99 protein-coding genes and 2 pseudogenes (2 of these 101 only partly in view) are annotated in these 115,343 nt (G+C 33.3%); 51 read left to right on the top strand and 50 right to left on the bottom strand.

What is annotated here, in order from left to right:
• Positions 1–973: pseudogene (locus ABDW27_RS21165) on the bottom strand (M1 family metallopeptidase); it reaches 1,299 nt to the left of the window's first position.
• Positions 974–1,159: 186 nt separating this feature from the next.
• Here ABDW27_RS21165 and ABDW27_RS21160 point away from each other — a divergent pair.
• The 3 genes from ABDW27_RS21160 (at position 1,160) to ABDW27_RS21150 (ending at position 3,228) form a co-directional block, all read left to right on the top strand.
• Positions 1,160–2,011, top strand: a complete 852-nt coding sequence (locus ABDW27_RS21160) for an aldose 1-epimerase family protein (RefSeq protein ID WP_343697714.1) — start codon at positions 1,160–1,162, stop codon at positions 2,009–2,011.
• Positions 2,012–2,019: 8 nt separating this feature from the next.
• The gene (locus tag ABDW27_RS21155) at positions 2,020–2,577 is read left to right on the top strand and encodes a GNAT family N-acetyltransferase (protein ID WP_343697713.1); all 558 of its coding nucleotides are present in this window, start codon (positions 2,020–2,022) and stop codon (positions 2,575–2,577) included.
• Between the two features lie 93 nt (positions 2,578–2,670).
• A complete protein-coding gene (locus ABDW27_RS21150) occupies positions 2,671–3,228 on the top strand; it encodes a DUF3575 domain-containing protein (RefSeq protein ID WP_343697712.1) in 558 nt (185 codons plus the stop codon).
• A 2-nt stretch (positions 3,229–3,230) separates the two neighbouring features.
• Here the strand turns inward: ABDW27_RS21150 and ABDW27_RS21145 are convergent, their stop codons facing one another.
• Both ABDW27_RS21145 and ABDW27_RS21140 read right to left on the bottom strand, forming a co-directional pair.
• Positions 3,231–3,455, bottom strand: coding sequence for a VF530 family protein (locus tag ABDW27_RS21145; protein ID WP_343697711.1), 225 nt, complete (start codon positions 3,453–3,455; stop codon positions 3,231–3,233).
• A gap of 87 nt (positions 3,456–3,542) precedes the next feature.
• Complete coding sequence (locus ABDW27_RS21140) at positions 3,543–4,175, bottom strand: outer membrane beta-barrel protein (RefSeq protein ID WP_343697710.1); 633 nt, start codon at positions 4,173–4,175, stop codon at positions 3,543–3,545.
• A gap of 137 nt (positions 4,176–4,312) precedes the next feature.
• Between ABDW27_RS21140 and smpB the strand changes: the two genes are divergently transcribed.
• The 3 genes from smpB to ABDW27_RS21125 all read left to right on the top strand — a co-directional run bounded on the left by smpB (position 4,313) and on the right by ABDW27_RS21125 (position 6,622).
• Positions 4,313–4,768, top strand: a complete 456-nt coding sequence (gene smpB / locus ABDW27_RS21135) for an SsrA-binding protein SmpB (protein ID WP_073414224.1) — start codon at positions 4,313–4,315, stop codon at positions 4,766–4,768.
• Between the two features lie 76 nt (positions 4,769–4,844).
• Complete coding sequence (locus tag ABDW27_RS21130; RefSeq protein WP_343697709.1) at positions 4,845–5,486, top strand: hypothetical protein; 642 nt, start codon at positions 4,845–4,847, stop codon at positions 5,484–5,486.
• Positions 5,487–5,572: 86 nt separating this feature from the next.
• Positions 5,573–6,622, top strand: coding sequence for a Fic family protein (locus ABDW27_RS21125; protein ID WP_343697708.1), 1,050 nt, complete (start codon positions 5,573–5,575; stop codon positions 6,620–6,622).
• 30 nt (positions 6,623–6,652) lie between these two features.
• Here the strand turns inward: ABDW27_RS21125 and ABDW27_RS21120 are convergent, their stop codons facing one another.
• A complete protein-coding gene (locus ABDW27_RS21120) occupies positions 6,653–7,294 on the bottom strand; it encodes a protein-L-isoaspartate(D-aspartate) O-methyltransferase (RefSeq protein WP_343697707.1) in 642 nt (213 codons plus the stop codon).
• Between the two features lie 119 nt (positions 7,295–7,413).
• Here ABDW27_RS21120 and ABDW27_RS21115 point away from each other — a divergent pair, with 119 nt between their 5' ends.
• The 9 genes from ABDW27_RS21115 (at position 7,414) to ABDW27_RS21075 (ending at position 15,839) form a co-directional block, all read left to right on the top strand.
• Entirely contained in the window at positions 7,414–8,412 is a 999-nt protein-coding gene (locus ABDW27_RS21115) for an RDD family protein (RefSeq protein WP_343697706.1), read from the top strand.
• Positions 8,413–8,517: 105 nt separating this feature from the next.
• Complete coding sequence (locus ABDW27_RS21110) at positions 8,518–9,483, top strand: Gfo/Idh/MocA family oxidoreductase (protein ID WP_343697705.1); 966 nt, start codon at positions 8,518–8,520, stop codon at positions 9,481–9,483.
• Positions 9,484–9,573: 90 nt separating this feature from the next.
• Entirely contained in the window at positions 9,574–10,461 is an 888-nt protein-coding gene (locus tag ABDW27_RS21105; RefSeq protein ID WP_343697704.1) for a 3-hydroxybutyryl-CoA dehydrogenase, read from the top strand.
• A gap of 235 nt (positions 10,462–10,696) precedes the next feature.
• Positions 10,697–10,993: a hypothetical protein gene (locus ABDW27_RS21100; protein ID WP_343697703.1), complete on the top strand. Its 297-nt coding sequence runs from the start codon at positions 10,697–10,699 to the stop codon at positions 10,991–10,993.
• Positions 10,984–11,643 carry a YggS family pyridoxal phosphate-dependent enzyme gene (locus ABDW27_RS21095; RefSeq protein ID WP_343697702.1) on the top strand — a complete coding sequence of 220 codons (660 nt, stop codon included), beginning with the start codon at positions 10,984–10,986 and terminating at the stop codon, positions 11,641–11,643. Before ABDW27_RS21100 ends, ABDW27_RS21095 begins: the two co-directional genes overlap by 10 nt.
• Before the next feature lie 65 nt (positions 11,644–11,708).
• A complete protein-coding gene (locus ABDW27_RS21090; RefSeq protein WP_343697701.1) occupies positions 11,709–13,070 on the top strand; it encodes an exonuclease domain-containing protein in 1,362 nt (453 codons plus the stop codon).
• Between the two features lie 29 nt (positions 13,071–13,099).
• A complete protein-coding gene (locus ABDW27_RS21085; RefSeq protein ID WP_343697700.1) occupies positions 13,100–13,939 on the top strand; it encodes an ion transporter in 840 nt (279 codons plus the stop codon).
• Positions 13,940–14,091: 152 nt separating this feature from the next.
• Positions 14,092–15,012: a tRNA (adenosine(37)-N6)-dimethylallyltransferase MiaA gene (miaA, locus tag ABDW27_RS21080; protein WP_343697699.1), complete on the top strand. Its 921-nt coding sequence runs from the start codon at positions 14,092–14,094 to the stop codon at positions 15,010–15,012.
• A gap of 80 nt (positions 15,013–15,092) precedes the next feature.
• Positions 15,093–15,839 carry an acyl-ACP thioesterase domain-containing protein gene (locus ABDW27_RS21075; RefSeq protein WP_343697698.1) on the top strand — a complete coding sequence of 249 codons (747 nt, stop codon included), beginning with the start codon at positions 15,093–15,095 and terminating at the stop codon, positions 15,837–15,839.
• A gap of 273 nt (positions 15,840–16,112) precedes the next feature.
• Here the strand turns inward: ABDW27_RS21075 and ABDW27_RS21070 are convergent, their stop codons facing one another.
• The 15 genes and pseudogenes from ABDW27_RS21070 to ABDW27_RS21000 form a co-directional block, all read right to left on the bottom strand.
• Positions 16,113–16,646 carry a hypothetical protein gene (locus tag ABDW27_RS21070; protein WP_343697697.1) on the bottom strand — a complete coding sequence of 178 codons (534 nt, stop codon included), beginning with the start codon at positions 16,644–16,646 and terminating at the stop codon, positions 16,113–16,115.
• The gene (prfH, locus tag ABDW27_RS21065) at positions 16,633–17,322 is read right to left on the bottom strand and encodes a peptide chain release factor H (RefSeq protein ID WP_343697696.1); all 690 of its coding nucleotides are present in this window, start codon (positions 17,320–17,322) and stop codon (positions 16,633–16,635) included. The genes ABDW27_RS21070 and prfH overlap by 14 nt, the downstream gene beginning before the upstream one ends.
• Positions 17,323–17,335: 13 nt before the next feature.
• Positions 17,336–18,726: pseudogene (locus ABDW27_RS21060) on the bottom strand (RtcB family protein).
• Between the two features lie 534 nt (positions 18,727–19,260).
• Entirely contained in the window at positions 19,261–19,977 is a 717-nt protein-coding gene (locus tag ABDW27_RS21055) for a response regulator transcription factor (protein ID WP_056205935.1), read from the bottom strand.
• Between the two features lie 3 nt (positions 19,978–19,980).
• Positions 19,981–21,567, bottom strand: a complete 1,587-nt coding sequence (locus ABDW27_RS21050) for a HAMP domain-containing sensor histidine kinase (RefSeq protein WP_343697695.1) — start codon at positions 21,565–21,567, stop codon at positions 19,981–19,983.
• A gap of 59 nt (positions 21,568–21,626) precedes the next feature.
• Positions 21,627–22,223, bottom strand: coding sequence for a dephospho-CoA kinase (gene coaE, locus ABDW27_RS21045; protein WP_343697694.1), 597 nt, complete (start codon positions 22,221–22,223; stop codon positions 21,627–21,629).
• A gap of 1 nt (position 22,224) precedes the next feature.
• A complete protein-coding gene (locus ABDW27_RS21040) occupies positions 22,225–23,223 on the bottom strand; it encodes a glycosyltransferase (RefSeq protein WP_343697693.1) in 999 nt (332 codons plus the stop codon).
• 120 nt (positions 23,224–23,343) lie between these two features.
• Positions 23,344–24,534, bottom strand: coding sequence for an enoyl-ACP reductase FabV (gene fabV, locus ABDW27_RS21035; protein ID WP_343697692.1), 1,191 nt, complete (start codon positions 24,532–24,534; stop codon positions 23,344–23,346).
• A 100-nt stretch (positions 24,535–24,634) separates the two neighbouring features.
• Positions 24,635–26,287 (bottom strand): DNA repair protein RecN, encoded by a 1,653-nt coding sequence (gene recN / locus ABDW27_RS21030; protein WP_343697691.1) that lies wholly within the window; start codon positions 26,285–26,287, stop codon positions 24,635–24,637.
• 56 nt (positions 26,288–26,343) lie between these two features.
• Positions 26,344–27,228 (bottom strand): DUF4835 family protein, encoded by an 885-nt coding sequence (locus tag ABDW27_RS21025; RefSeq protein ID WP_343697690.1) that lies wholly within the window; start codon positions 27,226–27,228, stop codon positions 26,344–26,346.
• A gap of 68 nt (positions 27,229–27,296) precedes the next feature.
• Positions 27,297–28,511, bottom strand: a complete 1,215-nt coding sequence (coaBC, locus tag ABDW27_RS21020; RefSeq protein WP_343697689.1) for a bifunctional phosphopantothenoylcysteine decarboxylase/phosphopantothenate--cysteine ligase CoaBC — start codon at positions 28,509–28,511, stop codon at positions 27,297–27,299.
• A 9-nt stretch (positions 28,512–28,520) separates the two neighbouring features.
• Positions 28,521–28,838, bottom strand: a complete 318-nt coding sequence (locus tag ABDW27_RS21015; RefSeq protein ID WP_008463064.1) for a DNA-directed RNA polymerase subunit omega — start codon at positions 28,836–28,838, stop codon at positions 28,521–28,523.
• Positions 28,839–28,848: 10 nt separating this feature from the next.
• Complete coding sequence (gene bamD / locus ABDW27_RS21010; RefSeq protein ID WP_343697688.1) at positions 28,849–29,643, bottom strand: outer membrane protein assembly factor BamD; 795 nt, start codon at positions 29,641–29,643, stop codon at positions 28,849–28,851.
• Between the two features lie 138 nt (positions 29,644–29,781).
• Positions 29,782–30,663, bottom strand: coding sequence for a 4-hydroxy-tetrahydrodipicolinate synthase (dapA, locus tag ABDW27_RS21005; RefSeq protein ID WP_343697687.1), 882 nt, complete (start codon positions 30,661–30,663; stop codon positions 29,782–29,784).
• 16 nt (positions 30,664–30,679) lie between these two features.
• A complete protein-coding gene (locus tag ABDW27_RS21000) occupies positions 30,680–31,138 on the bottom strand; it encodes a hypothetical protein (RefSeq protein WP_343697686.1) in 459 nt (152 codons plus the stop codon).
• A 100-nt stretch (positions 31,139–31,238) separates the two neighbouring features.
• On the opposite strand from ABDW27_RS21000, the gene ABDW27_RS20995 reads away from it, so the two are divergent.
• Positions 31,239–32,018: a 5'-nucleotidase gene (locus ABDW27_RS20995; RefSeq protein ID WP_343697685.1), complete on the top strand. Its 780-nt coding sequence runs from the start codon at positions 31,239–31,241 to the stop codon at positions 32,016–32,018.
• A gap of 56 nt (positions 32,019–32,074) precedes the next feature.
• Complete coding sequence (locus ABDW27_RS20990; protein ID WP_343697684.1) at positions 32,075–32,986, top strand: metallophosphatase; 912 nt, start codon at positions 32,075–32,077, stop codon at positions 32,984–32,986.
• On the opposite strand, the gene ABDW27_RS20985 is transcribed toward ABDW27_RS20990, so the two are convergent.
• From ABDW27_RS20985 to rpsF, 10 genes are all read right to left on the bottom strand, one after another.
• A complete protein-coding gene (locus ABDW27_RS20985; RefSeq protein ID WP_343697683.1) occupies positions 32,972–33,667 on the bottom strand; it encodes a hypothetical protein in 696 nt (231 codons plus the stop codon). The genes ABDW27_RS20990 and ABDW27_RS20985 overlap by 15 nt on opposite strands.
• Complete coding sequence (ligA, locus tag ABDW27_RS20980; RefSeq protein ID WP_343698147.1) at positions 33,657–35,675, bottom strand: NAD-dependent DNA ligase LigA; 2,019 nt, start codon at positions 35,673–35,675, stop codon at positions 33,657–33,659. Before ligA ends, ABDW27_RS20985 begins: the two co-directional genes overlap by 11 nt.
• Positions 35,676–35,924: 249 nt before the next feature.
• A complete protein-coding gene (locus ABDW27_RS20975) occupies positions 35,925–37,862 on the bottom strand; it encodes an OmpA family protein (RefSeq protein ID WP_343697682.1) in 1,938 nt (645 codons plus the stop codon).
• Between the two features lie 11 nt (positions 37,863–37,873).
• Positions 37,874–38,806, bottom strand: coding sequence for a type IX secretion system membrane protein PorP/SprF (locus ABDW27_RS20970; protein WP_343697681.1), 933 nt, complete (start codon positions 38,804–38,806; stop codon positions 37,874–37,876).
• A gap of 44 nt (positions 38,807–38,850) precedes the next feature.
• The gene (locus tag ABDW27_RS20965; RefSeq protein WP_343697680.1) at positions 38,851–50,712 is read right to left on the bottom strand and encodes a gliding motility-associated C-terminal domain-containing protein; all 11,862 of its coding nucleotides are present in this window, start codon (positions 50,710–50,712) and stop codon (positions 38,851–38,853) included.
• Between the two features lie 1,240 nt (positions 50,713–51,952).
• Positions 51,953–52,426: a DUF6495 family protein gene (locus ABDW27_RS20960; protein WP_343697679.1), complete on the bottom strand. Its 474-nt coding sequence runs from the start codon at positions 52,424–52,426 to the stop codon at positions 51,953–51,955.
• Positions 52,427–52,543: 117 nt separating this feature from the next.
• The gene (locus tag ABDW27_RS20955; protein ID WP_343697678.1) at positions 52,544–55,714 is read right to left on the bottom strand and encodes a carboxypeptidase regulatory-like domain-containing protein; all 3,171 of its coding nucleotides are present in this window, start codon (positions 55,712–55,714) and stop codon (positions 52,544–52,546) included.
• Between the two features lie 100 nt (positions 55,715–55,814).
• Positions 55,815–56,255, bottom strand: a complete 441-nt coding sequence (gene rplI, locus ABDW27_RS20950; protein WP_343697677.1) for a 50S ribosomal protein L9 — start codon at positions 56,253–56,255, stop codon at positions 55,815–55,817.
• A gap of 66 nt (positions 56,256–56,321) precedes the next feature.
• Entirely contained in the window at positions 56,322–56,618 is a 297-nt protein-coding gene (gene rpsR, locus ABDW27_RS20945; protein WP_002987043.1) for a 30S ribosomal protein S18, read from the bottom strand.
• Between the two features lie 5 nt (positions 56,619–56,623).
• The gene (rpsF, locus tag ABDW27_RS20940; protein ID WP_068842999.1) at positions 56,624–56,965 is read right to left on the bottom strand and encodes a 30S ribosomal protein S6; all 342 of its coding nucleotides are present in this window, start codon (positions 56,963–56,965) and stop codon (positions 56,624–56,626) included.
• A 177-nt stretch (positions 56,966–57,142) separates the two neighbouring features.
• On the opposite strand from rpsF, the gene ABDW27_RS20935 reads away from it, so the two are divergent.
• Entirely contained in the window at positions 57,143–57,841 is a 699-nt protein-coding gene (locus tag ABDW27_RS20935) for a LytTR family DNA-binding domain-containing protein (RefSeq protein ID WP_343697676.1), read from the top strand.
• On the opposite strand, the gene priA is transcribed toward ABDW27_RS20935, so the two are convergent.
• The 5 genes from priA to nadC form a co-directional block, all read right to left on the bottom strand.
• Positions 57,838–60,288, bottom strand: a complete 2,451-nt coding sequence (gene priA, locus ABDW27_RS20930) for a primosomal protein N' (RefSeq protein ID WP_343697675.1) — start codon at positions 60,286–60,288, stop codon at positions 57,838–57,840. The genes ABDW27_RS20935 and priA overlap by 4 nt on opposite strands.
• 24 nt (positions 60,289–60,312) lie before the next feature.
• Positions 60,313–61,059 carry a subclass B1 metallo-beta-lactamase gene (bla-B1-FLAV, locus tag ABDW27_RS20925; RefSeq protein ID WP_343697674.1) on the bottom strand — a complete coding sequence of 249 codons (747 nt, stop codon included), beginning with the start codon at positions 61,057–61,059 and terminating at the stop codon, positions 60,313–60,315.
• 17 nt (positions 61,060–61,076) lie between these two features.
• Complete coding sequence (locus tag ABDW27_RS20920; protein WP_343697673.1) at positions 61,077–61,502, bottom strand: DUF2147 domain-containing protein; 426 nt, start codon at positions 61,500–61,502, stop codon at positions 61,077–61,079.
• 1 nt (position 61,503) lies between these two features.
• Positions 61,504–62,427 carry a YihY/virulence factor BrkB family protein gene (locus ABDW27_RS20915; RefSeq protein ID WP_343697672.1) on the bottom strand — a complete coding sequence of 308 codons (924 nt, stop codon included), beginning with the start codon at positions 62,425–62,427 and terminating at the stop codon, positions 61,504–61,506.
• Positions 62,428–62,511: 84 nt separating this feature from the next.
• Positions 62,512–63,369, bottom strand: a complete 858-nt coding sequence (gene nadC / locus ABDW27_RS20910; RefSeq protein ID WP_343697671.1) for a carboxylating nicotinate-nucleotide diphosphorylase — start codon at positions 63,367–63,369, stop codon at positions 62,512–62,514.
• Between the two features lie 202 nt (positions 63,370–63,571).
• On the opposite strand from nadC, the gene ABDW27_RS20905 reads away from it, so the two are divergent.
• The 7 genes from ABDW27_RS20905 (at position 63,572) to rlmH (ending at position 69,164) form a co-directional block, all read left to right on the top strand.
• Positions 63,572–64,672 carry a DNA alkylation repair protein gene (locus tag ABDW27_RS20905; protein ID WP_343697670.1) on the top strand — a complete coding sequence of 367 codons (1,101 nt, stop codon included), beginning with the start codon at positions 63,572–63,574 and terminating at the stop codon, positions 64,670–64,672.
• Positions 64,673–65,015: 343 nt separating this feature from the next.
• Positions 65,016–65,897: a pirin family protein gene (locus tag ABDW27_RS20900; protein ID WP_343697669.1), complete on the top strand. Its 882-nt coding sequence runs from the start codon at positions 65,016–65,018 to the stop codon at positions 65,895–65,897.
• Between the two features lie 2 nt (positions 65,898–65,899).
• The gene (locus ABDW27_RS20895) at positions 65,900–66,295 is read left to right on the top strand and encodes an OsmC family protein (protein ID WP_343697668.1); all 396 of its coding nucleotides are present in this window, start codon (positions 65,900–65,902) and stop codon (positions 66,293–66,295) included.
• Between the two features lie 7 nt (positions 66,296–66,302).
• Entirely contained in the window at positions 66,303–66,587 is a 285-nt protein-coding gene (locus tag ABDW27_RS20890; protein ID WP_343697667.1) for a GNAT family N-acetyltransferase, read from the top strand.
• Between the two features lie 201 nt (positions 66,588–66,788).
• The gene (locus ABDW27_RS20885; protein ID WP_343697666.1) at positions 66,789–68,204 is read left to right on the top strand and encodes an adenosine deaminase; all 1,416 of its coding nucleotides are present in this window, start codon (positions 66,789–66,791) and stop codon (positions 68,202–68,204) included.
• Positions 68,205–68,293: 89 nt separating this feature from the next.
• On the top strand, positions 68,294–68,596 hold the full coding sequence (locus ABDW27_RS20880; protein ID WP_343697665.1) for an antibiotic biosynthesis monooxygenase: 303 nt from the start codon (positions 68,294–68,296) through the stop codon (positions 68,594–68,596).
• A 94-nt stretch (positions 68,597–68,690) separates the two neighbouring features.
• Positions 68,691–69,164 carry a 23S rRNA (pseudouridine(1915)-N(3))-methyltransferase RlmH gene (gene rlmH, locus ABDW27_RS20875; protein ID WP_343697664.1) on the top strand — a complete coding sequence of 158 codons (474 nt, stop codon included), beginning with the start codon at positions 68,691–68,693 and terminating at the stop codon, positions 69,162–69,164.
• A 64-nt stretch (positions 69,165–69,228) separates the two neighbouring features.
• Here the strand turns inward: rlmH and ABDW27_RS20870 are convergent, their stop codons facing one another.
• Together ABDW27_RS20870 and folP are read right to left on the bottom strand one after the other, a co-directional pair.
• On the bottom strand, positions 69,229–69,861 hold the full coding sequence (locus ABDW27_RS20870) for a hypothetical protein (RefSeq protein ID WP_343697663.1): 633 nt from the start codon (positions 69,859–69,861) through the stop codon (positions 69,229–69,231).
• 130 nt (positions 69,862–69,991) lie between these two features.
• Positions 69,992–70,834 (bottom strand): dihydropteroate synthase, encoded by an 843-nt coding sequence (gene folP, locus ABDW27_RS20865; protein ID WP_343697662.1) that lies wholly within the window; start codon positions 70,832–70,834, stop codon positions 69,992–69,994.
• Between the two features lie 215 nt (positions 70,835–71,049).
• Here folP and ABDW27_RS20860 point away from each other — a divergent pair, with 215 nt between their 5' ends.
• From ABDW27_RS20860 to ABDW27_RS20775, 18 genes are all read left to right on the top strand, one after another.
• Complete coding sequence (locus tag ABDW27_RS20860) at positions 71,050–71,592, top strand: DUF1599 domain-containing protein (protein WP_343697661.1); 543 nt, start codon at positions 71,050–71,052, stop codon at positions 71,590–71,592.
• An 85-nt stretch (positions 71,593–71,677) separates the two neighbouring features.
• Complete coding sequence (locus tag ABDW27_RS20855) at positions 71,678–72,799, top strand: BT_3928 family protein (protein ID WP_343697660.1); 1,122 nt, start codon at positions 71,678–71,680, stop codon at positions 72,797–72,799.
• 148 nt (positions 72,800–72,947) lie between these two features.
• Positions 72,948–74,402 carry a hypothetical protein gene (locus ABDW27_RS20850; protein ID WP_343697659.1) on the top strand — a complete coding sequence of 485 codons (1,455 nt, stop codon included), beginning with the start codon at positions 72,948–72,950 and terminating at the stop codon, positions 74,400–74,402.
• Between the two features lie 11 nt (positions 74,403–74,413).
• The gene (locus ABDW27_RS20845) at positions 74,414–75,082 is read left to right on the top strand and encodes an alpha/beta hydrolase (RefSeq protein ID WP_343697658.1); all 669 of its coding nucleotides are present in this window, start codon (positions 74,414–74,416) and stop codon (positions 75,080–75,082) included.
• An 83-nt stretch (positions 75,083–75,165) separates the two neighbouring features.
• Positions 75,166–75,624 (top strand): hypothetical protein, encoded by a 459-nt coding sequence (locus ABDW27_RS20840; protein WP_343697657.1) that lies wholly within the window; start codon positions 75,166–75,168, stop codon positions 75,622–75,624.
• Between the two features lie 307 nt (positions 75,625–75,931).
• A complete protein-coding gene (locus ABDW27_RS20835) occupies positions 75,932–76,432 on the top strand; it encodes a TlpA disulfide reductase family protein (protein WP_343697656.1) in 501 nt (166 codons plus the stop codon).
• Positions 76,433–76,489: 57 nt separating this feature from the next.
• Entirely contained in the window at positions 76,490–77,242 is a 753-nt protein-coding gene (gene tpiA / locus ABDW27_RS20830; protein WP_343697655.1) for a triose-phosphate isomerase, read from the top strand.
• Positions 77,243–77,458: 216 nt separating this feature from the next.
• Complete coding sequence (prmA, locus tag ABDW27_RS20825) at positions 77,459–78,292, top strand: 50S ribosomal protein L11 methyltransferase (RefSeq protein WP_343697654.1); 834 nt, start codon at positions 77,459–77,461, stop codon at positions 78,290–78,292.
• Between the two features lie 37 nt (positions 78,293–78,329).
• On the top strand, positions 78,330–78,605 hold the full coding sequence (locus ABDW27_RS20820) for an ATP-dependent Clp protease adaptor ClpS (RefSeq protein WP_343697653.1): 276 nt from the start codon (positions 78,330–78,332) through the stop codon (positions 78,603–78,605).
• 65 nt (positions 78,606–78,670) lie between these two features.
• Complete coding sequence (locus ABDW27_RS20815; protein ID WP_343697652.1) at positions 78,671–79,951, top strand: sterol desaturase family protein; 1,281 nt, start codon at positions 78,671–78,673, stop codon at positions 79,949–79,951.
• A complete protein-coding gene (locus ABDW27_RS20810) occupies positions 79,951–80,628 on the top strand; it encodes a lysoplasmalogenase (protein ID WP_343697651.1) in 678 nt (225 codons plus the stop codon). Before ABDW27_RS20815 ends, ABDW27_RS20810 begins: the two co-directional genes overlap by 1 nt.
• Before the next feature lie 49 nt (positions 80,629–80,677).
• A complete protein-coding gene (locus ABDW27_RS20805) occupies positions 80,678–81,130 on the top strand; it encodes a 2-dehydro-3-deoxyphosphooctonate aldolase (protein ID WP_343697650.1) in 453 nt (150 codons plus the stop codon).
• A gap of 37 nt (positions 81,131–81,167) precedes the next feature.
• Positions 81,168–81,482, top strand: coding sequence for a hypothetical protein (locus ABDW27_RS20800; RefSeq protein WP_343697649.1), 315 nt, complete (start codon positions 81,168–81,170; stop codon positions 81,480–81,482).
• A gap of 282 nt (positions 81,483–81,764) precedes the next feature.
• Positions 81,765–82,583: a 3-deoxy-8-phosphooctulonate synthase gene (kdsA, locus tag ABDW27_RS20795; RefSeq protein ID WP_111376987.1), complete on the top strand. Its 819-nt coding sequence runs from the start codon at positions 81,765–81,767 to the stop codon at positions 82,581–82,583.
• 22 nt (positions 82,584–82,605) lie between these two features.
• Positions 82,606–83,511, top strand: a complete 906-nt coding sequence (locus ABDW27_RS20790; RefSeq protein ID WP_343697648.1) for a hypothetical protein — start codon at positions 82,606–82,608, stop codon at positions 83,509–83,511.
• Positions 83,512–83,620: 109 nt separating this feature from the next.
• On the top strand, positions 83,621–84,304 hold the full coding sequence (locus tag ABDW27_RS20785) for a YiiX family permuted papain-like enzyme (RefSeq protein ID WP_343697647.1): 684 nt from the start codon (positions 83,621–83,623) through the stop codon (positions 84,302–84,304).
• A 91-nt stretch (positions 84,305–84,395) separates the two neighbouring features.
• Positions 84,396–84,848 (top strand): hypothetical protein, encoded by a 453-nt coding sequence (locus tag ABDW27_RS20780; RefSeq protein ID WP_343697646.1) that lies wholly within the window; start codon positions 84,396–84,398, stop codon positions 84,846–84,848.
• 3 nt (positions 84,849–84,851) lie between these two features.
• Entirely contained in the window at positions 84,852–85,157 is a 306-nt protein-coding gene (locus ABDW27_RS20775; protein ID WP_343697645.1) for a hypothetical protein, read from the top strand.
• A gap of 310 nt (positions 85,158–85,467) precedes the next feature.
• Here ABDW27_RS20775 and ABDW27_RS20770 read toward each other — a convergent pair whose 3' ends face one another.
• The 13 genes from ABDW27_RS20770 to corA all read right to left on the bottom strand — a co-directional run bounded on the left by ABDW27_RS20770 (position 85,468) and on the right by corA (position 107,372).
• Entirely contained in the window at positions 85,468–86,862 is a 1,395-nt protein-coding gene (locus tag ABDW27_RS20770) for a M20/M25/M40 family metallo-hydrolase (RefSeq protein WP_343697644.1), read from the bottom strand.
• 165 nt (positions 86,863–87,027) lie between these two features.
• Positions 87,028–88,932, bottom strand: a complete 1,905-nt coding sequence (locus tag ABDW27_RS20765; protein ID WP_343697643.1) for a discoidin domain-containing protein — start codon at positions 88,930–88,932, stop codon at positions 87,028–87,030.
• A 58-nt stretch (positions 88,933–88,990) separates the two neighbouring features.
• Positions 88,991–89,764 carry a glycerophosphodiester phosphodiesterase family protein gene (locus tag ABDW27_RS20760; RefSeq protein ID WP_343697642.1) on the bottom strand — a complete coding sequence of 258 codons (774 nt, stop codon included), beginning with the start codon at positions 89,762–89,764 and terminating at the stop codon, positions 88,991–88,993.
• Between the two features lie 90 nt (positions 89,765–89,854).
• Entirely contained in the window at positions 89,855–92,155 is a 2,301-nt protein-coding gene (gene bglX / locus ABDW27_RS20755) for a beta-glucosidase BglX (protein WP_343697641.1), read from the bottom strand.
• 10 nt (positions 92,156–92,165) lie between these two features.
• Positions 92,166–92,867 carry a prolyl oligopeptidase family serine peptidase gene (locus ABDW27_RS20750; protein ID WP_343697640.1) on the bottom strand — a complete coding sequence of 234 codons (702 nt, stop codon included), beginning with the start codon at positions 92,865–92,867 and terminating at the stop codon, positions 92,166–92,168.
• Positions 92,868–92,889: 22 nt separating this feature from the next.
• Complete coding sequence (locus ABDW27_RS20745; RefSeq protein ID WP_343697639.1) at positions 92,890–94,278, bottom strand: glucoamylase family protein; 1,389 nt, start codon at positions 94,276–94,278, stop codon at positions 92,890–92,892.
• 74 nt (positions 94,279–94,352) lie between these two features.
• The gene (locus tag ABDW27_RS20740; protein ID WP_343697638.1) at positions 94,353–95,252 is read right to left on the bottom strand and encodes a LamG domain-containing protein; all 900 of its coding nucleotides are present in this window, start codon (positions 95,250–95,252) and stop codon (positions 94,353–94,355) included.
• Positions 95,253–95,270: 18 nt separating this feature from the next.
• Complete coding sequence (locus tag ABDW27_RS20735) at positions 95,271–96,725, bottom strand: RagB/SusD family nutrient uptake outer membrane protein (RefSeq protein ID WP_343697637.1); 1,455 nt, start codon at positions 96,723–96,725, stop codon at positions 95,271–95,273.
• A 4-nt stretch (positions 96,726–96,729) separates the two neighbouring features.
• Complete coding sequence (locus ABDW27_RS20730; RefSeq protein WP_343697636.1) at positions 96,730–99,750, bottom strand: SusC/RagA family TonB-linked outer membrane protein; 3,021 nt, start codon at positions 99,748–99,750, stop codon at positions 96,730–96,732.
• A 244-nt stretch (positions 99,751–99,994) separates the two neighbouring features.
• Positions 99,995–102,739, bottom strand: coding sequence for a histidine kinase (locus tag ABDW27_RS20725; RefSeq protein WP_343697635.1), 2,745 nt, complete (start codon positions 102,737–102,739; stop codon positions 99,995–99,997).
• A gap of 103 nt (positions 102,740–102,842) precedes the next feature.
• On the bottom strand, positions 102,843–104,027 hold the full coding sequence (locus ABDW27_RS20720; RefSeq protein ID WP_343697634.1) for an acetate kinase: 1,185 nt from the start codon (positions 104,025–104,027) through the stop codon (positions 102,843–102,845).
• A 110-nt stretch (positions 104,028–104,137) separates the two neighbouring features.
• On the bottom strand, positions 104,138–106,231 hold the full coding sequence (gene pta / locus ABDW27_RS20715) for a phosphate acetyltransferase (protein WP_343697633.1): 2,094 nt from the start codon (positions 106,229–106,231) through the stop codon (positions 104,138–104,140).
• Positions 106,232–106,298: 67 nt separating this feature from the next.
• Positions 106,299–107,372 carry a magnesium/cobalt transporter CorA gene (gene corA, locus ABDW27_RS20710; protein ID WP_343697632.1) on the bottom strand — a complete coding sequence of 358 codons (1,074 nt, stop codon included), beginning with the start codon at positions 107,370–107,372 and terminating at the stop codon, positions 106,299–106,301.
• Between the two features lie 187 nt (positions 107,373–107,559).
• Between corA and ABDW27_RS20705 the strand changes: the two genes are divergently transcribed.
• Positions 107,560–108,165 (top strand): hypothetical protein, encoded by a 606-nt coding sequence (locus ABDW27_RS20705; RefSeq protein WP_343697631.1) that lies wholly within the window; start codon positions 107,560–107,562, stop codon positions 108,163–108,165.
• A 145-nt stretch (positions 108,166–108,310) separates the two neighbouring features.
• Here the strand turns inward: ABDW27_RS20705 and dnaK are convergent, their stop codons facing one another.
• Positions 108,311–110,194 carry a molecular chaperone DnaK gene (gene dnaK, locus ABDW27_RS20700; RefSeq protein ID WP_343697630.1) on the bottom strand — a complete coding sequence of 628 codons (1,884 nt, stop codon included), beginning with the start codon at positions 110,192–110,194 and terminating at the stop codon, positions 108,311–108,313.
• 289 nt (positions 110,195–110,483) lie between these two features.
• Between dnaK and ABDW27_RS20695 the strand changes: the two genes are divergently transcribed.
• The 7 genes from ABDW27_RS20695 to ABDW27_RS20665 form a co-directional block, all read left to right on the top strand.
• Positions 110,484–111,965: a TlpA disulfide reductase family protein gene (locus ABDW27_RS20695; protein ID WP_343697629.1), complete on the top strand. Its 1,482-nt coding sequence runs from the start codon at positions 110,484–110,486 to the stop codon at positions 111,963–111,965.
• A 201-nt stretch (positions 111,966–112,166) separates the two neighbouring features.
• Positions 112,167–112,424 carry a hypothetical protein gene (locus tag ABDW27_RS20690; protein ID WP_343697628.1) on the top strand — a complete coding sequence of 86 codons (258 nt, stop codon included), beginning with the start codon at positions 112,167–112,169 and terminating at the stop codon, positions 112,422–112,424.
• A 62-nt stretch (positions 112,425–112,486) separates the two neighbouring features.
• Entirely contained in the window at positions 112,487–113,755 is a 1,269-nt protein-coding gene (locus ABDW27_RS20685) for a Na+/H+ antiporter (RefSeq protein WP_343697627.1), read from the top strand.
• 20 nt (positions 113,756–113,775) lie between these two features.
• Positions 113,776–114,183 carry an RDD family protein gene (locus ABDW27_RS20680; RefSeq protein ID WP_343697626.1) on the top strand — a complete coding sequence of 136 codons (408 nt, stop codon included), beginning with the start codon at positions 113,776–113,778 and terminating at the stop codon, positions 114,181–114,183.
• Between the two features lie 10 nt (positions 114,184–114,193).
• Positions 114,194–114,667 carry a hypothetical protein gene (locus ABDW27_RS20675; protein ID WP_343697625.1) on the top strand — a complete coding sequence of 158 codons (474 nt, stop codon included), beginning with the start codon at positions 114,194–114,196 and terminating at the stop codon, positions 114,665–114,667.
• 15 nt (positions 114,668–114,682) lie between these two features.
• A complete protein-coding gene (locus ABDW27_RS20670; RefSeq protein ID WP_343697624.1) occupies positions 114,683–115,144 on the top strand; it encodes an SRPBCC family protein in 462 nt (153 codons plus the stop codon).
• Between the two features lie 54 nt (positions 115,145–115,198).
• Positions 115,199–115,343, top strand: the start of a protein-coding gene (locus ABDW27_RS20665; protein ID WP_343697623.1) for an acyl-CoA thioesterase. The gene runs 293 nt beyond the window's last position; only the first 145 of its 438 coding nucleotides appear in the window; its start codon is at positions 115,199–115,201; its stop codon lies off the right edge, out of view.

Here is a 115,343-nt window from a genome sequence, read left to right as displayed (position 1 = left end):
ACGTGCATTTTTAATTTTATAATGCCATGTTTTTTCTGCAGAAGCATTTGTATTTGCTGTTGCTGCAACTTCTTCTGCCGTACGAATCATAACCGTTTTGTCACTTTGAGAAGCCTCATTGTAACGTTTTAACTGTTCTGCAGAAAGAACTTCTGAACCGTTTACTAATTCTCCAGAAGCGACAACGTAGTGATCTGCCGGAACTGTCAATTTAACATCAAAATCTCCATATTCTAAATAAAACTCAGACGCTCCTAAATAGGGTGCTGTGTTCCATCCTTTTACATCATCAAATACACACATACGCGGGTACCATTGTGCAATTGTAAAGATTTTTCCGTTTTTGGTTTCTAAAACTCCCATTCTGTCTGATCCTTCAAACGGAGCAATGAATGAGAATTCGATTTTAACTTTTACAGAAGCTCCTTTTGCAGCCTAATTCTTCCGGAAGAAAAATCTGCATTCTTGTATCTGTAATAATATATTTTGCGTCAACTTCTGTTTTCTTTTTTCCAACAGAAATTACTTTTACTGATTTTATTTTATTTCCTCCATCAAAAACCTGACCCTGAGCTCCGTTACGGCTTCCTGTCAATGGCACAACAGCGTTTCCTCTAGAATCGTCTTTAAATAAGTTTTGATCCAGATACACCCATAAAAATGACATTTTCTCAGGACTATTATTAGTATAGGTAATTTCATCTGTACCAATAATTTCATTTGTAGTTCCGTTTAGCTTTGCCGTTATTTGATAGTCGGCTCTGTTCTGCCAATATTCAACTCCCGGCTGACCACTTGCTGTACGTGTAGAAGTACCATTTTTAGTGTAAAAATTTGGTGCAAATGCATCATGATAATTGTAATTATTTGCTGGGGTAGCTGCTGTAGCAGAAGGCGTTTGCTGCGCCCATACAGAAGAAACTCCAACAAACAAAGCCATGGTTAGTAAGGCTCTTGAAGATTGTTTTTTCATATTTTTTAGCTGTTTATGTAGCAAATTAATGAAAAAAAAGCTATTTACAGAGAAAACCAAAAGCATAAATTTAATTTTAGCAAAAATTTATTAAAAAAATAAATTGAAGCATTTTCCTAAAAAAATAAAATTTATAAAATATATTTACATCTGGATTTAAAACTAATTTCTTTCAATTATACTATTTTGAACACAACTATATCAAATTCAATACTTAAAGCTTCAATTAAAAATGCCGGAGCTGAATTATTTTCATTAAAAGACAATCAAAACAAAGAATATATCTGGGAAGGAAATCCTGATTTCTGGGGTAAACACTCACCTGTTCTTTTTCCGATTGTGGGTACTTTAAAAAATAATATTTATACGATTGATGGAAAAGAATATCAATTGCCAAGACATGGTTTTGCCAGAGATATGGAATTTCAGCTGGTTGAAAAAACAGGAAACAGTGCTGTTTTTTCTTTAGAATCAAATGCTGAAACTCTAAAAAAATATCCTTTTGAGTTTGAACTGCAGCTTATTTATACAATCGAAAATACTTCACTAAATATTGAATACATTGTTATCAATAAAAGTGAATCAAAAATGCCGTTTTCTATAGGTGCGCATCCTGCAATTGCACTTCCTGAAAACTTTGAAAATTATGCTTTTAAGTTTGAAAAAGAAGAATCTTTGAAATATAATCTTCTTGAAAATGATTTAATTTCGAATAAAACCGAAACTTTAAAAACGACAGGAAATATTGTTCCTTTAAATTATAAACTTTTTGAGAATGATGCTTTGGTTTTTAAAACCTTAGAATCAAATTCACTTACGATTCTGGAAAATTCTAAACCTTATATTCAGGTTGATTTTGAAGATTTTCCGAGTTTAGGAATCTGGACAAAAAATAAGGCTCCTTTTGTTTGTATCGAACCTTGGTTTGGTTATTCTGACACAGCAGATAATACAGGAGATTTGTTTAAAAAAGAAGGGATTTTAGTTTTAGATGTAGATCAGACTTTTCATTCTCAATTCAGTATCAAAATTTTATAAATTAAAAAATGATAGAATTTAACTTTCACCCATTTCCTGTAATCGAAACAGAGCGTTTGCTTTTAAGAAGAATTACAAATGATGATGTTAATGAAGTTTTCGAATTACGTTCGAATCCTGAAACTATGAAATATATCCCGCGTCCATTGGTAAAAAACAATCAGGATGCTCTCGATCATATTACAATGATTGATGAAAAAATCGATTCGAATGTTGGCGTAAATTGGGGCATAACTTTAAAAGGAAACCCTAAACTTTTGGGCATAATTGGGTATTACAGAATGCAGCCCGAAAATCACCGTGCCGAAATTGGTTATATGCTTTCGCCTGATTTTCACGGAAAAGGAATTATTCCCGAAGCCGTAAACCGATTAATACAATATGGTTTTGAAGATTTAAAATTACATTCGATAGAAGCGGTTATAGATCCTGAAAACGCAGCTTCTGAAAAGGTATTAGAAAAATGCGGTTTTGTAAGAGAGGCACATTTACGTGAAGCAGAATTTTGGGAAGGCAAATTTCTGGACAAAGTAATTTATTCTTTATTAGTTTCTGATAAAAAATAATACTTAAAAACATCAAATACTGCAATAGTAAACCTAGTATTGCGTTATATTTGTGGCCGAAAACAAATTGCGGCCGCAATCACAAAAAATACCATGAAGAAATTATTCGCCTTTATTATTCTCTTTTTATCTATTCAATTACAAAGTCAGACTTTTATAAAATTTAACGGAGCAACTGCCGCAGTAGGTATTCCAAACATTGGTATAGAAACCAGCATTGGAGAAAAAACAACTTTTAGTTTTGATGTTATGGCTTCTTTTTGGAAATCTTTTAACGGAAATAATCCGATGGAATTTTACACTTTTACCCCGGAAGTTCGTTATCATTTTAAGGAAAAATACAACGGATTTTATCTTGGAGGTCATATTGGTCCCGATTTTTATCAGCTTCAAAAATGGAACTACTGGGACACAAACAAATACGAACATGGTTTTGGTTACCGTATAGGTGTTACTGTTGGTTATAACATTAAATTAAACGATAAGTTTTTACTGGATATTTTTGCGGGCGGCGGATGGCACCAGGGCTTTTACCACGGTTATTATAACGATGGAACTCCGGGAAGATATGAAACTGCAGAACACTGGAACAAAAGCGGCGAATGGCTTCCGTACCGTGGCGGCGTAATGATTTCGTATAAACTAAATTAAAATCAGCTAAGTTTAGGAAGCGTTTTTATATACAACTCTTCTACTTTTTTTCGTGCCCAATCGGTTTTTCTTAAAAAAGTCAAGCTTGATTTTACACTGGGATTTGAGTTGAAACATTTTATAGGAATTAATTCGCCTAAAGTGTCAAAACCATAATAATCAACCAAAGTTTCGACAATTTTTTGAAGTGTAATACCGTGAAGCGGGTCTTTAGATTTACTTTCCATTTTATAAATTTTAAATAACACAAAAGACCGTTCAAAACAGAACGGTCTTTTTGCAAAATTAATGAATTGGCCTGAACAATTCAATAATTAAAAAATGAACTTAAATCCAAAAGAAAGCGGCGAAGTTAGATTTGGGTTACTTCCTGCAAGAGCTGTATTATAAAATGGGTCAACATTTGCAACATGCGCCAATCCAAAATTTGTAACAGTCGTTTTTTCTCCATTTTTAGGCTCCAGAGTTGTTGAAGTAAAATTCGCCAAATCGTAAGAGAACTCAACTGAGAAGTTTTTCGTTACGAAATAATCAAAACCTCCCGATACTGATAATCCAAACTGATTAACTTTCAACTCGCTTTCTTTTTCTTTTCCGGTGATGATAGGCAAAGCTGCTTGTCCAAAAAAGTACAATGAGCCAGCTACATTCCAATATTTTCTTGCCAAAGGCTGAATAACAAATAAGTCTGTTTTTGCAACTGTTCCGGCATTAGAATCTGCTTTTATATTAATAAATCCAATTCCTGCCCCAACAGCAACTGAAGGTGTTACGAATGTACCCACAACAGGAAGTACAGATAAATTTGTATTTTTTTGATCCGCAGTTTTTGTCTGCTGATAACCAAATTGCGAAGTTGCAAACCAGGCACCTTTTAATCCCTGATTCTGAGCTTTTGCAGATAAACCAATTAATGCAATACCAATTAATGTAAAGATCTTTTTCATTTTAGTTTGTTTTATAATTACAGAACAAACTTATGCGTAAGGTTTTGCGTTGAAGCTGATTAAAATCATAGATTAAAAGAAATCTTTAATTATATTTGAGCATAGGTAGTTTTACAATTTTACTTACTTTTGTACCCATGTTAAAATCAGTCAATATACTTAATAAGAGAGCGCGATTCGATTATGAAATAATCGATACTTATACTGCCGGAATTGTTTTGGCAGGAACCGAAATCAAATCTATCCGATTAGGAAAAGCGAATATTACCGAAAGCTTTTGCGAATTTAGCGGTATGGAACTTTTTGCAATTAATACCTATATTGAAGAATATTCGTTTGGAAATCAGTTCAATCATAAATCCAGAAGTGAACGTAAATTGCTTTTAAATAAAAAAGAATTAAAAACGCTTCATAAAAGTGTTCAGGCAAAAGGTCTTACTATTGTTCCGCTAAAATTATTTACAAACGAAAAAGGGCTTGCAAAACTGCAGATTGGTCTTTGTAAAGGAAAGAAAAACTACGACAAGCGTGAATCTTTAAAAGAAGCAGACACAAAACGTGATCTCGACAGAATTAAAAAAGCTTATAATTAAGCTTTTTTAATTTTATGTAAACACCTATTAATTAATATTTTATAGTTATTTTTACTACAAACATTAACTGTAAAATATGAAAAAGTACTTAATTCTATTGTTTGTAATTCTGTCACTTTCAGGTTGTGGCAGTAATACTACTATTGTAAATAGCTGGAGAGATCCGAAAATAACCGTCGCTCAGGAACACTTTAAAAAGGTTTTAGTGGTTGCATTAGTTAAAGACGAAGCTTCCAGACGTATAGCAGAAAACAGAATTGCTGCTAGCAACCCTATTTTTAAAACTTCTTATCAATACTTAAACGAAGACACCAAAAAGCTAACACAGGATCAAAAACTAAAGATCCTGCAAGACGAAAACTTCGACGGCGTTGTTACCATGCGTTTGGTTAGTACAGAAAAAGAAACTACTTACGTACCCGGAAGTTATACAGGAATGTATTACGGTGGTTTTGACGGTTTATATTCCGGAATGTATGGTTATGGTTTTGGAAACTGGTACGGAATGTATTCGCCAGCTTTCTATGATCCCGGCTATTATTCTGAATCAACATATTATATGGTCGAAACCAATATTTTTTCTTTAAAAGAAAATAAACTAATCTGGACAGGAACTACAAGATCTGATTACGTTACTGATGTAGGACAAACTGTTGATGCTATAATGCAGGCTGTAGTTAAAGAAATGAGAAAAGACGGTTCTCTGCCTCCAAAATAAAATCAAAAAAAGCAATATTTAAAATGTTGCTTTTTTTTATGTTTTAAAAAATGACTAATTTTGTCAAGACTTTAAATTTCATCATTATGAAATCGCTTTTAAAAAATGCCAGAGAACAAAAAGGATTAAAAACGCGTGAATTAGCACAGCTTGCTGGTATTGATCAGGCTTTGATCAGTAAATTTGAATCTGGCAGTCGAAAACCAACAAAAGATCAGATAATCAAACTTTCTCAACTACTAGAAATTGATTACGAAACTTTAATGATTGCCTGGCTTAAAGAAAAAATTCTTTATGAAATTGGTGATGATGATTTGGCATTAAAAGCACTAAAAGTTGCAGAGGATGAAATCAAATATAACAAAACAGTATCAAATCTTAAATTATCTACATCTTTAGAAAAAATCTTAAAAGAGATTGATCTTCTAAAAGAAAAATTAGATTCTTACAGACAATTCGATAGTTTCAAAATTAAACAAGCTTTAGAACTTGAATATACCTTTGAAAGTAATAAAATTGAAGGAAATACGATGACCCTTCGCGAAACTGATATGGTTATTAATGAAGGATTAACTATTTCAGGAAAAAGCATGCGCGAACATCTTGAAGCCATAAATCATCAGGAAGCTATTGGTTTTATAAAAGAATTAATAAGTAAAAGCAATTCGTTAAATGAACGTGATCTTTTGTCTATTCATAATTTAATACTTCGAGGAATAATTCCTGAAGATGCCGGCAGGTATCGAAAAGTTCAGGTTATGATACAAGGAAGCAGCCACATGCCGCCTCAACCTTTATTAGTTCCACAAGAAATGGAAGAATACTTTAATTGGTATGAAATTAATAAAAACAAACTTCATCCTGTTATTTTAGCTGCAGAAATGCATGAAAGATTAGTAACAATCCATCCTTTTATTGACGGAAACGGAAGAACGTCGAGATTAATCATGAATTTAATTTTGATGCAAAAAGGCTATTTAATTGCTAATATCAAAGGAGATTACGAAAACAGAATGCGCTATTATCAATCTCTTGAAGCAGCTCAGACTAAAAAAGATAAAGAAGATTTTTTACTCTTTATAGCTCAAACACAAAAAGAAAGTTTAGAAAGATACATTTCGATACTTACTCAATAAAAAAAGCCCAGCTAAAACTGGGCTTTTTCATTAATTTTTATCTTCTAATAAAGGAACAAATCTAAATTCTCCAAACTCATGTTTTTCAAATTGAGTTTCGTTTTTTCTGATTAACAAAGTCATAATCTGAACGTCTTCACCAAGCGGAATTACCAGCCTTCCTCCTATTTTTAACTGCGCCATTAAAGGCTGCGGAATAAATGGCGCTCCAGCCGTTACAATAATACTGTCAAACGGAGCATAATTTGGAAGTCCTTTATAACCGTCTCCAAAAGAAACATGTTTAGGACGAATATTCAGTTTCGGAAATAAAATAGAAGTTTGTTTAAATAATTCTTTTTGTCTTTCAACTGTATACACTTTTGCTCCTAAAGTAAATAAAACTGCTGTTTGATATCCGGAACCGGTACCAATTTCCAGAATTTTATGATCTTTTTGTACTTCCAGCAGCTGAGATTGAAAAGCAACTGTATAAGGCTGCGAAATCGTCTGCCCTGCACCAATAGGAAAAGCCTTATCCTGATAAGCAAAATCTTCAAAACTTGAGTTTAAAAAAAGGTGTCTTGGGATTTTTTTAATCGCATCCAGAACCGCTTTATCAGTAATTCCTTTTTGTTCTAAAGTTGTTACTAATTGATTACGAAGTCCTTGATGTTTGGCAGTGTCTTTCAAAATAAGTAGGTTTTATTTTCGCAAAAATAAGAAAACAAATTATCAAATGTCAAGTACTTTTTGAATCAATTAATTTCTATTTTTGGTCAAAACTTAATTTTTAGTAAATCAAATATTTTATGAAAAAAGCAATACTCCTTTTATCTTTATTTTTTTCGTTATCAGGAATCATAGAATCAATTGTTTTCTTATTCATAAGATCTGAAAAATTTTCAGAATTTATAGTTTTTACTAATATTACTCCTTATTATTTTTCAGGTTTAACAGTCATGATTGAAGTTGAAAGAATTAATCAGTACACATCAACTTCTGCATCATTAGGGTTATTAAATTTATTCTTTTACTTGTCTTTTTTATTTGGAACTATAATTTATTTTTTCTCAAAGTATAAAGAAACTAAATTGTTGCTATTCAATTTTAGTTTAATAATAATTAGCGGAATAAAAACATTAGTATTTTTTCTTTTTTCTTTTGAAGATTGGACAAACTCGTATATAACATATAGAATATCAGGAATAACAATTAGAATAGTATATATACTTTTGTCTTATTTTATTATAAATAGATATTTGAATACTAGCAAAGAAATGGTATCAGATCAGGGCTATTTACAGAATTCATCAAAAAACAAACGTTTTTTAAACCTTTTTATAGATTCTTTGTTAATTATGACTACTACTTTTGGTTTTATTGAATACACACAACGATATAGAATGTTAAGTAGTTCTGTAGGTTATATAAGTACAACTTTTGAAGATCGTATTAACATTTTAATCTTATTTTCTTTAATAAAGTTTATGTATTATTTGATGTTTGAATCAATTTTTAAAAGCACACCAGCAAAATTTATAACATCTTGTTATGTAACAGATGAAGAAGGAAATTCACCAACCTTCTCGATGATTTTAAAACGAACATTATTGAGATTGGTTCCCTTTGAAAGTATCACATTTTTAATGGGTAAAAATTTACATGACGACTATTCAGACACATATGTTGTAGATAAAAAAAGTGATCGATTGATTGAAGATCGCTATTTTAAATTTTTAGCAATTGGCTTCGGGACTTTATTAGTTTTTTATTTTTATATGATAACCAAACATATATTGTTTCGATAAAAATATTATGTAAATTCAACGATTGTTTTTTAATTTATTGAATCTTTATCACATACATTTTCACGTTCGACAAATAAATTATATTTTTGTTTAAAATACATTCTCATGTTAAAAGTAGGAGTTTTAGGTGCTGGTCATCTTGGTAAAATACATTTACGCTTATTACAACAATCTGACAAATACGAATTAGTTGGATTTTACGACGAAAATCAGGAAAATGCCGAAAGAATCTCAAAAGAGTTTGGCTATAAAAATTTCAGCACAATTGCAAAACTCATTCACGCTGTCGACGTGATCGATATTGTTACTCCAACGCTTTCACACTATAAATGTGCAAAAGTTGCCATAAAATCAGGAAAACATATTTTTATTGAAAAACCAATTGCCAATACGGTTGAAGAAGCTGAAGAAATTATTGCTTTAGCAAAAGAACACAACGTAAAAGGACAAGTTGGTCATGTTGAGCGTTTTAACCCTGCTTTTATTGCGACCAAAAACATGATCGAAAACCCAATGTTTATTGAAACACATCGTTTGGCCGAATTTAATCCGCGTGGTACAGACGTTCCTGTAGTTCTGGATTTAATGATTCATGATATTGATGCCATTTTAAGTGTCGTAAAATCAAAAGTAAAAAATATTAATGCGAGCGGTGTTTCGGTTATTAGTGAAACTCCGGATATTGCCAATGCCCGAATCGAATTTGAAAATGGCTGTGTTGCGAATTTAACAGCAAGCAGAATTTCAATGAAAAATATGCGTAAATCACGTTTCTTTCAAAAAGATGCTTACATTTCGGTTGACTTTTTAGAAAAGAAATGCGAAGTAGTTCGTATGAAAGATGCTCCGGAAGTTCCGGGAGATTTTGATATGATTCTTCAAAATGCCGAAGGTGTAAAAAAACAAATCTATTTTACAAATCCTGATGTTGAACAAAACAACGCCATTTTAGACGAATTAGAGTCTTTTGCAAACGCTATTAACACTAATACTACGCCAGTCGTAACTTTAGAACAAGCTACAGATGCCTTGCGCGTAGCCTACCAAATTATTGATTGTTTCGATAAATAGTAAAAAATATAACTCATTATTTTTAAGGTTTAAAGCTGGCAGAAAAGCCTCTTTAAACCTTAACTTTTAAAAATTAAATACCAAAACAAAATGAAAACAGTAGCTGTAATTGGAGCAGGAACAATGGGTAACGGAATTGCTCACACCTTTGCACAAAGCGGATTTACCGTAAAATTAATCGACGTTTCTGAAAAATCATTAGATAAAGGAATGGCAACTATCGCTGCCAATCTTGATCGTATGCTGGCAAAAGGAACAATTACACAGGATGAAGTTGCCAAAACTATTACCAATATTATTACTTATACAGATATTAAAGACGGTGTTGTTGGCGTTGATTTGGTAGTCGAAGCTGCAACCGAAAACGTAGAATTAAAACTGAACATTTTCAAACAGCTAAACGAAGCTTGTTCTCACAATACGATCTTAGCAACTAATACATCTTCAATTTCAATTACACAAATAGGTTCTGTGGTGGCACATCCGGAGCGCGTTATCGGAATGCATTTTATGAATCCGGTGCCAATTATGAAATTAGTTGAAATCATCCGCGGATATAACACCAGCGATGAAGTAACTAAAATCATCATGGATTTATCTGAAAAACTAGGTAAAGTTCCGGTTGAAGTAAACGATTATCCTGGTTTCGTAGCCAACAGAATTTTAATGCCAATGCTAAACGAAGCAATCGAAACGTTATATAATGGTGTTGCCGGAGTTTATGAAATTGACACGGTTATGAAGTTAGGAATGGGACACCCAATGGGACCTCTTCAATTGGCTGATTTTATTGGTCTTGATGTTTGTTTGGCGATTCTGAATGTTATGTACGAAGGTTTCAAAAACCCGAAATACGCTCCTTGCCCATTATTAGTAAATATGGTAAGAGCAGGAAAATTGGGAGTAAAATCTGGTGAAGGTTTTTATGATTATAGCGAAAGCAAAAAAGCTGAGAAAATATCGAAGCAGTTTATGTAACTAATATATGATAACATTTGAAGGTGAATAGAAAAAATTCAGTAAACGTGTTTTATGTTCAGAAAATATAGTCGCCTTTTTAATATTTCTATTCTATTCATCCATAATATTTAAACTTCATTTTCCCAGTTATTTTACTGTGATTATTGAAGTAATATTTTTTGCGATTTTTATTTCAGTTACAATTTATAGAAGTAAAAAGTTTTTCATACAGAAAATCTCTTTAGATGAAAATATGATATTATTAGAAGGTGAAATATTTAATAATAAATTGACAAAAGAAATTAACTTAAAAGAAACCCAAATAGAACTAAAAGGTATACCTTCTCGTTCAGGTTTAAAAAGTGTGATTTTTTATATAAGACTAAAAAACAAAAAAGATTATTACACAATTAATCCATTAAATACTTTTTCCGATCAACAAATAATTGAAATTTTTACTGAATTTAAAAATCTTAAAGGAGAAAAGATCATAATGGATGAAAAAATAGATTTATTGAGAATACAAGAGAAAATAGAAAAATGTCAATAGCATCAAACTTAAATAAAATCAAAGAAAGTTTACCTGAACACGTAACTCTCGTTGCCGTTTCAAAAACAAAACCTGTTTCAGATTTGATGCAGGCTTACGAAGCTGGACAACGCATTTTTGGAGAGAACAAAATTCAGGAAATGACTGAAAAATGGGAACAAATGCCAAAAGACATTCAATGGCATATGATTGGTCATGTTCAGTCGAATAAAGTAAAATTTATGGCACCGTACGTCACTTTGATTCACGGCGTTGACAGTTTGAAATTATTACAGGAAATCAACAAACAAGCTTTAAAAAATAATAGAATTATAGATTGTCTTCTTCAAATTTATATTGCCGAGGAAGAATCTAAATTTGGTTTAGACGAAAAAGAATTAAATGAACTTTTAACTTCTGTGGAGTTTAAGGAATTGAAAAATATTCGTATCTTAGGTTTAATGGGAATGGCCACTTTCACCGAACACCAAAACCAGATCAAAAAAGAATTTACGCATTTAAAATCGATTTTTGATTCCATTCAAAAACTGAAAACTGAAAACTGCGAACTGCACACTATATCAATGGGAATGTCCGGAGATTATCAACTTGCAATTGAATGCGGCAGCACAATGGTTCGCATTGGAAGCAGCATTTTTGGAGGAAGATAAATTATAAATCACCTATAGTAAAGACGCAATGAAATGCGGCTCTACAGGCAAACTGAACACTTAATTTGTACGCAATACTAGACATAGAAACCACTGGAGGACAATTTAATGAAGAGGGAATTACCGAAATCGCCATCTACAAATTTGATGGACATGAAGTAATTGACCAGTTTATAAGTCTTGTCAATCCAGAAATTCCGATTCAGCCATTCGTAGTAAAGCTAACCGGAATCAATAATGCTATGCTGCGTTCTGCTCCAAAGTTTTACGAAGTAGCTAAACGCATTATCGAAATCACTACAGACTGCGTTATAGTTGCTCATAATGCTTCTTTTGACTATAGAATCCTTCGAACTGAGTTTAGACGTTTAGGCTATGATTTTGAAGCTAAAACACTATGTACAGTAGAATTAGCAAAAAAACTAATTCCAGAACAGCCTTCTTATAGTTTAGGGAAATTGGTTCGTGCATTAGGAATTCCAATGGCAGACAGACATCGCGCCAGCGGAGACGCCATGGCAACCACAAAGCTTTTTAAAATGCTTTTAGAAAAAGATGTTGAGAAAACGATCGTAAAAGATTTTATAAAACTGGAAGTAGAAAAAGGAATTTCGCCAAAATTCTTAGATATTTTAAGTCAAATGCCTGCAAAAACCGGCGTTTATTATATCTATAACGAAAGTGGTACTTTAATCTATATTGGCAAAAGCCATAATATTAAAAAAAGAGTAAATCAGCATTTTACGGGAATTACAACCAAAAGCAAAAGAATTCAAGCTGAAGTTTTTACCATAACATATGACGAAACCGGAAGTGAGTTAATTGCACTTCTAAAAGAAAGTCAGGAAGTAAAAATCAATCGTCCGAGATACAATCGTTCCCAAAAGAAAACCGTTTTTCCTTTTGCCTTATATGCTGAGAAAGATTCAAATGGATATATCAACTTAAAACTAGAAAAAGCTGACGGACGTAAAAAAGAAATTACGTCATTTTCATCTTTACAAGATGGAAAAAATGCACTTTTTAGATTTACTGCAAAATATCATTTGTGCCAGAAACTAACTGGATTATACGAAACAAAAAAAGAATGTTTTCAGTATAAAATCAAAGAATGCGACGGTGCCTGTATTGGTGAAGTAACTCCCGAAATTTACAATTTAAGAGTACAGCAGTTTATCTCAGAAAACAGTTTTGAAAACAAAAGCATGATCCTTATCGACAGAGGCCGAAATGTAAACGAAAGAAGCGCCGTATTAATCGAAAACGGAATTTACAAGGGTTATGCCTATTATGATCTTAATTACCAAATAAATAACATTGATATACTAAAAAACATTCTCATTCCGATGCAGCACAACCGAGATGTAAAAAACATCATTCAAAGTTACATCCGAAAAAGCAAATCATTAAAAATACTTCATTTTTAACAAAGCAAAACTTTCATTATCTTTAAGATATGAAAAAGAGAAAATCACAATACGAAATCTTTAGAGAAAAAGTCAAAATCATTCTTTATGGTACCAACACCATTTTAGGACGAATGTTCGATTTGGTTCTTTTAGGTTTAATTTTATTGAGTGTTTTGCTAATAATGCTCGACACAGTACAGGGAATCAGTTCAAAATACCATTATCAGTTATGGATTTGTGAATGGATAATTACCATATTTTTTACAATAGAATATATTTTAAGAATAATATCCATTCAAAAACCAGTTAAATACATTTTTAGTTTTTACGGAATCATCGATTTACTAGCTGTATTGCCCATGTATTTGTCGATATTTTTTCCGGGTGCAAGTATTTTATCAATCGTTAGGGCGCTGCGTTTCCTTAGATTATTTAAAATTTTGCACATTCCGCAAATCAACCATCAATCCCTGCAATTAAAAGAAGCTATTGAAGCCAGTAAAGAAAAAATTCTCGTTTTCATTTATTTTGTTTTAATCAGCACCGTAATCATCGGAACAATCATGTATCTGGTTGAAGGCCGCGAATCAGGTTTTACAAGTATTCCAATGGCAATTTATTGGACTATTGTAACCTTAACGACAGTTGGTTACGGGGATATTTCGCCACAAACACCGCTTGGACAATTTATTGCTGCATTTGTTATGATTTTAGGTTACGGAATCATCGCCGTTCCAACCGGAATTGTAACTGCTGAGTTTGCTAAAAGCAGTTTAAGAAACAATTCTGTAAGCGGTAAAAAAACATGTAAAAAATGTCAGTCGCAAGTCCATTTCGATAATGCAAAATATTGTTACGAATGCGGAACCGAACTGCCAAATAATTAATTTTAGAAGCTAATCCAGCTGTACATTCCAACTCCTCCTTATATTTGTAATTTTTTAAGGCATAAAAGGAGCTTCCGCTGGTCGCTCTTTTACACCAAAAAAATGCAACAAATATAAGTCCGGGGTTTCCATTTCCATCTGGGCTAAAAACTATGAAATACCTAATTACCATTCTCGGACCAACAGCTATAGGCAAAACAGCCTTGAGTATTGCTTTGGCACAACATTTTAAATGCGAAATCGTTTCTTGCGACAGTCGTCAGTTTTTTAAAGAAATGACAATCGGAACCGCAGTTCCAAGTAAGGAAGAATTAAATTCAGCTAAACACCATTTCATTCAAAATAAATCTATTTTTGAAAATTATACCGTTGGCGATTACGAAAAAGAAGCCTTAGCCAAAATCGAAGAATTATTTCAAACCAATGATCTTGTGATTCTTATTGGCGGTTCAGGATTATACGTTGACGCAATTTTAAAAGGATTTGACGAATTTCCTGAAATAGATCCAAAAGTCCGCGCTGAAGTAAATTCAAACTATGAAAAATTAGGAATCGAATATCTTCAGGAACAGTTAAAAAATTTAGATCCGGATTATTATCAAAAAATAACAGCCGAAAATCCACAGACCTTGCAAAACCCGCAGCGAATGATGCGTTTTGTAGAAGTTTGTATCGGATCTCAACAACCCTATTCTTCATTTCTAAATCAAAAGAAAAACAATAGAAACTTCACTCCTATTTTAATCGGTTTAGATGCCGACAGAGAAATCATTTACAGTAGAATAAACCAGCGCGTTGACATCATGATGAACGAAGGATTATTAAAAGAAGCCGAAACACTTTATCCTAACAAAGCGTTAAATGCGCTCCAAACCGTCGGTTATAGAGAATTATTTAGTTATTTTGACGGAGAATTCACGCTGCCTTTTGCCATAGAAGAAATCAAAAAAAATACACGTAGATTCTCCAAAAGACAATTAACGTGGTTCAAACGAAATGAAAATACAAAATGGTTTGATTACGCATCAGATAGAAAAGAAATTATAAATTACATAGAAAATCTTCTAAAGTAAAAAGTCTTTTCTCTTTCATCTTTGCTCTATTTTCCAAAGGAAAAAATCTAAAATCAACACTCTAAAATCTAAAATTAAAAATGCCTATATCTCCCAATTTTACATCAGTTTTAAGCAAAGACTGGGAAATCAATTTCACACAGTGTACGCCAAACGGCTACTTAAAATATACTGATTTGTGCAACCTTTTACAATTAACTGCCGCAGCCCATTCTGAAGTTGGCGGAATCAGCTTTACTGATATGCAGGAATTTGATCAGGCCTGGGTTTTAAGCCGAATGCGCGTTGAAATCACAGCATTACCAAAATGGCAGGATGTTATAACTGTAAAAACGTGGATAAACAGTTTAGAAAATTCGCGTTCTGTTCGTGCATTAGAAATGTATGTAAACGGAAAAAAAATCGTTGGAAGCGAAACGTACTGGGCAGTTTTTAACACCAAAGCACGCCGTCCCGAAGCTTTAGCGCTGCCATACGAACATTTTGAATTATTTCCAGATAATAGAGCCACTGTTGAAGGATTTTCGAAAATCAATATCAATCTTGAAAAAGAATCAGTGTTCGAAAAAACCGTTTATTTATCAGACTTAGATATTGTAAATCATGCCAATAATGTAAAATATCTCGAATGGTGCCTAGATCATGTTGATGCTAAAAGAATTTTAAAACAAGAAGTAAAAAGCTTCGAAATGAACTTTTTAAAAGAACTTTCTTTAAAAGATCAGGTTGTTATTCACGAAAGTGAAAACGAGGATAACTCTGCTACAACTTTCAGCATTACAAAAGGTGATAAAACCTGTTTTGCGCTCGAATTACATTGGAAATAATTAATCATATAGTCCCTATGGGACATTTTCTATATTCCTAAATATATTTCTACCGATATTTAATCTCTACGAGATATTAATTTGCCTTTTATGGATTAGATATTAAAACTCCGTTAAATTCACGCTTAATATCTAACTCTTAAAAAACTCCGCTAGGAGTTAAATATTGGTAGAAAAAAGATCTCACACGAAAAAAAATGTCCCGTAGGGACATCAATTTAAATAAAATAAAAAACGATGCCGAAAAATTCCGCATCGTTTTTTTTATCAAAATCATTTCGATTTCTTTTTAGAATCTTTTTTAGATTTCTTCTCTTTCTTCTTTTTCAGCAAACCTATTTTATTCTCAATTCTTTTTTCAATATCTGCAATATCAGATTCATAATTAAATTGAAGAGAATGAAGTTTCGCATTTTTAATTTCTTTTAATGCTTTTTTAAATTCATTCTGTGCTTCTAAAAGAACTGCTTTCTTCAAATAAATCTCTGATTTGTTGATTCCTTTTACTGTTAAAGCAAAATCACTTAATTTTTGTGCTTCTTCGTAATCTTCATTTAAAATCAACGTTTTCAGATAATACGGATATACTTCAAGAGCATGAATGTTAATCGCTAAAGCTTGCTGAAAATAAGATTTTGCTTCTTCATAATTCATCAATTGTTCTGCCTGAATTCTTCCGTACAAACACAAAACCATTGTATTTTTATCGTCATAAGAAAAAGCATAATCTAAAGATTCAATTGTTCCCTCCAACCAAAACGGATAATTATCCAAGGCTTGAAAAAGATATTTATCAGTTGTTTTCATTGCGTAAATCGTTTTTTAATTTCTGACGAGTTCCTTTGTAGCTTTTCTCTACTTTATTCTTTTTAAAATCACTTCCTGTAAAAACTCTCACGGGATTTCCACGCTCTACATTGAGTTGATTTTCCCATTGTTTTCCAACATGATTTTTAAGCTGAATTAATTTCTCGTCTTCTAGTTTTTTTAATAATCTTTCTGTTGCCAGTTTTTTGTTTTGATGCTGCGAACGGCTGTCCATAGCAACAACTGTAATTCCAGTAGGAATATGTGTTGCCCTAATTGCCGAACTTACTTTGTTCACATGCTGGCCTCCCGCTCCAGAACTTCTCATGGCCTGATACTGAATATCATTTTCTGAAACAAATGCATTTTTCTGCTGTTCGATTTCAAAAATGCCAATGAACCAGTTTTTACGTTTGTGCATTTTCCTAAACTGACTCTGACCAATCCATTGAATCGTTCCAATCCAGGATTTTACAAAACTATCTGCACTTTTACCTTTTACAGAAATAGATGCAGTTTCTATAGTTCCGTTTTCTTCTCCGGTTTCTCTTTGAAGCAAAACCACATCTAAATTTTGTTCCTGTGCTTCTTCCAAAACTTTTTTAAGCACTTGGGCAACAACCCAAGTGCATTCTGCAGGTCCGCGACCCGCCGTTATTTGAATTATCTTTTCCATTTTTGAATCTCTTTTAACGATCCATTCTAACGATCTTAGGCGTAAAAGTTCCTAAAACTTCAACCAAATCGGTTTGATTTGCCATTACTTTCGTTATGTCTTTGTAAGCCATTGGAGCCTCGTCGATATTACCTCCAATTAAAGTTACATCGTTGGCTTTCAAAACCTTTTTAATATCACTTTGAGTAAAACTACTTTTACATTTCGCTCTCGAAAACAAACGTCCCGCACCATGTGAAGCTGAATTTAAACTCTCAGGATTTCCTTTACCTTTCACAATAAATCCCGGAGCTGTCATCGAACCCGGAATAATGCCCAATTGTCCTTCACCTGCAGGAGTTGCTCCTTTCCTATGCACAATACATTCCTGACCGTTTACGATTTCTTTCCAGGCAAAATTGTGGTGGTTTTCAATCGTTACCACTACTCTTTTTCCGATCGCTTTGGCAATTCTTCTATGAATATCATCGTGACATGCCTTTGCATATTCACCGGCTAAATTCATTGCCAGCCAATATTCCTGACCATCGTGCGTATTCAAATCGAGCCAGGCCAAATGCTGTACATTCTTTGGCAAAGGACATTGCTTTGTTGCCAAATACGTATAATGTTTTGCAATGTTTGCACCTAAGCCACGAGAACCACTATGTGAAAGAACAGCAAAATATTCCCCTTTTTCAAGCTTCCATTCGTTCTCTGGATTATCAATTTTAGCAATTCCAAATTCTACAAAATGATTTCCTCCGCCAGAAGTTCCTAATTGTTTATAAGCTTTTGGTAAAAGATTTTTTAGCAATGGAATATCCTGAAATTCACTTTTATAAAATACTTCGTGATCTACTCTCGATGTATGCGTTTCATACATTCCAAACTTGGTATTGTCTTTTAAAATTGCTTCTAATTGATGTTCTTTTCCTTTAAAATGTGAAGCCGGTAAATCAAAAATTGAAAGACTCATTCGGCATCCAATATCAACTCCAACACCATACGGAATTACGGCATTGTCTGTTGCTAAAACACCTCCAATTGGTAATCCGTAACCTGAATGTGCATCTGGCATTAAAGCACCTGCAACTGAAACTGGCAGTTTCAACGAATCATACAGCTGAAATTTTGCCTGTTCATCAATTTCATTTTCACCAAAAATTCTAAACGGTGCTCTTGTATTTTTGAGCTTATGCATTCTTACCTGAACTGGCTTGATTAAACCCTCAGCCACTTTTCCCCACGTTCCGTTTCCTTCGTATTTTTCAGGATGCAATAGAACGTCTTTTGCTTCTGTTAGAATAGATTCTTTTTTTCTCTTTTTCTATATCTGTTTATCTGCCCTAAGGCAATGTTTATTGAATTGTTCTTTGGAAAACCTAATTTAATAAGGTCTTTTCCAGTTAATTTATTTCCCATAAATTGTTTAATTATGTTATTGTGCAGAATAAATCAAATTGAAATCTCAAAAGAAATCAAAATGAAATAAACGTGCTGAATTTTCTATCCTTTTGGATAAATACTAAATCTTTTTTCGGGAAAATTTTGAAGTGTCTAGAATAAAAAAAGCCCGAATCTAAATGTCTTCGGGCTTTTTTATATATCTAAAAATTATATTTCTAAGATTGAAATAAGCCACGAAGAAGTGCTGCACCAAATCCGTTTGGTGTAAAGCTCTGAGATGTCAATGTAAATACAAACATTTTTTCTTCGTTTTTAAAGGGTTATTATTTTTTTCGTGTGCAAATATTCAAAATTGTTTTTTGATTTTCCAAATTTATTTTAACAAAAAATTCTCGCAAAATATTTTAAGCTAACATTTTTCAAAACAAATAAGAACACAAACAATTAATAATCAACACAATAAATCTTATGTAAAATATTAAAATAAATGCACAAAAAAAGCTCTGATTTCTCAGAGCTTTATATATTATTTTAGGTGAATTCTAAATATTATTCAGAAACTTTGCTTTTAACAACTAATCTGAATCCTTCTCCGTGAATATTTAAAATTTCAACGTCTTCATCAGATTTTAGATATTTTCTCAATTTAGCGATGTAAACGTCCATACTTCTTGAAGTAAAGTAGTTGTCGTCTCTCCAGATTTTAGTTAAAGCTAATTCTCTTGGCATTAAATCATTTTCATGAAGAATAAGCATTTTAAGCAATTCGTTTTCTTTTGGAGACAATTTAATTGGCTCTTCATCCTGGAAAGTCAGGAATCTAAGTTTAGAATTTAAGTGGAATTTACCAATATTAAATTCAAATTGTACTTGTTCAGCTTTTGTATCTGCAGATTTTCTTTGAATGATCGCTTTAATTTTCATCAATAAAACCTCAGAATCAAAAGGCTTATTCAAATAATCATCAGCTCCTGCTTTATATCCTTTTAAAACATCCTCTTTCATAGATTTTGCTGTTAGGAATATAATTGGCACTTCACTATTCTTTTCTCTAATTTCTTTTGCTAAGGTGTAACCATCTTTATAAGGCATCATTACGTCAAGAATACATAAATCATATACATCTTTCTTGAATTTTTCGAAACCTTCCATACCGTTTTTAGCTAAAGTAACTTCAAAGTCATTTAACATTAGATAATCTTTAAGAACCGCCCCAAAATTTAGGTCATCTTCTACTAAAAGTATTCTTTTGTTATTATTTTCCATATTTTAATTTATTAATGGTATTTTTATTATAAAGGTGCTACCCTTTCCTTTTTCACTTTCAACATATACTTGACCATTATGGTCCTCTACAATTCTTTTTACATACGCAAGACCTAAACCATGACCTTTTACGTTATGAAGGTCTCCGGTATGTTCTCTATAAAATTTTTCAAACACTCGTTTTTGAGCTATCTTACTCATTCCCAACCCATGATCTTTTACTTTTATCAAAATCATGTCTTTTACATTTTCTGTAAAAATTTCAATTTCAGGAGTGTCAGGAGAATATTTTATAGCGTTTTCTAAAATATTAACCAGAACGTTTGTAAAATGAACTTCATTTATCAAAGACGTTGTTCTTGCTGCATTATAATGTTTTACTACAGTACCTTTTCGATCTTCTAAAATTAGGTTTACGTGTTCGATTGCATCATCAATTACATCTGTAACTACGGTAGGTTCTTTTGTAATATCAAGCTCTCGTTTTTCTAATTTAGAAATACGCAGTACGTTTTCAACCTGAGCGTGCATTCTTTTATTTTCATCCCTAATCATTTGAAGATAGCGATACACTTTTTCTTTATCTTCAATAATTCTCGGGTTCCTTATAGCATCAAGTGCTAAATTTATTGTTGCAATTGGAGTTTTAAACTCATGCGTCATGTTATTAATAAAATCCGTTTTGATTTCAGAAATATGTTTTTGACGCAGTAATTGATTTAATGCACTTGTATAAGCAACTATAATAATTAACGTAAATACTATTGATAAAATGGTAATACTTAATAATTCTGATAATAAAAATTTCTTTTTATTTGGAAAAGTTACCGACAGCTGATACCTGCTATTCCCTTCATTATCAGTAAAAATCGGAATATTATATGTTGCTTCTTTATCGTAGTGAAATCCATCCGATTTAATTTTGGTTGGAACGCCGCTACTGTAAATTCCGTATTCAAATTTTGTTTTAACACCGTACTCCTCTAACTCCTTTTTTAAAAGCTTAAAAATTTTGTCTCTTGTAACTCTGCCTTCAATTGGTGTTAAAGATGCAATGTCTTTATACTGAATCTGCTGTTGAACTTTATTTAAAATATCTAAACTTCCAGATTTTTCAATCTTAAGATCAGGTATTATACTTTGTCCTAAACTATTATTATCAATACCATTGTTATTATCATAAACTTCTGTTACTCTTTTAGAACTGAAATTTTTAAATCTTTCACTGCTGAATTTTTTATTAAAAACAGATCCGTTTATATCATAATCTTCAGAAGTCAGTGTATTTGAATAAACAATAGTTTTATTTGTTTTTGTATTTCTTTGTACAAACAATACTTCAAGTAAATCTTCTTTTTTAGGAATTTTACCCGTACTGTCTTTAATGCGGTTGTATTTATCGTAAAAGCTGTATTCTTCCTGCTGTTCTAATTTGTCAGCAACATTTCCGATAACTTGAGTAACGTGGTATTTAAACTGTTCTTCATTATTTTTAAATGAAGAATTGAACCAAAATACCTGTACCAGAATTATCCCGATCAAGGATAAACTCATCAATAAAACAAGTATTCTAAAAAATAATTTATTCATCGAAACAAAATTAATATTTTAACAATATACTAAATAATACATTAACCAAATATTAACATTTAAGACTGTTTTTGTTTTATTTTCAAAATTTTAAGAATTTCAGCCACTTCTTCTCTGGCAATTTTAAGATTACTGTTATTAATAACAAAATTGCTTAAAGAAATTCGTTTTTCATCATTCCATTGCATTTTCATTCTGCTCAAAACTTGCTCACGTGAAGTATTATCGCGCTTCATCACTCTTTCAATTCTAATTTCTTCCGGAGCGGTAACGGTTACTATATAATCAAACTCTTTGTATTTTCCGCTTTCAAACAAAATAGCGGCTTCATATACTACAAAATCCTGTTTTGCATTTTGTGTAAGCCAGGACTGAAAATCTTTTTTTACAGCCGGATGAACTATGGCATTTAACTTTGCCAGTTCGTCTGCATTATTAAATACTATTTCTGCTAATTTTGCCCGATTCAAAACATTATTTTCAAAGAGCGAATCTCCAAAAGAAACTTTTATCTGATCTGTAATTTCTTTTGACTGCATTATTTTTTTAGCTTCGTCATCAGCAATATAAACAGGAATTCCAACTTCTCTAAAAAAGTCAGCGATTGTTGTTTTACCGCTTCCTATTCCGCCGGTTAAGCCAATAATTTTTGTCATACTATATTTTAAAAAACATACGTGGAAAAGCTTCCTGAGGTTTTTTCTTCAACAGAATCACTTTTACAAAAGATTCTAAAAAGCCCGTTCCGTAACCATAAAATTGTTTCCAAACAGCAATTACTGATAAATAACCTATTTTGATACTTCTATTTTGAATACTTGCTGTAAGAAAAATAATAACGAAATATACGAAATATAATTGTAATAAAATATCAATATTAAAAATTAATAGTAAAAAAGCTATCAATAAACCGAGAATAAAAACAGTAGGAAAAAAGAAAGTCAGCTTATTATGTTCTGGATACCAGCTATTTAATATAGGTCTTGCTATACCAAATTTTTTCACCTGAATTGAGAATTTTTCCCAGTCGATTCTACGTTTATGATACACAAAAGCCTCAGAAAAGAGTCTGGTTTCAAAACCTAAATTCCATAAACGGATAGATAAATCAGGATCTTCACCCGGATGAATGTTGCCAAAACCTTTTGAAGCTTCAAATGCTTTTTTTGAAATCCCCATGTTAAAGCTTCTTGGCTGAAACTTATTAATCTTTTCAGAACCGCCTCTAATCCCGCCGGTTGTTAAAAAAGACGTCATTGCAAAATTGATTGCTTTTTGAATGCTCGAAAAGCTTTTTAATGCTTTGTCAGGACCGCCAAAACAATCCACATATTTTTCGTCTAACGCCTTGCGAACCTCAGTAAGATAGTTTGGAGGAATTATACAGTCTGAATCGAAAATGATAAAATAATCACCTCTCGCCTTCTGCATTCCAAAATTTCTTGAATCTCCAGGACCCGAATTTGGTTTAAAATAATAAGATATATTTAATTTTCCCTGATACGTCATCACTACATCTTTGCAGGGAATTGAAGATCCGTCTTCAACAAGAACAATTTCAAAAGGTTCTTTGTAATCAGATTTTGTAAGACTTTCTAAAAGTTCATCAACTTCATCTGGACGATTATACACTGGTATAATTAAAGAAAAAATCATAGCGGGAATGCGGTTTTAAGTGGAATATTCTGAGCTTTAAAAATTTCAGCAAAGATAGGTTATATTCATAAAAAAACCACCAACTTTTGGTTGATGGTTTTCGTTGTAAGATATATGTTTTTATTTGATACTATCAATGTTAACTACCTCATTAGCTTCTGCTTTGTAGTCAACTCCATCAAATTCAAATCCAAATAAATTTAGGAAATCATTTCTGTAACCTGCTAAATCTCCAATAGCTGGCAATGTTTCAGTTGTTGCTTCTTTCCAAAGTTCAGCCACTTTTGCCTGAACATCATCACGCATTTCCCAATCGTCGATTCTGATTCTTCCTTTTTCATCAACAGGAACATCTGAACCAGTATACAATCTTTCCTGGAATAAACGCTGAATCTGCTCGATACATCCTTCGTGAATTCCTTCTTCTTTCATTATTTTATATAAAAGAGAAATATACAACGGAATAACCGGAATTGCAGAACTTGCCTGCGTTACTAATGCCTTATTTACAGAAACATACGCTTTTCCTCCGATAGATTTTAAGTTATCAGAAATTGTAAATGCAGTAGCTTCTAAATGATCTTTAGCACGACCAATTGTACCTTTACGGTAAACTGCTTCTGTTAATCCAGGTCCGATATAAGAATAAGCTACTGTAACAGCACCTTCTGCTAATAAATTTTCATTTTTCAAAGCCTCAATCCACATTGCCCAATCTTCTCCACCCATTACAGCAACTGTGTTTTCAATATCTTCCTCGTTTGCAGGAGCGATTGAAACTTCAGATACGTTTCCAGTGTGGAAATCTACTGTTTTATTTGTAAATGTTTGTCCAATTGGTTTTAAAACAGAACGGTGTGTAACTCCTGTGTTAGGGTTTGTACGCACTGGCGAAGCTAAACTATATATAACTAAATCAACCTGACCTAAATCAGCTTTGATTAAATCTAAAGTTTCTCTTTTTATTTCGTTCGAAAAAGCATCTCCATTGATACTTTTTGCATATAGACCTGCTTTATGAGCTTCAGTTTCAAAAGCTGCAGAATTGTACCAGCCTGGAGAAGCTGTTTTTCCTTCAACGGGTGGTTTTTCGAAAAATACTCCAATTGTAGCCGCATCAGATCCAAAAGCGCTTGTAATTCTTGAAGCTAATCCGAAACCTGTTGAAGCACCAATAACTAATACTTTTTTTGCTCCGGCAATTGCACCTTTTGATTTGATATATTCAATTTGATTTTTAACATTTTGCTCAGCTCCCTTTGGGTGGGCAGTCAAACAAATAAATCCTCTCATTCTAGGTTCTATAATCATACTCTTTTTATTTACTCATAAATTAATCATTATCAAGATAAATGACTACTTATGCAGGTTTTGTTTAATTATTTTTCGATGACAAATATAAAGTATTTCTTTAGTTCAACAAGGCTTTGGCGTGATTTAAAGCCGAATCTGAAACGACTGCTCCAGACAACATTTGAGCAATTTCTATAACTCTTTCGTCCTGAGACAGTAGTCTTAATTCTGAAAGCGTATCATCATCAATTGTAGCTTTAGAAACTTTAAAATGCGAATCGCCTTTTGCAGCAATCTGCGGTAAATGGGTAATGGCAAAAATCTGCATTTTAGTACTCATTTCTTTCATGATCTCTCCCATTCTAATGGCAATTTCTCCTGAAACCCCTGTATCAATTTCGTCAAAAATTAAGGTTGGTAATTTTGAATATTGTGCCAAAATTGCTTTTACTGCCAGCATAATACGTGACATTTCTCCGCCCGAAGCTACTTTTTTCAATAATCCGAAATCAGTTCCTTTATTGGCAGAAAATAAGAATTGTAATTCATCTTTTCCGTTTTGGAAATAGGTTTCAGATGGTAAAAGTTCCATATTAAAACGAACGTTTGGCATTCCTAATGTTTCTAAAATCGATATTAATTGATTTGATAAAACCGGAATTGCATTTATTCTATTTTGATGAATGGTTTCTGCAAAAGCATCTAATTCATTTGCTTTTTGTTCGATTGATTTAGACAATGTTTCGATTTCTTCTTCGATATTATCTAACTCCAGAAGTGTATTTCCTAAATCGGCCTGAATTTGAAGTAATTCTTCTACCGTATTAACGTGATGTTTTTTCTGCAGATTAAAAATTAATTGCAGTTTTTGGCTTACCAATTCTAATTGTTCCGGATCATTTAACAACTTCTCCGAAGCGTTTTGAAGTTCTTTTGAAATATCATCAAATTCAATTGATATACTCGTGATTCTTTCAAACAGATTTTGATATTCTGTCGAAAATGGCGCAATTTTCTGTAAAGCAGTTTTAATTTCATTAAGATTATGAAATACTCCAAACTGTTCTTCGTTTGCTATTACAAGAGACTTATCGATTGATTCTTTGATAATTTCAACATTATTAAGTTTCTCAAAATCAGATTCTAATTCTGCCTGCTCTCCGGATTTCAATTTTGCAGCAACCAATTCATTCAACAAAAATGTATTGTATTCCTGCTCTTTTCCTGAATCGCTTTGTTTTTTCAGTAAAGCATTTAATTTTGATTTATCTGATTTATAAACTTTTAATAAGTTCTGATAAGTCGAAATTGTTTCTGCATTATCAGCTATAGCGTCGATTATTTTAAACTGAACGCTTTCATCAGACAATTCCTGAGTTTGCTGCTGTGAATGAATATCTATTAAAAAGAGACTCAAATCCTGCAGCTCCTGTAAATTAACAGGACTATCGTTTATAAAAGCACGCGATTTGCCTGATGGTAAAATTTCGCGGCGTATTATCGTTTCGTCTTCGTAATCAAGATCGTTTGCTTCAAAAAACTCTTTTAGATTGTATTTTGAAATTTCAAACTGTGCTTCGATCACACATTTTTCTTCTTTGTTTTTTAAAGATGTAAGATCAGCTCTTTTTCCTAAAACGAGCCCAATTGCACCTAAAATAATCGATTTACCAGCACCCGTTTCACCTGTAATTATCGAAAATCCTTTTGAAAAATCGATCGAGAGTTTTTCAATCAGGGCGTAGTTTTTAATTGACAGTGAAGTTATCATAAAGGGGAATATTATAAAATAAAAGTGCTACGAAGAAAATAAAAAAAATTAAGTTATTAAAACTTAATTTGTGACCATTTTGTTGAGTTTAATGGTGAAACTTTATTTAATACATCGGTTAAATCCGTAACTGGAATACTTGGACCACCGGAAAAAATGGATACGATCTCATCTGATTTTGCATCAAAAAATACTCTGGTTAAAAAAGCATTTGGCCTAACCGAATTTACTTTTGCAATTAACATTAAAGAAGATTTGACTTTTTCTTTTGCTGTTTTTAAATCATTGCTCATTGTATCTAAACCTGTATGATATAAAAAAGTAGTCTGACGCAAATCTGTATACATTGGAGAAAGCATATCATTTATTAAATAATAACGATTTTGAAGTCCATCAGCCTGACTCCAGCCTTTAAAACCTCCCTGCTGGGCTACACTTGCAATATTTTGAGCTGTTTCAAGATATTGATTTCCTGCTCCACTTTGAAAGGTATCAGCATCCATTCCTAAAATTACATAACTGTAAAATGATACTACAGACACCAAATTTGATTCAAATACTGATGGATTAAACAAAAGCGGTTCATATTCTGTGTATCTGAAATTGAAATCTTTATCATTAAAATTTAGAACCGGCGAAGAATAAGTCGAATTGTAAATCAATCTTGATGACTGAACCTGAATTGTTCCTGTAAACTGATCAGAACTATATGATGACAGCGTAATATACATTGAACAGTTAATTCTTTCATTTTGCTTTAAGGCAGATCCTGTCCAGTCTGTTTTGTTTACAAACTCAGATAAAGCTGTTTGAAGCGTTTTAAAAATCTGTTGATTAGGCGTAGGAAGCCTTTCAGTATTAATAGTTACTGTACAATTTAACTGCTGTGCCTGCGAAAAGCCAAAAATAAAGAATGCTAAAAGTGTAACTATTTTGTTCATACCATTAAAATTTTATTACCAGCAAAAATAGCATAACTATTCTTACTTTTTAGAATATATTTTAAAATTTATGATTTTGAAAAATGCGAAATCACTTTGTTTAAAATATCGACTGCTACAAATTCTTTCGATTTCAATTCCATAGGTTCGATATTAAAATTTTTATCAATAAAAGTTACTTTATTGGTTTCTTTTTTAAAACCGGCACCTTCATCCTGCAAAGAATTTAAAACAATCAAATCTAAGTTTTTTTTCTGGATTTTCAGTTTAGCGTTTTCAATTTCATTTTCTGTTTCAAGAGCAAAACCAACTAAAAACTGGTCTTTTTTTGCTTCTCCAAGAGACAAAAGAATATCTTTTGTTTTCTCTAATTCAATCGAAAATTCACTGGCATTTTTCTTAATCTTTTGCAAAGCCACTTCTTTAGGTCTGTAATCTGCTACTGCCGCCGCCGCAATTGCCACATCCATATTGCTGTAATGTTTATGACATGCGTCGTACATATCCTGTGCAGACATTACATTTATAACTTCAATTGACGAATTTTTAGCTTTTATAAACGTTGGTCCCGAAACTAAAACAACTTCAGCACCAAGCTTTGCCGCTTCATTTGCAATATCAAATCCCATTTTACCGGAAGAATGATTTCCTATAAAACGTACAGGATCTATCGCTTCGTATGTTGGACCTGCAGTAATTAGTATTTTTTTCCCTTTTAATGGCAGTTTGCTTTCTAAATCAGCTTCAAGAAAGGCAACAATATTTTCAGGTTCAGCCATACGGCCTTCACCGGATAAACCGCTTGCAAGTTCGCCGCTTTCAGCCGGAATCATAACATTTCCAAACTGTTTTAATGCATTAAAACTAGAAATTGTTGAAGGATGTTTGTACATATCCAGATCCATTGCCGGAGCAAAATAAACTGGACATTTAGCAGATAAATACGTAGCTATTAACAGATTATCGCAGTTTCCTGATGCCATTTTAGACATCGTGTTTGCTGTTGCCGGAGCTATCAGCATTAAATCGGCCCAAAGACCTAATTCAACATGATTGTTCCATACAGCATCCTCATTATCATCATTAAAGAAACTGGAATATACAGGATTTTTTGATAACGTAGATAACGTTAATGGAGTTACAAAATCCTTAGAAGCAGGTGTCATTATCACTTGGACATGTGCACCTGCTTTGATAAAAAGTCGTACTAATGAGGCTGTTTTATACGCTGCGATTCCACCGGAAACTCCCAGTAAAATCTTTTTACCGTTTAAAACTGACATTGCACTCTATTATTTGTTTGAGCTTCTGTGGTATGTTTTACCATCTAACCATTCCTGAACAGCTAATGCGTGTGGTTTTGGTAATTTTTCGTAAAATTTAGAAACTTCAATTTGTTCTTTATTTTCAAAAACTTCTTCAAGACTGTCATTGTAAGTAGCAAACTCTTCCAATTTCTCAGTTAATTCTTTTTTAATTTCAGAATTAATCTGGTTTGCTCTTTTAGCCATAATGGTAATTGCTTCATACACATTTCCTGTTGGCTCTTCAATAACTGTTTTGTTGTAAGTTATTGTGTTAACAGGAGCATTCGTCTTTTTTAAATCCATGACTTCTTTTTTATTTAGTATATTTTTGTAAATCTGTTTCAACTCTGGCATACATTTCGTCTGCCTCTTTTTTATATTTTGTATCGCTTTTAAACTTAATTAAGTTTTCGTAAGATGTTTTTGCCACATTTAAACGTTCTTCCATTTTTGAAGGAATACTGTTTATTGCCAATTTATATGCAGAATCATATTTATAGAATAAAGCATCTTCTTTTAAGGATGTTCCCGGAAAATCTGCAATAAAATTATCAAAAGCAACTAATGCAGATTTATAATCTGAAATTTCGTTATACCCTTTAGCATTTTCGTATGCTTTCTTTTCTAATTTCCCATTCAAAACCTGTACTGTAGCATTTGCCTGAGGAACATACTCTGAATTTGGATAATTATCTATAAATGCCTGAAGCTTCTCTAAAGCTTTTACAGTATCTGCCTGATCTAAGCTGTAAACCGGTGACAATTTTGAATAACTGTAAGCTCCTAAATAGGCTGCTTCCTGTACTTTTTCACTTCGTGGGTATCCGGAAACAAAACTTTCAAACTGATATCCTGCTAAATAATATTGTTTTGTTTTGTAATAAGACTGAGAAAACATATAAAAAAGTTTTTCAGCCTGAGGTTTACCTCTATAAGTAGGTGCTAATTGTTCAAAAAGACGAATCGCCTTATTGTACTTACCAGCATCATACATTTTTGTCGCTACTTCAAATTTTGCCGCAACATCTTCATTTTTTAATGCTTTTTGATATTCGCTACAAGAACAAAAAAGCGCAGCAACAATTAATAGAGATACTATTTTTTTCATTTTTTTACTTTTATTATGATTTTCTTAGACATTATGCCAAAGTAAAAACCACACCGAAGTTTCGGAGGCAAATTTAGTCATTAATTTAGCGACTGCAAAATAATTTTTTCGGATATTAAAATGCTAACACTTTAACAATTATTTAATGCTGTTTTTTACAAACTCATTTAATCTTGCTGCTAATGACTCATCAACTGAAACTAACGGAAGTCGGACTGTATTTTCTGCAATATTCATAGCCTGAAATACTTGCTTAATTCCTGCAGGATTTCCCTGCTCGAATATCATATCGATACAATCTGATAAAAAGTATTGTGTTTTAAATGCTTCGGCTGCTTTTTTATTAAGCCCTAAACGAATCATTTCTGAAAATTCTTTTGGGTAACCTTGTCCAATTACTGAAATTACCCCTGCTCCGCCAGCTAAAACGATTGGTAAAGCAATCATATCATCGCCTGAAATGATAAGAAAATCTTTTGGTGCGTTTTTGATTAATTTAAGAGCTTGTGCCATATCACCAGCTGCCTCTTTTATAGCTACAATGTTTTCAAAATCATTTGCTAAACGGATAACTGTTGAAGGAAGCATATTACTTGATGTTCTTGCCGGAACATTATACAAAATTACAGGTACAGGAGATGCCTCTGCAATAGCTTTAAAATGCTGATAAATTCCTTCTTGCGTAGGTTTATTATAATATGGTGAAACTGAAAGTATGGCTTCAAATGGAGAAAAATCTCTTGTTTTTAATTCTTCTACAACCTGCATCGTATTGTTTCCTCCAACTCCGAGAACTAAAGGCAATCTTCCTTTATTAACATCAATTACGGTGTTAATAACCAGCTCTTTTTCTTCGTTTGTCAGGGTTGCATTTTCTGCAGTAGTTCCCATAACAACAAGATATTCCACTCCTCCGTCGATAGAAAAGTTTACGATACGCTGCAACGCTTCGATATCTACTGAAAAGTCTTTTTTAAATGGAGTTACAAGTGCAACACCAGTTCCTATTAATGATTGCATATTTTGATTTATAATTTTATTTTATACTTTTTAAATACCTAAACAATTCAGTTATGAAAAGTTTATATTCACTCATTGCTGTACTTATCATCCAGCGGTTTAATTTTTGATCGACTGCCGAAAATCCTATTTTAAATTTCGCCTTTGATTTAGATGTCAACATCATCAAAACCGGGCTTTCGACATCATAATAACTTATCAAAAGATCAAATTCTGTATTGATAAATTCTTCTAAAAAATTTTCTTTTATACGGCCTCTCCAATCGATATGTTTTTTACCGAAAGTAGGTCTTGAATATGTTTTTTTCTTCTTAAACTTACGTCTGTACGCAGCAATTTTTATGTTCTCAGGAGCAATTCCATTCAAAACCAATTCTTGTATTAACTCATTAGAATTGCGAAATTTACTCTCATCAACCAGCAAACCAATGGTTTGTATATTGCTTGTAAAAACTTCGTTTTTGATGGTATTCAAGTTATTTTTTAATGATTTTTTTACAAAAAACTCCTTTATATAATCTAAAAACATAGTACTTTTACGAATTACAAAATTAATTATTTAAGCCGCATTTAAAATGGTAAAACTAAAAAAGTATAACCGATTTTTAAAACTTTTTGTTATATTCTTAACATCAATTTCGATATTTTCTTGCAGTCCCAAGAATTATAACGTAACTAAGGTAGAAGGAAAACAGATTCCGGTAACGGAAAAAAACGCTGAAACTCCTGAAATTGAAAAATTTATTAAACCATATCGCGACCATATTAATAAGGATTTAGACAGTGTTTTAGCATATTGTCCGGAGACTATGGATAAAAGTGTGGGTAAATGGCAAACTACTATTGGATGTCTGCTGGCCGATGCTTGTGTTGAAAGAGGAAATCTTGTTTTTAAAAAACGTGAAAATAAAACAATTGATTTATGTTTATTAAATCATGGTGGTATTCGTGCTACGCTTCCAAAAGGAAATGTTACCACAAGAAGTGCTTTCGAAATTATGCCTTTTGAAAATAACTTAGTTGTATTAGGCTTAAAAGGTGAACAAGTTGAAGAAATTACTGCATATATAATTAAGGAGAAAAAAGCGCAGCCTTTATCCGGAATGACTTTTACAATTGGAAAAGATAATAAAGCAAAAAACATTATGGTTCAGGGAAAACCTCTTGATTTGAATAAAATCTATTATGTTGCTACAAATGATTATCTGGCAAATAGAGGTGATAACATGAACTTCTTTGGTAAAAGTGTCGAAAAATATGATCTGAACTATAAACTAAGAAATGTTTTGATTGATTATTTTAAAGAAGTAGATACAATTCCGGTAGCGAAAGATATTAGAATTACCGAAGAATAAAAAACACCACAAAGACAAACTAAAAAATACCTGCGATTTCGCAAAAAAGATATATCATGAAAAGAAGAGAATTTATCGAAAAAACAGCTGCTAGTACCGCTTTATTAAGTTTAGGTTTATCACTAAGCAGTTTTGAAACAAACGATATTAAACATTTAACGATTCTTCATACAAACGATGTTCACAGCCATATTGATCCGTTTCCGGCTGATGATCCGCGCAATCCAAATAAAGGTGGTGTATCTCGTCGTGCGGCACTTATTGAAACTATTAGAAAAGAAAATCCAAATGTGCTTTTATTAGATGCCGGTGATATTTTTCAGGGAACTCCTTATTTTAATTACTATGGTGGTGAATTGGAGTTTAAGCTGATGAGTATGATGAAATATGATGCTTCTACTATTGGAAACCATGATTTCGACAATGGACTTGACGGTTTACGCGCACAAATGCCGCACGCAACTTTTGAATTTATTAATTCTAATTATGATTTTAAGAATACGGTTATGAACGGATTGGTAAAACCGTATAAAATTTTCAATAAAGAAGGCATTAAGGTTGGTGTTTTTGGTGTAGGAATTGAACTTGACGGTTTGGTTGACAAAAATAATTACCTGGAAACTGTTTATAATAATCCTGTAGAAATTGCTCAGGACATGACCAGAATATTGAAAAAAGAAGAAAAATGCGATTTAGTTATTTGCCTTTCTCATCTTGGTTATAAATACAGAGATGAGGAAAATAAAATTAGTGACTTAAAGTTTGCTGAACAAACGCAGGATATCGATTTGATTATTGGAGGCCATACACATACTTTTCTTGACAAACCTACTATTGTAAAAAATAAGGCTGGCGAAAAAGTATTGGTTAATCAGGTGGGATGCTACGGAATTAATTTAGGTCGTATTGATTTTTATTTTGATAAAAACAAAAATCATACTAATGAAGGAAGATCAATTATTGTATAAAGCTTTTTTCTGCAATTTTGTTTTTTCGAGGAAATATTCTACCATAAAATAGTAAGCTAAAATTTGGGTTATATCCCGAATTAAAACCAGCACTACTGAATATGAAAAGTACTCATTGAAGATGTAGAATATATCTGAAAATATATAACTCACAGCCATTAATGACATTAGGAGCGTTATAAACGTTCCTTTTGTTATATAGCTTACAAAGGAGAAATAACTTATAAAGCTTAAAATTATTCCGTAAATTATATAGATATAACTAAAGTCTTTATTGTTGTCGAATTTCATACTGAGTACTGAAATGAGCAGATAGACAATAAAAATTACTACTATAGAAATTGGTAATATATCTTTTTTTTGCAGCTTGATTTTTTCATGTTCTAATAAGAAAAGCTTCATTATTAAAGCATATACTATAAGAAAACTTATAACAGCACCAATCTCCGAAACCTCAACATCCATCAAATCAAAGACCTGACCAATAAAACAAAATAGAAATATCAAACTTTCTGTTTTTTTAATTTTGAATTCGCTGCTGATTAAAAAATAAATAAAAATGGCAGGAAGAACAATGGCCTTTGCATAAATCGCAAGGAAATCCTGTTCTGTCCAATCAAAGATAATTGTAAACAGTAACGCCAGAAAGAATAAAATTAACGATGGTTTATTAGCCTTCATTTAGTTTAGTTATAAAATCATCTTCAGATATTATAGGTATATTCAATTTACTTGCTTTTTCTAATTTAGCCGGTCCCATATTATCTCCTGCAACAACAAAATCTGTTTTTGCAGAAATAGAACTTACTACTTTTCCTCCGTTATCTTCGATTGCTTTTTTTAATTCGTCTCTTGAAAATTGACTAAAAACACCTGAAACCACAAAGGTTTTTCCGGCAAATTTATCAGTAGCATTTGGATTTACTCTTTCGACAATTTCAAACTGAATGCCGTAATTTTTTAATCGCTCAATAATTACTTTGTTATCTTCGTTTTCAAAAAACTCAATTACACTCTTCGCAATTCTTTCTCCAATTTCATCTACTAAAACTAAATCCGTTAAAGAAGCCTGACTTAAGGCATCTATATTTTTATAATGTTTGGCTAATTTTTTGGCTACGGTTTCGCCCACAAAACGGATTCCGAGCGCAAACAGAACACTTTCAAATGGTATTTCTTTTGATTTTTGAACTCCGTTAACTAAATTTTCTGCTGATTTTTGAGCCATTCTTTCTAAATGCAGAATGTCTTCAACTTTTAATTCATACAAATCGGCGTAGTTATGAACTAAATTGTTCTTGAAAAGTAAAGCAACAGTTTCTCCGCCAAGTCCTTCGATATCCATCGCTTTTCTTGAAATGTAATGTTGAATTCTTCCTATAATCTGCGGCGGGCAGCCATAGAAATTCGGGCAGTAATGATTGGCTTCTCCGGCATTTCTTACCAATTCGGTCTGGCATTCCGGACAATGAGTAATATAATGTGTCACTTCTGAATTTTCCGGACGTTTGTCTAAATCTACAGCAATAATTTTAGGAATGATTTCTCCTCCTTTTTCAACAAAAACGGTATCATTTATTCTGATATCCAGTTTTTCTATTTGATCTGCATTATGCAATGAAGCTCTTTTTACAATAGTTCCTGCCAATTGTACCGGTTCTAAATTGGCAACCGGAGTAATGGCTCCTGTACGCCCAACCTGATAGGATATTGATTTTAATTTGGTTGAAACCTGCTCTGATTTGAATTTGTATGCGATTGCCCAGCGCGGTGATTTTGCTGTATAACCTAATTCATTTTGATAATAACAATCATTAACTTTAATTACAACACCATCTGTCTCATAAGGTAAATTATATCTCTCTTGATCCCATTTTTCAATAAATTTAAATACTCCTTCCATATTTGAAGCAAACTCAAACTCTTTAGGAACTTTAAATCCCCATCTAGAAGCACATTCTAGAGCCTCTTTTTGTGTATTCCAGCACATTTGTTCGCTTGTTGCTCCTGTCAAAAAGTATAATAGACATTCCAACGGTCTTTTGGCAACTTCTGCACTGTCTTTCAATTTTAAGCTTCCGGAAGCTGTATTTCTTGGATTAGAATAAGGTGTTTCACCAATTTCAATCAAATCTTTATTCATTTTTTCGAAACCAGTGAAAGGTAAGATAATCTCGCCACGAATATCAAATTTATAAGGGTAGTCAACTCCTTTTAATTTTTTTGGAACAGTTCTTATTGTTTTAATATTATTAGTTACATCATCTCCCTGAAATCCATCTCCACGAGTTAATGCCCTATGTAATTTTCCATCAATATAAGTTATACTTATTGATGCTCCATCATATTTCAATTCACATACATATGATAATTGTGAATCAATACCTAAAAACTTTTTATTTCTTTTTTCCCATTCCAATAAATCCTCTTTAGAATAAGAGTTTTCAAGAGAATACATTCTATTCTCATGTGGAAAAGTTTGAAATTTATTTACAACAGTCCCGCCTACTCGCTGCGTTGGCGAATCTTCATCAAAAAACTCCGGATGCTTATTTTCTAAATCCTGAAGTTCTTTTAGTTTGATGTCAAAATCGTAATCAGATATTGTGGCATTATCCAGCACATAGTAGTTGTAGTTGTGCTGATTAAGTTCTTCTCTTAAGTTTTGAATGGTTTCCTGAATACTCATAAAGCGGTAAAATAATTCTGATTTTGATTTTAAAATAAACTGAATATCAAAATTAGGATTATTTTTGTTCAAATAACATTAAACACAAAAGTTTTATAAAATCAAAAATCAGGCAGCAAAAGCTTGCGGCCTGATTTTCTCCTTGTCCATTATTCTTAAAAAAGAATTTAAAAAAAACCAACTTCCAAATGGTTTTGCGTTCTATATTTTAAAATCTGATTATCAATAAATTAGATCGTAAATATAGTACTATTTTTGAATAATGATGAAATCGGAGCGTCTGTTTAACAAATGTTCTTCTTCAGTACATTTCACTCCATTTTTGCATTTATTGATTAAACGGCTTTCGCCATAACCAATGGCACTTTCGATTCTTGAAGCGTCTATTCCCTGAGAAATAATATAATCTCTGGTTGATTTTGCTCTATTATCTGAAAGTTTTAAATTATAAGCATCTTTTCCTCTTGAATCTGTATGTGATTCAATTTTGATTCTGATGTTTGGAAACTTCTGCATGATGAAAACTACTTTTGTCAATTCTTCTATTGCCAAAGGTGTAATATCATATTTGTCATAATCAAAATAAATTGGATTAACATCTACTTTTTCTACACCTTTTTTCTTCACAACTAAGTCGTCGTAATTGCTAAGTTCAAAATTGATATTTGGAATTTCTCCTTCGTTATCTTTCCCTGTTGTTACCGTTTTTTCATCGCTGCTGTAATTTGGTTTGGCAGCAATCATGTTTACAACTTTATCACAAGGAACCACTATGGCATATTTTCCTTCGTAGTTTGTTTTGGTTTCGCCCAAAACTTCTTTAAACGAATTGTAAGCCATAATAGTTACATCTGCCAGAGGAAGTTTTGATTTTCTGTCAACAGCAAGTCCGGAAATACTTTGATTACAAACTGGTTTTCCTTTTGTAAACGAATAAATATCATCGTCGCCTTTTCCTCCTGCTCTGTTTGATGAAACATAACCGTATGAGTCTGATTTATCAACGATATAAGCAAAATCGTCTTTGTTACTGTTTATTGGAGCTCCCAGATTTCGAGGCGTTGTAAAAGTTCCGTCTGGCAAAAATTTGCTTTCGTAAACATCTAAATCTCCTAAACCATAATGTCCATCTGAAGAAAAATAAAGCATTCCGTTTCTGTAATAAGGAAACAAGTCATTACCAATTGTATTGATTTTTGGTCCAAGATTCAGCGGAGAACTCATTGTTCCGTCATCAGAAATTTTAACAACATACAAGTCTGTTTCTCCAAAACCTCCCGGCATATCTGAAGCAAAGAAAAGCCATTTTCCGTCATCGCTTAAAGAGGGATGCCCAACAGAATAATCATCACTGCTGAAGAATACATTTTGCGGATTTTCTAATTTATTATCTACAACATCGCCTTTTACGATTTGGAAATTATTGACTTTATCACCATCCACAACCAGTTTGTTTTTCTTTAAAATGTTGGTGGTGTAATAAATTATTTTTCCGCTTGGGTCAAAGGTTGCTGTAGCTTCATGATATTTGCTCATTACGTTTGGAATGAACAGACTTTCATTAAATAGACTTCCATCTGCCGGATTTCTTTCTGAAACATACAAATTCAGGAAAGGCTGATTGTTCCATGTATAGAGTTTTTCACTAAACTTGGTGGTATCTCTTGCCGATGTAAAAACAATTTTTTCCTGATAGAAAGTAGTTCCAAAATCAGATTTACTGGTATTGATATCCAGATTTTTTATATCATAAAGAGGCTTGGCTTTTGCTAAACTATCTAACTGTTTTTTTTGAGCTACATAGCGGTCAATTTCCTTTTGGTCTCCTTTTTTATCCAGATATTCTTTTGTAATTCTGTCTGCTTCATCATAATCCATGACTGCTTTCATGGTTTGAATATAACGCAGATAGTAAATATCAGTTAAATTATTTCCCTGAACTTCGTATAGTTTACGATACCATTTAAGAGCGTTTCTTGCATCAGAAATAAAATAATACGAGTCGGCAGCGTTTTTTATGGTCTGCGTCGTTGGATTTTTAACATTCTGTAAAATTTCTTCGTAAGCCTTTGATGCATCTGTATATGAATAATTTCTAAACAAAGCATCTGCTTTCTTTAAATTAGTCTTTTGAGCAAAACTAAACGTAATGCTCAAGACTAAACTTAGGATATATACTTTTTTCATATGTTTTGTTTTTAGAAGAATCGTGGAGACTTAATTTTACTTTGGCCTTTGTTGAATGTATAACGAAGTATAAATTCATGTGTTCCATCGTTATATTTATTCAACTGACTTGTGGTGTAATCAAAAGCATAACCCAGATAAAAACTAGGAGATATTTGAAAACCTGCCAGAATACTTACCGAATCATCGGTTCTGTATGATCCTCCTATAACAAATTTTTCAACAATCATAAAATTTGCCGATACATCAGCAGTAATCGGTGCTCCGCTTACCGCTTTTACTAAAAACGCTGGTTTGAACTTTAAACTTGGGCTCAAATCAAAAACATATCCTCCCATTAAATAATAATGTAAACGATCATAATCTATAGATTCCTGAACATCATCATAATAGTTGTTTTGCATAAAACTTGGAATAGAAAAGCCTAAATAAAATCTTTGTGTGTAATAGTAGATTCCGGCTCCTACTGCCAATTTCATTTGATTATTAATATTTTGGTTTAAAAGAACATCATTATTATCGTAATATCTTCCTTTTGACCAATCTATATTTAGCATTCTCATACCTGCTTTTATACCAAATGCTAATCTTTTATCGTAACCAAGTGGTAATGAATAAGAGAAGTTTCCGTCAACATATAGTTCATTTGAAGGACCAATTTTATCATTTACAATACTTAATCCCAAACCAATTGTTTCATTAGTTAAAGGTCCGTGAATTGAAAACGATTGTGTTTCGGGCGCTCCTGAAATTCCTACCCATTGCGAACGGTGTAAAAGTGCGGCTTCGAGAGTGCCGGTAGATCCGGCATAAGCCGGATTTACCGCCATTGTATTATACATATACTGGGTATATTGAGGATCTTGTTGTGCACTAACACATACTGTAATAAAAGAACATATTAAAATGAAATACGTTTCTAATGGTTTTATATATAGTTTCATAACGATACTTATTTAGTTTAATTAATTAGATGATTAATAGAACGTTATCTCATAATTGATAACCATCCTTTTTTAACCGTTCCATCTCCAATGGTAATCACATAAAAATAAGTACCTGTTGGCAGCATATCTCCTCTATTAACTACTCCGGAAACATTTGCAGTTCCGTCCCAATCGTTTTCATAGTGTGTTTTACTGTACACTAATGCACCATATCTATTAAAAACTTTTAATTCATTATTAGGATATGTTTCTATACAATCAATTCTAAAAAGATCGTTAGCTCCGTCATTGTTTGGTGTAAACTCGTTGTAAACCGTTAGACAAATTGGTTCAACAAAAGCCGACGCCGTATTATTTGAAGGATCAACATCTAATGGAGTTGAATTTTCTACAGTAGCAACATTTAGATAATCTCCGCTTGAAAGTACTTGTGCTACTATTGTTAATGTTACACTTTGTCCTGATGCAAGCGCTGGAATTGTCCAAAGTCCTGTTGTTGGATTATAAGTTCCTATTGATGTATTTGAGCTTACCAAATCGTATCCTGATGGTAATAAATCACTAACAAGCAGATTAATAAAACTTCCTTCTCCAACATTATTTACTGTTACTGTAAAAGTTACGTTGTCACCAAAATTTGGAGTTGGATTGTCTACTACATTCGTAATCGTTAAATCAGAACAAGTTGCCACTGTTACGTTTAAGAATTTGGTTGTGGTTTCATCACAATTGTTTGTGTAAGTAACTTCAATTCTTCCCGGTCCGATATCTGACCATGAAACTGTTGCAGAACCATCTGCAGTTCCTCCTCCAGAAATTATTGTTCCGTTTGTAACAGACCAAACATAATTTGATTTTCCGTTTGCAATTGAATACGTTACTCCCTGGAAAACACATGGTGTGTCGTCTGTAGTAGTAAGCTGTACTAAAGCGTCATTTTCAAAAGCAATTGTAATGGCAAGTCTGTTGGCACTTTCACATCCGTTTGTTGTATTCGCAAGTGCTGCTGCATAATAAGTTCCTGCAACTAGCAATGTTCCTGCTGGCAGCGGTGTTCCGCCTGTGGCAGTAGAATAGAAAACAACATTTGGTTCGTTAACTAAAATGTTAGCAAGTGTTGGCAGTTTAGATAAACAGAATGTTTGTGTTGTATTTGGTGTTGTTACAGTACCCGGCGTGTTTACATTTACAACAACGGCTAATCTTACTGGATTTTCACAGTTTATTGCGCTTGCAACTGCTCCGTAATAGGTTCCGGATGTTAAAGCTGTTGCTGGTGCAATTGGTGTTCCGCCTGTGGCAGTACTGTACCAAATAACATTGGCTTCGTTTACCTGAATATTAGCAACTGTTGGTGAATTTATTGAACAGAAATCTTGTGTCGCATCATTTGTAGTTGGTGTTGGACTCGGATCTGTTACCGTTACAGTAACTTGCAAGCGAGTTGAACTTTCACATCCTGTTGCAGCGTCTACAATATTACCATAATAAACTCCTGTAGTTAAAGCTGTAGTTGATGGAATCGCTGTTCCGCCTGTAGCTGTGCTAAACCAAGTAACGTTGCTTTCATTAACCTGAATGCTCGCAATTGTTGGTGAAGTTGTTGAACAGAAATCTTGTGTAGCATCATTTGTAGTTGGATTAACTGTGTTTCCTACTGTAACCGCCACTAACAATCTTACACTGCTTTCGCATCCTGTAACCGGATCTAAAATAGCTCCATAATAGTTTCCTGTTGCTAATGCTGTTGTTGGTGGAATTGCTGTTCCGCCTGTTGCAGCTGCATACCAAACTACATTGGTTTCATTTACCTGAATATCAGATACTGTTGGCGCATTTCCTGAACAGAAAGTCTGTGCAGCATCTGTCGTTGTTGGCGTAGCAGGATCTGTCACGCTTACCGCAACAGCTAATCTTACCGCACTTTCACAATTCGTAGTTCCATCTAAAATTGATCCATAATAAGTACCTGTAGTCAAAGCTGTTGTAGAAGCGATTGCTGTTCCGCCTGTAGCTGTTGCATACCAAACTACATTAGTTTCATTTACCTGAATATTGGCAACTGTCGGTGCATTTACTAAACAGAAATCTTGTGTGGTATCTGTAGTTGTTGGTGTTCCCGGATCGCTTACTGTTACGGCAACGGCTAATCTAACTGCACTTTCACAGTTTGTTGCCGGATCCAAAATTGAAGCATAATAAGTTCCTGTTGCTAAAGCTGTTGTGGATGGAATCGCTGTTCCACCTGTTGCTGCTGTGTACCAAACGATACTTCCTGTCGCTGGAGTGTTTACCTGAATGCTCGCCACTGTAGGCGCATTTACTAAACAGAAATCCTGAGTAGTATCTGTTGTAGTCGGCGTGCCCGGATCGTTTACGATTACCGCAATGGCTAATCTTGTGTTGCTTTCGCATCCTGTAACTGCATCTAGTAAAGCTGCATAATAAGTTCCGCTTGTAAGTGCTGTTGCTGGCGCAATCGCTGTTCCGCCTGTTGCAGCTGAATACCAAACTATATTAGTTTCATTTACCTGAATGCTCGCCACTGTTGGTGCATCAACTAAACAGAAGTCTTGTGTGGTATCTGTTGTTGTTGGCGTTCCCGGATCGCTTACGGTTACTGCTACTTCTAATCTTGTATTGCTTTCGCAGCCTGTAACTGCATCTAATAAAGCAGCATAGTAAGTTCCAGTTGCCAATGCTGTTGCTGGTGGAATCGCTGTTCCACCTGTGGCAGCTGAGTACCAAACTACATTAGTTTCATTTACCTGAATATTGGCAACTGTCGGTGCATTTACTAAACAGAAATCCTGAGTGGTATCTGTTGTTGTTGGTATTCCTGGATCGCTTACTGTTACCGCTACGGCTAATCTTACAGCGCTTTCGCAGTTTGTTGTCGGATCCAAAATTGACGCATAGTAAGTTCCCGTTGCTAAAGCTGTTGTTGATAGAATCGCTGTTCCGCCTGTGGCAGCTGTGTACCAAACGATACTTCCTGTTGCTGGTGTGTTTACCTGAATATCAGCAACTGTCGGAGCATTTACTAAACAGAAGTCTTGTGTAGTATCTGTTGTAGTCGGTGTGCCCGGATCGTTTACGATTACCGCAATGGCTAATCTTGTGTTGCTTTCGCAGCCTGTAACTGCATCTAATAAAGCAGCATAATAAGTTCCAGAAGCTAAAGTTGTTGCTGGAGCAATCGCTGTTCCGCCTGTTGCAGCTGAATACCAAACTATATTGGTTTCATTTACCTGAATGCTTGCCACTGTAGGCGCATCAACTAAACAGAAGTCTTGTGTTGTATCTGTAGTTGTTGGTGTACCAGGATCGTTTACTGTTACCGCTACTGCTAATCTTGTGTTGCTTTCGCAGCCTGTAACTGCGTCTAGTAAAGCTGCATAATAAGTTCCTGTTGCTAAAGCTGTTGTTGGAGCAATTGGTGTTCCACCTGTGGCAGCTGAATACCAAACTACATTGGTTTCATTCACCTGAATACTCGCAACTGTTGGTGCATTTACTAAACAGAAATCCTGAGTGGTATCTGTTGTTGTTGGTATTCCTGGATCGCTTACTGTTACCGCTACTGCTAATCTTACAGCGCTTTCGCAGTTTGTTGCCGGATCCAAAATTGATGCATAGTAAGTTCCTGTTGCCAAAGCTGTTGTTGATGGAATCGCTGTTCCGCCTGTTGCAGCTGTGTACCAAACGATACTTCCCGTCGCTGGTGTGTTTACCTGAATATCAGCAACCGTTGGTGCATTTACTAAACAGAAGTCTTGTGTTGCATCTGTTGTAGTTGGCGTTCCCGGATCATTTACGAGCACTGCAATGGCTAATCTTGTGTTGCTTTCGCAGCCTGTAACTGCATCTAATAAAGCAGCATAATAAGTTCCAGAAGCTAAAGTTGTTGCTGGAGCAATCGCTGTTCCGCCTGTTGCAGCTGAATACCAAACTATATTGGTTTCATTTACCTGAATGCTTGCCACTGTAGGCGCATCAACTAAACAGAAGTCTTGTGTTGTATCTGTAGTTGTTGGTGTACCAGGATCGTTTACTGTTACCGCTACTGCTAATCTTGTGTTGCTTTCGCAGCCTGTAACTGCGTCTAGTAAAGCTGCATAATAAGTTCCTGTTGCTAAAGCTGTTGTTGGAGCAATTGGTGTTCCACCTGTGGCAGCTGAATACCAAACTACATTGGTTTCATTCACCTGAATACTCGCAACTGTTGGTGCATTTACTAAACAGAAATCCTGAGTGGTATCTGTTGTTGTCGGCGTGCCCGGATCGCTTACTGTTACGGCAACGGCTAATCTTACCGCACTTTCGCAGTTTGTTGCAGGATCTAAAATTGAAGCATAATAAGTTCCTGTTGCTAACGCTGTTGTTGATGGAACCGCTGTTCCGCCTGTTGCTGCTGTGTACCAAACGATACTTCCTGTCGCTGGAGTGTTTACCTGAATATCAGCAACCGTTGGTGCATTTACTAAACAGAAGTCTTGTGTTGCATCTGTTGTAGTTGGCATGCCCGGATCGTTTACGATTACCGCAATGGCTAATCTTGTGTTGCTTTCGCAGCCTGTTACAGCGTCTAATAAAGCAGCATAATAAGTTCCAGAAGCTAAAGCTGTTGCTGGAGCAATTGCTGTTCCGCCTGTGGCTGTACTGTACCAAACTACATTGGTTTCATTTACCTGAATGCTTGCCACTGTTGGTGCATCAACTAAACAGAAATCCTGAGTGGTATCTGTAGTTGTTGGTGTGCCCGGATCACTTACGGTTACGGCTACGGCTAATCTTGTATTGCTTTCGCAGCCTGTAACTGCATCTAATAAAGCTGCATAATAAGTTCCTGTTGTCAATGCAGTTGTAGAAGCGATTGCTGTTCCGCCTGTGGCAGCTGAGTACCAAACTACATTAGTTTCATTTACCTGAATACTCGCAACTGTTGGTGCATTAACTAAACAGAAATCCTGAGTGGTATCTGTTGTAGTCGGTGTACCCGGATCGCTTACTGTTACCGCTACTGCTAATCTTACAGCGCTTTCGCAGTTTGTTGTCGGATCCAAAATTGACGCATAGTAAGTTCCCGTTGCTAAAGCTGTTGTTGATGGAACCGCTGTTCCGCCTGTCGCAGCTGTGTACCAAACGATACTTCCTGTCGCTGGTGTGTTTACCTGAATATCAGCAACTGTCGGAGCATTTACTAAACAAAAGTCTTGTGTTGCATCTGTTGTAGTCGGCGTGCCCGGATCATTTACGATTACTGCAATGGCTAATCTTGTATTGCTTTCGCAGCCTGTAACTGCATCTAGTAAAGCTGCATAATACGTTCCTGTTGCTAAAGCTGTTGCTGGAGCAATTGCTGTTCCGCCTGTCGCTGCTGAATACCAAACTATATTGGTTTCATTTACCTGAATACTTGCCACTGTAGGCGCATCAACTAAACAGAAATCCTGAGTAGTATCTGTAGTTGTCGGTGTTCCCGGATCGCTTACGGTTACCGCTACTGCTAATCTTGTATTGCTTTCGCAGCCTGTAACTACATCTAATAAAGCAGCATAATAAGTTCCTGTAGCTAAAGCTGTTGTTGGTGGAATCGCTGTTCCGCCTGTCGCAGCTGAATACCAAACTATATTGGTTTCATTTGCCTGAATATTGGCAACCGTTGGTGCATTTACTAAACAGAAATCCTGAGTGGTATCGGTTGTTGTTGGTGTACCCGGATCGCTTACTGTTACCGCTACGGCTAATCTTACACTACTTTCACATCCTGTAATTGCATCTGTAGCAGCGGCATAATAAGTTCCTGTTGTTAAAGCTGTTGTGGATGGAATCGCTGTTCCGCCTGTTGAAACGTTATACCAAATTACATTTGATTCATTTACCTGAATACTGGCAATTGTTGGTGCATCAACTAAACAGAAATCTTGTGTGGTATCTGTAGTTGTTGGCGTATTTGGATCACTGATAATAATTACGGCATCTTGTAGTGTTCCTGCAAGATTTTCACAAGTATTATCACTCGCAACAGCCACATGATAGGTAATCGGACTCATTGCTTTTGTTAATCCTACAGCAGTTAAAACTCCCGCAGCATCTATGGTATAAGTAACTCCTGCTATCACAGCTCCATTTGTTATTGGCTGAGTTTTAGCAGCATCTAAATACCATGTAAATACTGGATTTGTTAATGTTGGTGCAGTTGGTGTCAATGACGCTGGTACGCTGTGACAAACGGTTATATCATCAACTAAAATATCGTTTACTGTTGAAGGAGGCAGAATCGTAAATGTAATTTGTTTTCTGTCTGCTGCTGCTGTTTCACAAAATTGATCACCGCTTACGCCCACATAATAAGTATAAGTTCCCGGTACTAATCCTGTTATATTTAATTGTGAAGTTGTTTCACCTGGAATTAACTGAGCCGTTGTTCCGTTAAAACTGTACCAATAGTAAACTGGGTTGGTTACAACTGGTGTTCCGCTTAAACTTGTTGCTAATGTCACATTTCCTGAAGGCGAACAAATTGATGTTGTTGTTCCTCCGTTTAAAGTAATATCTGTTAGAGCATTCACTGGTGAAGAAGCTTTTACTTCAACCGTTACTTCTCCTCTTGCAAAAGTCTCGCAGCCATAACGTACCGGCTGTACGTAATATTTATAAATTCCGGCAGCTAAAGTAGATGGAATTGTATAAGTAATTCCTGTAGCAAGTGGAGTTCCTCCTGTTTCTGCATCGTACCATATATAGGTCGAACAAGCTTCTTCCGGTATTTGAAGCGTTATATCGGTTCCCGGACAGACTGTTATTTTGTTATCCGGATCTGCTCCTATTACGGTTGTATTAGCTACTCTTTCTACAGTATGAACTCTTAAGAAATCTAATACTCCGGCAACGCCTCCAAAACGAATTCTTACTCTGTCATATACTTCTGTTGGTGAAGAAACCAAAGCCATTGCCATTGAATTTCCGGGCAATAATCTTAAACTTAATAAAGTACTTGTATTTTGAATTGGAGCACCAACCGCAACGTTTCCTAAATAACGCTGGATTGAAAATCCAGTTAATAAGTTAACATCTAAAAGTGTTCCCGGTTTAGAGATTACAATTCTTAATGTATCGCTGACTACAGATGGTGTTTTAAAATCAACTGTTAAATCGGCAGCAGCCAAAACTCCTGCTCCACTGTACATTGTGGCAAAAGTGGTAATATCATTATCCGCAATATTCCATGCATCACTTACTCCTAATAGAGCTGTTGCAGCTCCAACAGGAAGTCCTAAATCTGTTGCTCCATAGAAAATATCACGAATATCTCCCGCAGTACAAGTTACGCTTGAAACTGATCTGTTGTAATGAGCATCAAAAACTTTGGTATTTTGAGCCGCGCTTAATATTGAAGCTGACTGAATTCTGATTCCGTCATAATCCTGCGGACCTGACGCATCTGAAGGAACAAAAGTAAATTCATAGGTATTATCTCCAGAAATTAGATTTAATAATGATCCTGATACAGATTGCATTGCTCCAATATCAACTCCACCTATAGTTCCTATTACTGATAAATTTTGACCTACTGCTAATAAACTATATTCTGATCCTAATTTAATAGTAACCGGAGTTCCTTTAGTAATTGTTGCTGGCCAGGTTAAATTCTGCCAGGTTGTACCAACTCCCAAAAGTCCTAAACCTGTTGTAATAGTTGAATAAGTCTGCGGATTACCGTCGATAGCATTTCCTCCGTCAGTAACTGTTCCTGTAACAATTGAACCTGAAGTTTGTGCTGTTGCATAAACTCTTTCTGATAAAGACTGACAGCTGCTTAAATCAATTACGTTGATTACTTTTGTTGCTGTAGAAGTACAAATTCCATCACTGGCAACCACTGTATAAGTATAAACTCCCGGAGTATTTAAAACTCCTGTTGTAAATACTGGTCCTGTTAAAGCATTTCCTTGTGGATCAAACCAGCTGATTGTTGCTGTTGAAGTGGCTGTTAAAGTCACATTTGAACCTATATTTACCGATTCTTGCGGATTTGTTACAACCAAGCTTGGTAATGCGTTAATTGTCACCGTTACTGACTGCTGAGCTGACGGACAAGTAACTCCATTCTGTTGAGCCAGAATTGAATAAACACCACCTGTAGTAATATTGGCTGCAGCATCGGCAGTAATTACATTATTTGACGGATCATAGAAAGTATAGGTTGTATTTCCTGATGAATCAAAATTGGTTATAGCATTTCTTAAATTAACACTTCCGCAACCTGCTAATGTTGAATTTACAGTTAAAACAGTAGTTGAAGGGAAGTTAACAGTAACTTGTTTTAATGTTCCGTTTACATTTTCGCAAGTTCCGCCATTTAAGATAGAAACGAAATAATTATAAGGAGTTCCTGCTGCACTTAAACCTGCAATAGTTAATGCTCCTGTTATAGGATCTTTAGTAAATGAAACTCCAGGCTGGCTTACAACAGTAGTTCCTGTGATAATTTCCTGAGTTTTATTCTGATCTGTATAATATCTAAATTCAGCGCCGGTAATGGTACTTGATGTTGGAGTTAAAACCGCATCTCCAGTACAACTAGCTTCTACTGGTGTTGTAATGATAACATCAGCATCTGTAGGAATTGGCAATACAGTAACTGTTACTGCCTGACGTAAACTATTAATACAAGTTCCTCCGCGAGTTCCTTCTAAATAATAAGTTGTAGTAGATGTTAACGGAGCCGTTGGATTAACCGCTACGATATTTCCTCCAGTTGGAGCATCGTACCACGTAAACGTTTCAGTTCCTGTTGCAGAAGCTGTTAAAGAAGCCGTTTGTCCAGAACAAATTGGTGCAGACGCTCCCGTAATTGCTGCATTTGGAAATCTGTAAGAAGCGGCATAAACATATAAATTCGTTAATACTGATGCCAAGCCTCCTAATCTTACCTCAACCTGATCGAATGGTGCAGTTGCTGTAAAACTTGCTTTAAATTTATTTCCTGATAATACCTGAAGATTTAATAAATTACTGGTAACCGCAACTCTGTCATTATTATAAGTAGCTCCGTTGTAAGTTGCTAAACTTACAGCACCTAATAAATTAACATCAGCTAAACCACCCGGTAATTCTAATTCTACATCGATAATATCTCCTGTCTCTCCTGGTGTCGCAAAAGTCAAATGTTGTTGAATATATGCTCCAAGACCAAGTGGAACAGTAAGTTCTGCATAGGTATTTATATCACCATCTACAGAATTATTCGGATTAGTAGCTGTACATAATCCACATAATATACCATCTGTACTCGTAATTTGAGTTCCAGCTTGTAAACAAGTACTAATATTATTGATTACAATAACATTAATAACTCCTCTAACTGGATTTGAACAATCTGTAACCGCATCTACAGCTTCAACATAAAAAGTTTTATTTGCTGTTAAAACCGGACTTGGTGTATAGCTTGTAGTATTAAAAGCTAAAGAAGTGCCTCCAGTTGGAACATCATACCAGTTATATCTAACTCCTGCCACAGGGTTCGAAACTGATAATGCAACTGTCTGCCCAGATTGAATAATAACATCTGTCGAAGCAAAAGTTGGCACAGCTGGTAAAGGATTAACAACAAGGTTTACTGCAGTTCGAGTCGCTGTTAAACAAGTACCTATTGCAGCTTCTACATAATAATCTGTATTTGCTGTTAAGGCCGGAGTTGTAAATGAAGTTCCTGTAAAAACTAAATTACCTCCCGTAGATGCATCGTACCAATTGTAAAGAGTTCCAACAACTGGTGCCTGAACAGTTAAAGTAGTTGACTGTCCGCTGCAAATAGTTGATGGAGATGCATTAATTAAAGGAAGCACAGGATTATCTACTAAAACCTGAACCGGGTTTCTTTCACTATTAACACAACCATTTCTGGTTATCTCTGTATAATAAGTCGTCGCTGCTGATAAAGCCGGAGTTGTAAAGGCTGCTGTAGAAGCTAATGAAGTTCCGCCTGTAGTAGCTGCAAACCAATTTACTGTTTCACCAACCGCAAGAGAAGCCGTTAAAGTAGAAGTTGTACCACTACAAATTGTGGTATCACCTGTTATTGTTGGAGCTTTAAATCTGTAAGTTGCCTGATAAATATTAGCCGTAGTCAACACAGTCGCCAAACCTCCTAATCGAATTTCTACACGATCAAAATTGGCACCCGCAACTACGCTGGCTCTAAAACGATTTCCGCTTAATAACTGTAAAGTAACCAAAGGATTGCTAACAGAAATTCTGTCATTATTATATGTCGCTCCATTATAAGTTGCCAAACTAACAGCTCCTAATAACGAAAGATCGGCAATTCCGCCTGGCAATTCTAATTCAACATCTACAATATCACCCGCTCTACCCGGATTTGTAAATTGTAAAGTCTGCTGAATCCATCCATTAATTAATCCAACAGGTACTGTAAGAGTTGAGGCTGTTGCTGTATTTCCATCAACTGAATTATTTGGATTCGAAGAACTACATAATAAACATAGTCCATTTTGAGCAGTAAGCTGGCTTCCAGCTTCCAAACATCCAACTAAAGAAGCCGGTTGAACAGTAACTGTAACCGGAACTCTTGCTGCACTAGGACAAAGTCCGTTTGGGCTTTGAGCTTCGACATAATATATTTTTGTTGCCGTTAAAATTGACGTTGTAAAAGTTGTCGTATTGGTTGCAACGGCGGTTCCTCCTGTTGGAACATCAAACCAGTTTAACTGCGCACCAACTTCTGAAGTAGTTGCTGTTAAAGTTGCATTTTGACCTGACTGAATCGTAACACTTTGTGTTAAAACTGTTGGTGTTGCCGGCACCGCTGTAGAAACCACATTCACCTGAGCACGTGTAGGACTAATACAGCTTCCTATAGAAGCTTCAACAAAAAAACTCGTAGTTCCTAATGGAACTGTTGGTGAATAGGTCGTTCCTGTTGCTAATGCTGTTGTTGACGATGCAGAACTATACCATGTATACGTTGTTCCCGGAACAGGATTTAAAAGAGACAAAGTCGTTTGCTGAGTTGCGCCTGTAGAACAAATTGAAGTTCCCGTATTATTAATTGCGGGAGCAACAGGATTTGAAACATTTAAAACTACAGGAACACGAACATTTCCTTCACATCCTGCCACTCTCGAAATACTTATATAATAAGTTGCAGAAGCATTTAAAGTTGGTGTTGTATACGTATTTCCAGTTGTTAAAGGCGTTGTAGATCCTAGTGAACTGTACCAGGCTAAAGTTGTTCCTGCGGCCGGAGTCGCAGTAAGTGTAGCTGCTGATCCGGCGCAAACAGTTTGTGTTAAACCGCCGGTTACGGTTGGCTGTGCAAATTCCAATCGTACATCGTAAATTCTTAAACTTACCAATAAACTTACGAGTCCTCCAACCTGAATTTGTACCTGATCAGCGTCTCCCGGTAAAGTATATTTGACAACTGCTACTGTATTACCCGATAACAAATTTAGATTCAAAAGCGGACTATTCAGCGCCACACTTGAACCTACATTTGAACCAGAAAGTTTAGCCTGTATAGAAGCGTTAGATAATAATCCAACGTCTAACAGACCATTTCCTGTACCAAAATAAATAGCAATTTGGTCTCCTGCCCTCGCCGTCTGGTTTAAGGTCATTGTTTCTTCAACAAAACAACCTACCCCTACGGCATTCGTCAGGGTTGCATAGGTCGTTAAGCCAGCGCTGTCATAAGCGTTGGCCGGACTATCAACATTTAATCCTACACACAATAATCCACCTTGGCTATTTGTTTGAGACACAGGTCTGCAAATAGTCTGCGAAAATGCATTAGTGCATAATAAGATTAAAAACATTAGTCCGAATAATCTCTTCTGGAAGCTGAGATTACAAAAAGTAAATTTTTTTTTCATAATTTGGAAGATTAGAAAATGGACAATAAAATACCTGTTGCAATAAGCACGTATGCTTACACAATTAAAAAAAACGTTAAAAATCAATTGGTTAAAACCTAAAACAAATCCTTAGCACATAAAGACTATAATTTAAAATTTCAAAAAAACTACGTTGTATCAATTGTACCGAAGTACACTAATGAGTGCTTTTTATTTCCTGGAAATAAATAACATCCCGAAACTTTTGGGAAATACTGATCTGCATCAATCTTCCTAATGAAGTGATTTGTTATAGAATTAATTTTCAAAAAAGAAAATTTAAAGTGTACGAGGGGAGATTTTTTTAATTCAATACTATTTAATTATTTCAAAATTTAATAGAAAGTTGATTACTCTTTCTAATGAATTATTCATTTTAGAATTACATTCAAAAATTTGAATAATTAAATACTATTGTCCATAACCAAAATGTCATGAAAAAACAGCGTCAACAATAATGTCGATCGTAATTAAAATATTGAAAATATAAATTGGGAAACTTTTTATGAAAGTTTGAAATTAAAGAAGGAAAATCAAAAGGAAGAAGAAGTTTGTTTTTCTTCAAAATAATAAAAAATAAAGCTGAAATAAAATGAAAACCTAATGCAAACTTGATTAAAAAAGTAAATGTCAGTTCCATAAGCAGGCGATTTGAGTTATTATTTAAAATTCAATTTTATTATAATTTATTACATTCCTAAATTCTATTATTGTTTAAAAAAGCTAAAGTTTAAATTATCTTTTTACTTATAAAAAACAGATAAAACATTTTGTTTAACTTTTGTATTCTAAAATTATAAAAAACAAAACAATAAAACAAGTGTAAAATTCTTATTTTTTTAAAATTGAATAAAACATTAAAAATAAAAACATTAGCTAAATATAAGAAAAAACGGAGGTTTAAAGCGAAAAACAGCGATATTCTCTATGCTCGACGAATGGTAACTTTTTTATGTTAAAATAATAAATTGAAAGAAAAAAGCTATAAAAATATCATTTCAATCGATTGAAATTTAACATTTTTAACCTCTGATTACCACCAACTTAGATCTTTTTGCATAAAAACACAAAACTTTGAAGATTTTGAAAAAAACACGTAGAAATACGGGTATAAAAAAAACTAAAAAATTAAACAAAAGTTAAAAAAGTAAAAAAGGTTAAACAATTTAACATAATTGCTTAACCTTTTCTAAAAACCTAAAGATGAATACATTACAACTTAAGATTCTAAAATTGTATTTATCTGCGTAAATAATTGACCATCACTTAAAAAAGCACCTTGCTTGATTAATTCAAAAATTGAAGCATTTCTTTCTTCCGTAAATACCTTTTTTCCAACTTTCATTTCGATATTATCCGTAAACATATTATCACTCAGCCACTGCAAACCTTCTTTAGTTAAAAAGTCAGTTTCCGGAACTAATGATTTCAGTACAATCGACTGAACATAAGTATCAAAACATTGAAATAGGAAAATATGACTTTTTGAAAAATGCTCTAAAAACTCAGCTCTTCCCAAAACACCTTCCCAAATCAAATCAGAAAAAACATCAAGCTCCTGCTCTGCCACTTCAGGCTTATTTATTTTAAGAGAATCCCATTCTGCTTTATCAATAGCCTGCGTAGCTAAAAAGCTCGCAAATTCGGAGTGTAATTCATCAAATTGTTCTTTTGTTAATCTTGCGTACTTCATTTATCTTTTAGTATTAAAAACACTCTAAAAAAGAGTATGGATATTTAAGCTTCATTTTAATTCATAAAAAAAAGCCCTCACAAATGCGAGGGCAAATTTATAACTTTTTTTACTTTACTAAAAAATGTATCTGATACCAAATTGAGCCTGCCATCTAGACGTTAAACTAGCATCATAACTAAACGTTTTAACCAATGTATTATTAAACGTATAAGTTGGTGTATTTCCAGCAACAGCAACCCCAATTGGCTGAACGCTGGTTGGAGTCTGAACAACTCCCCAATCCGAATTTATTAGATTTCCAAAATTCAAAATATCGATACTAAACTGAATTGTATTTGTTTTTTCAGATGCTGATGAATATTTAAAATTATAATCCTGCATCAATTTCAAATCACATCTTCCTCTCCACGGAGATATCGCACCGTAACGCTCTGCATACTGCCCTCTTCTGTCTCTCATATATTTATCCTGCGAAATAAATTTATCAAAAGCTTCTGCCTGACCTGCCCCGCTAAAATTCATTTGAGCAATTTCCGCAGTTGTTGGAATATAAATTAAATCATTTACCGAAGAACCATCTCCATTAATATCACCTCCGTAAGTATACGTAAAACGTCCTCCCTGAGCATATTCTAAAAATGTAGAAACCGTAGTCGCCCATTTATCGCTGCCATATTTCCATTTTTTTGAAGCAACTCCTATAAAACGATGATTATCGCCATATTTAGAATTAGACAACACATCATTATTTACATTTCCTAATGCCGGATTAAAAGAAAAAGCATCACCCGTAATCTCAGCCTCAATAGAGTTAACATCTTTTGACGACAAATAATTATAAGCAGCACTGGCATACAAACCATTTTCGAAATTTTTCTGTACTTTAACAGAAGCATTAAAAGCACTTCCTTTACCAGAATTCGTCATTACGTAAGCATTATTCGCCCCGTGATCGGCTGCTACATAAATAGGCCTGTTATCCACACCTGCCAAAGTTCCTGTTGGAGGTTTTAATCCCCAGTTTTGTACGTGAACCGCATTAATATCTTTATTAAAAGACAAATCTAAAGTAACAATATAATTACTTTTAAATCTATGATCGTAACCTAAACTTGTTCTCCAAACCTGAGGCCACTTATAATCCGGATCCATAATTTGAAAGAAACTATCATCAGCACCACTTACCTGATTTCCTAACCAAACAAACGGAATTCTTCCGGTAAAAATTCCCGATCCTCCGCGAAGCTGAGAAGTTGCGTCGTTTTTTACATCCCAGTTAAAACCAATTCTTGGCGACCAGAGAATTCTATCGCTCGGTAAATCTGTAGAAATTAATTTTACCGCCTGCCCAGTTTGAGGATCGTAATAATCAATATTATTATCTCTTCCTGAACCGCCGTTATCAGTATCAATATATTTCTGAATTAAATCTGCTGTATTGAAATACAAAGGCTTATCAATTCTTAAACCTATAGCTAATTTAAAATTATCACTTACACTAATATCGTCCTGTGCATAAAATGCCCACTGACCAACATTAAGCTCAGCGAGTTTCCAGCCACCATCGCTGCCCACAGCAAATTGACTTTTAGTATTATAAGTATCCTGAGCATACTGAAGATTTTGCGCAATAATACTTGTAGCGTAAGGCTGCGCAGCATCATTTAAGAAATCCTGAACTGTGAAATACGGTGTAAAAAAAGTTCCCGCATAACCATTCGGATTTCCAAAATTGTCATAACCAGCTAAATTAAAAGAATTTTTAAATTCAAATTTTTCAAAAGAAGTTCCAAAAGTAAAAACGTGTTTCCCAACCGTATAAGTCAGGTTATCTGTAATTTGAATTACTTTTTGATCTAATGTATTATTAATAGAAAAAGGTTCATGCCCCGCAATAATATAATTAGATCCAGCCCCATCCTGAATATTAATTACAGGAGCCGGAACAGAAAATGGATCTCTGTAATCATTAAAATGAGTATAACCTGCCTGTAATTTATTTGAAACCGATTCGCTGAATTTTGAGTTTAACTCAAGTAAAAACGAGCTTAACTTATTATTAATCTGATATCCGGAATTTTGAAATTGTAAGATTGAAGCACTTGGCCCTCTAAAACCTAAAGCTGTTGGGTGAGCCGGTTTATCTTTTGAAGCATCAAGGAAATTATAAATAACAGCCAGTTTATGATTATCGTTGATATTCCAGTCAACTTTAATAATCCCTTTACTTGAATTTGATTTGTGTTTAAAACCCTGATAAGCCCCCGTATTATATCCTAATTTTGCCAATGCATCAGAAACCGCAATTAAATCAGATTCCAAAACTCTTGATTCATTGATTCCCGTAACACCATCGTTGTTGTTGGCAACGAAATTTGAGCCAAGATCGCTTCTGTTATCAATTTCAAAATTCCCGAAAATAAAAAGCTTATCTTTTATAATAGGCGCACCTAAACTAAAACCAGCTTGTGTCTGCTCTAATGACGGCACAAAGATTTTTTCGCCTTTAATTTTATCTCCAGTTAAATCCTGATTTCTATAAAAAGCATAAGCCGTTCCATGAAATTCATTAGTTCCCGATTTTGTAACTGCATTTACAGAAGCTCCTGTAAAACCGGACAATGTAACATCATAAGGAGCAGTTGCTACCTGAATTTGCTCAATTGCATCTAGCGAAATTGGCTGAGCTCCAGTTTGTCCTCCAGGAGTGGCAGCATCTAATCCAAACGGATTATTGAATACCGCACCATTTAAAGAGTAGTTATTATACTGATCGTTTCTTCCTCCAAAAGAACCGCCGCTGGCCGTTGGCTCCAAACGTGTAAAATCTTCTGCAGATCTTGAAATTGTAGGCAGAGCAGTTAATTCTCTTCTTCCAATTGTGGTTTCTGCACCTGTTTTTCCACTTTTAAAAACTTTGTCTTTTGCCGTAACCTTTACCTCTTCGAGTGCCTGACTTTGATCTGCCAATTGAACATCCAAATTAAAAGGTTTACCCAGATCAAGATATACATCTGTATATTCTTCGTTTTGAAAGCCCACAAAAGAGACTACAATTTTGTAAGGCCCTCCAATTCTCATGTTTAAAATACTAAATCTTCCGTCTTCATTAGAAACGGCAGAATATTTAGTTCCTGTTGGAGTATGAACCGCAAGGATTCCTGCTCCGGGTAAAAGTTCATTGGTCGAACTTTTTACAATCCCCTTAATACTCGAAGTAGTTGTTTGCGCGGTAACAACCGTTAAACCCAGCAAACATAACAATAATACAAAGATTTTTTTCATTTTCCTGATTTTGAGTAAGTTATTTCACTCAAAATTAGGTAAAAAAAAATCACTCCTAAGAGTGATTTTTATATTTTATTAACAAGAAGTTAACAAGATGTTATTTTTCAGCAATGATCTCGTATGGTAATTCAACGATAACATCTCTGTGTAAACGGATAGTTGCGTTGTATTTTCCAATACGTTTAACGATACCGCTAGTGATGAATTTTCTATCGATAGTGTTACCAGATTTCTCTAATGCCTCTGCGATATCAATGTTTGTGATAGAACCAAAAAGTTTCTCTCCACCAGCTTTTGCAGTAATTTTAATTTCAAGAGCTTTAATAGTTTCAGCTAAAGCTTTAGCATCAGCAACAATTTTAGCTTCTTTGTGTGCTCTTTGTTTTAGGTTTTCAGCTAAAACTTTTTTAGCAGAAGGAGTTGCTAATACAGCAAAACCTTGAGGAATTAAAAAGTTACGACCGTAACCAGGTTTTACAGATACTACATCATCTTTAAATCCTAAGTTTTGTACGTCTTGTTTTAAAATAAGTTCCATGTTGTTGTCCTTATATTTTAGAAGTTAGGTTCTGACTTAACAGAAACCAGCGACTAGAGTTTTTAATTATTTTAATAAATCGGCCACGTATGGCATTAAAGCTAAGTGACGAGCTCTTTTTACAGCTACAGAAACTTTTCTTTGGTATTTTAATGAAGTTCCGGTTAAACGACGAGGAAGAATTTTCCCTTGCTCGTTAACGAATTTCAATAAGAAATCAGCATCTTTATAATCGATATATTTGATTCCAGATTTTTTGAAACGGCAATACTTTTTAGTTTTGTTAGTTTCAATGTTTAAAGGCGTTAAATATCTGATATCTCCGTCTTTTTTTCCTTTTGCAGATTGCTCAATTGTAGACATAATAATTACGCTTTAGTAGATTTTAATTTTGCTCTTCTTCTTTCCGCCCATGAAATAGCATGTTTGTCTAAACTTACAGTTAAGAAACGCATAACTCTTTCGTCACGTCTAAATTCAGTTTCAAAAGCAAGTAGAACTTCTCCAGCTACTTTGAACTCAAATAAGTGATAAAAACCACTTTTTTTGTTTTGGATTTCGTAAGCCATTTTTTTAAGACCCCAATCCTCTTTTGATACCATTTCAGCTCCTCTACTAGTAAGAAATTCTTCAAATTTCGTTACTGTTTCCTTCACCTGAACCTCAGATAAAACGGGATTTAAAATGAAAACAGTTTCATAATGATTCATAAATACAATATTTATTTGTTAAAATTGGGTGCAAAAGTAAGCATTATTTTTAAATAACCAACACTTTTTTTCTATTATTCGTCATAATGCAAAAAATGTACGCCGTTTTTAGTTTATTTTCCAAAAAAACTATACATTTACTACTGCTATCCTGAATTTATTCTAAATTTAAATGTTATGAAACTAAACTGTGTTGTTGTAGATGATAGTTCTATACAAAGGACAATTATTGCAAAATTAGTTAATAATCACCCAGGTTTGCATTTAATCGGGGATTTTTCTAATGCAATAGAAGCAAAAAGTTGTATCTCATTAAATAATATCGACTTAATATTTCTGGATATAGAAATGCCAGTTATTAATGGCTTTGATTTTCTTGACGGTTTAAAATCTAAACCACAAATTATATTTATTACTTCTAAAGCTGAATATGCTTTAAAAGCTTTTGATTATGATGCTACTGATTATCTGCAAAAACCAATCGCGGTAGACCGCTTTAACGCTTCTGTAAAAAGAGCCATTGATATGCATCTTCTTAAAAAAGAAGTTAAAGAAGAAGAAGGCGAACATATTTTCATTAAAAGTAACCTTAAAAAACTTAAAATATTTACGGCTAAAATCAAATGGATCGAGGCTTTTGGAGATTATGTAAGAGTAGTTACCGAAGACGACAGTAATCTGGTACTTTCTACGATGAAATCTTTTGAAAATGATTTATCAAAAGACAAATTCATTCGCGTACATAAGTCTTACATTATCAATATTGACAAGGTAGAGCGTTTTAATAGTAAGTTTGCCGAAATTGGAATTACCAAAATTCCGCTAAGCCGAAACAAAAAAGAAGATTTAGTAAAAGCGTTATCTACGCCGAGTTAATAAAAATCGACATTTACAACAACTTTTATAGATCTGTATTGAGCCACAGCTTCAAAACTATTCAACATTTTCTGGATAGTTTTTTTTGTGTTCCCCAAATGCAGGTTCTGCGGAATCTTAATTAATATAGTTCGTATATATTCATTTCGGATTCTGCTTATTGCGGGTTCTTCCGGACCTAATACCGGCATACCCAGGTTTTGACTCAAAACCTGATACAGCCACATTGATCCTTCTTTTAATTTATCATAATCACGATGTTTCAAAGTCAGTTTTATGATTCTGAAATAAGGCGGATATTTATAGATTTGACGGTCGTATAATTGCTCTTTATACATACCTATATAATTATGATTGGTAACCTGCTGTATTGTATTGTGATTTGGATTATAGGTTTGAATCACAACTTTTCCTTGTTTTTCAGATCTTCCTGCCCTTCCTGCCACTTGTGTCATCATTTGAAAACTACGCTCGAAGGCTCTAAAATCAGGATGATGCAGCATATTATCGGCATTCATAATTCCGACCAAACTGACATTATCAAAATCCAAACCTTTAGCCAGCATTTGTGTTCCGACTAAAATATCGATCTCTCTATTTTTAAAGTTATCGATAATCTTTTCAAAACCAAATTTACCACGAGTCGTATCCTGATCCATTCTGGCGGTCTTAGCCTTTGGAAAAAGAGACACTAACTCCTGCTCTATTTGTTCCGTACCAAAACCTTTCGTTGTTAAATCAATACTTGAGCAGCTATGGCAGTTAGTTGGTTTAGCAATAGAATATCCACAATAATGACAGCGAAGCTGATTTTTAAATTTATGAAAAGTCAAACTTACATCACATTGCTGACAATGCGGAACATGTCCGCAGGTTAGACATTCTATTATAGGGGAATAACCTCTTCTGTTTTGAAACAAAATTACCTGTTCACCCAAAGACAAAGCCTCAGTAATTTCTTCAATTAAAAGATCGCTAAAATGCCCCGTCATTCTTTTCCTGAAATGCTTGTCTTTTAAGTCAACCAAAACCACTTCAGGCATGCGGACATTTTTATATCTTTCGGTAAGCGTAACCAAACCGTATTTATCGTTTTGTGTATTAAAATAGGTCTCAATACTTGGCGTGGCTGAACCTAACAATACTTTGGCTTTATGAAAATTACCCAATACAATCGCTGCATCTCTGGCATGATATCTTGGCGCAGGATCTGTTTGTTTAAAAGTCTGTTCATGCTCTTCATCAACAATCAATAAGCCTAAATCATTAAAAGGCAAAAACAACGCAGACCTTGCCCCAATTACGATTTGTGCTTTTTCTGAATTTTCGAGTGTTTGTTTCCAAACCTCAACTCTTTCGTTATTACTGTATTTTGAATGAAAAACGGCCACTTTATCTCCAAAATGCAAACGAAGTCGGGAAACTAATTGTGTAGTAAGCGCAATTTCCGGAAGCAGATACAAAACCTGTCTTCCGGTATGCAGATATTCTTCTATTAATTTGATATAAATTTCGGTTTTTCCGCTTGAAGTTACACCATGCAGTAAACAAACATCTTTCTCGTTTAGATTCTCTTTTATATCAAAAAAAGCCTTTTGCTGTGCTTCACTTAAATGAAGTTCATTTTCTGATTTTTTTCCATTAAATGTAATCCGATCATGCTGCAGATAATATTCTTCAAAAATTTCTTTTTCTATTAAAGCTTTTACAACCGCAGAAGTTGATCCTGAAAATTCAATCAGTTTTTTTACCGTTATAGGTTTCTTTTCTGAAGCACTGATTTGAAAAAATGCTAAAACAATTTCTTTTTGTTTATTCGCATTTTTTAAAACTTCAAGCAATTCTTCTAAACCTCGATCGGTTTCATATTGTGAATGCAGCTTTACATATCGAACCAATTTCGGTTTGTAGCTTTCCTTTATTTCTTCTTCTAAAACAATAACATCTCTGGCTAATAGCTTTTGAAGTGTTGGCAGGATATTTTTTTTATTCAAAATAGAAGCAATCTCCTGAACTTTTAGCGAGCTTTGATGTTGTAAGGCTTCATAGATAAGAAATTCATCATCAGAAAGTTCAGAGTCGTTTACGATTACTTCTGGCTTATGTGATACAATGGTTTCACTTTCCAGCAGCAATCCTGTTGGAAAAGCACCACGATACACATCGCCAATACCACACATATAATAATTAGCAACCCAAAGCCAGTGTTTTATCTGAGTTTCGGTTGCTATAGGTTTTTCGTCTAAAATTTGATGAATTTCCTTGGCTTCATATAAAGTGGGCGCATTTTCATGTATATCCAATACAAGCGCGGTGTAAATTTTACTTTTACCAAAAGGTACCGCCACACGCATTCCTTTTTTAATAAAATGGAATTCAGCTTCAGAAACACGATAAGTAAACGTTTTTTCTAAAGAAAGCGGTAAAATAACTTCGATAAAAAACATGCAATTATTTATATGAACAGGAAATTATTTTTTTCCTAAAGATTGTTGAGCCAAATACTCGTCAACTAGTTTTAAAGTATGATTTAAAGATTCAATATTAGTCCAGTCTTCATGACCCGGAATAATATAAGCTGGATTTTTAAATTTTGCTTTTACTTTTTCTATAGATTTCTTCCATTCTTTGACATCAGAATCGGCTAAATAGCCCAAATCCTGAGCGTCGGCACTTTTTATAAAACAGGCGCCGTAAAGTACTTTTTCTTTATCAAACCAAACTACAATATTGTCAGACGCATGTCCTTTTCCCGGATAATAAGCCTCAAAAGTATGCTGGCCAACTGTAAAAGTTTTATCATTCGGAATTATAAATTCGGCTCTCGGTTCGTTCTTCTTTTTAAGAATATCATCTGTCAACTTTATTGAATAGGTTTTGATTCCTTTTTTTCTGTAAAAATAAAATCCTCCCGCACGATCATCGTGAGAATGCGTTGCAAAAAGCATAATAACCTCTTTATTATGTTTTGCTTTTATAGAATCTAATAATGGCTGAAACTGTGTTTTATCCCAGGGAGCATCAAACAGCACAACACCTTTATCTGTAACCAAATACATGGCGTTGGCAGAAATCTTGGTGCCGTTATATTCATTAAAAGTTCTATAAACATAAAAGTCACCCGTAAGATGACTTATTTGTAATGGCGAATTCTTAGATTGTGCAAAACCGTTTAAGGTTATGGCTAAGAATAAAATTATCGAAGCTAATTTTCGCATTTATTTTTTTGAATTTATTATTTTACTCTTGTCCAGTATTGTGTTCTTCCCATTAGAGAAATTCCAACATAACCGCGAAGTTTCAATTTATCAGCAGACTCTAAAGAGATATAGCATTTATATTTTTTTCCGCTTGTAGGATCTAAAATTGTTCCTCCATTATATTCAGAACCGTCTTTTTTAAGACCGTTAATAATAGTCATTCCTAAAATTGGTTTGTTTTTTTCGGCACCTTCACACTTTACACAAATGTCTTTTTTATGGCCTTCACGAAGTATTTCTACTATTTTTCCGTATATTTTTCCTGATTTCTCATAAATCTCAACTACCGATTTAGCCTCTCCTGTTTCATCATCAATGGTCTTCCATTTTCCAATTACATTTTGACTTTGCATGGTCAGGGCAAAGAAGAACACTCCGATAGTTAGCATCAAATTTTTCATATTATTTTTCTTTTTTTTGTTTTAATTTTCTGATAGAAGCGTTCAATTCGAACCCTAAAAGCAGAATCATACAGTTTATCCAAATATAGAACATTAGAATTAATAATGTCCCAATTGAACCATAAAGTTCGTTATATTTTGAAAATTTTATAACCCAAATTCCAAAAAAGAACGAAGATATAACAATTAAGACCGTTGTAAAAACAGATCCGATGCTTATAAAAGGTACTTTATTATACTGTTTTGTACCATAACGTAATAATATTGAAGATGTTATCAAAATCATCAGCATAACGAATAAATATCTACCCAAAATAATCAGCGGAATACGATCACTTAATACATCCTGAATGATTGTTTTTTGAATAAATACCTCAAAAACCACAATTGTCGCCACGGTTACAAACAATATTACGGTCATCAAAAGTGAAATCGCCAATGCAACCAAATATTGCCTAAAAAAACCACGCTTGTCAAATACATGTTTTGATGATTCGAAACCGCTTAAAATTCCGTTGATACCATTGGCCATCAAAAAAATCGAAAGTAAAAATCCCGATGATAATAACCCTGAGTGACTATTATTTAAGATATCGCTGATAATTTTACTAATAGCATCATAGGTATTTGGCGGAACTCCTTGTTGTACAAACTGCAGAAAATCATCCTGAAAACCTTCTATTGGAATAAACGGTATTAAGTTTAAAATAAATAATGTAAAAGGAAACAAAGCCATAAAAAAGCTAAAAGAAACCGCACTGGCATGATATGAAAATGCACCTTCGAGAATTCCTAAAGTGTACATTTCGAGCAAATCATACAAAGAAAATCCCTCTAACCAAGGGAGTTTTATTTTCTTTAAAAGTCGCGCCAAATTGCGTATTACAGGCAGTTTTTCAATCCGATCTTCTATCTCTTTCGACATATATTTTTGATTTTAGATTGTTGAATTTAGATTTTAGATTTGCAAATCAAACTCATAACTTATAACTCAAAATTCATAACTTCATTAAAAAGCTTTCAGGCTCAAATCCATATTATATACAGAATGTGTTAAAGCGCCTGATGAAATATAATTAACTCCACACAAAGCATATTCGCGAACTGTTTTTTCGCTGATATTTCCAGAAGATTCTGTCTGACATTTTGAACCAATCAAATTTACTGCCGTTTTTGTGTCTTCATAATTAAAATTATCAATCAAAATTCTATGAACGCCGTCGCTCAATAAAATTTCTCTGATTTCATCTAAATTACGGGCCTCAACAATGATTTTAAGATCAAGATTGTTTTCTTTTAAATACTCTTTTGTTTTAGAAATAGCACGGGTAATACCGCCAGCAAAATCAATATGATTATCTTTCAGCATGATCATATCGTAAAGTGCAAAACGGTGGTTTTCTCCTCCTCCAATTTTTACAGCCCATTTTTCTGCCACTCTAAAATTTGGCGTTGTTTTGCGTGTGTCTAATATTTTAGCGTTTGTACCTTCTAAAAGCTTCATTAAATAACTGGTTTTTGTGGCAATTGCAGACATACGCTGCATGGTATTTAAAACCACTCTCTCTGCTTTTAAAATAGACTGTGAACTTCCGGAAACTTCAAAAACAACTTCGCCATATTCTACATGCATTCCGTCTTCGATATACGTTTTCACTTTAAGTTTCGGATCTACATAATCAAATATCATTTTAGCAAGTTCAACACCGGCAATGATTCCCTGATCTTTTACCAATAATTTTGCCTGACCATGAGCCGTGTCTGGAATACAAGCCAGTGAACTGTAATCGCCCGGACCAACATCTTCTCTGATGGCATTTTTTATTAAAAGTTGTAATTCTGCCTGAAACTGTGCTTCGCTTATCATTTTTTAGTTTTTAATAATGCTAAATTAAAACTTATTTTATGGATTTGAAAGTTTACTTTCTACGAAAAATTGCTTAAAACATTAAACATCTCTTTTTTAACCATTAAGATATTCCGGAAAATAAAGTTACAATTCTTAACAAAACTTAACCACTTAATAAGAGATCAATTAAATATCTTTGAAGTTTATTCAAACAAAAATCATGGGATTAATTAAAGATATTTATTCGGTTTCTTTTTACGAAAATTTTAGCAAGGCTGTCGCCGAAGTCTATCCAGCATTCGACAAACAAAAATTTATTAAAACAATTTTTGAGGGAGATTTTGCGCAAAAAGAATGGAAAGAAAGAATGAAACATACTACTGTTGTTTTTCACCAGTTTATGCCTCAAAATTTTCCCGAAGCCATTTCTTTAATTGATAAAATCATAGAAAACTTAAGGAAAAACAACTTTGCAGAGAGCAATCTGGCTTTCATTTTCTTTGCTGATTATATCGAAATGTACGGTTTAGAAGATTTTGAAATTTCTGCAAAAGCCTTTGTTTCTATCACACAATTTATAAGCTGTGAATTTGCCGTTCGTCCTTTCATTTTAAAATATAAAGAACAAATGATCGATGAAATGGTTAAATGGTCATTGCACAAAAATCATCATGTACGTCGTTTAGCCAGTGAAGGTTCGCGCCCGAGATTACCGTGGGCAATGGCAATTCCGTTTTTAAAGAAAGATCCCTCTTCTATTCTGCCGATTTTAGAAAATCTAAAAAACGATCCTTCAGAATATGTTCGAAGAAGTGTTGCCAATAATTTAAACGATATTGCCAAAGACAATCCGCAGATTGTACTCGAAATAGCTTCAAAATGGAAAGGACACAGCAAAGAAACAGACGGGATTATTAAACACGGCTGCAGAACTTTATTAAAACAAGGTCATCCTGAAATTCTGAGTCATTATGGTTTAGAAAGCAGTAATATTGAACTTTCATCTTTCGAAATTAAAACGCCAACTGTAAAAATTGGGGATTATCTACAGTTTCAATTTCACTTAAATAATAAAAATAAAGACGCCAAAACAGTTCGTTTAGAATACGCTGTTCACTACAAAAAAGCAAAAGGACATTTAGCTAAAAAAGTCTTTAAAATCAGTGAAAAGGTTTATCACCCAAACCAATTAACTAAGATTGAAAGAAATCAGTCTTTTAAACTAATTACAACTCGTGTTTTTCATACCGGAATTCATCAGTTGTCGATTATAATAAACGGAACTGAAAGTGAAGTTTTAGAGTTTGAATTGATTGATTGATTGATTGATTGATTGAATTAATTAATAATTTTCCGTTTTTCATGCTCCAGCGGAGCAAAATATCTATAGAAAACATTATCCTATCCCATAAAAAAGCTCTAGCGGAGCGACATATTTATTTCGCCCCGCTGGGGCTTTCTGGTTGTGGCAATCATTTTCTACAAATATTTCATCCCTCCGGGACTTTTAAAACCTAAATTTAATTATCTTCTAAAAACTTAATAAACGATTTTTCTTATTTTTATAAAATCAAAAAACACAAAACGAACTTTCTTAATCTAAATTAAGTTAAAGATTTCTATCACAACTATAATTTTGTTTTCAAATCAAATCAAAATACCACATGTCAAATATCAGTTTAATTATCGAAGAACGCGCTGCCAATATTGGCAACTTTATGGTAGGCCGTTTATTGCCTTTCCGTGAAAAAAGAGCCGTTGGACCATTTGTTTTTATCGATCATATGGGACCTGCGCATTTAAGTGACCACGAAAATATGGATGTTCCGCCGCATCCGCATATCGGACTTTCTACTCTAACATTTTTGTTTGAAGGAAGTATCATGCACCGCGACAGTTTAGGAACCGAACTGGAAATAAAACCCGGCGCTGTGAACTGGATGACAGCCGGAAAAGGAATCGTGCATTCTGAAAGAACTCCTGAATATTTAAGACATTCGGATAAAATGCTTCACGGATTGCAGATTTGGGTGGCGCTTCCGAAGGAATTGGAACAAATGGATCCGAATTTTACGCATGTTGAAGCAGATGATATTCCGGCTTGGGAAGAAGATGGCGTTTCATATAAATTAATTGCTGGTGAAGCTTTTGGCAAAAAATCTCCTGTTCCTGTTTACAGTCCGTTATATTTTATTGAAATTAAAAGCAAAGAAGCTAAGAAAATCAATATTGGTAAGGATTTATTCGGCGAAAGCGGTTTATATATTTTAGAAGGAAGTATCAAAAATGGGGAACATACATACGATCCGAGACAAATTTTAATTACAACTGAAGCTTCTCTTTGTGAATTTGAAATTGCCGAAAACTCAACCGTTTATATTTTTGGCGGACAGCCGTTTCCTGAAGAACATTTTATATTTTGGAATTTTGTTTCTTCGGATAAAAACCTCATCGAAAAAGCTAAAACAGACTGGACAAACCAAACTTTCCCAAAAGTTCCCGGAGAAACTGAATTTGTGCCATTACCAGAACCTAGAATTAAATAATTATGGATACAGTATCAGCAAAAATAGATACGCGTTTATATCGCACAGAAATAAAATCAGCAAGCGACAATATTTTAATTTCTGATGAACCTCAGGAATTGGGCGGAAAGAATTTAGGATTAAATCCTACAGAGCTTTTAGCCGCTTCATTGGCTTCCTGCACTGTAATTACTTTACGAATGTACATCAATCGTAAACAATGGGATGTGGACGAAATCAACGTTAAAATTGATTTTGAAAGAGATTCTGAACGAAGTGTATCTGTATTTACAAGAAAAATCGAAGTCATAGGTGAAGTTAATGACGAACAAAGACAAAGATTAGAAACTATCGCAAACAGTTGTCCAATTCATAAAACATTGACACATTCGATAGAAATTAAAACCACACTAATATAATTTTAAAATGGAAATTCAACAAATAAACGATATAAAAAGAGGCTATTTTGAAGCTCTTGAAGACGGAAAAGAAGCCGGAAAAATGACTTATACCTGGGCTGGAGACAACAAATTTATTATCGATCATACCGAAGTAAGCCCGGAATTTAACGGAAAAGGTGTTGGTAAAAAACTAGTTATGGCAGCTGTAGAATATGCCCGAAATAACAACCTGAAAATTATTCCGCTTTGTCCTTTTGCAAAAAGTGTTTTTGATAAGGTTGAGGAAATACGTGATGTGCTTTTTTCTTAAAAGAGACAAAGTGACAAAGAGACAAAGCTACAAAGGTTTTAACGTTGAGACGCACGGCAGTGCGTCTTTTTTTATTTAATCATTTCTTTAAAAACTTTGTTACTCTGTTTCTTTGCACCTATGTCACTTTGTCTCTTCAAAAAACTAATTTTCAAATTTCTCCGAAAACTCGTATATTTGCGCGTAATTTAAACTTAGAGTATGACAAGGATAATTACGCTTTTCTGTATTTTTATAGCACAAATCGGCTTTTCTCAATCAGCTGAGAGTTATTTAGAAAAAATCAGAAATAACGAAGCTCTCTTAACAGCTTTTTTTCAACAAATGCCTAAAGGAGGCGATTTACACCACCATTTTTCAGGATCAGTTTATGCAGAACCGCTTTTAGAAAGAGCCGTTGCAGAAAACTTTTATTTGAATTTAGAAACTATGGCGGTTTCAAAAACAAAACCTGAAAAAGGAAACTGGATAAATTTCGATAGTATAAAAAAACTCGAAAAACTGGATTATTACCAACAGCAAATCATGCAGACTTGGTCGGCTAAAGATTATAATGGTTCTGTTCCTTCTGATGATTTGTTTTTTGATTCGTTTATGAAATTTGAACCGACAATTTCAGGTCATTTTGCCGAAGGAATGCTGGAGTTAAAAAAGCGTGCCATTTCCGAAAATGTAAGTTATATCGAAACACAATTATCAACTATTCCGTGTAATATGAATGTTTCTGATTTGGCCGATTTCAATACAAATCTTCGTCAGGCAGCCAGTCAAAAAGACGAAAAAGCTGTTTTGAAACTTTTGGATGATTTGTATAAAGCCATTCAGAAAAAAGACGCTAAAAAATATGCCGATGATTTTAATAACAACTTTTTGGCGAAACTTCACAAAGATTTAAAAATGGACGATGAACGCTTTACTATGCGTTATCAAAATTTTGTGCTTCGTTTTATGGAACCTGTCGACTTGTTTAAAAATCTTGTTATTGCTTTTATTTCGTCAAGCGAAAGCAAATTAACTGCAGGCGTAAATATCGTTTCTCCAGAACATGGAAAGACTTCTATGAAAGACTATTGGCTTCATATGGTGATGTTTAAATACTGCCATTCGAAATTCCCTGACGTAAAATATACGCTTCATGCAGGTGAACTAACTTTAGGTTTAGTTCAGCCGGAAGATTTAACATGGCATATTAACGATGCAATTTACGTAGCCGGCGCAAACAGAATTGGTCACGGAGTTGATATGGCTTACGAAGCCAATTCGTATGATTTGTTGAAATATATGGCTCAAAAAAATATTCCGATTGAAATCAATTTGGCGAGTAATGAATTCATTTTGAAAGTAAAAGAAAATAGACATCCGTTTACGCTTTATAAAGATTTTAATGTCCCAATTGTAATCAGTACCGATGATGCGGGAATTTTAAGAAGCAACATGACCGAACAATATGTTTTATTGGCAAAAAGATATCCTGATGTGAATTACGAAACAATCAAAAAATACGTTTACAACAGCATCAATTACAGTTTCATCCAAGATGCATCAGTTAAAAAACAACTAATGAAAGATTTAGATAATCGTTTTAAAACTTTTGAAGCGAAGTTTTCTAAAAACTAGTAAAAAATAAAATCAGCCAAATCTGCTAAATCTGCGGGAAAAATTTACTCTCGCAGATTTGGCAGATTAAGCAGATAAAATTCGTTTATATGATTCTTGAAGCCGCATTTCTTTACGTTAAACCAGAATTAGCTCATCAATTTGAAGCTGATTTTGCAAAAGCGAGTCAGTACATTTCATCAATTGATGGTTATTTAGGACATCGTTTAGAAAAATGTCTGGAAATCGAAAACAAATATCTTTTGTTAGTTGACTGGAATACGCTGGAAGATCATACAGTAGGCTTTAGAACATCTGAAGCGTATCTGGAATGGAAAAAGATTTTACATCATTATTACGAACCGTTTCCAATTGTAGAACATTTCGAAACTGTTTTCGAAAATAAAAAATAGATTTTATTTGCCACAGATTACACGGATTAACACAGATTAGATTTAATAAAAAATCCTTTTTAATCTGTGAAATCTGTGGCTAAAAGAAAAAATAATGAACATCAAAATTATCGCAATAGGCAAAACGGATAATAAATCGCTTCAAACTTTGATTGACGATTACACCAAACGTTTGTCTTTTTACATCAAATTTGATTTGGAAATAATTCCTGATATCAAAAACGTAAAAAACTTATCTGAAAGCCAGCAAAAAGAAAAAGAAGGCGAACTAATTTTATCGAAACTTTCAGCAACCGATCAATTGATTTTATTGGATGAAAACGGAAAAACGTTCTCCAGCGTTGGTTTCTCTGAAGAATTACAAAAGAAAATGAATTCTGGTGTTAAAACTCTAGTATATGTAATTGGCGGTCCTTACGGTTTTTCTGAAACGGTTTATAAAAAAGCGCAGGGAAAAGTTTCGCTTTCGCTGATGACATTTTCGCATCAAATGGTTCGTTTGTTTTTTATCGAACAATTATATCGCGGATTTACAATTTTACGTAATGAGCCTTATCATCATCAGTAGATTTTTTTAAGAGACAAAGGCTCAGAGGAACAAAGGTTCAAAGTTTTTTTAAAAGGTTCAAATTTTAAAAAATGTATTCTACAGGAAGTTTATCGAGGTTATAAGTCACATCTTTTTGCAATAAGATCTTGTATTGGAGATATTCTCCATAAGTCATATCCTTATCAAATAGAAACACCAAATCTGGTACTCTTTCAAATTTTATGCTGTAAAAAAGCTTTAATATATCCGCTATTTTTATTTCGGTATTCCCAATAAAAGCCTGTTTTTTCCCTTTTCTAAAATAAACTACAAAGCTTCCTACTTTGGGTTTCTCCATTTTATAATACACTTTTGTAAAAGGCAGAAAAGCTAAATTCTTTCCGATTGAATCTGCATAAGAATAGTAATTTTCAGATTCTTCATTTTGATGCATTTTTTCATTTCGCTTTTTATCCTGCATTTTCATTACCTCCGGAATCGCTAACTTCAACGGAAGACGCTTGTCTATATTCAGAATCCAATTCGTCGAAATGATAGCATTTTTTCGGTTTAAATCGGCAATGGTGTCTTTACCTTTAACTTTAAAAAAGATATAAACTGGAGAATGATCTTTAACGTCTTTTACAATTGTAACGTTTGATTTTGGAAGTAAAACTTCTTCTTTTTTTCCGCAGGAAAAGAGAAGGAAAGCAATGATTAAAGTGAAATATTTCATGTTTATTTTTTATATATTCCTCAAAGTTTGTCATTCTGACGAAGGAAGAATCTTCGTTGCAGAATCTACAAAGATTGGCTTTACTTTGTAGAGTTACTTGCGAAGATTCTTCCTTCGTCAGAATGACAAGCTATACGTTTAAATTATTATTAAAATTCAATTTATTAAACAAAGTAACACATTCCACCGCTTCTTTTACATCGTGAACTCGAAGAATCTTTGCCCCTTTCATCAAAGCAATCGTATTAAGAAAAGTAGTTCCGTTTAAAGCTTCCTGAGGGGTAATATCAAGCGTTTTATAAATCATAGATTTTCTGGAAATTCCAGCTAAAACAGGCAATTCTAATTCGTTAAAAAGTTCCATTTTCTGCATTACTTCATAATTTTGATCGGTTGTTTTGGCAAAACCAAAACCGGGATCCAAAATCAAATCGTTGATTCCTAAAGCTCTTGCTTTTTTTACTTTTTCAGAAAAATAGAAAAGTATTTCTTTTACAATGTCATCGTATTGTGTCAAACTCTGCATGGTCTGCGGATTGCCTCGCATGTGCATCATAATGTACGGAACATTGTATTGAGCTATAACATCAAACATTTTATCATCCAGTTCTCCCGCAGCAATATCGTTTATAATTGCGGCGCCGCTTTCTATACTTGCTTTGGCAACCTCAGCTCTAAAAGTATCAATTGACAATAAAGTTTCTGGAAAATGCTTTAAAATCAATTCTATTGCCGGAACAATTCGGTCGATTTCTTCCTGTTCCGAAACAAATTCTGCACTGGGTTTGCTGGAATAAGCACCAATATCGATAAATGTTGCTCCTTCAGAAAGCATTTTATCAACTTGTGAAATAATCTCGTCTTCGTTTTTATATTTTCCTCCGTCAAAAAAAGAATTTGGCGTAACATTTAAAATTCCCATTACTTTAGGAATCGATAAATCTATAAGTTTGCCTTTGCAGTTAATAAACATTTTGTTTCAAGTTTTATTTGTTTAATGTTTCAAGTTAATGCAGATTAGACAAGTTTGGGAACTTGAAACCTAGAACCTGAAACATTTTTCAGTTTCAAGTTACAGCGTTAACAATTTGTTTAGAAAAAACTTGGAACAAAGAAAACCTCAAACTTGAAACTCTAAAAAAATTATCCTTATTTTTGAAGAAATTTTAGCAAATATACAGCATATAAATGAAGAATACTTCCCAAGAATTTGATAATGTTATTGCAATCTGCAGAACTTTATTTATCAATAAAATGAAAGATTACGGCAGTGCGTGGAGAATTTTAAGATTGCCATCGCTCACGGATCAGATTTTCATAAAAGCACAAAGAATTAGAAGTTTACAAGAAAATGATGTCCGTAAAGTTGATGAAGATGAAAAAGGAGAATTTATCGGAATCATCAATTATTCTATTATGGCTTTGATTCAGCTGGAATTAGGTGTTGTAGATCAGCCGGATCTTGACGTTGAAAAAGCGACGGAATTGTATGATGCTAAAGTAAAGCTTACCAAAGATTTAATGGAAGCTAAAAACCATGATTACGGAGAAGCCTGGCGTGATATGCGTGTAAGCTCTTTAACCGATTTGATTTTGCAAAAACTGCTTCGCGTAAAACAAATTGAAGATAATAAAGGAAAAACAATAGTTTCTGAAGGAATTGATGCCAATTATCAGGATATGATTAATTATTCTGTTTTTGCTCTGATTTTAAATCCTATTACTAAATAAAATTCCAAATTTTAAATTCCAAATTCCAATGCTAAACTTGGATTTTGGAATTTAAAATTTGGGATTTAACCCAATTCTATACAACATGAAAAACATTATTACCCAATTCTCCCGACTATTTGTTGGTGTATTATTTATAATTTCCGGATTAATAAAACTGAATGATCCAGTTGGTTTCTCGTATAAATTAGCCGAATATTTTAGCGAGCCCGTTTTCAATATGCCTTTTCTGGAGCCTTTGGCTTTAGGATTAGCTATCTTTTTAGTTATTCTGGAAGTTGTTTTAGGTGTAATGCTTTTAGTTGGTTACAAAGCAAAAACAACCATTTGGGCACTTTTACTTTTAATTGTTTTCTTTACATTCCTTACTTTCTACTCTGCTTATTTTGATGTGGTAAAAGACTGCGGATGTTTTGGCGATGCTTTACACTTAACGCCTTGGCAGTCATTTACAAAAGATGTTGTTTTATTATTCTTTATTTTGATATTATTCATCAATCAAAAATTAGTAAAACCATTGTTTTCAAATACGATAACAAATGCCATAACTATTGTAAGCGTAACTTTGTGCGCTATTATGGCTTATTGGGTTTTAAACCACAATCCGATAAAAGATTTCCGTCCTTATAAAGTAGGAACGAATATCGAAAAAGGAATGGAAATTCCGGAAGGCGCTCCAAAATCAGTAGTTGAAATGATCTTTATTTACAAAGTAAACGGCGTTGATAAAGAATTTACCGAAAAAGATTTAATGAATATTCCGGAAGGTGCCACTTTTGTTGACCGAAAAGACAAAGTAATTACAGAAGGTTATGTACCGCCAATTCATGATTTTACAATGACAAAAGATGATTCTGACTATAAAGAAGAGTTATTAAAAGAACCAAAATTATTAGTTTTTGTAACTTATGATCTGGCTTTATCAAACCCTGAAGGAATGAAAAAATTAGCAAAAGTTTCTGCAGATGCTAAAGCAAAAGGATATAAAGTAATTGGTATGACAGCATCTGGCGCAGAGGAAATTGCAAAAGCAAAAAAACAATACAATTTAGATACTGATTTTTATTTCTGCGATGCAACTGCTTTAAAAACAATCGAAAGAGCAAATCCAAGTATTGTAGTAATACACAAAGGAACAATAGCTCAAAAAGTGCATTACAACGATATTGATGATTTAAAACTGTCTGATGTAGCTTACGGTCTTTAAAAAATCAAAAACAATATAAAGAACGCCAATATTCTTTTTTTTTAGATATATTGGCGTTATTTTTTGAAAATAAACCCAAACTAAAATCTAACTAAAAACCTAACTCCCCAATAAAATGCTAACTGCGATAAGAAAAAATCTGGCTAAAATGTTTTATCAAAACCCTTTCCTTTTTTTATTCATCTTATTTTTAATTATTTATGCAGGTTATGATTTTTATATTCACAAATCTTCCGGGACACATTTAGTTTCTCTTCAGGTTTTGGCATTAATTGCAGGAGTAATTTTTGAAAGCAGAAGAATGTCAAATAAATGGACAACATCCGTTCTTATCGGAATCTTTTCTTTTATTTTTATATTTTGCCTTGGTTATTTTTTATGCACCGTCGTGGATGATTCAGATTGCAGTCTTGGCTTTATTTTAGACAGAAGTCTTTCGTTTTGGCCTTTTGTTTTCTTTGTTTTTTATGTTCTTTATTCACGCATTTTTAATGAACGAAATATAACTCCAAAATTAACCGAAGGCGTTACCTTATTTCTCTCTATTGCCATGATTTATTGGGTTGCTGATAACGGTTTTATCAACTTTGACAATATAATCTCTCAAACCTTAATGGGTATTGGTATTTTATTTTCACTGTTTTCATTTTTTCACGCTTTCACAAAAACCTATTTATCAGATAGAAACAAACTTATTTTAAGCATTTGGAGTTCCATAATTATGATGTTTTTTGCAATAGACAATTTAAACGGACTTTATCAGAACGAACAATTTATTAATACCGATTACATCCTGCAAAGCGCATACGTTGCAGCTCAATATTTTCTTTTAGGAATTTCGAGCATTTATATGATTCAGAATTTCATGATGCTGATTGGTTTTCTTCCAAGATGGAAAAGGTTTTTCAATTCAAGATATTTTGAAGAAGTGCGAGAGCTAAAAAGCGAACATATTGACCGATATTCTGAAGAACAGGTAAATTATTTAGATTCTATATTTTGCATTGTTTTAATAGGCTCTGTTTTTTATTTGAACTACTACTATGAGTTTGTTTCCAGACAATTTATAATTTGGATAAGCTTTGTAATTTTTCCTTTGATACTAAATCTTTTTAATCGTGTTACAGGAAAAAAAAGATTTGCTTATCTCCTATTTTTTGTTCTGTTTATTTCTTGCCAGAATAAAGAGGAAAAATCTATAAAAATCAATCCCGAAAATATTAAATTAAATGAAGTTGTTTCGGAATTAACTCCGGAACAAATTGAAAAAATCAAAACTATTCATACCATTTTTGCCGAAGTTGATAAAAGCAGTCTAGAGCAGACGATAACTGATTTTAAAAGAGATTCACATCCCGAAAATGAAATCGAAATCTGGATGCAGATGGCAGAAGCATACAAAGGTTACCTCAACAAAAACAAAAAGAATCTAAATGAAAAGAAAGAAGTTTTTAAACTGATTTTATCTCGTTCTATGATGAGCTCTCAAGAAACTTTAGAAAACGTCAAATTAGAATATCTTTCTAAAAAAGAGGCAGAAGAAGTTTTGAGTTTTTATAATGACACTCCGCAGCCATTAATTGTAAAACAATCAGCTAAATAAAAAACATTTCTATGAAACAAATCTCAAAGTTTTTATTTACTTTTTTAATCTCATTTCTATTCAGCCAATTAAGTTTCGGGCAAACTCAAACATCAAACAAAGACCAGCGTTACATTTTCTTTCTACACAATAAATTTATTGAAGAAAATGATTTAAACACCGCACATCCTGAATATGGAAAAGCCGAATACAACGAAATTCTGGCATCATTTAGAAAAGATAATTTTATAGTTTTTAGCGAAATCAGAAAGAAAAACACAAATGCCTCAAATTACGCCAAAAAGATTGTAAAACAAATTAAAAATCTCTTGAAGAAAGGAGTTTCACCAAACAAAATTACCGTTATCGGAACTTCAAAAGGTGGTTATATTGCGCAGTATGTTTCGACTTATTTGGCTAATCCTGATGTGAATTTTGTTTTTATTGGATGTTTTAGAGATGTTGATATTCAAGAAATTCCGGATATTAATTTCTGTGGAAATATTTTAACCATTTACGAAAAATCAGATATTTTTGGCGTTTCGGCAGTTAAACGAAAAGAAACTTCAAAACTCAAAATAAATCATTTCAAAGAAATCGAACTCAACACAAATCTAAAACATGGTTTTCTGTACAAAGCTTTGGATGAATGGCTTTTACCAAGCAAAAAATGGGCAGAAGGAAATTATAATTTAAAATAAAATTATCAATAAAAATACAATTACAAAACCATAATATTCTTACATTTGACTAAACCAACTAACTAAACCAAAACAAATTAATCATGAAAAGTGTATTCAAATATTTATGTGTTTTAGTAGTTCTGCTTAGTTACGGATGCAATAATGATGATACTATTGCTTGTTTTTCACCTCCATCCGTATTTGCTTTTGAGCTTGTAGATAAAACCAGCGGTGAAAATTTATTTACAAACGGAACTTACAACAGCAAAGATATTTCGATAACAGATTTAGATAATCCTAATAAAACGATTCAGTACAATTTTATTACCGAAAACAATTATAATGTAATTACCTTGGGAAATATTGGCTGGAATACCGAAACTATAAACTATTCGATAAAAGTTGCCGGAAAAAGCATATTTGAATTTCATGTTCAGGCAAACAGAAAAAGTGGTAAATGTTCTCATACTGAATATCAGGATCTGCAGATTAAAAATACTGCCTATCAATTAGATCAGACGAAAGGAGTTTATAAAATTCTGATAGATTCACCGAAATAAAAAATCTTAAAAAAGGGCTTAAAATTTAAGCTCTTTTTTTTGTGTTTTGCATCATTCAAAATTTAAAATTCAGACGTTTTTTCTCTTAAAAATTTCATTTTCAAAATAAAATTTCACCTCATTTTTTGTTTCCGGAAAAAGTTATTCGGTCAAAACCATAATTTTACGCTCAACTATTACGATTTCATTCTGTTTTTTCTAACCAAAATTTAGAGTTTTGTTAGAAAATAAACGAGTCTTCAAATTTTGTTAATCTGTATTTGGCTTTCCAATTGTTTGTTTAACTTTGTTAAAAATCATTTATCACATGAAACAAACGGCACTACTTATTATCGCATTTATAACTTTCTCCTGCTCACAAGCTCAGAAAACAAGTTTTTCTAAAGAAGCTTTGTCTGAAAAATTATTAACTCTTGAAGGAGATCAAACTTCTTTCAAAAACATTTTAAAAAAATATAAAGGAAAAACTTTAGTCATTGAAGTTTGGGCTTCTTGGTGCGGCGACTGTGTAAAAGCAATGCCAAAAGTAAAAGAACTTCAAGCCAACAATCCAGATGTTTCTTATTTATTCCTTTCTGCTGATAAAACAGCTGAAAAATGGAAAATTGGAATTGAAAAACACGAATTAAAAGGTGATCATTTTATGATGAACGACGGTATGAAAGGTGTTTTTGGAAAAGCAATTGACTTAGACTGGATTCCGAGATATATTATCGTAGACAAAACAGGAAAAATTGTTCTTTATCGCGCTATCGAAACTGATTTTGATAAAATCAACGAAACTTTAAAAGGTTTAAAACAAGTTTAACAGCTGACAAAATTACCACAATAAACAAAAATAAAAAAAATAACAAATACAACCAAAATGAGAAAAACGATTGTTGCAGGAAACTGGAAAATGCATAAAAATGCTGCTCAAACAGAAGAATTATTAAACGAGTTAATTGCTAAAATTCCAGCAAAAACAACTGCACAAGTTATTGTAGCACCAACATTTGTAAATTTACAAGCTGCTGCTGCAAAATTAAAAAATACAACTATTGGAGTTTCTGCACAAAATGTTCACCAGGCTGAAGGCGGTGCTTTTACAGGAGAAATCTCTGCTGATATGTTAACTAGCATTGGTGTAAACACTGTAATTTTAGGTCACTCTGAGCGTAGAGCTATTTTCCACGAAACTGATGCATTGATCGCTAATAAAGTTGATACGGCTTTAAAACACGACATGACAGTAATTTTCTGTTTTGGTGAAGAATTAAAAGATCGTCAATCTGGAAATCATTTCAATATTGTTGAAAACCAATTGCGTGATGGTGTTTTCCACATTTCAAAAGAATCTTGGTCTAAAATTGTTTTAGCTTACGAGCCAGTTTGGGCTATCGGAACTGGAGAAACTGCTTCACCAGAGCAAGCTCAGGAAATGCACGAATTTATCAGAGAAACTATTCGTAAAGCTTTTGGAGCTGAAATTGCTGATGAAGTTTCTATTTTATACGGAGGTTCTGTAAAACCAGAAAATGCAAAAGAAATCTTCTCTAAACCAGATGTAGATGGTGGTTTAATTGGAGGTGCTGCTTTAAAAGCTGATGATTTCTTAGCGATCGTTACAGCAATCTAATTTTTAAAATTTTAGATTTTAGATTTCAGACTTTGGATTTTGAAATCTTACATTATATAAAAAAGCGTTTGCCGTTGCGAACGCTTTTTTTATTTTAAAACTTTACATTATTCCATAATTTTTACGTCACTCATTTTACATTTCACAAAACTCATTTTACAATTATTTTATAAACAACTTCTGCTTTCTATTCTTACCTTTGCAAAAAATTTATTTATGTCAAACATCTATTTAGGATATCATTTTACAATTGAGCCAAAAGAATTGGGTTCTGAAATTTTAGTGGCAGAATTGGGCGAAAAAGCGTTTGAAAGTTTTACTGAAACCGAAAACGGAATTTCGGCTTTTGTGAAGAAAGATTTATGGGACGAAAATATTCTGGACGATATTTATATTTTACAATCAGAAGAATTTAAAATTGAATATACAATTGAAGAAATCGATCAGGTTAACTGGAACGAAGAATGGGAAAAGAATTTTGAGCCTATTGATGTTGACGGAAAATGCCATGTTCGCGCTCCTTTTCATCCAAAAACGGATGCTGAATTTGACATTGTAATTGAACCTAAAATGAGTTTTGGAACCGGACATCATGAAACTACTCACATGATGATTCAGCATTTATTAGAGATGGATGTGAAAGGTTTAAAAACTCTTGATATGGGATGCGGAACTGCTATTTTGGCTATTTTAGCCGAAATGAAAGGCGCTGAACCTATTGATGCTATTGATATTGACAACTGGTGTTACTTAAATTCAATAGAAAACGCTGAACGCAATAATTGCAAACATATCAGCGTTTATGAAGGCGACGCTGCTTTATTGGCCGGAAAAAAATACGATTTAATTATTGCCAACATCAACAGAAATATTTTGTTGAACGACATGCAGGCCTATGTTAATTCTTTGAACAAAAACGGAATTATATTGTTTAGCGGTTTTTATGAAGAAGACATTCCGTTTATCGATGCTTCATGCACAGAGAAAGGTTTGACGTATGTTAAAAAACTTCAAAGAAACAACTGGGTTTCATTAAAATACGTAAATTAGTTATTAGTAATTACAACAGTACAAAAACTAAAAACAAATGAGTACTAAAGAAAAAGTAAGAGAAAAAGTCCGTGAGAAAGAAGCAGTTGGTTTCAATAATGAAATCATTGTTTATAATGACGATGTAAACACTTTTGATCATGTTATTGACACTTTAATGCGTGTTTGCGATCATACTGCAGAACAAGCAGAACAATGTTCTATAATTGTACACTACACCGGAAAATGTACTGTAAAAACAGGGCCAATTGACAAATTAAAACCTCAATGTACACAACTTCTGGAAGCCGGACTAAGCGCAGAAATTGTTTAATTTAACAATAATTTAAAAAACATCGTATTTTATTTTATATTTGAAATAAAATACGATGTTTTTTTATGGAAGAATATGGAAAAATACTAATTATTGCAATGCCGGTTTTTCTGGTTTTAATAGTAATTGAAAAACTATACGGTATTTACAAAAAGAACGATACCGCTCCTTTAATTGACAGCGTTTCGAGTATCAGTTCCGGAATTACCAATTCTGTAAAAGACGTTTTGGGGTTGAGCGTTACTTTTCTTTCTTATGAATGGATGGTATCTAAAATTACTATTTTTCATCAGGAAGCCAATCTTCTTTCGTATGTAATTGCTTTTTTTGTCATTGACTTTTATGGTTATTGGAGTCACCGACTGGCGCATCAAATCAATTTCTTCTGGAATAAACATGCAATTCACCACAGCAGCGAAGAATTTAATCTTGCCTGCGCTCTTCGTCAGCCCATTGCGAGTTTGGTTAATTTATTTACTTTTCTTCTAATTCCTGCGGCATTATTGGGTGTTCCAGCTTCTGTAATTGCTATTACGCTCCCACTCCATTTATTTTTACAATTTTGGTATCATACCAAACACATTAAAAAAATGGGATTTGTAGAGCATATTCTTGTTACGCCTTCGCATCACCGTGTTCATCATGCTATAAATCCTGAATATTTAGACAAAAATCATTCGCAGATATTTATTTTTTGGGATAAACTTTTTGGCACTTTTCAGGCAGAATTAGACGATGTTCCGCCGGTTTTTGGCATTACAAGACCTGTCAATACATGGAATCCTATCAAGATAAACTTTCAGCATTTAACACTTCTCATAATAGATGCCTGGCGCGCCGAAAACTGGAAAGATAAACTGACTATCTGGTTTAAACCTACGGGATGGAGACCTGAAAATTTTGAGGAAAAATATCCTGTAAACAAAATCGAAAATGTTTTTGATTTTGACAAATACGGAACACAAAATTCTCAAAAACTAATCTATTGGTCTGTTACCCAAATTTTAATTACACTTTTGTTTGTAAGCTATTTGTTTGACAATATCGCCAAAATCGGCCTTCCGAATATCTTTGTATATGGATTCTTCATTTTTATAACCATTTACAGCAATTCTGAATTGATGGATAAAAGCAGATTTGCCATACTTTGGGAAGGATTCCGATTAGCTTTTGCAATTGCCGTTATTTCGTTTTATGGTGACTGGTTTGGTTTAAATACCGTTTTTTCGTTTAGTAATTATATAATTTTAGGTTATCTAAGTATCTCTTTTTTAACGACAATTTACTTTGTAACAATTGATTTTAAAACTACCCAAAACCAAACCATAAATTCACAAACCGCATAATGAAAAATACTGTATTTTTTAAAATTTATATCGCTTTCAGCTTTATTTATTTACTGCTTTTATTCCTCGGATATGAAGCGTTAGATTGTTATTTAAAACCAGCTTTAATTCCGTTATTAATATTAGGTGTTTATTTTTCTAAAAAGTTCAAAACGCGAAGTATTCTAATAACAGCCTTATTATTTTCCTGGATTGGCGATGTAATTTTACTTTTTTCAGATATTGCCGAAATCTATTTCATTTTAGGATTGGTTTCATTTCTAATCTCACATATTCTCTACTGCGTGTTGTTTAACAAACAGGTAAAAGAAAAATTCAAAAAAAACGCTATAATATTCTTAATCGGCAGTATTATAATCGCCAGTTATTTGGTAGGTATGCTTTCTGTATTATTACCAACTTTAGGAGACTTAAAAATTCCGGTAATTGTTTATGCCAGCGTAATTTCAATTATGCTCTTATTTGCTTACAATGGACTTTTAATTTGGAAAAAACCTGCCAATCAATATGTTTTCTTTGGAGCTTTATTTTTTGTTGTTTCTGATAGTATTTTGGCAATAAACAAATTTCATATGCCCATACAAAAAAGTGCATTTATTATCATGCTTACTTATCTTGTGGCACAATATCTGATTGTAATTGGTATAGTAAAACTAAACCAAAAAAAGGTTGAATAGATTTCTAAAAAACCTTTTACATTTGTGTGACCAAAAATAAACCTCAACCATGAAAAAAATAGCACTTTTCATTATTGTATTAATAACCGCAACTTCTTGTATAAGCACAAAATCTACTTTAAAAAATGTAGACGACAATGCTCCTGATTTGGTTTTAAATAAAAATAATACATTTGTTATCACTCAATACAGCAAAGACAAAAAATACGGATATGATCCTGATTATCCTGTAAATATATTTTTTAAGAATACGAGAGACGAGGCAACAAACGAAATGCGTTTTCTAAATGCTCTTGCCGGACCAAATGGAGAAAAAATCACATATAAACGTCTGGAAACATGCTGTCCTTTTCCAACAAAAAGAAGCGATATGGGGGCAGGATTTTTAAATATTTATGAATTAACCTGGGAAGGGCAGAAAAAACCTGTAACCTTGTATTTAAACATTTATGAAAAAGGAATTTTAATGGTTCCGATGGGATTGAGTTTGAAAAAAGAGTAAACTTCATTGACACTAAACCAAGTAATATCATTTTTACATGTACGGAATATCTCCTTTCATTTTAATTATTTTACCTTTATTATTTCAACTTGTTTATGGCAGAAAATCCATTGGTGAAAGCATTTCACTAAAATTTGGAACTGTTTCATTAATTAGTTTCATTTTACAAGTCGTTTTATCTATTACAGCTTGTTGTATAGCTTCATATAATTTTACTGAAAGTCTTGAAGGTCGTCCTTATAGATGCGGAATGGGAATACTTGGAATAATTGTACTTGCATTCTTGCTTACAATCATACTTTTGATTGTTATTATTGTTCAGTATTTTATAAAAAGATCATACGAAAAATAATCTAAATAAATAGGCTGTTTTCAGTTTTAAATAAATCATATAATATAATATAATATTCTACAACTTTTACTACTGTCTATCAAATACATGATAAATATCATTTATTGTATCCCTTCCTAGTTTTAATATTGTGCTAATAAAAAGCTTAATATTAATCTAATCAATAATTTTGTTCAAATACTATCTGATTATACGGAGGTTTCCGGATTCTTAAAATAATCTTAAATCTTCATCTGCTATTCATAAATCATAACTACCTTTGCAGTGCAAAAAAATAATTTTATGAACTTACAACATATTCCACAAATTAAGCATACTGACAGCGGAAACTTCTTTTTATTGGCGGGACCTTGCGCTATTGAAGGAGAAGAAATGGCTCTTAGAATTGCTGAAAAATTAGTTGGTATTACCGACAATCTTCAGATTCCTTATGTTTTTAAAGGATCTTTTAAAAAAGCGAACCGTTCTAGAATCGACAGTTTTTCTGGAATTGGCGACGAAAAAGCTTTAAAAATTTTAAGAAAAGTTTCTGAAACTTTTCACGTTCCAACTGTAACTGATATTCATACAAACGAAGACGCTGATATGGCGGCTCAATACGTTGATGTTTTACAAATTCCTGCTTTCTTAGTTCGCCAGACTGACTTGGTTGTGGCTGCTGCCAATACAGGAAAAACAGTAAACCTGAAAAAAGGACAATTTATGAGTCCGGAAAGTATGAAACACGCTGTACAAAAAGTATTAGACTGTAATAACGAAAATGTTATGGTTACAGATCGCGGTACTATGTTTGGTTATCAGGATATGATTGTTGATTTTAGAGGAATTCCTACTATGCAGCAATATGCGTCTACGGTTTTAGACGTTACACATTCTCTACAACAGCCAAACCAAACAGCAGGAGTTACAGGGGGAAGACCAGATATGATCGAAACTGTCGCAAAAGCCGGAATTGCAGTTGGTGTAGACGGAATTTTTATCGAAACACATTTTGATCCGGCTAATGCAAAAAGCGATGGTGCTAATATGTTACATTTAGACTATTTTGAAGGTTTAATGAACAAATTAGTTGCTATTAGAAAAACAGTTAACGCATTTTAATACCTATTAATACTTAAGTTCTTTGAAAACAAAAATTTTATTTTTCTTATTGGCTTGTGTTTCTTTAAACACATTTGCCCAAGAAGAAATACCTGTACAAAAATATGCTGCTCACAACAAAGGAAAATTCTTTGTGATGTGGGGCGGTAACAGAGAAAGTTACTCAAAATCTGACGTAACTTTTACTGGAAAAGATTATAAGTTTAGAGTAGAAGACATGTCTGCTCATGATAAACCAAAAGGATGGCACGTTGATTATATCAATCCTGCTAATATGACAATTCCTCAAACGAATTTGAGATTAGGTTATTTCATTAGTGACCATTACAGTGTTACAATTGGTGTAGACCACATGAAATATGTAATGACTCAGAATCAAACGGCTAAAGTTAATGGTGATATTAATTTACCTGACAGTGATCCTGCTCATATCTATAATGGCCATTATGATAATACACCTGTAGATATGTCTTTAAATGGCGCTATAGAAGGTGGTTATGACATGGGTGTTACTAATCCAAATGGGCCTGCTTTTTTAATGTACGAGCATACAGATGGTTTGAACTACATTAATACAGAAGTTTCAAGATTTGATGATATTTCGAAATTGTTCAGTCTTCCAAATATTGATAAAGTTCAGATTAACTTGACAGAGGGATTAGGAGCTGGTATTTTGTATCCAAAAACCAATACTACTCTTTTAGGAAAAGAACGTCATGATGATTTTCATGTTTCTGGTTACGGGGTTTCTGCAAAAGCGGGTTTAAATATTACTTTCTTCAAACATTTCTATGTTCAGGGAGAATTAAAAGGTGGTTATATCGATATGCATGATATTAAAACTACTGTAAGTAACGATGATAAAGCTTCTCAGCATTTTTATTTCTTCCAAAGAATTATTGCTGTTGGTGGAATTTTCAGAATCTAATTTATTCTAAAAAATATATTTCGAAAATAGCTGTCATTTTATTTGGCAGCTATTTTTTTTATTATTTACTTTGTATTTCAAAGTACTTTATTTACTATTTCGATTAACTATGAAAAAACAAAAATATACTTTTCTGTTTGTCACGTTCGTACTGAGCTTCGCCTGTGCCTTGTTTGTGGCCATGAAGGTTTTCCCAAACAATCCCTTTTCGAAAACGAAATCTAAAGTTGAAAATAATGAACTCAGCAAAATCAAAGATGGAGATATTATATTTCAAACGTCGCAGTCACCTCAATGTGAAGCAGTACGAATTGCTACTAATTCAAAATTTTCTCATTGCGGTATTATTTATAATATTAATGGGAAATGGTTTGTTTTTGAAGCAGTTCAGCCAGTAAAACTTACTCCGTTTGATGAATGGATTCAACATGGAAAGGACAATAAATATGTGGTGAAACGACTAAAAAATGCTGATAAAACTTTAACTCCATCTGTTATTCAAAAAATGCAAGAGTACAGTCAGCAGTTTGACGGCAAAGAATACGATGCTTATTTTGAATGGACGGATAATAGAATTTATTGTTCTGAACTGGTTTGGAAGATTTATAAAAATGTTGCCGGAATAGAACTTTCAAAACTTAAAGAATTAAAAGATTTTAATTTAGAAGATGCCAGAGTTCAAAAAATATTGAAAGAGCGATATAGAAATGAAATTCCGCTGGAAGAAAAAGTCGTTGCCCCTTCTGACCTATCTGATTCAGATTTACTGGAAACTATAATTGATAATTACTAAAAAACATTAAATAAAAGCTAATTATAAACTTATTAGCTTTTTATTTTAATTATTTACTTTGAATTTCAAAGAACTTTTAACTAACCGAATTATGAAAGATTATTTAATTGAAAAACTTTACGAATACACTAAAATACCGTATCAAAAATATTTCAAGAAAAATGAACCGTGGAATATTGATAAAAAGCAATTATTTGATTTTCCCGAAGATAGTTTGGGATACGGTTTAGGAAATTTTCTACATCAACATCATTTTGATATTCAGGAAAAATTAGAGGATCATGATATTATTCACGTTTTAACCAATACAGGAATTTCAGTTTATGAAGAAATCGGAATGCAGTATTATCTACTCGGAAATGGAAAAAGAAGCTTGTATTTGTTTCTGGTTATTTTAACCGGAACTCCATTCTATCCTAAACGAATACAATATTTTTTAGAGCAGTATAAAAAGGGAAAAAAAGCGCATCCGTTTTATTATCTGGATTTTTCTAAAATGCTTTCAATGTCAATTCAATCTATTCAGCAAACTTTTAAAATATAAATCATGAAAACAACACATAATGAACCTTTTGCAGAAAAGCAGTCTACCGAGTTAGCAATTGGAACTTTTATTATCAGCACGCTTTTATTTGTACTTTATATTCTTTCAAATGAAAGTCCGAATGTTTTAGTTATTGCCTGGCCTTTTGCCTTTTCAGGAATTGTATTAAATGCTATAATGCTCTTTGATTTAACAGATAAGTTTTTTCATTTAGCTGAACAAAGAAGAGATATTGCGGTTAAAATTTTAATTCTATTTTCAAATATTCCGATTACGTTTTTTTATTACTCTTTGGTAATAAAACTTTAATTTTTGAAATTTTATTTATAAAAAAGAAGCTGTCCGAAAAGTAATGGACAGCCTCATTGGTTTTTATATTTCTGTCTATTTTATATAAGCCCCAGCGGGGCAGAATATTTATAGAAAATCAAAAATATTAATGCAAATGAGCTCCAGAGGAGCGAAATATACCAGCACTAAAAAACAGATGTCGCTCCGCAGGAGCTTGTTATCAATGATAAATGTAGTTTCTATAAATATTTCGCTTCTCCGAAGCTAATTTTTAGTCATCCAATACTTTTTAAACAACTAATTTTTGGATATATGCTTTAAAATATATTTAGTTCGCTGATGGAAGAACAATTCCGTTTTGGTCAACTAAATAAATCAATGATGTCATTGTTGCTGCACCCAATTCTAACTCTCTTTTATTGATAGCATCAAATTTATCATTTGCCGCATGGTGATAATCAAAATAACGTTGAGAATCTGGCATTAAACCTGCTTTAACGATTGTTGTTTTTGCTGTTAAATGCTCAATATCTGAACCTGCATGTCCTTTAAGGAAACTGTTTACGAAATAAGGCTCAAAAAAGTCTTTGTAACCTTGCAGTTTCTTGAAGTTAGCATCATCAGCTTCGATAGAAAAACCTCTTGGAGTAAATCCGCCTGAATCACTTTCTAACGCAAAAATATGGTTTTCATTCTTTTGTTTTGCTACTTCTTCATATTTAGCACCGCCTTTTCCGCCGTTCTCTTCATTCATGAATAATACAACACGAATCGTATTTTTTGGTTTATAGTTTAAGTTTTTCAAAATACGAACAACTTCCATACTTTGTACCACTCCTGCTCCATCATCATGAGAACCGTCTGCTAAATCCCAAGAATCTAAATGACCACCCACAACAATAACATTTTCCGGAGTTACAGTTCCTGTTAATTCTCCAATTACGTTATAGGATTGCGCATCTGGCAAAGTTTCGCAAGATTGTTTGAAATAAAATTTTATTGCCGGATTTGCTTTTAATACTTTACTCAATAATTCTGCTCCGTTTGTACTAATTGCAGCAGCCGGAATATATTGCTCTTTTGGTAAATCTCCATAACTTTGCGCTCCCGCATGAGGGAAATCATCTAAACGTAAGTTTAATGAACGTACGATTGCTCCAACAGCTCCGAGTTTAGCAGCCTCTTTTGCACCGCTTCTTCTCTGGTCACCAGCACCAGAATATGCTTCAAATGTTCCAATATTTTCAGGATTCATTGGTCTGTTAAAGAATACAATTTTCCCTTTTACTTTATCTCCAAGTCCTTTTAATTCGTCAAGACTCTGTACTTCAATTACCTCAGCTGTAATTCCTGTTTTTGGAGTTGCTACTGAACCTCCTAAAGCGCAGATTGGCACAGCAGTTTTTACTTTTCCGTCTAAGATAAAAGCGGTTTCTTTTTCGCCTCGAACCCAATGCGGAACTGTAACTTCTTGTAAGTAAACTTTATCAAGACCTAAATTATCTAATTGTCTTTTTGTGTATTCTACAGCTTCAGCAGCTCCTTTTGATCCAGATAAGCGGCTTCCAATATCGTTTGATAAATATTCTAACCAAGAATAACATTTAGCTTCGGTTAAAGCTTTTTTGTAAAATAATTTAATGTTTTTTTCATCGTTTGACTGAGCAAAAGATGTTGTCAATCCATTTAAAACTAAAGCAGTTAAAAGAATCGTTTTTTTCATAATTTTAATACCATTTTGGGTTATGTTGCTTTTTGGGCTTCTTTACAAAGAAACAAAAATTATATAGAATTGTCAGAGTTTTTCCATCTGCTTTAACAAAAAAAAACTCCAATTATAAATCTTTAAATTTATAATCAGAGTTTTTATGATTTTAATAAAATAAAACTATTTCACTTCGATAATCTTATTCTTTGCTCCTATTCCATTTTCATTAAAAGGCTCGATTGTAAAGTAATATTTAGTTCCTTTATCTAAACCTCTAAAATCATACGAATTATCGCCGTAAACCATAATACTGTTGTATAATTTATCAGGCGCAATTCCGTAATAAATATTATATCCAACGGCATCATTTTGTTTTTTCCACGAAATCATAGCGTTTCTTGAATCGGCTTTGTTACGATCAACTTTAAAAGCAGTAATCGCTTTTGGTTTTTCTGATAATCCGTTTCCAAAAACCCTGAAATCTGAAACAGCAAATAAACCAGATGCGTTATGAATGTTTACCATTTTGATGTAACGCGCTTTAAATGGTTTTGTAAGCTCTACATAATCGTGTGGTGCATCTTTATCATTTTTAGATTTGTCAACTACTAAAGTCCAATTTTGGGCATCATCAGACATAAATATTTTATACTGATAATAAATATCCATTGCTTTGTTGTACTGAGTTGCTTTATGATCTGCGTAATTAATCTGCAAAGCATTGATTTCCATTTGTCTTCCTAAATCCATTTGAAGCCATTCTCCCGGATCACCTGTTTTTGCGGACCAATACGTCTGAATATTTTCATCCGTTAAATTTTCGGGACCGTAACAGAATTTCTCGTATACTTTTTTACCTCCGTTATCCATTCTGTGTGTTTCCACTTCCATACAATCTTCAGAAGAAGAAACGGTTACCGGTTTTTTATACGAAAGAAGCATCCATCCTGATGAAGCTCCTTTTGTCTGATCTCTTTGACCCGTTGGCAGCACAATTGGAAAATCTCCGTAAGAAGTAATTGAATACATTACATCATCTTTATCAAAACCGGCAGGAAACATATCTATACGACGCTCAAAACGGTCTTTTATAGAAATCTTGCATGTTCCTGTGTTCCAGTAATTTCCGTAATTATCTGCAAACGTATTTCCATGTCCTGCTCCAATTACAAATCCTCCTGGTTTATACGACATCGGATTGTGTCTTTGATAGGTAAACGGCCCCAACGGATTATCTCCTACATGAACACCATTTGCATAGCCTTTAAATTCTGTTGCCGGCGCTCCATATTGCATATAGTATTTTCCGTTGTGTTTAGTCATCCATGCTCCTTCAATAAAATTTCCCCAAGGAGCAGGTTCCATATCATTATTGGGTCCAAAACGTTCCCAGCCGTGTGCAGAAGGATCAAGAATAGCAACTTCTTTTATTTGTCCATAAGGTTTTTGAATATCTTCTACTTCTGCTGCTTTGTATAATGTCGCATAATCGGCCTGATTTCCTTTTGGAAACCACGTATTGTAATCCACCTCAACACCTACTAAAGGCAGTTTTCCGCTTGAACCATAATACATATATACTTTTTTATCATCATCCTGAAAAATCGCAGGATCCCATGTGGGTAACATTGCCTTGTCTACATGACGTGTCCATTTTCCTGATTTCGGATCGGCTGTTTTCCAAATTGGATGGTCTCTATTCCATGTTGAGCCTACGTAAAATAAGGTATCGTTTACAACCCAAGCCGCAGGCGCACATTGATCGTCATCGCCGGGCTTTCTTTGAAAACTTCCGTAAACAAAATTCCAGTCTGACATATCTTTACTCCAAAAGAAACCTGCCTGATTGGTTGCAAATAAATAATATTCGCCTTTGTAAGTGATAATTACCGGATCTGCACTGGAACGACGAGAATAAGGAATGCCATTATGATTGTAAGTCGTATAATTGTATCCTATATTAATTGGGTTACAATAGGTTGTCGCAGGTTTATTTGGATCAAACCATTCTGTTTTTCCGGGAATATTTTGCGCCCAAAAACTTGTTGTACAAGCCATTAAAAGCAATATAAATATCTTTTTCATTTGTATTCTTTTTAAGTTTTAATAGAATTCAATCCTTTAGTAAAAATGATGATGAAATCTATTTTTTCTCTTTTAATTTTTCGCTTAAAAGTTCAGGTTCGTTTGTAGTGATATAATTAAATTTATTCTCTATAATCCAGTCCATATCAGCTGCTTCGTTAACTGTCCAGGCATTTAGAATTATATTATTTTCTTTGGCTTCTTTTATCCATTCCGGATGTTTTTTAAAGACTGAATAATGATAATCAACACCGTTTATTTTATCTGCTTTTACTTCTTTTGGAGATTTATTTCCTTCTAAATATTGTAAAGAAGTTTTCGGATCAATTTTTCTAATTTGTTTTAGAATATCGTAATCAAAACTGATGTAGCAGGTGATTTTTTCTGCTTTTAATTTCTTGATAGTTTCAACAGCCATTAATGCTGTTTTTTGTCCTCTTTCTTTATTTATTTCTGAAGGTTTTATTTCGCAGACCAAAAGAGTATGTTTGTTGTTCTTTTTTCCTTCTGAAATATATTCGTATAATGTTGGAAGTTTCTCTCCATTAGAGAGCTTAAATCGAATTAGATCTGCATAATTTGTTTCTTCAATAAGCAGTTTGTTGTAATGTGCATCATGATTAATTACAAGTGAATCATCAGCTGTTCTCCAAACGTCAAACTCAGAACCGGGAAGTTTTAAATCAATGGCATGTCTTAATGATGCGATTGAATTTTCGGGCAAATTGTTTTTTTTCCATGCGCCGCGATGTGCTACTACAGCATTCTTTTGTGCATTAGAATATGAAAAAACAAAAAGACAGACTGCAGTAAATATTTTAAAAGTATTCATAATAAACGTAATTAAATAATTACAAAAAAGGGTCTTTACTTTAGAAAAAAAGCCCTCCGTAAGAGGGCTTTTCACTAATCAATAAACCAACTATTTAGTTAACTCAAAACTAACTTTCTTGTCGGCAGTCGAATTTCCTCCAACGAAAACATCAAACTGTCCAGGCTCTGCTACGAATTGTAAATCAGAGTCATAAAATTTTAAATCTTCAACAGTAATGTCAAAACTTACGGTTTGTTTTTCACCTTTTTTAAGTGTTATTTTTTGGAAACCTTTTAATTCTCTAACTGGTCTTGTTACTGAACCAACTAAATCTCTGATGTATAATTGAACTGTTTCTTTTCCGTCAAAATTTCCAGTGTTTGTTACATCAACTGTTACTTTTAATTTTCCACTGAAATTCATTTTATCAGAAGAAATTTTCAGGTTTGAATAATCAAAAGTCGTATAACTCAAACCAAATCCGAATGGGAATAATGGTTCGTTTCTTTCGTCAATATAATTTGATCTGAATTTTTCGAATTTTCCTTCTGTATTCGAAAGTGGTCTTCCTGTATTTTTGTGCGCGTAGTAAATTGGCAATTGACCAACACTTCTTGGGAAAGTTGAAGTCAATTTACCAGAAGGATTTACATCTCCAAATAAAACATCAGCAATAGCATAGCCAGCTTCTGTACCAGCAAACCAAGCATTTAAAATGGCAGGAACTGTTTTTTCTTCGTCTGTAATAACTAACGGACGTCCGTCAAATAAAACTACAACAACTGGTTTTCCTGTTTTTAATAACGCATTTAATAAATCTTTTTGCGCTTGTGGAATTTGTAAATTCGTACGGCTGCTAGATTCTCCGCTCATTTCTGCAGATTCTCCTAAAGCCGCAACAATTACATCAGATTGGTTTGCTACTTTTAAAGCTTCTGCCAATAATTCTTCTTTTGAACGTCCGTCACGGTGTAATGTTTTACCAAACATTGTTGCGTTTGTTTCAAAAGTTTCATCGTAATCTAAATTACTTCCTTTTGCATATAAAACTTTTGTTGATGGTCCTGCAACTTCTTTAATTCCTGCTAATAAAGAAACGGCATTTTCCATTCTTGTAGCAACACTCCATGTTCCCGGCATATTTTCTTTAGCATCTGCCAAAGGTCCGATTAAAGCAATTGTTCCTGATTTTTTAAGCGGTAATAATTGGTTTTGATTTTTTAACAATACCAATGACTGAGCGGCAATCTGGCGAGCCTCTTTTCTGCTGTCTGTTGTGAAAATTTCAGTTTTTGCTCTTTTTTCATCGCAATATTTATATGGATCCTGAAATAAACCTAAATCGTATTTTGCTTCTAAAATCAACTTAACGGCATTATCAATTGTTTCAATTGAAACTCTTTTTTCATCTAATGATTTTTTCAAAGTTCCTAAGAAACCTTCTCCAACCATATCCATTTCTACACCTGCATTCATAGCCAAAGCCGAAACGTCTTGAAGATTCCCCATTCCGTGTTCGATCATTTCAGGAATTCCTGTAAAATCGGTTACTACGAAACCTTTAAAACCCCATTGTTTTCTTAAAACATCAGTCATTAACCATTTATTTCCAGTTGCCGGAATTCCGTCAATCTCATTGAAAGAAGCCATAACTGAACCTACACCAGCATCAACAGCTGCTTTGTAAGGAGGAAAATAATCATTAAACATTCTGATATGGCTCATATCAACTGTGTTGTAATCACGTCCACCTTCTGGCGCACCGTATAATGCAAAGTGTTTTACACACGCTAAAATTGAGTTGTTTTTTGAAAGATCGTGCTGCTGATATCCGTTTACCATTGCTTTTGCAATTTGGCTTCCTAAATACGGATCTTCTCCAGAACCTTCAGAAACTCTTCCCCATCTTGGATCACGAGAAATATCTACCATTGGAGAGAATGTCCAGTTGATTCCGTCTGCACTTGCTTCTTTCGCTGCGATCTGCGCGCTTCTTTCAATTAACGCCATATCCCATGTACAAGATAATCCTAACGGAATTGGGAATGTTGTTTCGTAACCGTGAATAACATCCATACCAAAAAGTAACGGAATTTTTAAACGGCTTTGTTCAACGGCAATTTTTTGAACTTCTTTAATTTTTTGTACTGATTTTATATTGAACAAACCGCCCACTTTTCCTTCTGCAATATTTTTAGCAACATTTGAGCTGTTTGCCTGTCCTGTTGTAATATCTCCAGATGTAGGTAAATTTAATTGACCTAATTTTTCTTCTAATGTCATTTTAGACATTAATTCTGCCACAAACTCCGACTTAGGTTTAATTTTTACTGTACTTTTTGTGGTCTTTTTTTGAGCGTAACCCAAAACAGCACATCCTAAAAAAAGTAAGACTAATTTGTTTTTCATTCTATTTAATTTATTTGTTCGTATTTGATTTTACTTGCTTAAAGATCCAGTTGTATATTTCCGGATTGTCGTAAACTCTTGTCCAGCTGTCATGATTTGCATCATCAAAAATAGTCAGCTGCACATCTTTGGGATTGCATTTTTTCAATTCTTTGTAAACATCAATTGCATAATCAACTTTTACCACATCATCTAGTAATCCGTGGTAAATTCTGGTTGGTATATTGGCAATTTTACAAACGCTTTCTAATTGAATTAAATCTACAAAACCAGAAATTGGTACTATTGCAGCAAACTTATCAGGATAGGTAAGTGCTAAATTCCATGCTGCCCAGCCTCCTGAACTTAAACCTGTAACATATATTCTGTCCGGATCTATTTTGTTCTCTTTTTGAATTTTTAAAATTAATTCATAAATCGATTCTATGCTCCAGTTTTCATCTTCTTTGCATTGCGGAGCCAAAATGTAAGCATCTAATTCATGAGTTTTTAAATACTTAAAAGGCCCATGAATTTTCACTTTTTCAATGTTGGTTCCTTTTTCGCCATCTCCAGAAATAAAAACTATTAAAGGCTTTTTTTCTTTTGTATTGGATGGTTTGTGTAATATGTAGCCTAATTCATTATTTGTTACTATAACTGTTTTTATTTTTCCTGTTGTTTCACTTTGTGCAAAACCAAATACAGAAATGAACAGTAATAATAAACTCATTTTATATTTCATGGATTATTTCTTAAATACCGTATTTTCCTGATGTGAATCCAAGTTTTTTTAATCCTTGTTTTGTATCAGATGCATTCATAAATAACTTCCATAACAAACCAGTTCTGTAGTTTTCAATCATAGGTGCAATTGTTCCCTGATCGATTGCTAAATATCTTGCTGTTACCCAATTGTATTGTGGAGAAAAAGCATCATAAGGCCCTGCAATTCCAACATATTTTGCTTTGTTTTCATCATATAAATAATGAAGAAATTTCATAGACTCAACTGGTGTGTATGGAAATGATGATAAAGCCGCTGTTGGTGAAATTACACCATTATCGTTATTTGGCTGATGAGCTGTATAACCTGTTGTTCCATCAGGATTTCTGGTGTAACTTGCTGTTAAACCCCAGCATTTATCTGAATAATCTTTGAAACCTTTTGGATTAGCAACACTGTACTGAACCATAATTTTAGCATGGTTTTGTGTTAATTGCCAGTAATCTGCATATTTGTCTTTTAAGTTATTTGGATCTAAACCTAAATAAGAATAATGTGACCAGAACATTGGTCCTACATTTCCTGACGCTCCATTATAGTTTAGCACTACCGGAATACCATATTGAGATCTTCCGTCTACAATAGCCCCGCTTCTGGCCCACGCTTTATGATATGCTTCTGCAGAAATTGGATGCGTTGGTGATGAAGCTGCCATTACGTAAGTAATTAGACATTCGTTATATCCTTCTAATTTAAAGTTCATTTCCCATCCATAATTTGGCGACCAATGCCAGTATAAAGCATCTTGCCCTTGTGTATACCAATCCCATTCTACACCTTTCCAAAGGTCATCTGCTTTTGTTGCTAAAGCTTTTTCAGTTGTACTTCCGTTTTTAAAATATTCTCTGATCGTAATTAATGCCTGACAAACAAAAGAAGTTTCTACTAAATCTCCTCCATTATCTTTTGTTCCAAATGGAATTACTTTTCCTGATTGATTGTCCATCCAGTGTGGCCATGCTCCGTGAAAACGATCTGCTTTTTCAAGGAAGTTTAAGGCTGTAGTAAGCCTAGAAACAGCTTCGGCTCTTGGCAAAAAACCTCTTTCTACACCTACAATAATGCTCATTAAACCAAAAGCTGAACCACCAGTAGTTACAATATTTGCTTCAAAATTAGGATCTTCAGTTAGATATCTTTCACGTGCCAATTTTGAATTTGGATCGGCATATTCCCAAAAATACTTAATCGCATCTTTTTGAACCTGATCCATAGCCTCAGTATCTGTTAGAGGTTTTGTTGGTGTTGTTGGATTTGTTGGTAATGGCGTACCCCCGCTTTTTCCTTCATCTGGCGAAGATGATGAACAAGAACTTACCGCTGCCAAAAACATCATAATATATATACCTATCTTCATTTTATCAATTTCTTATAATCATTAGTATTAAAAAATACACCTGGATTTTTGCTCCAGGTGTATATTAAAAAAATTTATCTCTTGTCTTTTTCTAATTTATAAAGAGCTACTACTTCATTATCTGTAAGAGCTGCATCATAAATTCTAAATTCATCCATTAAACCTGTATAATGTAACATCCATCCATCAGGATTCCCCCATGGAGTTCCCAAATGCTGTTGGTAACCTCCAATGATAAATTTAGAAACTTCAGAATTTGCTAATTCTCCGTAAGGACCTCCTCCGGTTGCAGGATCGCTAGCATATCTTTTTGAGATAGAAGCAGGTATATCTAACTTTTGACCATCAATATAAATGCTGTAAGTAGAACTTGTACCGTTGTAAGTCCAAACTACATGTTTCCATGCTCCAAACATATTAGGCAAAACATTTGCTCCTCCATGCTCAATAAATTGTCCTGACCAAGGAATACTAGGTGTAACATCTTTTTGAATATGGTTTTTCAATAACATTGTTGTTGCTGGTCCTGTTCCTTCAATCAGTGTAAAAATATTTCCCCAGAAATCTGTTTTCTTAGGAAGCATAAACAATGACTGAGCTCCACCTGTATGTGGATCAGTTTTAATCCACATTGAAACTGAAATACTTTTTAAGTTTACAACAGAATTTGCAACAGTGCTATAACTGATAAAAGAGCTTGCAGAGCCTTGATAAGCTTCTCCTTTTATACCTGTCCCATAAGTTACATTTGTTGCAGATCCATCAGTTATGCTATTTTTTGAATCGGCAATATTACCATCAAAACTAAATTTAGATACTAAATGCGCTGCAGCAACTTCATCTGAATTCTCATAACCTCCAATTGACTCATAAGGAATTGGACTGTTTACTTTATCAATGCTATCCTCACAGCCTGCAAACAAAGTTGATGCTAAGGCAAAAGAAAGCAAGAAAATAGATTTATTTTTTTTCATGTTTAATATCTTTTAGAATTAATAACCAGGGTTTTGAGCTGACAATCCATCTGCTTGCTTGATAAATGTCGCCGGAATGGGGAATAATTCGTTTTTACCTTCTGTAAATACTTTTCCATCAACTGCAAAAGCTGCCTTAGCCTGACCTGTACGCACTAAATCAAAAAATCTATCGTGCTCAAAAGCCATTTCTACTCTTCTTTCTCTCCAGATTGCTGTTCTAATATCTGCTTGTGATGAATAAGTTGTATTTGCTAATCCTGCTCTGTTTCTAATTTGGTTTAATAACGGAATAGCATCAGAAGTTTGTCCTAATTCATTTAAAGCTTCAGCTTTCATTAACAGAACCTCAGCATATCTTAAATATTTAATATCAACATCTGTTTCCCAAGCACTTGTATATAATGAAGAATATGCTTTGTAGTTGTATCTTTCATTCTCTACTGTATTTGGAATCACTCTTCCATCGTATAAAGTCTGACCTCTAAAAATAATTGTAGCTGCCTTTCTAACATCACCTGGCTCATAAGCATTTACTAAACTTTGAGATGGTGTATTAAATCCCCAGCCCCAACCTCCGGTACCTCGAGCACCTTGAGTGTTAGAGTAACCTTCGATTCCTTTTGCTGGTACAGCACCTTGAGCATAAATTTCGAAAATAGATTCTGAATCGAATTTTCCAGATGCTCTGTACATTGAAGCATAATCACTTACGATAGAATAACCCGTAACTTTATTAGCATTATCAATTACTTGCTGCCATTTCTTTTGGTACAAACTTACTTTTGCCAATAATGCATAAGCAGCTCCTTTTGAAGCTCTTGCTCTGTCATTTGCCCCATAAGCCGTTTTTTCAGGTAATGCCGTAATAGCATCATTCAAATCAGCTTCAATAAAAGCGTAAACTTCTGCAGAAGTTTTACGTGTTAACTGCATAATTCTATCTGAATCATTTCCAGGAACTGGTAAATGATCTACAATAGGCACTCCACCATAACATTTTACTAAAGTAAAATACATGAATGCTCTTAAAAACTTAGCTTCACCAGCTAGTCTGTTTCTTAAATTAGCATCTACTTTATCTAGTTTTGGCAGCATGTTTAAAGCTTGATTACATTTGTTAATTCCATCGTAATTCGCAATAAATGTACTTTCTGCTGAAGGATTAGAAGCATTATAAGTCAAAGCATCTAATACATCTTTATCAGTTCCGGTATCACCTGCAGAAGATCCTTTGTCTGCATCATCAGATGTGATACTTGATAATCCGATCCATCCAAAAGAGGTCATATCCCAATTTAAGAATTTGTTGTAAATCGCAGTTACAAACTGAGTTGCCCCAGCTTCATTATTAAACAGCTCTACATCGTCTGTCGAAATAGATTCTGTTTGATCTACATCTAAATAATCGTCTGCACATCCTGTAAAACAGAATGCTGATAATACAAACGCTGCTATATATATCTTTTTCATCTTATTAAAATTTTAAGTTAGCACCAATTACAAATGATCTTAATGTTGGATAAGCATCAAGTTCAACTCCTTGTGTACCGTAAGGGTTTCCGTCTCCGTTTAACTCTGGTGAAAATCCTGAGAATTTTTGTGTAATAAATGGATTAATAGCATTTACATAAATTCTACAAGCATTAACGAAACTGTTTTCTTGTAATGGCAGTTTGTATCCTAATGTAATATTATTGATTCTGAAGAAATCTCCTGACTCTAAATAGTAAGTTGAAGCCACTGGTACTTGATTGAAAGGAGCAGGATTTGAAGCTGTTACATTATTTTGTGTCCAAAAATCTGTTGCTATTGAATTTTCAATATTTTCTCCATAAAAACGCTGTGCTTTTTTACCATTGTATACTTTTGCTCCGCCTGTACCGTAACCATCTACAGAGAAATCAAAGTTTTTATAATTGAATCCTAAACTTACTCCGTAATTTGTTTTTGGTAAACTTGAACCTACATATTTTTTATCAGCAGTAGCACTCAAAGCATCCTGAGTTACTTTGTCTCCAGCTGCATTGTAATACAACATTTTTCCTGTTGCTGTATCAAAACCAGCATATTCATAGATATAAAAACTTCCTAATGGCTGACCAACAGTAGTATTATCTAATAATTTAGTATCCTGACCGTTTCCTAATCCTCCACCAATAACTGGAGATAAAACAACATTTTTTAAACCAGTAAGTTCATTTTTATTCTGAGAAAAGTTACCACCAATCCAATAACTGAAATCATCATTGATTTTATCATCCCAACGTAAAGAGATTTCGTATCCTTTGTTAGATACTTCTCCAACGTGTGCAGGTGAAGCTGTAGTAATTCCTGATGACATGTATGGTTTTGTATTTAAAATTACATTATTAGTATTTTTATCATACACGTCAAATGTTCCTTTTAATCTGTTATCTAAAAGTTCGATATCAAAACCGGCAGAAGTTTCTTCTGTGATTTCCCAAGATAAACTTGGATCGATTTGAGAACTAATTGTTGTTCCTTCATACAGAATAGAACCTCCTAAGTAAGCATTTAAACCAGAAGTATACCCTTGGCTGTTAAGAGGTACATTTTGATTTCCTAATTTACCCCAGCTTCCTCTAAGTTTTAATAAGTTCACTACTTTAGAATCTGCCAAGAAAGCTTCTTTAGAAATAATCCATCCTGCACCAAAAGCCGGAAAAGTTCCCCAACGGTAGTCTTTTGCAAAGTTTGAAGATCCGTCACGTCTAACAGTTCCTGTTACTAAATATCTATCCATTAATTTATATTGGAAACGACCTAAGTAAGAAGCTAATTTTGTTTCGTTGAAAACCTCATCTTTATAACTTGTTACATTAGTAGCATACTCAACATCTTTTAGAGACCAATAATTAGAATCTTCATTTACATTCTTTCTTTTTATTGTCAATTTCTCTCTTGCTCCTTTTACATAAGTTTCAACACCTGCTGTAACTTCAATATCGTGAATTTCGTTGAATACCTTATTATAAGTTAAGTAATTAGACAAACTCCAGTTATAATATTGTTCTCTTCCTTTTGTCAATAAATTGATATTAGCAGTTGGAAATTCTTTTTCGTAATCACTTGATACTTTATTAGGATTTGCTGCTAGCCAAATATTTTTAGTGTCATCAAAATTATACTGTTTCCATGTATAATATTCTCCATTAAATTGAGAAGTAAATTTTAAAGAAGGTAAAATATCATAATCTAATTTCAATCCTCCTTGCAGCATAACACTACGTTGTTGTTCGTCAAAGAAATCTAATTGAGCAACCGGATTTCCAACATTATTTATTGAGTTTCCTGTTTCACTTGCAAAACCGTCATCTCCTACACGAGCCACTCCATATTTACCATCAGGAAAAAACACAGGAACTACTGGTGATTGTTTGTAAGCATTAGTGAAAGCAGATAAAGGCTTAGGAGTAGACTTGCTTGATGTTAAACTGAAATTTTGAGTTAAAGTTAATTTCTTAGAAATTTTAAATTCATTATTATTTCTAAAAGTAGTACGGCCAAAATCCAATCCGTTTAAAACTGCTTTTTCCTCATAATTTCCTAAACTAAAGAAATATTTGATGTTTTCAGTCGCTCCAGATATAGATACGTTATTTTGAGTATAACTTCCTGTTCTTGTAATTTCATCAAACCAGTCAGTATTAACAGGCTGATCCTGAGAGAATGTTGTAGACTGTAAAGCAGAGTTAGTATAATAAGAAAATTTATTACTACCTGCCATTTTTACTTTTTTAAGAGGAGATCTTACACCACCAAAACTTTCAATTTCAACAGATACTTTATCTCCTTTACCTTTTTTAGTAGTAATAATGATAACCCCATTCGCAGCTCTTGTACCATAAATAGCCAATGCTGAAGCATCTTTTAAAATGTCATATGATGTAATATCATTAGTATTAATATTATTGATGTTTTCTGTTGCCATACCATCAACAATATATAGAGGTGTTCTTCCTCCTAAAGCAGTACCCAAACCTCTAATTACAACAGATGGAGTACTTCCTGGTAAATCAGAAGATGTCACTTGAACCCCAGCAGCTTTACCCTGAATAGCCTGTGAAGCATTTAATACTTTTGTTTTGGCAACTTCTTCTCCTTTAAGAGATGAAATTGCTGTAGTATTATCAATCTTTTTTCTTGTACCGTAACCAATAACAACAACTTCTTTTAAGGCAGTATCAGCTGCTTCTTTTAAAGTAATCGTCATTGGTGCGGCAGTTGCCGGCACAGAAACTGGATCAAAACCTAACATAGAGACCTTTAAAATATCTCCAGGTTTTGCGTTGATTATAAAGTTTCCGTCGAAATCTGCATCAGCAGTAGCTCTGGCATCAGATGAAGCAATAACGGCACCCGGAATTCCCATTCCGCTGCTGTCAACTACTTTTCCTTTAATTGCCTGTACCTGCCCAGACATATATGCTGGCAGGAATAAGAGCACAAATAAGCTAAAAATAAAATTTTTCATACAGTTTGTAATCGTTTAAGTTAGTAGAGCCAAATTAAGCAATTACAACGTTGTAGTACATCAAAAGCCACTACTACACAGCTACATCATTATGTTAAAATCTGTTTATATAGTAATGATTATCAACACTATAAATGTTAAATAAATTTCATTAACATAACGTTATGATGTAGTAATGATGTATTGTAATAATGTAAAATTTGATGTGGAAAAATATAAATTCCGTAAAAAATAAATTCAAATCTTATAGAGTTAATAAAAACTTTGATAGGTTTTCGTCCTGAGTCAGGTTTAATTTCTTTCTTAGACGATATCTATGCAGTTCTACACCCCTAAAAGAGATGTTCATCATAGGTGCAATTTCCTTAGAAGAAAGGTTCATTTTTAAATAAACGCACAGTTTTATATCCTTTGGAGTTAAGTGTGGGTATTTTTTAGAAAGATTTATAATAAACTCGTTGTGGATTTGATTCAAATTGGTCTCAAATATTTCCCATTCGTGTTTATTTACTTCATTTATTTTGATTGCTTTTTTGATTTCACTTTTCAGCTTATTAAAATCTTTCTCAGAATCGAGAATATTTTGAATATTCTCAATCATTTCACTTTGTTTGGCTATAGACAAAGATTTTCCTGCCACTTCTGATGATTTACTTTGAAGTTCTAATTCTAAAATATGTTTTTCGTATTCCTGAATATTTAATTCATTCTCTTTTTTTAATTCCATTTCGAGAATTTCACGCTGATGTTTCAATTCTTCTGCCTGCAATTTTAGTTTTTGAGTATAGCGAAGTTTGTTCCACTTATAATAGAAAAATAATACCGCTCCTATTATTAATAAATACAGAAATATCATCCAAAATGAAAAATACCATGGCTGAGCAACTTTAAAATCAAAACTGGAAACTTTTTCATAATTAGCTCCGTCGTGTTTAAAAATTACAATAGAATGTGAACCGCTGCTTAAATTATTAAGAACAATGGCTCCGTTTGAAATCGGAATATAATTTTTTCCTTTATTAACCTGATAAAACAAATTAGGCTTACTGGCTCCGTAAATTCCGGATATGATATTTATTTTAAGCTCAGTATTGTGTTTTATTTTCCCTTCGTTTTCGAGCAGCAGGTTTTCATTATAAGCTTCAACTTTTACTCCTTTGTTTTGTTCGTTTTCATATCCTAATTGAAGCGAAATAAAACCGTCGTCAAGATTGAGTAAATAATGATTTTTGCTTCTAAAGATTCTCAGATTTTCGTTAATTAGTTTTCCTTTATAATATTTCTCCTGAATAATATTCCAGACAAATTTATTTCCGTGCGAATAGATATGATATAAAATTCCATCCTGAAGGACCATAAAATGGTCTTTATCAATAGCAACAACGTCTGATATATTTTTGAAATTGGTATTGAATAATTCGTTTTCTTCCAATTTATTTGAAATAGAATTAAACGTATACCAAACATTATTAATCAGAAAAAGAACTTCATTTCTAAATTCGAAAATCTTTACTCCAAAATCGTTTTTAATTTTACTTTGCTGGGTAATATTTTCAACTTTTTGTGTTTTATAATTATCATCAAAAAATACTCTGTACAATCCGCGGTAATTATCAGCAGCCCAAATTTCATTTTTCTTGTTTTGAGCCACATATTTTATAGGTTTCGAAAGATCGTTAATTCTTATGCTTTGGTTTAGTTTTGAAACGTCATTGTAAACTAAAACGCCACTGTAAGTCGATTGAAAATAAGTATCGTTTATGATACTTTTTGACAAATTCCATCCGCCGCTTACATTATTAATTTTAGTTAATGCTCCTTTTTCGTAAACAAAAGTTCCATCATTATGACCAATAACATACTTATCATTTATTTTAGTAATATTCCAGCCCTGCCCTTGCGTATTCGAAAGCATTTTGAAATTCCCTGAATCAAATTCAAAAATACCGTGGTTTGAAGCGATCAGATATCCTTTATCAATTGTTGCAACTGAATAAACAGAGCCTAAAATTCCGGAATTGTCATAAAAAAAGGAAATTGGTGAATTAACCTCAACATGAGCAATACCATTATCCAGTCCGAGCCAAAGATCATCCTCTGTGTCAAAACCAATACTTAAAACCGAATTGTTCATCAAAACATTATTTCGGTCGATATTTTTGTAAGTGTTGTTATTAAAATCGTATATAAAAACACCTTTGTTTCCGGTACCTACGACCAGTTTATTGTTTTTAATAAATTTGGCAACATTAATTCCATTTAATTTTAATGTTTCATTTAATGGATTATTCCAGGGTATTAAACCATTATTTTCGACTATAAAAATTCCTTTTTTCTGGGTAAAAATATAGGTTTTGCCTTTGTATTGTTCGATGGCATGAACCACAGTATTTTTTAAAATATTCCAGCCTTTTGGGTTTGAAATTCTGGAGCCATTCATTTTAAAAAGGCCTTTTTCTACCGAAGCTGCATACAAATTATTACCTACAACAAAACAGTATGATATTAAAAATGGAAATTTGATCTTTTTAATGTGTTTTCCATCATAAATAAAAACATCATTGAAAGACTGAAAATATAATGAGCCGTTGAATCTAAAAATTTTCCAGATTTCTTCATTGTCTTTTTCATCAAATAACCGAAGATTTTTGGTAATTGAAACATAATGCATTTTACCTTTTTCTCTGTACCAATATCCAAATTCTTTGTATGAACCCGAGTAAATTTTATCGCCTTCGATTAAAATAGAACGAATGATGGTTTTATTAGGCAAAGAATATTTCTCCCAAATTACACCGTCGTAACGTAACAAATAATGATTATTGGCAAAGTACATGGCTTTGTCTTTGCCTTGTGCTACATTCCAGATTTGATTATCACCCTGATAATCTGATTTATTATAATTTTCTACGAAAGGAAGTAATTCTTGTGCTTGAATATGAAAAGCAATGAAAAAGAAGAAAAATGATTTTATAAGTATCGTTTTCAAGATATTCGGATTTAAATTCAAAGATACTTACAAATATTGAATTTTAGGGCTTAAAAAAAAGCTTCTCACATGAGAAGCTTTCCTTTTAATTATATCTAGATTTTTAATTTTCCAGTAATTGAAAAACCTGATTGGCAATTTCGTATTCTTCATCTGTTGGAACAACCAAAACTTTTACAATTGAATTTTCAGAATTAATTTCTCTAATTTCTTTCGAGCGAATTTGATTTTTTTCTTTGTCAATTTCAATTCCAAAATAATCCATATCGGTACAAACTAATTTTCGCATATATGAAGAATTCTCGCCAATTCCGGCAGTAAAAACAATAGCATCTAATCCATTTAAGGCTGCGGCATAAGAACCAATTGTTTTTCTGATTCTGTAAGCATTCATAAATAATGCTAGTTGACAATCTTTGTTTCCTTCTTCGGCCTTTGCTTCAATATCTCGAAGGTCGCTGTAACCGGTAAGTCCTAGCATTCCGCTTTGTTTCAGCAAAATAGAATTAACTTCATCCGGAGTATAGCCCAGATTTTTAACCATATAAAAAATTACCGACTGATCTATATCTCCGGCACGGGTTCCCATAACTAAACCATTTGCAGGCGAAAATCCCATTGTGGTATCAATGCTTTTTCCGTCTTGTACGGCGGTCATACTACAGCCATTTCCTAAGTGAATTGTGATTATTTTAGAATGCTTTTCTAAATAACTAATTGCTTTTTCAGAAACGTATTTATGACTCGTTCCATGAAATCCGTATACACGAACTTTATGCTCAGTTAAAAGATAATTTGGAATGGCGTATTTGTGAGCCACAACCGGAATTGTCTGATGAAAAGCGGTATCAAAAACGGCTACTTGTTTTGCCGATGCGAAGATTTCTTCGGCAACATTTATTCCAACCAAATGAGCCGGATTATGAAGCGGAGCCAATTCTGAAAGCTCTTTTATTTTTTCTTTTACTTCTTCGGTAATTATAGTTGTATCAGAGAAATAACTTCCTCCATGCACTACTCTGTGTCCAACAGCTGTAATTTCTGAAGTTGATTTTATTACCCCTTTTTCGGGATCAAGAAGCATATCGGCAACCTTTTGCAGACCTACTTTGTGCGTTAAAATCGGCAGAATTTCTTCGTGATTTCCTGATGCTGTTTTAAATGTCACATTTGAAGTTTCTAAACCAATTCTGTCAATCATACCAGAACAAATTACTTCATTTGTTGGCATAACCATTAATTGATATTTTATTGAAGAACTTCCTGAGTTTATAATTAGTATTTTCATTTTTTTTAAAGTTGCTAAGATGCTGAGTCTCTAAGTTGCTAAGTTTTATACGTACACCAAAGTAATTTATTTTTAATTTTTAATTCTCAATTTTTAATTTTTAATTGAATTTACATTCCCTGTGCCTGAATTGCCGTAATTACAACCGTATTGATAATATCATCAACCGTACAGCCTCGGCTTAAATCGTTTACAGGTTTATTTAATCCTTGCAGCATTGGGCCAATTGCCAGTGCTCCCGTTTCTCTCTGAACGGCTTTATAGGTATTATTTCCTGTATTTAAATCCGGAAAAATAAGCACACTTGCCTGTCCGGCTACTTCAGAATCCGGCATTTTGCTTTTTCCAACAGCGCGATCGACAGCCGCATCGTATTGAATTGGTCCTTCGATTTTTAAATCAGGACGTTTTTGTTTGACAATTTCTGTTGCGGTTCTTACTTTATCAACCTCATCTCCTTTTCCTGATGATCCTGAAGAATAAGAAAGCATCGCAATTTTGGGTTCAATTCCGAAAGCTGAACTTGATTCTGCGGATGAAATAGCAATTTCTGCCAATTGTTCAGCTGTTGGGTTTGGATTTATGGCACAATCTCCAAAAACCGAAACTCTGTCTTCTAAACACATAAAAAACACGGAAGAAACTACTGATGAATTTGGTTTAGTTTTAATGAATTGAAGTGCCGGTAAAATCGTATGCTGTGTTGTATGTGCGGCTCCCGAAACCATTCCGTCAGCATGGCCTTTATACACCATCATGGTTCCAAAATACGAAACGTCTTCCATTAAATCCCTTGCCATCGTAATACTTACATTTTTGGCTTTTCTCAACTCATAATACGTATTGGCATAATCTTCGTACAGTTCAGATTCTATAGGATTAATGATATTTACTTTTGAAAAATCGAGCGTAATTCCAAGTTCTGTTACTTTACTTTCGATTTGTTTTTTATCTCCAATAATAGTGATATCAACTACATCCATTGCCAGAAGTCTTGATGCAGCTGTAATAATTCTATCGTCATTTCCTTCCGGAAGAACAATATGTTTACGGTGCTGTCTGGCTCTTTTAACCATGTTGTATTGAAACATTTTTGGCGTCATGCCTTCTGCTTCAAAAGTGATTAATCTTTCGGATAAAGCGTCATTGTCAACGTATTTCTCAAAAGTGTTTATAGAGGTTTCAATTTTGTGTGTATTATTAGCATAAATCTCAGATTTTATTGATCCTATTTTGTTTGTAATATGATAAGTTCCACCATCAACTGCAATAATTGGAACAATGGCCGAAAGTCCTTCTATAAGCTTTAAAATACTTTCTTCGGGAACAATATTTCCTGTTAAGATAATTCCTGAAATAGTGGGATAGTTTGCTGATTCGTTAGCCTGTAACGCTCCAAGAATAATATCCGAACGATCACCCGGTGTAATTACTAATGCGTTGTTATTTAGATGCACTAAGTAATTATGCAATTGCATGGCTCCTACACTATAATGACCAATTTCGTTATTTAGATAGTTTTCTCCAAATAAGACTTTTGCATTGAGCTCATTTACAATTTCCTGCATCGTTGGATTATTTAATGTCGATACTAATGGAATTGTATTTATTAAAACATGCGAAGGCAAAGTTTTCTGCAGACTTTTGGTAACCAATTCGATATTTTCTGGTTGTACTTTATTGGCAAAAACCGATAAAACTTCGACTTCTTTTACTTTAAATGAATCGTAAACCAGATAAAGACTGTCCAGCAATTCTTCTAAAGTTTTGCCGACTCCTGAACCGATAATAATGGTTGGGATTCCGAGATTTTTGGCAATTAAAACATTCAAATCCAATTCGATAGAAGTTCCTTCACCTGTAAAGCTTGTTCCTTCAACTAAAACAAAATCAAATCGTTCTTCCAGTTTTTTATATTTCTCTATAATGAGATCTAAAACCTCACCTATTTTCCCTTTATTCTTCTTTTTAATCAATTTGCTTTTTGTTATTGCATAAGCATCTTCAAACTGAATATCAAGGCTAAAATGAGACAAAACGGTTTCAATATGATTATCTACCTCACCATCAACAAAATCTTCTATTATAGGCCTGAAATAGCCCACTTTGGCCGTTTTACCAATCAAAAGACTCATTAAGCCGAGAGTAATAATCGACTTTCCACTGTTTTGATCGCTTGTGGCTATATATACTGCTTTACTCATAATTATTTATATTTATTCTAAATAACAAATTTATTAAAAATCCTTAATGATTTTATTGAAATAAACGTTAAAACCAACGTCGTTTCTTGAAATAAATAATTAAGGCTATTACCAGCAAAAACATAATACCCATAACGACAAAATAACCGTTTTGGGTTTTAAGTTCCGGCATGTTTTCAAAGTTCATTCCATATACTCCCACAATAAAGGTAAGCGGAATAAAGATGGCTGAAATTATTGTGAGCGTTTTCATTATCTCGTTCATTTTTCGGCTTTGTTCCGAGAAATAAAAGTTGGAAGCGCTTTCAAGAGCGCTCATATCCGATTCAATCTGCTCTAAAAGTTCTAAACTTTTTTGATGAAGTCTGATAAAAAAATTAAAGGTTTCTTTTTGAATTAAACCATTTTCATCTTCATCATCTTTTTTGGTTTTTAAATAGTATAATGAATCTCTAAGCGGTACAATTGATCGTTTTAAAAAGTTTAAATTATCACGATGATTTTCTATTTTTACTAAAATAACCGGATCTGCCCCTTTTTTGGTCATGTTGATTAGATCTTCAATCTTATCTTCTTCATCTTCAATTGTAATGTAGAAGTTTTCCATAACCGCATCTAAAAGTAAATACAAGAGATAATCTACTTTTTTGGTTCTTACAATTCCCGCGTGCGTTCTTAAACGTTCACGAATATGTGTAAAAAAATCGCTTCGTTTTTCCTGAAAAGAGATTAAGATTCCGTCTTTTAGAATAAAACTGATTTGCTCAACACTGATATTATCTGAGTATTCAGAAGGAAGCAATGATTTTATATTAAAGAATAAAACATCTTGCTGTTCTTCTAACTTTGTTCGTTTGGTTGTGTTTAAAATATCGGCTAAGAGAAAATCGTCGAGTTTAAAATGGGCTCCAATTGTTTTAAGTAAATTAATATCGTTTAAACCATGAACATTTAACCAATTGTTCTTTGTAAAATCAAAACAAGAATTTAACGCCAAAACTGTAAACTTTTCATATTCAATAACGTCTGCATCATCATATACAAAGAGCTGCATTTCGGTTTCATGTTCTTTATGCAAGCCTGTATATTCTAAAGTAATGTGTTGCAGCTTTCTTCCTTTCTTGTATTTAATCTTTCTCATTCAAAAAAATTTACAGTAGTAATATTACGAAAAAGAATCTGAATGGTAAATGACAATTGTCATTTTGCATGGAAAGATTTAACAAGATAGGTCAAGATAAAAAAGTAGTCTTTTTACTACTTTTACTTTTAAATTAAACCCGACAGGTTTTAAAAACCTGTCGGGTTTTTAAACGAAGCAATGAAATATGCATAAAATTGAAAGTTTAGAATATGGAAAGTTTTACCACATTTATAATCGTGGAATTAACAGCGAAAATATATTTAAAGAAAATAGAAATCATGAGTATTTTTTAATGCTTTATACCAAACATATCGACCCAATTGCTGAAACATTAGCTTGGTGTTTATTAAAGAATCATTTTCACTTATTAGTAAAAATTAAAACTTTTGAAGAAATTCTAAAAAACCAAAACGAATATGAAATCAAAAAGATAATCCCTCCGCATCAATCTTTTGGAAATTTGTTTAATGCATACACAAAAGCAATTAACAAAGGTTATAACAGACATGGTTCGCTATTTGAAAGACCTTTTAAGAGAAAACTAATTGATAATGACGCCTATTTACGTTCGGTTATAAAATACATTCATTATAATCCAGTAAATCATAGATTTTGTCAACATCCAATAGAATATCCCTGGAGTTCTTATCTAACTTGTATTTCTGAAAAGCCAACTAAATTAAAACGCGAAAAAGTAATTTCTTTATTTGATAACAAAACCTCATTAGAAGCTTCTCATAGTCAAAGAGAAAATTTTACTTCATTAGAAGAATTTCTTAATTTAAGTTAAAATCTTCCTTCTACAGCAAACCCGACAGGTTTTAAAAACCTGTCGGGTTTAACTAAACGCAAAAAATATCCATAAAAAAAACCGAGTCATTTCTGACTCGGTTTTCTATCTTAATACTTTGTACTAATTTCTTAATACTAAAGAATTATTTTACTTCTTCGAATTCAACGTCTTCAACATTGTCTCCAGATTGCTCTTGTTGTGGAGCAGCTTGTTGACCTTGTTCTCCACCTTGAGCGTACATTGCTTCTGTAGCTGTTTTCCAAGCTGCATTTACATTGTCTAATCCTTTTTGGATTGCGTCAAGATCTTGAGATTGGTGAGCCATTCTCAATTCAGTTAAAGCATATTCGATAGCTGTTTTTTGATCGTCTGTCAATTTATCTCCTAACTCTTTCAATTGAGATTCAGTTTGGAAGATAGTACTGTCAGCTTCGTTCAATTTCTCAGCTCTTTCTTTTGCAATTCTGTCAGCATCAGCGTTAGCTTCAGCGTCTTTTTTCATTTTTTCGATTTCTTCAGCTGTTAATCCAGAAGAAGCTTCGATACGGATATCGTGAGATTTTCCTGTTCCTTTATCAGTTGCAGAAACTTTGATGATACCATTAGCATCGATATCGAAAGTTACTTCGATTTGAGGAACTCCTCTTGGTGCTGGTGGAATACCATCTAAGTGGAAACGACCGATAGTTTTGTTATCAGCAGCCATTGCTCTTTCTCCTTGTAATACGTGAATTTCAACAGATGGTTGAGAATCAGCAGCAGTAGAGAATACTTGAGATTTTTTAGTTGGGATAGTTGTATTAGACTCGATTAATTTAGTCAATACACCACCCATAGTTTCGATACCTAAAGAAAGAGGAGTTACGTCAAGTAACAATACATCTTTTACATCTCCAGATAAAACTCCACCTTGAATAGCAGCTCCAATAGCAACAACCTCATCAGGGTTAACACCTTTAGATGCTTTTTTACCGAAGAATTTTTCAACTTCGTCAGCGATTCTTGGCATACGAGTAGAACCTCCTACAAGGATTACTTCGTCGATATCAGATGTAGATAAACCTGCATCTTTTAATGCTTTAGCAACTGGCTCCATAGAACGTTTTACTAAAGAATCAGATAATTGCTCAAATTTAGCTCTAGATAATTTTTTCACTAAGTGTTTTGGTCCAGAAGCAGTAGCAGTTACGTATGGTAAGTTGATTTCTGTTTCAGCAGAAGATGATAATTCAATCTTAGCTTTCTCAGCAGCTTCTTTCAAACGCTGTAATGACATTGGATCTAAACGTAAATCAATACCTTCTTCAGATTTGAATTCGTCAGCTAACCAGTCAATAATAACCTGGTCAAAATCATCACCTCCTAAGTGAGTATCACCATTTGTAGATAATACTTCAAATACACCGTCTCCTAATTCAAGAACAGAGATATCAAAAGTACCTCCACCTAAATCGTACACAGCAATTTTTTGATCATTTCCTTTTTTATCTAATCCGTAAGCAAGTGCAGCAGCAGTTGGCTCGTTGATGATACGCATAACTTTAAGACCAGCGATTTCACCAGCTTCTTTTGTAGCCTGACGTTGCGCATCGTTAAAGTAAGCAGGAACTGTAATAACTGCCTCAGTTACTGTTTGACCTAAATAGTCTTCAGCAGTTTTTTTCATTTTTTGAAGTGTCATTGCAGACAACTCCTGAGCAGTGTATAAACGACCGTCAATATCCACACGTGGAGTATTATTGTCACCTTTTACAACACTGTAAGGAACTCTTTTTGCTTCACCTTCAGTTTCAGCAAAAGTGTGTCCCATAAAACGTTTAATAGAAGCAATCGTTTTTGTAGGATTCGTTACTGCTTGTCTTTTTGCAGGATCACCTACTTTAATCTCTCCACCTTCAACAAAAGCGATGATAGATGGTGTAGTTCTTTTTCCTTCTGCGTTAGGGATAACAACTGCTTCGTTACCTTCCATTACAGAAACACAAGAGTTCGTCGTACCTAAGTCAATTCCGATTATTTTACCCATTTTTTATATATTTAATTTTGATTTAAATTTTATAACTCAGGTGGCATAAGTCAATCTTTGTGCCAATATAAAAAACCAAAGTAATTTGTCAGTTTTCCTGTTTACAGGCAAAAATCATCTGCCAACATGACATTTTTCAAACCTGACAATCATGGCATGATGCTGTTTTACATGTCATTATTTACAGTTTGAGATCATTTTAAAGAAATCAAACTATAAAAATTCGGTCTCATTTATCAGTCAAAAAAGTATATATTTGAGATAATCAAAACTTTTTAAAATAGAAAAGATGAAGCTGTACTTTTTACTTTTATTAGTTCTTTTTTCTGAATTGGGAATCTGTCAGACCAAAAATAATATTCATATTACAGGCAGAATTACAGGAAAAATTCCAGAAGTAATTGAATACACTTTGCCAATAAACGGAATTGATTTTTTCGGTTTTACAGATTCTGTACAGCCGGATTCTGCGGGTAATTTTCAAATAAATCTTAATTCAAACCAAACGTGTTTTCTTGATTTATCATACAAATACAAGTCTTACGGAACTTTAATTATAGAACCCGGAAACACGTATACTATTGAAATTGACACCGATGCTCCGGAAAACAGATTCAAAGTACAATCTAAAAATGAAAAAGGTCAGGAATTATACAATCAAATTCAAAACAGGAGTATGATTGTTGGCGGACATTTTGAATTAGAAACCAAAAAATACAGCAGCGACAGCATTATTTCGGAAATTAAACAAAAGCTAACACAAAGTCTTCAAAATGAATTAGAAGGATTTAAACAGCTTTTAAAAAACAAATCGATTACAAAAGATTTTTACAATCTGATCGAAACCGACAGAACTTATTTTTACAAAGGTGCACAAGGAAGTCTGGCTTTTATCAATTACTTAAACGAAACCGGAAATAAAAATGCACTTAATAAAACTCAATATACAGAACTCTGGAGTGACATATTCAAAACCAATCCTGTAACTAATCCTGAACTTCTTAAATCGCCCTGGTTTTATTTTTATATCGAAAATTATTTAAGATATAATGAATTAATATTGGATGCTGCAGATATTTCAAAACTGACCGAAATAGGAAAAAAGGGTCAGATTCATACACACAGAATAAATTATGCAAAAAAACATTTATCAAAGCCTCAGCTGGAATATTATTTAGCCGCTTATATTTATTATGAAGCAATCAATAATAATTACGAAAAAGAATTAATAACACTTTTTGAACAATTTAAAACCGAATATCCTTCAAGTCCTTATACTCATTTTCTTGATCCTGTAATTATTCCCATTATTGCATTTCATAAAAAACAAGAAGAACCGCTTAATAACAAAATACATTTTACAGACAATACAGCAGTTAATTCTGTAAAAGATCTGTTAAAAGGATTGAATGGAAAACAATTTTATATAGATATTTGGGCGACTTGGTGCGGACCTTGTAAAGCAGAATTTAAAGACAATCAAAAACTGTATGCTTTGTTAAAATCAAAAAACATTACTATGGTTTATATTTCCATAGACAAAGAAAACAGAGAAAAACAATGGCGTGATATGGCTCATTTTTACAATTTAGAAGGCTATCATATTCGTGCTAATGAAAAACTGGATGCTGATTTACGAAACTTATACGGAAGTCAGTCACTTGGAATTCCCTGGCATTTCTTGGCTGATGAAAATGGAATCATCATTAATAAAAGTCTAAGCGGTCCATCACAAATTGATAATTTAGAAAAACAACTCAATAATAATTAAAATACACAAGATTTTGGAAATCCGAAAATCGGGATTAATTTAGCCCTAAACCATGTATAGTAGCTTAACGTTGGTATATATTTTCGAAAACTTAAAAGAACCTAACCCCTAAAATGAAAAAAGACTTCCTGTTATTTAAAATACAAAACTAAAACTGGAATTTTGGGGCAACCCAAAAAAATATAAATAAAAACAAACAATATGGAAAACTCAAACGAAAACGAGTCGGAAAAAACATTACCGACATATGCTATTTTATTAATTAACATTATCATTTTTATTATTTACCTGTTTATAGGATTTAGTTCTGATTTATCGGACAATATTATTGGGTTTATGTTATTTATACACGTTGTAATTTGTATAGTTTTTGGTGGAATTTCGAAACGTACAGTTTGGTATATAACAGCAGGAATAATAGCTTTTCCCCTTATTTCACTTATTCTTAGTTATAATTAATTGGTCAAAACAAAATTACCAAAACAACAACCGAACAAAAACAAATCTAGAAAATCTGCTTAATGGAAAACTACAGCATCATTATATTCATACTCGCCATTGTTATAGGATTATCTGCCTTTGCTGATAAAGCAAAATTACCCTACCCTATTTTGCTGGTAATTGTGGGAGTTGCCATTGGTTTTATTCCAACTATGACCGAAATCCAGATCAATCCGGAAATTATTTTTTTGATATTTCTTCCGCCTTTGCTATACGATGCATCGTTTAATATTTCACCAAAAGATTTCAAAACGAATCTGAATACAATCAGCACATTGGCCATAACTTTGGTATTTCTTACCACTTTTTGGATTGCCGTTGCAGCTCATTATATGATTCCGAATATTTCCTGGCCGCTCGCATTTGTACTCGGAGCAATACTTTCTGCAACCGATGCCGTTGCTGCTGTAAGCATTACAAAAGGGCTTGACATTTCTCATAAAACCATCACAATTCTCGAAGGCGAAAGTCTTATAAACGATGCTTCAGCACTTGTGGCTTATCGTTTTGCAGTTGCAGCTGTAATGGGTTCCGCTTTTGTTCTCTGGAAAGCAACCTTGCAGTTTATCGTTTTATTAGGAGGCGGTTTTCTAGTGGGTATGATAATCTCTAAAATACTGGCGTTTATTTTAAGCAAAGTACATAAAAACACCAATGTCACGATAAGTTTCATGCTATTGATGCCTTTTGTAGCGTACTTAATTGCAGAACAATTTCATGTTTCGGGTGTAATCGCTGTTGTTGTTTCTGGATTATCTATTGCCCGTTTTAGCAAAAAAATATTTCCCGAAAACCTAAAAAACAGTTCGCGCAGCCTTTGGGATATTATAATATTTCTATTAAACGGATTGATTTTTATTTTAATTGGCCTTAATTTCAGATATGTACTAAAAGATATTGACAACGACATGATTCTGCCTTATATCGGCTATGCATTTATCATTACGATTGTGACATTGTTAATCCGGTTTGTTAGAATTTTTCTTCAAAAAATCAATCTTCAAAAAGCTTTTAAAAAGACTCGCAATGGAAAAAGAAAAGTTAGCGAAGATGCTCTTCTGGATTTTAACAACAGTATAATTTTAGGCTGGTCTGGAATGCGCGGCATTGTATCTCTTGCCATTGCCATCGGACTTCCGAGAGTTTTGGAAGACGGCAGTCCGTTTCCTGAACGAAATACGATTATATTTATTTCTGTGGCAGTAGTATTAATAACTCTTATCGGACAAGGACTTACACTTCCGTGGATAGTAAAAAAACTAAACACACGAAAAGAAGTTCAAAATTAATTACATTCGTAAAAAAAACTATGAATGAAAAATACCCTTTAGTATTAGACCGAATACAATCAACATTAATTGATTCTGTCCTAATAATTGCTTGTATGATTGTTATTTCGGATGTTTTATCAAGTTTTAAAAATGTTCCGGATTCTTTAAGAATGGTTTTGCTGATATCTCTGTTTTTATACGAACCAATTGCAACAACATTTGGCGGAACAATTGGAAATCATATAAAAGGAATCAGAGTTCGAAAAAACTCAAATGAAGATATGAAAATCAACATCTTTCAATCATTCATTCGATATTTCTTAAAACTATCATTAGGCTGGCTTTCTTTTATTACAATTTTTTCAAGCAATAAAACAAGAGCCATTCATGACGTAATAAGCGACACTGTAATGATAAAAATTGAACCAATCCAAATCAAAAAATAAATAAAAAATAATGAGCGAAGAATTACAAAGCCAATTTGAAGAATTTGAAAAACCGGCTGTCATCCGAAGAAAACTTTTACCATGGTGGATTAAAACTTTTTGCTGGATTTTTATGGTAATGGGAGTTTGCTGTGCAGGTACATTAATTGCAAGTGCGTTTATGACCAATGTTAGTTTATCTCTTTACGGATTTTCGAGCAATACAGCCTATTCACCAATTGGTATATTTATAGTGGCAATAATGGCACTTAAAGCGTATGCAGCATTTTCTCTTTGGTTTGAAAAAGATAATGCCATATTAATTGCTAAAATTGACGCTATTATTGGAATTGTAATTTGTGCTGCATCAATGTTTGTTATTCCTTTCACTTCAAGTAATGGAAGTGGAAATATTTCATTCAGATTAGAAATTGCTTTCCTAATTCTGTATTACATCAGAATAAACAAAATAGAATACGCATGGGATAATTTAGAAATTATTTAATTAAAAACGTTTCAAATGACTTCAGAGATTCTTTCTACAACACCAGATTCAGAGATTGTTACGACAAGAATTCTGAATTTTCCGCAAGAACTTGTTTTTAAAGCGTGGAGCGATCCCGAGCATTTAAAAAATTGGTGGGGACCAAAAGGTTTTACGAATACTTTTCATGAATTTAATTTTTGTGAAGGCGGAAAATGGAGTTTTATTATGCATGGCCCCGAAGTGGGAAATTATGCTAACGAATGTGAATTTATAAAAATAGAAAGACCTAATTTAATAGCCTGGAAACGTCATTCTAAGCCACTTTTTCAAATCTTAACAACATTTGAAACTGTTGCTCAAAATCAGACAAAAGTGGTTTTTAAAATGCTTTTTGAAGCCGAAGATGAATGCCAGAAACTAAAACCTTACGTGGTCGATAAAAATGAAGAGAATTTTGATAAGCTTGAAGTTGAGTTATCAAAAATGAAACCTTAACAAACTCGTTTTTTATTCGTAATTTCGGTTTTAAATTAAAATTACAAATAAAAAATGGCTTCATTTACAAAAGAAATTTCTTTTCGCTGGTCAGATCTTGACCCAAATTTTCACGTTCGTCATAGTGCTTATTACGATTTTGGTGCGCAGCATCGTATCGAAATCCTCGAAGAACTTGGCTTAACTTTAAAAGTAATGC

The organism is Flavobacterium sp. (genome assembly GCF_039595935.1).
Lineage (GTDB): Bacteria > Bacteroidota > Bacteroidia > Flavobacteriales > Flavobacteriaceae > Flavobacterium.
Note: the sequence above shows the minus strand (reverse complement) of the source record. Positions and strands in the feature narration are given on the sequence as shown.

What these genes read in the sequence shown, in the direction of transcription:
- pta (WP_343697633.1), bottom strand. Translation starts at nt 106,231, where the DNA reads ATGAGTAAAGCAGTATATATAGCCACAAGCGATCAAAACAGTGGAAAG.
- coaE (WP_343697694.1), bottom strand. Translation starts at nt 22,223, where the DNA reads ATGACAAAAATTATTGGCTTAACCGGCGGAATAGGAAGCGGTAAAACA.
- ABDW27_RS20995 (WP_343697685.1), top strand. Translation starts at nt 31,239, where the DNA reads ATGGTAAAACTAAAAAAGTATAACCGATTTTTAAAACTTTTTGTTATA.
- ABDW27_RS20895 (WP_343697668.1), top strand. Translation starts at nt 65,900, where the DNA reads ATGGATACAGTATCAGCAAAAATAGATACGCGTTTATATCGCACAGAA.
- ABDW27_RS21145 (WP_343697711.1), bottom strand. Translation starts at nt 3,455, where the DNA reads ATGGAAAGTAAATCTAAAGACCCGCTTCACGGTATTACACTTCAAAAA.
- ABDW27_RS20775 (WP_343697645.1), top strand. Translation starts at nt 84,852, where the DNA reads ATGAAAACAACACATAATGAACCTTTTGCAGAAAAGCAGTCTACCGAG.
- smpB (WP_073414224.1), top strand. Translation starts at nt 4,313, where the DNA reads ATGTTAAAATCAGTCAATATACTTAATAAGAGAGCGCGATTCGATTAT.
- ABDW27_RS20815 (WP_343697652.1), top strand. Translation starts at nt 78,671, where the DNA reads ATGGAAGAATATGGAAAAATACTAATTATTGCAATGCCGGTTTTTCTG.
- ABDW27_RS20965 (WP_343697680.1), bottom strand. Translation starts at nt 50,712, where the DNA reads ATGAAAAAAAAATTTACTTTTTGTAATCTCAGCTTCCAGAAGAGATTA.
- ligA (WP_343698147.1), bottom strand. Translation starts at nt 35,675, where the DNA reads ATGAGTATTCAGGAAACCATTCAAAACTTAAGAGAAGAACTTAATCAG.
- ABDW27_RS20760 (WP_343697642.1), bottom strand. Translation starts at nt 89,764, where the DNA reads ATGAATACTTTTAAAATATTTACTGCAGTCTGTCTTTTTGTTTTTTCA.
- ABDW27_RS21155 (WP_343697713.1), top strand. Translation starts at nt 2,020, where the DNA reads ATGATAGAATTTAACTTTCACCCATTTCCTGTAATCGAAACAGAGCGT.
- ABDW27_RS20905 (WP_343697670.1), top strand. Translation starts at nt 63,572, where the DNA reads ATGGGATTAATTAAAGATATTTATTCGGTTTCTTTTTACGAAAATTTT.
- bamD (WP_343697688.1), bottom strand. Translation starts at nt 29,643, where the DNA reads ATGAAAAAAATAGTATCTCTATTAATTGTTGCTGCGCTTTTTTGTTCT.
- folP (WP_343697662.1), bottom strand. Translation starts at nt 70,834, where the DNA reads ATGTTTATTAACTGCAAAGGCAAACTTATAGATTTATCGATTCCTAAA.
- ABDW27_RS20785 (WP_343697647.1), top strand. Translation starts at nt 83,621, where the DNA reads ATGAAAAAACAAAAATATACTTTTCTGTTTGTCACGTTCGTACTGAGC.
- ABDW27_RS21085 (WP_343697700.1), top strand. Translation starts at nt 13,100, where the DNA reads ATGAAAAAGAGAAAATCACAATACGAAATCTTTAGAGAAAAAGTCAAA.
- ABDW27_RS20800 (WP_343697649.1), top strand. Translation starts at nt 81,168, where the DNA reads ATGTACGGAATATCTCCTTTCATTTTAATTATTTTACCTTTATTATTT.
- miaA (WP_343697699.1), top strand. Translation starts at nt 14,092, where the DNA reads ATGAAATACCTAATTACCATTCTCGGACCAACAGCTATAGGCAAAACA.
- ABDW27_RS21015 (WP_008463064.1), bottom strand. Translation starts at nt 28,838, where the DNA reads ATGGATTTAAAAAAGACGAATGCTCCTGTTAACACAATAACTTACAAC.
- ABDW27_RS20810 (WP_343697651.1), top strand. Translation starts at nt 79,951, where the DNA reads ATGAAAAATACTGTATTTTTTAAAATTTATATCGCTTTCAGCTTTATT.
- ABDW27_RS21075 (WP_343697698.1), top strand. Translation starts at nt 15,093, where the DNA reads ATGCCTATATCTCCCAATTTTACATCAGTTTTAAGCAAAGACTGGGAA.
- ABDW27_RS20955 (WP_343697678.1), bottom strand. Translation starts at nt 55,714, where the DNA reads ATGAAAAAAATCTTTGTATTATTGTTATGTTTGCTGGGTTTAACGGTT.
- ABDW27_RS20685 (WP_343697627.1), top strand. Translation starts at nt 112,487, where the DNA reads ATGGAAAACTACAGCATCATTATATTCATACTCGCCATTGTTATAGGA.
- ABDW27_RS20920 (WP_343697673.1), bottom strand. Translation starts at nt 61,502, where the DNA reads ATGAAAAATTTGATGCTAACTATCGGAGTGTTCTTCTTTGCCCTGACC.
- ABDW27_RS20820 (WP_343697653.1), top strand. Translation starts at nt 78,330, where the DNA reads ATGAGTACTAAAGAAAAAGTAAGAGAAAAAGTCCGTGAGAAAGAAGCA.
- ABDW27_RS21100 (WP_343697703.1), top strand. Translation starts at nt 10,697, where the DNA reads ATGATATTATTAGAAGGTGAAATATTTAATAATAAATTGACAAAAGAA.
- ABDW27_RS21070 (WP_343697697.1), bottom strand. Translation starts at nt 16,646, where the DNA reads ATGAAAACAACTGATAAATATCTTTTTCAAGCCTTGGATAATTATCCG.
- ABDW27_RS21125 (WP_343697708.1), top strand. Translation starts at nt 5,573, where the DNA reads ATGAAATCGCTTTTAAAAAATGCCAGAGAACAAAAAGGATTAAAAACG.
- ABDW27_RS20670 (WP_343697624.1), top strand. Translation starts at nt 114,683, where the DNA reads ATGACTTCAGAGATTCTTTCTACAACACCAGATTCAGAGATTGTTACG.
- ABDW27_RS20890 (WP_343697667.1), top strand. Translation starts at nt 66,303, where the DNA reads ATGGAAATTCAACAAATAAACGATATAAAAAGAGGCTATTTTGAAGCT.
- ABDW27_RS21095 (WP_343697702.1), top strand. Translation starts at nt 10,984, where the DNA reads ATGTCAATAGCATCAAACTTAAATAAAATCAAAGAAAGTTTACCTGAA.
- ABDW27_RS20705 (WP_343697631.1), top strand. Translation starts at nt 107,560, where the DNA reads ATGCATAAAATTGAAAGTTTAGAATATGGAAAGTTTTACCACATTTAT.
- ABDW27_RS21025 (WP_343697690.1), bottom strand. Translation starts at nt 27,228, where the DNA reads ATGAACAAAATAGTTACACTTTTAGCATTCTTTATTTTTGGCTTTTCG.
- ABDW27_RS21055 (WP_056205935.1), bottom strand. Translation starts at nt 19,977, where the DNA reads ATGGAAAATAATAACAAAAGAATACTTTTAGTAGAAGATGACCTAAAT.
- ABDW27_RS21140 (WP_343697710.1), bottom strand. Translation starts at nt 4,175, where the DNA reads ATGAAAAAGATCTTTACATTAATTGGTATTGCATTAATTGGTTTATCT.
- ABDW27_RS20880 (WP_343697665.1), top strand. Translation starts at nt 68,294, where the DNA reads ATGATTCTTGAAGCCGCATTTCTTTACGTTAAACCAGAATTAGCTCAT.
- ABDW27_RS20770 (WP_343697644.1), bottom strand. Translation starts at nt 86,862, where the DNA reads ATGAAAAAAACGATTCTTTTAACTGCTTTAGTTTTAAATGGATTGACA.
- ABDW27_RS21040 (WP_343697693.1), bottom strand. Translation starts at nt 23,223, where the DNA reads ATGATTTTTTCTTTAATTATACCAGTGTATAATCGTCCAGATGAAGTT.
- ABDW27_RS20730 (WP_343697636.1), bottom strand. Translation starts at nt 99,750, where the DNA reads ATGAAAAATTTTATTTTTAGCTTATTTGTGCTCTTATTCCTGCCAGCA.
- ABDW27_RS20805 (WP_343697650.1), top strand. Translation starts at nt 80,678, where the DNA reads ATGAAAAAAATAGCACTTTTCATTATTGTATTAATAACCGCAACTTCT.
- nadC (WP_343697671.1), bottom strand. Translation starts at nt 63,369, where the DNA reads ATGATAAGCGAAGCACAGTTTCAGGCAGAATTACAACTTTTAATAAAA.
- ABDW27_RS20740 (WP_343697638.1), bottom strand. Translation starts at nt 95,252, where the DNA reads ATGAAAAAAAATAAATCTATTTTCTTGCTTTCTTTTGCCTTAGCATCA.
- coaBC (WP_343697689.1), bottom strand. Translation starts at nt 28,511, where the DNA reads ATGTCAGTTTTAAACGGTAAAAAGATTTTACTGGGAGTTTCCGGTGGA.
- ABDW27_RS20720 (WP_343697634.1), bottom strand. Translation starts at nt 104,027, where the DNA reads ATGAAAATACTAATTATAAACTCAGGAAGTTCTTCAATAAAATATCAA.
- priA (WP_343697675.1), bottom strand. Translation starts at nt 60,288, where the DNA reads ATGTTTTTTATCGAAGTTATTTTACCGCTTTCTTTAGAAAAAACGTTT.
- ABDW27_RS20885 (WP_343697666.1), top strand. Translation starts at nt 66,789, where the DNA reads ATGACAAGGATAATTACGCTTTTCTGTATTTTTATAGCACAAATCGGC.
- ABDW27_RS20900 (WP_343697669.1), top strand. Translation starts at nt 65,016, where the DNA reads ATGTCAAATATCAGTTTAATTATCGAAGAACGCGCTGCCAATATTGGC.
- bla-B1-FLAV (WP_343697674.1), bottom strand. Translation starts at nt 61,059, where the DNA reads ATGCGAAAATTAGCTTCGATAATTTTATTCTTAGCCATAACCTTAAAC.
- fabV (WP_343697692.1), bottom strand. Translation starts at nt 24,534, where the DNA reads ATGATTATAGAACCTAGAATGAGAGGATTTATTTGTTTGACTGCCCAC.
- ABDW27_RS20985 (WP_343697683.1), bottom strand. Translation starts at nt 33,667, where the DNA reads ATGAAGGCTAATAAACCATCGTTAATTTTATTCTTTCTGGCGTTACTG.
- ABDW27_RS21150 (WP_343697712.1), top strand. Translation starts at nt 2,671, where the DNA reads ATGAAGAAATTATTCGCCTTTATTATTCTCTTTTTATCTATTCAATTA.
- ABDW27_RS20750 (WP_343697640.1), bottom strand. Translation starts at nt 92,867, where the DNA reads ATGAGTTTATTATTACTGTTCATTTCTGTATTTGGTTTTGCACAAAGT.
- ABDW27_RS20990 (WP_343697684.1), top strand. Translation starts at nt 32,075, where the DNA reads ATGAAAAGAAGAGAATTTATCGAAAAAACAGCTGCTAGTACCGCTTTA.
- rpsR (WP_002987043.1), bottom strand. Translation starts at nt 56,618, where the DNA reads ATGTCTACAATTGAGCAATCTGCAAAAGGAAAAAAAGACGGAGATATC.
- rpsF (WP_068842999.1), bottom strand. Translation starts at nt 56,965, where the DNA reads ATGAATCATTATGAAACTGTTTTCATTTTAAATCCCGTTTTATCTGAG.
- ABDW27_RS20675 (WP_343697625.1), top strand. Translation starts at nt 114,194, where the DNA reads ATGAGCGAAGAATTACAAAGCCAATTTGAAGAATTTGAAAAACCGGCT.
- tpiA (WP_343697655.1), top strand. Translation starts at nt 76,490, where the DNA reads ATGAGAAAAACGATTGTTGCAGGAAACTGGAAAATGCATAAAAATGCT.
- ABDW27_RS20765 (WP_343697643.1), bottom strand. Translation starts at nt 88,932, where the DNA reads ATGAAAAAGATATTTATATTGCTTTTAATGGCTTGTACAACAAGTTTT.
- ABDW27_RS20845 (WP_343697658.1), top strand. Translation starts at nt 74,414, where the DNA reads ATGAAACAAATCTCAAAGTTTTTATTTACTTTTTTAATCTCATTTCTA.
- dapA (WP_343697687.1), bottom strand. Translation starts at nt 30,663, where the DNA reads ATGCAATCATTAATAGGAACTGGTGTTGCACTTGTAACTCCATTTAAA.
- ABDW27_RS20835 (WP_343697656.1), top strand. Translation starts at nt 75,932, where the DNA reads ATGAAACAAACGGCACTACTTATTATCGCATTTATAACTTTCTCCTGC.
- ABDW27_RS20735 (WP_343697637.1), bottom strand. Translation starts at nt 96,725, where the DNA reads ATGAAAAAGATATATATAGCAGCGTTTGTATTATCAGCATTCTGTTTT.
- ABDW27_RS20695 (WP_343697629.1), top strand. Translation starts at nt 110,484, where the DNA reads ATGAAGCTGTACTTTTTACTTTTATTAGTTCTTTTTTCTGAATTGGGA.
- ABDW27_RS20840 (WP_343697657.1), top strand. Translation starts at nt 75,166, where the DNA reads ATGAAAAGTGTATTCAAATATTTATGTGTTTTAGTAGTTCTGCTTAGT.
- ABDW27_RS20975 (WP_343697682.1), bottom strand. Translation starts at nt 37,862, where the DNA reads ATGAAAAAAGTATATATCCTAAGTTTAGTCTTGAGCATTACGTTTAGT.
- recN (WP_343697691.1), bottom strand. Translation starts at nt 26,287, where the DNA reads ATGATAACTTCACTGTCAATTAAAAACTACGCCCTGATTGAAAAACTC.
- ABDW27_RS20680 (WP_343697626.1), top strand. Translation starts at nt 113,776, where the DNA reads ATGAATGAAAAATACCCTTTAGTATTAGACCGAATACAATCAACATTA.
- ABDW27_RS21050 (WP_343697695.1), bottom strand. Translation starts at nt 21,567, where the DNA reads ATGAATAAATTATTTTTTAGAATACTTGTTTTATTGATGAGTTTATCC.
- ABDW27_RS20870 (WP_343697663.1), bottom strand. Translation starts at nt 69,861, where the DNA reads ATGAAATATTTCACTTTAATCATTGCTTTCCTTCTCTTTTCCTGCGGA.
- ABDW27_RS20690 (WP_343697628.1), top strand. Translation starts at nt 112,167, where the DNA reads ATGGAAAACTCAAACGAAAACGAGTCGGAAAAAACATTACCGACATAT.
- dnaK (WP_343697630.1), bottom strand. Translation starts at nt 110,194, where the DNA reads ATGGGTAAAATAATCGGAATTGACTTAGGTACGACGAACTCTTGTGTT.
- prfH (WP_343697696.1), bottom strand. Translation starts at nt 17,322, where the DNA reads ATGGAAAAGATAATTCAAATAACGGCGGGTCGCGGACCTGCAGAATGC.
- ABDW27_RS20915 (WP_343697672.1), bottom strand. Translation starts at nt 62,427, where the DNA reads ATGTCGAAAGAGATAGAAGATCGGATTGAAAAACTGCCTGTAATACGC.
- ABDW27_RS20970 (WP_343697681.1), bottom strand. Translation starts at nt 38,806, where the DNA reads ATGAAACTATATATAAAACCATTAGAAACGTATTTCATTTTAATATGT.
- ABDW27_RS20745 (WP_343697639.1), bottom strand. Translation starts at nt 94,278, where the DNA reads ATGAAGATAGGTATATATATTATGATGTTTTTGGCAGCGGTAAGTTCT.
- bglX (WP_343697641.1), bottom strand. Translation starts at nt 92,155, where the DNA reads ATGAAAAACAAATTAGTCTTACTTTTTTTAGGATGTGCTGTTTTGGGT.
- ABDW27_RS20855 (WP_343697660.1), top strand. Translation starts at nt 71,678, where the DNA reads ATGAAAAACATTATTACCCAATTCTCCCGACTATTTGTTGGTGTATTA.
- rlmH (WP_343697664.1), top strand. Translation starts at nt 68,691, where the DNA reads ATGAACATCAAAATTATCGCAATAGGCAAAACGGATAATAAATCGCTT.
- ABDW27_RS21115 (WP_343697706.1), top strand. Translation starts at nt 7,414, where the DNA reads ATGAAAAAAGCAATACTCCTTTTATCTTTATTTTTTTCGTTATCAGGA.
- kdsA (WP_111376987.1), top strand. Translation starts at nt 81,765, where the DNA reads ATGAACTTACAACATATTCCACAAATTAAGCATACTGACAGCGGAAAC.
- ABDW27_RS20780 (WP_343697646.1), top strand. Translation starts at nt 84,396, where the DNA reads ATGAAAGATTATTTAATTGAAAAACTTTACGAATACACTAAAATACCG.
- prmA (WP_343697654.1), top strand. Translation starts at nt 77,459, where the DNA reads ATGTCAAACATCTATTTAGGATATCATTTTACAATTGAGCCAAAAGAA.
- corA (WP_343697632.1), bottom strand. Translation starts at nt 107,372, where the DNA reads ATGAGAAAGATTAAATACAAGAAAGGAAGAAAGCTGCAACACATTACT.
- rplI (WP_343697677.1), bottom strand. Translation starts at nt 56,255, where the DNA reads ATGGAACTTATTTTAAAACAAGACGTACAAAACTTAGGATTTAAAGAT.
- ABDW27_RS20850 (WP_343697659.1), top strand. Translation starts at nt 72,948, where the DNA reads ATGTTTTATCAAAACCCTTTCCTTTTTTTATTCATCTTATTTTTAATT.
- ABDW27_RS21110 (WP_343697705.1), top strand. Translation starts at nt 8,518, where the DNA reads ATGTTAAAAGTAGGAGTTTTAGGTGCTGGTCATCTTGGTAAAATACAT.
- ABDW27_RS20960 (WP_343697679.1), bottom strand. Translation starts at nt 52,426, where the DNA reads ATGAAGTACGCAAGATTAACAAAAGAACAATTTGATGAATTACACTCC.
- ABDW27_RS20935 (WP_343697676.1), top strand. Translation starts at nt 57,143, where the DNA reads ATGAAACTAAACTGTGTTGTTGTAGATGATAGTTCTATACAAAGGACA.
- ABDW27_RS21105 (WP_343697704.1), top strand. Translation starts at nt 9,574, where the DNA reads ATGAAAACAGTAGCTGTAATTGGAGCAGGAACAATGGGTAACGGAATT.
- ABDW27_RS21130 (WP_343697709.1), top strand. Translation starts at nt 4,845, where the DNA reads ATGAAAAAGTACTTAATTCTATTGTTTGTAATTCTGTCACTTTCAGGT.
- ABDW27_RS20860 (WP_343697661.1), top strand. Translation starts at nt 71,050, where the DNA reads ATGAAGAATACTTCCCAAGAATTTGATAATGTTATTGCAATCTGCAGA.